The organism is Citrobacter sp. RHB25-C09 (assembly GCF_013836145.1).
In the GTDB taxonomy this organism is placed as follows: Bacteria; Pseudomonadota; Gammaproteobacteria; order Enterobacterales; family Enterobacteriaceae; genus Citrobacter_A.
The window spans coordinates 3,915,747-4,031,089 of record NZ_CP057483.1 but is presented as its reverse complement, the minus strand read 5'-3'; the positions used below and the strand labels follow the sequence as shown (position 1 = coordinate 4,031,089).

General features: G+C 54.2%; 102 protein-coding genes and 3 pseudogenes (2 of these 105 cut by a window edge). 52 read left to right on the top strand and 53 right to left on the bottom strand.

Translation table 11 applies throughout. From position 1 onward, the window contains the following. On the top strand, nucleotides 1-219 hold the 3' portion of the coding sequence (locus HVY19_RS19065) for an XRE family transcriptional regulator (protein ID WP_181682159.1). The gene continues 120 nt to the left of window position 1, outside the view; the window shows 219 of its 339 coding nt (coding positions 121-339); the start codon falls outside the window, past its left edge; the stop codon is at nucleotides 217-219. Nucleotides 220-320: 101 nt separating this feature from the next. Here the strand turns inward: HVY19_RS19065 and HVY19_RS19060 are convergent. Further along, nucleotides 321-1,314 (bottom strand): annotated as a pseudogene (locus HVY19_RS19060) (sigma 54-interacting transcriptional regulator); the annotation flags it as partial. Here HVY19_RS19060 and HVY19_RS19055 point away from each other — a divergent pair. Both HVY19_RS19055 and HVY19_RS19050 read left to right on the top strand, forming a co-directional pair. After that, nucleotides 1,201-1,740, top strand: a pseudogene (locus tag HVY19_RS19055) (RtcB family protein); the annotation flags it as partial. The pseudogenes HVY19_RS19060 and HVY19_RS19055 overlap by 114 nt on opposite strands. Nucleotides 1,741-1,787: 47 nt before the next feature. Next, nucleotides 1,788-2,165: a nucleotidyltransferase domain-containing protein gene (locus HVY19_RS19050; protein WP_181682158.1), complete on the top strand. Its 378-nt coding sequence runs from the start codon at nucleotides 1,788-1,790 to the stop codon at nucleotides 2,163-2,165. Nucleotides 2,166-2,204: 39 nt separating this feature from the next. Here the strand turns inward: HVY19_RS19050 and lysC are convergent, their stop codons facing one another. Further along, nucleotides 2,205-3,554, bottom strand: a complete 1,350-nt coding sequence (lysC, locus tag HVY19_RS19045) for a lysine-sensitive aspartokinase 3 (protein ID WP_181682157.1) — start codon at nucleotides 3,552-3,554, stop codon at nucleotides 2,205-2,207. Nucleotides 3,555-3,982: 428 nt separating this feature from the next. Here lysC and pgi point away from each other — a divergent pair, with 428 nt between their 5' ends. The 6 genes from pgi to psiE all read left to right on the top strand — a co-directional run bounded on the left by pgi (nucleotide 3,983) and on the right by psiE (nucleotide 10,492). Continuing rightward, nucleotides 3,983-5,629 carry a glucose-6-phosphate isomerase gene (gene pgi, locus HVY19_RS19040; protein ID WP_181682156.1) on the top strand — a complete coding sequence of 549 codons (1,647 nt, stop codon included), beginning with the start codon at nucleotides 3,983-3,985 and terminating at the stop codon, nucleotides 5,627-5,629. Between the two features lie 482 nt (nucleotides 5,630-6,111). After that, nucleotides 6,112-6,354: an exopolysaccharide production protein YjbE gene (gene yjbE / locus HVY19_RS19035; protein ID WP_012907718.1), complete on the top strand. Its 243-nt coding sequence runs from the start codon at nucleotides 6,112-6,114 to the stop codon at nucleotides 6,352-6,354. A 79-nt stretch (nucleotides 6,355-6,433) separates the two neighbouring features. Beyond that, nucleotides 6,434-7,072 carry a YjbF family lipoprotein gene (locus tag HVY19_RS19030; protein WP_220132933.1) on the top strand — a complete coding sequence of 213 codons (639 nt, stop codon included), beginning with the start codon at nucleotides 6,434-6,436 and terminating at the stop codon, nucleotides 7,070-7,072. Continuing rightward, complete coding sequence (locus HVY19_RS19025; protein ID WP_181682154.1) at nucleotides 7,069-7,806, top strand: capsule biosynthesis GfcC family protein; 738 nt, start codon at nucleotides 7,069-7,071, stop codon at nucleotides 7,804-7,806. The genes HVY19_RS19030 and HVY19_RS19025 overlap by 4 nt, the downstream gene beginning before the upstream one ends. After that, nucleotides 7,806-9,902: a YjbH domain-containing protein gene (locus tag HVY19_RS19020; RefSeq protein WP_181682153.1), complete on the top strand. Its 2,097-nt coding sequence runs from the start codon at nucleotides 7,806-7,808 to the stop codon at nucleotides 9,900-9,902. Before HVY19_RS19025 ends, HVY19_RS19020 begins: the two co-directional genes overlap by 1 nt. A 179-nt stretch (nucleotides 9,903-10,081) precedes the next feature. Continuing rightward, nucleotides 10,082-10,492, top strand: coding sequence for a phosphate-starvation-inducible protein PsiE (gene psiE, locus HVY19_RS19015; RefSeq protein ID WP_181682152.1), 411 nt, complete (start codon nucleotides 10,082-10,084; stop codon nucleotides 10,490-10,492). Between the two features lie 54 nt (nucleotides 10,493-10,546). On the opposite strand, the gene xylE is transcribed toward psiE, so the two are convergent. From xylE to malE, 4 genes are all read right to left on the bottom strand, one after another. Beyond that, entirely contained in the window at nucleotides 10,547-12,022 is a 1,476-nt protein-coding gene (gene xylE, locus HVY19_RS19010; RefSeq protein WP_181682151.1) for a D-xylose transporter XylE, read from the bottom strand. Nucleotides 12,023-12,351: 329 nt separating this feature from the next. Then, the gene (gene malG / locus HVY19_RS19005; RefSeq protein WP_181682150.1) at nucleotides 12,352-13,242 is read right to left on the bottom strand and encodes a maltose ABC transporter permease MalG; all 891 of its coding nucleotides are present in this window, start codon (nucleotides 13,240-13,242) and stop codon (nucleotides 12,352-12,354) included. A 14-nt stretch (nucleotides 13,243-13,256) separates the two neighbouring features. Next, nucleotides 13,257-14,801, bottom strand: a complete 1,545-nt coding sequence (malF, locus tag HVY19_RS19000) for a maltose ABC transporter permease MalF (protein WP_181682149.1) — start codon at nucleotides 14,799-14,801, stop codon at nucleotides 13,257-13,259. Nucleotides 14,802-14,930: 129 nt separating this feature from the next. Next, nucleotides 14,931-16,121, bottom strand: coding sequence for a maltose/maltodextrin ABC transporter substrate-binding protein MalE (malE, locus tag HVY19_RS18995; RefSeq protein WP_181682148.1), 1,191 nt, complete (start codon nucleotides 16,119-16,121; stop codon nucleotides 14,931-14,933). A gap of 369 nt (nucleotides 16,122-16,490) precedes the next feature. Between malE and malK the strand changes: the two genes are divergently transcribed. From malK to ubiA, 5 genes are all read left to right on the top strand, one after another. Further along, complete coding sequence (gene malK / locus HVY19_RS18990; RefSeq protein ID WP_181682147.1) at nucleotides 16,491-17,600, top strand: maltose/maltodextrin ABC transporter ATP-binding protein MalK; 1,110 nt, start codon at nucleotides 16,491-16,493, stop codon at nucleotides 17,598-17,600. Between the two features lie 103 nt (nucleotides 17,601-17,703). Next, nucleotides 17,704-19,029, top strand: a complete 1,326-nt coding sequence (locus tag HVY19_RS18985; protein ID WP_181682146.1) for a maltoporin — start codon at nucleotides 17,704-17,706, stop codon at nucleotides 19,027-19,029. 150 nt (nucleotides 19,030-19,179) lie between these two features. Continuing rightward, nucleotides 19,180-20,124, top strand: a complete 945-nt coding sequence (gene malM / locus HVY19_RS18980) for a maltose operon protein MalM (RefSeq protein ID WP_181682145.1) — start codon at nucleotides 19,180-19,182, stop codon at nucleotides 20,122-20,124. A 180-nt stretch (nucleotides 20,125-20,304) separates the two neighbouring features. Next, entirely contained in the window at nucleotides 20,305-20,802 is a 498-nt protein-coding gene (gene ubiC, locus HVY19_RS18975) for a chorismate lyase (RefSeq protein ID WP_181682144.1), read from the top strand. Nucleotides 20,803-20,814: 12 nt separating this feature from the next. Next, on the top strand, nucleotides 20,815-21,687 hold the full coding sequence (gene ubiA, locus HVY19_RS18970) for a 4-hydroxybenzoate octaprenyltransferase (protein WP_181682143.1): 873 nt from the start codon (nucleotides 20,815-20,817) through the stop codon (nucleotides 21,685-21,687). Between the two features lie 158 nt (nucleotides 21,688-21,845). On the opposite strand, the gene plsB is transcribed toward ubiA, so the two are convergent. Next, entirely contained in the window at nucleotides 21,846-24,266 is a 2,421-nt protein-coding gene (gene plsB, locus HVY19_RS18965; RefSeq protein ID WP_181682142.1) for a glycerol-3-phosphate 1-O-acyltransferase PlsB, read from the bottom strand. A 170-nt stretch (nucleotides 24,267-24,436) separates the two neighbouring features. Here plsB and HVY19_RS18960 point away from each other — a divergent pair, with 170 nt between their 5' ends. The 4 genes from HVY19_RS18960 to HVY19_RS18945 all read left to right on the top strand — a co-directional run bounded on the left by HVY19_RS18960 (nucleotide 24,437) and on the right by HVY19_RS18945 (nucleotide 27,324). Continuing rightward, the gene (locus tag HVY19_RS18960; protein ID WP_181682141.1) at nucleotides 24,437-24,805 is read left to right on the top strand and encodes a diacylglycerol kinase; all 369 of its coding nucleotides are present in this window, start codon (nucleotides 24,437-24,439) and stop codon (nucleotides 24,803-24,805) included. A gap of 124 nt (nucleotides 24,806-24,929) precedes the next feature. Continuing rightward, the gene (gene lexA, locus HVY19_RS18955; RefSeq protein WP_181682140.1) at nucleotides 24,930-25,538 is read left to right on the top strand and encodes a transcriptional repressor LexA; all 609 of its coding nucleotides are present in this window, start codon (nucleotides 24,930-24,932) and stop codon (nucleotides 25,536-25,538) included. A 119-nt stretch (nucleotides 25,539-25,657) separates the two neighbouring features. Next, complete coding sequence (dinF, locus tag HVY19_RS18950; protein WP_181682139.1) at nucleotides 25,658-26,983, top strand: MATE family efflux transporter DinF; 1,326 nt, start codon at nucleotides 25,658-25,660, stop codon at nucleotides 26,981-26,983. A gap of 131 nt (nucleotides 26,984-27,114) precedes the next feature. Continuing rightward, nucleotides 27,115-27,324 (top strand): CsbD family protein, encoded by a 210-nt coding sequence (locus HVY19_RS18945; RefSeq protein ID WP_042291340.1) that lies wholly within the window; start codon nucleotides 27,115-27,117, stop codon nucleotides 27,322-27,324. A gap of 78 nt (nucleotides 27,325-27,402) precedes the next feature. On the opposite strand, the gene zur is transcribed toward HVY19_RS18945, so the two are convergent. Next, nucleotides 27,403-27,918, bottom strand: a complete 516-nt coding sequence (gene zur / locus HVY19_RS18940; RefSeq protein WP_181682138.1) for a zinc uptake transcriptional repressor Zur — start codon at nucleotides 27,916-27,918, stop codon at nucleotides 27,403-27,405. A gap of 294 nt (nucleotides 27,919-28,212) precedes the next feature. On the opposite strand from zur, the gene HVY19_RS18935 reads away from it, so the two are divergent. From HVY19_RS18935 to pspG, 3 genes are all read left to right on the top strand, one after another. After that, nucleotides 28,213-29,523, top strand: a complete 1,311-nt coding sequence (locus HVY19_RS18935; RefSeq protein WP_181682137.1) for a conjugal transfer protein TraF — start codon at nucleotides 28,213-28,215, stop codon at nucleotides 29,521-29,523. Between the two features lie 84 nt (nucleotides 29,524-29,607). Continuing rightward, the gene (gene dusA, locus HVY19_RS18930) at nucleotides 29,608-30,603 is read left to right on the top strand and encodes a tRNA dihydrouridine(20/20a) synthase DusA (protein ID WP_181682136.1); all 996 of its coding nucleotides are present in this window, start codon (nucleotides 29,608-29,610) and stop codon (nucleotides 30,601-30,603) included. Between the two features lie 132 nt (nucleotides 30,604-30,735). Continuing rightward, nucleotides 30,736-30,978 (top strand): envelope stress response protein PspG, encoded by a 243-nt coding sequence (pspG, locus tag HVY19_RS18925; RefSeq protein WP_181682135.1) that lies wholly within the window; start codon nucleotides 30,736-30,738, stop codon nucleotides 30,976-30,978. Nucleotides 30,979-31,148: 170 nt separating this feature from the next. Here pspG and HVY19_RS18920 read toward each other — a convergent pair whose 3' ends face one another. Next, nucleotides 31,149-32,132, bottom strand: coding sequence for a quinone oxidoreductase (locus tag HVY19_RS18920; RefSeq protein WP_181682134.1), 984 nt, complete (start codon nucleotides 32,130-32,132; stop codon nucleotides 31,149-31,151). A 61-nt stretch (nucleotides 32,133-32,193) separates the two neighbouring features. Between HVY19_RS18920 and dnaB the strand changes: the two genes are divergently transcribed. From dnaB to HVY19_RS18895, 5 genes are all read left to right on the top strand, one after another. Further along, nucleotides 32,194-33,609, top strand: a complete 1,416-nt coding sequence (dnaB, locus tag HVY19_RS18915; protein WP_181682133.1) for a replicative DNA helicase — start codon at nucleotides 32,194-32,196, stop codon at nucleotides 33,607-33,609. A 146-nt stretch (nucleotides 33,610-33,755) separates the two neighbouring features. Next, entirely contained in the window at nucleotides 33,756-34,835 is a 1,080-nt protein-coding gene (gene alr, locus HVY19_RS18910; RefSeq protein ID WP_181682132.1) for an alanine racemase, read from the top strand. A 241-nt stretch (nucleotides 34,836-35,076) separates the two neighbouring features. Then, nucleotides 35,077-36,270, top strand: coding sequence for an aromatic amino acid transaminase (tyrB, locus tag HVY19_RS18905; RefSeq protein ID WP_181682131.1), 1,194 nt, complete (start codon nucleotides 35,077-35,079; stop codon nucleotides 36,268-36,270). Between the two features lie 146 nt (nucleotides 36,271-36,416). Beyond that, nucleotides 36,417-37,130, top strand: a complete 714-nt coding sequence (gene aphA, locus HVY19_RS18900; protein ID WP_181682130.1) for an acid phosphatase AphA — start codon at nucleotides 36,417-36,419, stop codon at nucleotides 37,128-37,130. 139 nt (nucleotides 37,131-37,269) lie between these two features. Continuing rightward, nucleotides 37,270-37,626, top strand: coding sequence for an MmcQ/YjbR family DNA-binding protein (locus tag HVY19_RS18895; protein WP_181682129.1), 357 nt, complete (start codon nucleotides 37,270-37,272; stop codon nucleotides 37,624-37,626). An 82-nt stretch (nucleotides 37,627-37,708) separates the two neighbouring features. On the opposite strand, the gene uvrA is transcribed toward HVY19_RS18895, so the two are convergent. Next, a complete protein-coding gene (gene uvrA, locus HVY19_RS18890; protein ID WP_181682128.1) occupies nucleotides 37,709-40,531 on the bottom strand; it encodes an excinuclease ABC subunit UvrA in 2,823 nt (940 codons plus the stop codon). Nucleotides 40,532-40,785: 254 nt separating this feature from the next. On the opposite strand from uvrA, the gene ssb1 reads away from it, so the two are divergent. Continuing rightward, nucleotides 40,786-41,313, top strand: a complete 528-nt coding sequence (ssb1, locus tag HVY19_RS18885) for a single-stranded DNA-binding protein SSB1 (protein ID WP_181682127.1) — start codon at nucleotides 40,786-40,788, stop codon at nucleotides 41,311-41,313. A gap of 56 nt (nucleotides 41,314-41,369) precedes the next feature. On the opposite strand, the gene HVY19_RS18880 is transcribed toward ssb1, so the two are convergent. Next, nucleotides 41,370-41,651, bottom strand: coding sequence for a YjcB family protein (locus HVY19_RS18880; protein WP_181682126.1), 282 nt, complete (start codon nucleotides 41,649-41,651; stop codon nucleotides 41,370-41,372). Between the two features lie 488 nt (nucleotides 41,652-42,139). Here HVY19_RS18880 and HVY19_RS18875 point away from each other — a divergent pair, with 488 nt between their 5' ends. Then, the gene (locus HVY19_RS18875) at nucleotides 42,140-43,726 is read left to right on the top strand and encodes an EAL domain-containing protein (protein WP_181682125.1); all 1,587 of its coding nucleotides are present in this window, start codon (nucleotides 42,140-42,142) and stop codon (nucleotides 43,724-43,726) included. Nucleotides 43,727-43,728: 2 nt separating this feature from the next. Here the strand turns inward: HVY19_RS18875 and soxS are convergent, their stop codons facing one another. Further along, the gene (gene soxS, locus HVY19_RS18870) at nucleotides 43,729-44,052 is read right to left on the bottom strand and encodes a superoxide response transcriptional regulator SoxS (protein WP_042321117.1); all 324 of its coding nucleotides are present in this window, start codon (nucleotides 44,050-44,052) and stop codon (nucleotides 43,729-43,731) included. Nucleotides 44,053-44,137: 85 nt separating this feature from the next. Between soxS and soxR the strand changes: the two genes are divergently transcribed. From soxR to HVY19_RS18850, 4 genes are all read left to right on the top strand, one after another. After that, the gene (gene soxR, locus HVY19_RS18865; RefSeq protein WP_181682124.1) at nucleotides 44,138-44,596 is read left to right on the top strand and encodes a redox-sensitive transcriptional activator SoxR; all 459 of its coding nucleotides are present in this window, start codon (nucleotides 44,138-44,140) and stop codon (nucleotides 44,594-44,596) included. 614 nt (nucleotides 44,597-45,210) lie between these two features. Beyond that, entirely contained in the window at nucleotides 45,211-46,560 is a 1,350-nt protein-coding gene (ghxP, locus tag HVY19_RS18860; RefSeq protein ID WP_181682123.1) for a guanine/hypoxanthine transporter GhxP, read from the top strand. 149 nt (nucleotides 46,561-46,709) lie between these two features. Beyond that, nucleotides 46,710-48,356, top strand: a complete 1,647-nt coding sequence (locus tag HVY19_RS18855; protein ID WP_181682122.1) for a Na+/H+ antiporter — start codon at nucleotides 46,710-46,712, stop codon at nucleotides 48,354-48,356. 126 nt (nucleotides 48,357-48,482) lie between these two features. Continuing rightward, nucleotides 48,483-48,974 carry a transposase gene (locus tag HVY19_RS18850; RefSeq protein ID WP_181682121.1) on the top strand — a complete coding sequence of 164 codons (492 nt, stop codon included), beginning with the start codon at nucleotides 48,483-48,485 and terminating at the stop codon, nucleotides 48,972-48,974. A gap of 129 nt (nucleotides 48,975-49,103) precedes the next feature. Here the strand turns inward: HVY19_RS18850 and HVY19_RS18845 are convergent, their stop codons facing one another. Further along, nucleotides 49,104-49,988: a LysR family transcriptional regulator gene (locus HVY19_RS18845; protein WP_181682120.1), complete on the bottom strand. Its 885-nt coding sequence runs from the start codon at nucleotides 49,986-49,988 to the stop codon at nucleotides 49,104-49,106. A 103-nt stretch (nucleotides 49,989-50,091) separates the two neighbouring features. Here HVY19_RS18845 and HVY19_RS18840 point away from each other — a divergent pair, with 103 nt between their 5' ends. From HVY19_RS18840 to HVY19_RS18825, 4 genes are all read left to right on the top strand, one after another. Then, a complete protein-coding gene (locus HVY19_RS18840; protein ID WP_181682119.1) occupies nucleotides 50,092-50,502 on the top strand; it encodes a CidA/LrgA family protein in 411 nt (136 codons plus the stop codon). Further along, nucleotides 50,495-51,184, top strand: a complete 690-nt coding sequence (locus HVY19_RS18835; protein WP_181682118.1) for an LrgB family protein — start codon at nucleotides 50,495-50,497, stop codon at nucleotides 51,182-51,184. The genes HVY19_RS18840 and HVY19_RS18835 overlap by 8 nt, the downstream gene beginning before the upstream one ends. Before the next feature lie 81 nt (nucleotides 51,185-51,265). Then, nucleotides 51,266-52,219, top strand: a complete 954-nt coding sequence (locus HVY19_RS18830) for a DUF4431 domain-containing protein (RefSeq protein WP_181682117.1) — start codon at nucleotides 51,266-51,268, stop codon at nucleotides 52,217-52,219. Nucleotides 52,220-52,265: 46 nt separating this feature from the next. Then, nucleotides 52,266-52,646: a hypothetical protein gene (locus HVY19_RS18825; RefSeq protein ID WP_181682116.1), complete on the top strand. Its 381-nt coding sequence runs from the start codon at nucleotides 52,266-52,268 to the stop codon at nucleotides 52,644-52,646. 47 nt (nucleotides 52,647-52,693) lie between these two features. Here the strand turns inward: HVY19_RS18825 and actP are convergent, their stop codons facing one another. The 3 genes from actP to acs all read right to left on the bottom strand — a co-directional run bounded on the left by actP (nucleotide 52,694) and on the right by acs (nucleotide 56,844). Continuing rightward, nucleotides 52,694-54,343 (bottom strand): cation/acetate symporter ActP, encoded by a 1,650-nt coding sequence (actP, locus tag HVY19_RS18820; protein ID WP_181682115.1) that lies wholly within the window; start codon nucleotides 54,341-54,343, stop codon nucleotides 52,694-52,696. Beyond that, the gene (locus HVY19_RS18815; RefSeq protein ID WP_181684333.1) at nucleotides 54,340-54,654 is read right to left on the bottom strand and encodes a DUF485 domain-containing protein; all 315 of its coding nucleotides are present in this window, start codon (nucleotides 54,652-54,654) and stop codon (nucleotides 54,340-54,342) included. The genes actP and HVY19_RS18815 overlap by 4 nt, the downstream gene beginning before the upstream one ends. Before the next feature lie 231 nt (nucleotides 54,655-54,885). Next, the gene (gene acs / locus HVY19_RS18810; protein ID WP_181682114.1) at nucleotides 54,886-56,844 is read right to left on the bottom strand and encodes an acetate--CoA ligase; all 1,959 of its coding nucleotides are present in this window, start codon (nucleotides 56,842-56,844) and stop codon (nucleotides 54,886-54,888) included. Between the two features lie 431 nt (nucleotides 56,845-57,275). On the opposite strand from acs, the gene nrfA reads away from it, so the two are divergent. The 7 genes and pseudogenes from nrfA (at nucleotide 57,276) to gltP (ending at nucleotide 65,464) form a co-directional block, all read left to right on the top strand. Beyond that, a complete protein-coding gene (gene nrfA / locus HVY19_RS18805; RefSeq protein ID WP_181682113.1) occupies nucleotides 57,276-58,712 on the top strand; it encodes an ammonia-forming nitrite reductase cytochrome c552 subunit in 1,437 nt (478 codons plus the stop codon). Nucleotides 58,713-58,823: 111 nt separating this feature from the next. Continuing rightward, entirely contained in the window at nucleotides 58,824-59,387 is a 564-nt protein-coding gene (gene nrfB, locus HVY19_RS18800; RefSeq protein WP_181682112.1) for a cytochrome c nitrite reductase pentaheme subunit, read from the top strand. Further along, nucleotides 59,384-60,055, top strand: a complete 672-nt coding sequence (gene nrfC, locus HVY19_RS18795; protein WP_181682111.1) for a cytochrome c nitrite reductase Fe-S protein — start codon at nucleotides 59,384-59,386, stop codon at nucleotides 60,053-60,055. Before nrfB ends, nrfC begins: the two co-directional genes overlap by 4 nt. Further along, nucleotides 60,052-61,008, top strand: coding sequence for a cytochrome c nitrite reductase subunit NrfD (gene nrfD, locus HVY19_RS18790; RefSeq protein ID WP_181682110.1), 957 nt, complete (start codon nucleotides 60,052-60,054; stop codon nucleotides 61,006-61,008). The genes nrfC and nrfD overlap by 4 nt, the downstream gene beginning before the upstream one ends. 8 nt (nucleotides 61,009-61,016) lie before the next feature. Further along, nucleotides 61,017-63,194: pseudogene (gene nrfF, locus HVY19_RS18785) on the top strand (heme lyase NrfEFG subunit NrfF); the annotation flags it as partial. Between the two features lie 66 nt (nucleotides 63,195-63,260). Continuing rightward, nucleotides 63,261-63,821 carry a heme lyase NrfEFG subunit NrfG gene (gene nrfG / locus HVY19_RS20845; RefSeq protein ID WP_249419124.1) on the top strand — a complete coding sequence of 187 codons (561 nt, stop codon included), beginning with the start codon at nucleotides 63,261-63,263 and terminating at the stop codon, nucleotides 63,819-63,821. A gap of 332 nt (nucleotides 63,822-64,153) precedes the next feature. Beyond that, on the top strand, nucleotides 64,154-65,464 hold the full coding sequence (gene gltP, locus HVY19_RS18780) for a glutamate/aspartate:proton symporter GltP (protein ID WP_181682109.1): 1,311 nt from the start codon (nucleotides 64,154-64,156) through the stop codon (nucleotides 65,462-65,464). An 83-nt stretch (nucleotides 65,465-65,547) separates the two neighbouring features. Here the strand turns inward: gltP and yjcO are convergent, their stop codons facing one another. After that, nucleotides 65,548-66,237: a Sel1 family TPR-like repeat protein YjcO gene (gene yjcO / locus HVY19_RS18775; RefSeq protein ID WP_181682108.1), complete on the bottom strand. Its 690-nt coding sequence runs from the start codon at nucleotides 66,235-66,237 to the stop codon at nucleotides 65,548-65,550. Nucleotides 66,238-66,420: 183 nt separating this feature from the next. Then, nucleotides 66,421-68,568 (bottom strand): formate dehydrogenase subunit alpha, encoded by a 2,148-nt coding sequence (gene fdhF / locus HVY19_RS18770; RefSeq protein WP_181682107.1) that lies wholly within the window; start codon nucleotides 68,566-68,568, stop codon nucleotides 66,421-66,423. Between the two features lie 284 nt (nucleotides 68,569-68,852). Here fdhF and HVY19_RS18765 point away from each other — a divergent pair, with 284 nt between their 5' ends. Then, the gene (locus HVY19_RS18765; RefSeq protein WP_181682106.1) at nucleotides 68,853-69,584 is read left to right on the top strand and encodes a response regulator transcription factor; all 732 of its coding nucleotides are present in this window, start codon (nucleotides 68,853-68,855) and stop codon (nucleotides 69,582-69,584) included. Nucleotides 69,585-69,669: 85 nt separating this feature from the next. Here HVY19_RS18765 and HVY19_RS18760 read toward each other — a convergent pair whose 3' ends face one another. From HVY19_RS18760 to HVY19_RS18735, 6 genes are all read right to left on the bottom strand, one after another. Further along, nucleotides 69,670-70,671: a carbohydrate kinase family protein gene (locus HVY19_RS18760; RefSeq protein ID WP_181684332.1), complete on the bottom strand. Its 1,002-nt coding sequence runs from the start codon at nucleotides 70,669-70,671 to the stop codon at nucleotides 69,670-69,672. After that, on the bottom strand, nucleotides 70,668-71,528 hold the full coding sequence (locus HVY19_RS18755; RefSeq protein WP_181682105.1) for a ketose 1,6-bisphosphate aldolase: 861 nt from the start codon (nucleotides 71,526-71,528) through the stop codon (nucleotides 70,668-70,670). The genes HVY19_RS18760 and HVY19_RS18755 overlap by 4 nt, the downstream gene beginning before the upstream one ends. Before the next feature lie 14 nt (nucleotides 71,529-71,542). Then, on the bottom strand, nucleotides 71,543-72,226 hold the full coding sequence (locus tag HVY19_RS18750; protein ID WP_181682104.1) for a D-lyxose/D-mannose family sugar isomerase: 684 nt from the start codon (nucleotides 72,224-72,226) through the stop codon (nucleotides 71,543-71,545). A gap of 134 nt (nucleotides 72,227-72,360) precedes the next feature. Continuing rightward, on the bottom strand, nucleotides 72,361-73,302 hold the full coding sequence (locus HVY19_RS18745) for an ABC transporter substrate-binding protein (protein WP_181682103.1): 942 nt from the start codon (nucleotides 73,300-73,302) through the stop codon (nucleotides 72,361-72,363). An 88-nt stretch (nucleotides 73,303-73,390) separates the two neighbouring features. Further along, nucleotides 73,391-74,386, bottom strand: coding sequence for a ribose ABC transporter permease (locus tag HVY19_RS18740; RefSeq protein WP_181682102.1), 996 nt, complete (start codon nucleotides 74,384-74,386; stop codon nucleotides 73,391-73,393). Beyond that, complete coding sequence (locus HVY19_RS18735) at nucleotides 74,383-75,903, bottom strand: sugar ABC transporter ATP-binding protein (RefSeq protein WP_181682101.1); 1,521 nt, start codon at nucleotides 75,901-75,903, stop codon at nucleotides 74,383-74,385. Before HVY19_RS18735 ends, HVY19_RS18740 begins: the two co-directional genes overlap by 4 nt. Before the next feature lie 114 nt (nucleotides 75,904-76,017). Between HVY19_RS18735 and HVY19_RS18730 the strand changes: the two genes are divergently transcribed. The 3 genes from HVY19_RS18730 (at nucleotide 76,018) to yjdP (ending at nucleotide 79,480) form a co-directional block, all read left to right on the top strand. Next, a complete protein-coding gene (locus HVY19_RS18730) occupies nucleotides 76,018-78,273 on the top strand; it encodes an ATP-binding protein (protein ID WP_181682100.1) in 2,256 nt (751 codons plus the stop codon). Nucleotides 78,274-78,448: 175 nt separating this feature from the next. Next, nucleotides 78,449-79,072, top strand: a complete 624-nt coding sequence (locus HVY19_RS18725) for a GNAT family N-acetyltransferase (protein WP_181684331.1) — start codon at nucleotides 78,449-78,451, stop codon at nucleotides 79,070-79,072. A gap of 78 nt (nucleotides 79,073-79,150) precedes the next feature. Next, nucleotides 79,151-79,480, top strand: a complete 330-nt coding sequence (gene yjdP / locus HVY19_RS18720; RefSeq protein ID WP_181682099.1) for a DDRRRQL repeat protein YjdP — start codon at nucleotides 79,151-79,153, stop codon at nucleotides 79,478-79,480. On the opposite strand, the gene HVY19_RS18715 is transcribed toward yjdP, so the two are convergent. The 17 genes from HVY19_RS18715 to HVY19_RS18635 all read right to left on the bottom strand — a co-directional run bounded on the left by HVY19_RS18715 (nucleotide 79,477) and on the right by HVY19_RS18635 (nucleotide 91,683). After that, complete coding sequence (locus tag HVY19_RS18715) at nucleotides 79,477-79,764, bottom strand: type II toxin-antitoxin system RelE/ParE family toxin (protein ID WP_181682098.1); 288 nt, start codon at nucleotides 79,762-79,764, stop codon at nucleotides 79,477-79,479. The two genes, yjdP and HVY19_RS18715, sit on opposite strands and share 4 nt — an antisense overlap. Next, nucleotides 79,761-80,012, bottom strand: a complete 252-nt coding sequence (locus HVY19_RS18710; RefSeq protein ID WP_181682097.1) for an antitoxin — start codon at nucleotides 80,010-80,012, stop codon at nucleotides 79,761-79,763. The genes HVY19_RS18715 and HVY19_RS18710 overlap by 4 nt, the downstream gene beginning before the upstream one ends. 106 nt (nucleotides 80,013-80,118) lie before the next feature. Then, nucleotides 80,119-80,877 carry a phosphonate metabolism protein PhnP gene (gene phnP, locus HVY19_RS18705; protein ID WP_181684330.1) on the bottom strand — a complete coding sequence of 253 codons (759 nt, stop codon included), beginning with the start codon at nucleotides 80,875-80,877 and terminating at the stop codon, nucleotides 80,119-80,121. A gap of 124 nt (nucleotides 80,878-81,001) precedes the next feature. Further along, nucleotides 81,002-81,547: a ribose 1,5-bisphosphokinase gene (gene phnN / locus HVY19_RS18700; RefSeq protein WP_181682096.1), complete on the bottom strand. Its 546-nt coding sequence runs from the start codon at nucleotides 81,545-81,547 to the stop codon at nucleotides 81,002-81,004. A gap of 2 nt (nucleotides 81,548-81,549) precedes the next feature. Then, a complete protein-coding gene (gene phnM / locus HVY19_RS18695; protein ID WP_181682095.1) occupies nucleotides 81,550-82,686 on the bottom strand; it encodes an alpha-D-ribose 1-methylphosphonate 5-triphosphate diphosphatase in 1,137 nt (378 codons plus the stop codon). Next, nucleotides 82,683-83,363: a phosphonate C-P lyase system protein PhnL gene (phnL, locus tag HVY19_RS18690; protein WP_181682094.1), complete on the bottom strand. Its 681-nt coding sequence runs from the start codon at nucleotides 83,361-83,363 to the stop codon at nucleotides 82,683-82,685. Before phnL ends, phnM begins: the two co-directional genes overlap by 4 nt. A 109-nt stretch (nucleotides 83,364-83,472) precedes the next feature. Then, nucleotides 83,473-84,231 carry a phosphonate C-P lyase system protein PhnK gene (phnK, locus tag HVY19_RS18685; RefSeq protein ID WP_181682093.1) on the bottom strand — a complete coding sequence of 253 codons (759 nt, stop codon included), beginning with the start codon at nucleotides 84,229-84,231 and terminating at the stop codon, nucleotides 83,473-83,475. Next, a complete protein-coding gene (locus HVY19_RS18680) occupies nucleotides 84,228-85,019 on the bottom strand; it encodes an alpha-D-ribose 1-methylphosphonate 5-phosphate C-P-lyase PhnJ (protein ID WP_249419123.1) in 792 nt (263 codons plus the stop codon). The genes phnK and HVY19_RS18680 overlap by 4 nt, the downstream gene beginning before the upstream one ends. A 46-nt stretch (nucleotides 85,020-85,065) precedes the next feature. After that, entirely contained in the window at nucleotides 85,066-86,133 is a 1,068-nt protein-coding gene (locus HVY19_RS18675) for a carbon-phosphorus lyase complex subunit PhnI (RefSeq protein ID WP_181682091.1), read from the bottom strand. Further along, nucleotides 86,133-86,717 carry a phosphonate C-P lyase system protein PhnH gene (gene phnH / locus HVY19_RS18670; RefSeq protein WP_181682090.1) on the bottom strand — a complete coding sequence of 195 codons (585 nt, stop codon included), beginning with the start codon at nucleotides 86,715-86,717 and terminating at the stop codon, nucleotides 86,133-86,135. Before phnH ends, HVY19_RS18675 begins: the two co-directional genes overlap by 1 nt. Beyond that, a complete protein-coding gene (gene phnG, locus HVY19_RS18665; protein WP_181682089.1) occupies nucleotides 86,714-87,166 on the bottom strand; it encodes a phosphonate C-P lyase system protein PhnG in 453 nt (150 codons plus the stop codon). The genes phnH and phnG overlap by 4 nt, the downstream gene beginning before the upstream one ends. Then, nucleotides 87,167-87,892, bottom strand: coding sequence for a phosphonate metabolism transcriptional regulator PhnF (gene phnF, locus HVY19_RS18660; protein WP_181684329.1), 726 nt, complete (start codon nucleotides 87,890-87,892; stop codon nucleotides 87,167-87,169). It lies immediately after the preceding gene. A gap of 20 nt (nucleotides 87,893-87,912) precedes the next feature. Beyond that, entirely contained in the window at nucleotides 87,913-88,692 is a 780-nt protein-coding gene (phnE, locus tag HVY19_RS18655) for a phosphonate ABC transporter, permease protein PhnE (RefSeq protein ID WP_181682088.1), read from the bottom strand. A gap of 128 nt (nucleotides 88,693-88,820) precedes the next feature. Further along, a complete protein-coding gene (gene phnD, locus HVY19_RS18650) occupies nucleotides 88,821-89,837 on the bottom strand; it encodes a phosphonate ABC transporter substrate-binding protein (protein WP_181682087.1) in 1,017 nt (338 codons plus the stop codon). A gap of 24 nt (nucleotides 89,838-89,861) precedes the next feature. After that, complete coding sequence (gene phnC / locus HVY19_RS18645) at nucleotides 89,862-90,650, bottom strand: phosphonate ABC transporter ATP-binding protein (protein WP_181682086.1); 789 nt, start codon at nucleotides 90,648-90,650, stop codon at nucleotides 89,862-89,864. Nucleotides 90,651-90,783: 133 nt separating this feature from the next. Beyond that, nucleotides 90,784-91,230, bottom strand: a complete 447-nt coding sequence (gene yjdN, locus HVY19_RS18640; protein WP_181682085.1) for a VOC family metalloprotein YjdN — start codon at nucleotides 91,228-91,230, stop codon at nucleotides 90,784-90,786. 117 nt (nucleotides 91,231-91,347) lie between these two features. Beyond that, nucleotides 91,348-91,683, bottom strand: a complete 336-nt coding sequence (locus HVY19_RS18635) for a zinc ribbon domain-containing protein YjdM (protein WP_181682084.1) — start codon at nucleotides 91,681-91,683, stop codon at nucleotides 91,348-91,350. Nucleotides 91,684-92,216: 533 nt separating this feature from the next. On the opposite strand from HVY19_RS18635, the gene crfC reads away from it, so the two are divergent. Together crfC and HVY19_RS18625 are read left to right on the top strand one after the other, a co-directional pair. After that, nucleotides 92,217-94,571 (top strand): clamp-binding protein CrfC, encoded by a 2,355-nt coding sequence (gene crfC / locus HVY19_RS18630; protein ID WP_181682083.1) that lies wholly within the window; start codon nucleotides 92,217-92,219, stop codon nucleotides 94,569-94,571. Further along, nucleotides 94,568-95,458 (top strand): diguanylate cyclase regulator RdcB family protein, encoded by an 891-nt coding sequence (locus tag HVY19_RS18625; protein ID WP_181682082.1) that lies wholly within the window; start codon nucleotides 94,568-94,570, stop codon nucleotides 95,456-95,458. The genes crfC and HVY19_RS18625 overlap by 4 nt, the downstream gene beginning before the upstream one ends. Nucleotides 95,459-95,482: 24 nt before the next feature. Here HVY19_RS18625 and kdgT read toward each other — a convergent pair whose 3' ends face one another. Next, nucleotides 95,483-96,481 (bottom strand): 2-keto-3-deoxygluconate transporter, encoded by a 999-nt coding sequence (gene kdgT, locus HVY19_RS18620; RefSeq protein WP_181682081.1) that lies wholly within the window; start codon nucleotides 96,479-96,481, stop codon nucleotides 95,483-95,485. A 700-nt stretch (nucleotides 96,482-97,181) separates the two neighbouring features. On the opposite strand from kdgT, the gene proP reads away from it, so the two are divergent. Both proP and pmrR read left to right on the top strand, forming a co-directional pair. Continuing rightward, nucleotides 97,182-98,684, top strand: coding sequence for a glycine betaine/L-proline transporter ProP (proP, locus tag HVY19_RS18615; RefSeq protein WP_181682080.1), 1,503 nt, complete (start codon nucleotides 97,182-97,184; stop codon nucleotides 98,682-98,684). Nucleotides 98,685-98,841: 157 nt separating this feature from the next. Next, a complete protein-coding gene (gene pmrR / locus HVY19_RS18610; protein ID WP_181682079.1) occupies nucleotides 98,842-98,931 on the top strand; it encodes an LpxT activity modulator PmrR in 90 nt (29 codons plus the stop codon). On the opposite strand, the gene pmrB is transcribed toward pmrR, so the two are convergent. From pmrB to HVY19_RS18555, 11 genes are all read right to left on the bottom strand, one after another. Next, on the bottom strand, nucleotides 98,925-100,007 hold the full coding sequence (gene pmrB, locus HVY19_RS18605) for a two-component system sensor histidine kinase PmrB (protein ID WP_181682078.1): 1,083 nt from the start codon (nucleotides 100,005-100,007) through the stop codon (nucleotides 98,925-98,927). The two genes, pmrR and pmrB, sit on opposite strands and share 7 nt — an antisense overlap. Further along, entirely contained in the window at nucleotides 100,008-100,682 is a 675-nt protein-coding gene (pmrA, locus tag HVY19_RS18600; RefSeq protein WP_181682077.1) for a two-component system response regulator PmrA, read from the bottom strand. It abuts the gene before it with no gap. Further along, a complete protein-coding gene (gene eptA, locus HVY19_RS18595) occupies nucleotides 100,679-102,322 on the bottom strand; it encodes a phosphoethanolamine transferase EptA (RefSeq protein ID WP_181682076.1) in 1,644 nt (547 codons plus the stop codon). The genes pmrA and eptA overlap by 4 nt, the downstream gene beginning before the upstream one ends. A 131-nt stretch (nucleotides 102,323-102,453) precedes the next feature. Next, nucleotides 102,454-103,791, bottom strand: coding sequence for an arginine/agmatine antiporter (adiC, locus tag HVY19_RS18590; protein ID WP_181682075.1), 1,338 nt, complete (start codon nucleotides 103,789-103,791; stop codon nucleotides 102,454-102,456). Between the two features lie 139 nt (nucleotides 103,792-103,930). Beyond that, nucleotides 103,931-104,692: an AraC family transcriptional regulator gene (locus tag HVY19_RS18585; RefSeq protein ID WP_181682074.1), complete on the bottom strand. Its 762-nt coding sequence runs from the start codon at nucleotides 104,690-104,692 to the stop codon at nucleotides 103,931-103,933. Nucleotides 104,693-104,968: 276 nt separating this feature from the next. After that, nucleotides 104,969-107,236: an arginine decarboxylase gene (adiA, locus tag HVY19_RS18580; protein ID WP_181684328.1), complete on the bottom strand. Its 2,268-nt coding sequence runs from the start codon at nucleotides 107,234-107,236 to the stop codon at nucleotides 104,969-104,971. A gap of 251 nt (nucleotides 107,237-107,487) precedes the next feature. Then, on the bottom strand, nucleotides 107,488-108,120 hold the full coding sequence (locus HVY19_RS18575) for a DUF2238 domain-containing protein (RefSeq protein WP_181682073.1): 633 nt from the start codon (nucleotides 108,118-108,120) through the stop codon (nucleotides 107,488-107,490). 110 nt (nucleotides 108,121-108,230) lie between these two features. Further along, entirely contained in the window at nucleotides 108,231-109,877 is a 1,647-nt protein-coding gene (gene fumA / locus HVY19_RS18570) for a class I fumarate hydratase FumA (RefSeq protein WP_181682072.1), read from the bottom strand. A 74-nt stretch (nucleotides 109,878-109,951) separates the two neighbouring features. Further along, the gene (gene dcuB / locus HVY19_RS18565; RefSeq protein ID WP_181682071.1) at nucleotides 109,952-111,292 is read right to left on the bottom strand and encodes an anaerobic C4-dicarboxylate transporter DcuB; all 1,341 of its coding nucleotides are present in this window, start codon (nucleotides 111,290-111,292) and stop codon (nucleotides 109,952-109,954) included. A gap of 636 nt (nucleotides 111,293-111,928) precedes the next feature. Beyond that, nucleotides 111,929-112,648 carry a two-component system response regulator DcuR gene (gene dcuR, locus HVY19_RS18560; protein ID WP_181682070.1) on the bottom strand — a complete coding sequence of 240 codons (720 nt, stop codon included), beginning with the start codon at nucleotides 112,646-112,648 and terminating at the stop codon, nucleotides 111,929-111,931. Next, complete coding sequence (locus HVY19_RS18555) at nucleotides 112,645-114,276, bottom strand: sensor histidine kinase (protein ID WP_181682069.1); 1,632 nt, start codon at nucleotides 114,274-114,276, stop codon at nucleotides 112,645-112,647. Before HVY19_RS18555 ends, dcuR begins: the two co-directional genes overlap by 4 nt. A gap of 249 nt (nucleotides 114,277-114,525) precedes the next feature. Here HVY19_RS18555 and HVY19_RS18550 point away from each other — a divergent pair, with 249 nt between their 5' ends. Beyond that, nucleotides 114,526-115,343, top strand: the 5' end (the start) of a protein-coding gene (locus HVY19_RS18550) for a DMSO/selenate family reductase complex A subunit (RefSeq protein ID WP_181682068.1). Its footprint extends 1,615 nt past the window's final position; the window shows 818 of its 2,433 coding nt (coding positions 1-818); its start codon is at nucleotides 114,526-114,528; its stop codon lies off the right edge, out of view.

Below are 115,343 nucleotides of genomic sequence, written 5' to 3'. Positions count from 1 at the left end.
GTTGAGCAACTCATCCTTTTGAAGCAACAACTCATGCAGGAAATTGCCGGTTGGATTGATGAAAATCGACTGAAACAGACGGAAGCCGCAAGAAAGTTAAATATCTCCCGACCACGAGTTTCTGATGTGGTTAATCAAAAAACCAACAAATTCACACTGGATTCATTGGTGATGATGTTGGTGAGGCTTGGGAAACCGGTCAGAGTTCAGGTTGGATAGCGTACCCGATGGTGCTTTGCTTATCGGGGCTACGGGTTCTGGCCTCGTAGGCCGGATAAGGCGCAGAGCGCCGTCATCCGGCAGAAAGACTGGCACTGGCATTACCCACCGCGAATCTCTTCCCAACTCAGCCCAAAGCGCGCCAGATACTTACGCAGGTGGTCTGCGTCGTTGGGGTTGGCTTTTTCTGCCGTGAGACGGCAAAAAGTTCGCGCCCGGCTTCGGATAATGACGCGCTACGATGGCAGACTTCAATCACCGTCTCTAACTGGTGGCGATCGAAAAGGTCGAGCTCCAGGTCCAGTTCAGGAGGCGATGACGACACCTGCCAGCTCCCCTGTAAAATCGCAATTTCCTCCTCGACAAAGGCTAATGTGATGCGCCCCTGTTCAGCCAGGGTCGCCATTCGCGCAACAGATGAGCTCAGTTCGCGAAAATTGCCGCGCCACTGCGCCTGAGGTGAACAGGCAAACGCCAGATAGCGTTCACGCGCTTCTTTATCAAAGCGGATCTGGTTTTGCTTGCTGGTGGAAAATCGCTGGAGTTCAAACTCGACGTTTGGCGCAATATCTTCCCGCCGCTGTGCGAGGCCGGGCGCAGGGCAAAGCTCCACATATTAATTCGCGCGTAAAGGTCTTCGCGGAAACGTCTCTCCGCCACCCATTGCGGCATATCCCGATGCGTTCCCGCAATCAACTGGAAATCGCTGCGCACCTCTTTGTCTGAGCCAAACGGGAAAAAGGTCTTTTCCTCAATGGCTTTTAACAGCATCGCCTGCTCGTCCAGCCCCAGTCCGGCGATCTCATCCAGAAACAGCACGCCGCCGTCGGCTTCCCGCAAAAGCCCGGTTCGCGGCGTCAGCGCATCTGTGAATGCCCCCTTCACATGACCAAACAGCGTCGACATGGCGTTATCGCCACGCAGAGTCGCGCAGTTCACCGCCACCCGCTTTCCGGCTACCAGATGTCGCGACTGGCGAAGCTGATAAATACGCTTAGCAAGGAAGGATTTCCCCGCCCCGGTGGGGCCGGTAAGCAGAATCGGGTCGCCAGAGCGCAGCGCAACACGCTCGATGCGGTCTATCAGCTTGTTAAAGGCTCCTGGGAAACGCCGCCGGAGGAAGTGAGTGCTCACTGGGGAGAACTGGCACCGCGCTTTAAGCGCCTGACTGATAAATACCCGCAGTTGCTGAAAACCAATAACCATCAGCATCTGGGAACGTTAGGAACCGGTAACCACTTTATTGAGATCTGTCTGGATGAACAGTAGCGCGTATGGGTGATGTTGCACAGCGGTTCGCGCGGTGTTGGAAACGCGATCGGTACTCTGTTTATCACGCTGGCACAGCAGGATATGAAGCAGCATATCGCGAATCTCCCGGACAGAAACCTGGCCTATTTCCAGGAAGGTCGTCGTCATTACAACGACTATATCGAAGCGGTGGAATGGGCTCAGGACTTTGCCCGGCAGAACCGGGAGGTAATGATGTCCCGGGTGCTGGCGGCGCAGTCTACGCTTGTGGAAATTGTGCATACGCTGCGTCAGGTGGTGTGTGAAAGGATAGAATAATGACAATGAATTCAGTGGGTAGCGCAATGCGAGAACGGTTATTGCGGCAGCTCAAAGAGGTTGAAACGCGTTACGGCATAAAGGTGCTTTACGCCTATGAAACCGGCAGTCGCGGCTGGGAGTGGCGAAAAGCCCTGGGACTGTTGAAAGGTGTAAACCCGACGCTGATCGAATGGCTGGATTCGCCGGTGGTTTATCAGCAGGATGAGGCAACGGTGGCGGCGCTAAAATCGCTGGTGCCGCAGTGGTTTTCCCCACTGCGTGCGTTTATCCTGGCAGAACTGGCGCGAGGGGAAATCCCGCCCACGTTACCGGACAGTCGGGAAGATGATGTTCGGGAACTCGACAGGCTGCTGTATGAGACGGTGGTGGGGTGAAACAGGCCCGTGTTGGGCCTGTCCAAACCTGGAGTTACATCATTCAAACAAATTATGGTGCAGTTTCTGCACGACCTGTTCTGCCTCGGTACCCGGGACCAGGAAGCACAGGTTGTGGCTGGAAGCTCCGTAGCAAATCATGCGGATGTTAAACGGTTCCAGTACGCCGAAAACTTCTTTGCCGACGCCGCAGGCTTTTGACAGGTCGTTGCCAATCAACGCGACCAGCGCCAGCCCCTCTTCAACTTCTACCCGGCACAGGGCCGACAGTTCCATCAGCAGCGACTGCGTCAACAGCGTGTCGCCGGTTGACGTGGAGCCGGTGGTATCCAGGGTTAATGCCACGCTCACTTCCGATGTCGTGATCAAATCAACGGAGATATTGTGTCGCGCCAGGATGCCGAACACTTCGGCCAGAAAGCCGCGGGAGTGCAGCATATTCAGGCTATGCAGGGTCAGCAGCGTCTGTTTGCGACGCAGCGCCAGCGCGCGGAATAGCGGCGGGTTTTCGGTTCTATTGCACACCAGCGTTCCGCCTGCTTTCGGCTCTTTACTGGAGCCAACAAACACCGGGATATCGCTGCGTACTGCGGGCAGTAAGGTTGCCGGGTGCAGAACTTTTGCGCCGAAGGTGGCCATTTCAGCCGCTTCTTCGAAGGCGATCTCGTCAATGCGCTGCGCCTCCGGTACTACGCGAGGATCGGTGGTGTAAATACCCGGTACGTCCGTCCAGATATCCACTCGCGCGGCATGCAGCGCTTCAGCTAACAGTGCCGCCGTGTAGTCGCTACCGCCGCGTCCCAGCGTCGTGGTACGGCCCTTGGGTTCGCTACCTATAAAGCCCTGGGTAATGACCAGACCTTCCTCTAAACGCGGGGTTAATTGCAGCATTGCCAGTTCGGCCAGCGCGGCAACGTCGGGTTCAGCACGCCCGAAGCGGTCGTTGGTGCGCATCACTTTACGCACATCGAACCACTGGGCCTGCACGTTACGCTCACGCAGGATCTCGACAAACAGCAGGGTGGACATCAGCTCACCGTGGCTGACCAGTTCATCCGTCAACGCCGGAGAGGTCGCGAGCGAGGCGGCTTCCGCCAGGGTGGTGATATTTTCCAGCAGACGTTCGATCTCCTCGCGGATCACGTTCGGATAGCGCAGACGCTCAAGGATATCGAACTGAATTTTACGAATGGCATCGAGTTTTTCGAAACGTGCGGACGGTTCCAGCCCTTCTGCAAGGGCGACCAGCAGATTGGTAATACCTGCGGAAGCGGAAAGCACCACTAAGCGAACGTTAGCGTCGGAAAGCACCACGTCAGCGCTGCGATTCATGGCATCAAAATCGGCAACGCTGGTTCCGCCAAATTTGGAGACAACTAGTTCTGTCATATCGACCTCGTGTCAGGGAGAGAGAAAGCGACCATGGCACAAAGGCAGAACAGAAACCGGTGCAGGCGCAACAACTGTCTTTATAAATAAAATGTGTAGCGAATGCTGTCAACGCTGGGATTATGCGGATTTTTCATGCTGACAAGTGGCTGAGTAATAGCGCTTATAACAACTATACCCGTCATACTTCAAGTTGCATGTGCGTTGGCTTTCCTCGCTCACTCCAGTCACGTACTTGTGTACGCTCCTGGGGATTCGCTGCGTCGCCGCCTTCCTGCAACTCGAATTATTTAGGGTATATACTTTTGGCTTTATTTCATCCGCTTTTGACCGGGGCCAGGGGAAGTGCACTAAAACAATCACATTTTTCTGTGTCTGGCGTTACAATCGATCCCAGTCACAATTCTCAAATCAGAAGAGTATTGCTAATGAAAAACATCAACCCAACGCAGACCACTGCCTGGCAGGCACTACAGAAACACTTTGAAGAAATGAAAGACGTCACCATCGCGGATCTGTTCGCGAAGGATAGCGATCGTTTCAACAAATTCTCCGCAACGTTCGACGATCTGATGCTGGTCGATTTCTCCAAAAACCGCATCACCGAAGAAACGCTGGCGAAACTGCAGGATCTGGCAAAAGAAACCGATCTGGCTGGTGCCATTAAGTCGATGTTCTCCGGTGAGAAAATCAACCGTACTGAAGACCGCGCTGTGCTGCACGTTGCGCTGCGTAACCGTAGCAATACTCCGATCCTCGTCGACGGCAAAGATGTGATGCCGGAAGTCAACGCGGTGCTGGAGAAGATGAAATCCTTCTCTGAAGCGATCATTTCAGGAAGCTGGAAAGGCTATACCGGTAAAGCGATTACTGACGTGGTGAACATTGGTATTGGTGGCTCCGACCTCGGTCCGTTCATGGTGACCGAAGCGCTGCGTCCGTACAAAAACCACCTGAATATGCACTTTGTTTCTAACGTCGACGGTACCCATATCGCCGAAGTGCTGAAGAAAGTGAACCCGGAAACCACTCTTTTCCTCGTCGCGTCCAAAACCTTTACCACCCAGGAAACCATGACTAACGCCCATAGCGCGCGCGACTGGTTCCTGAAAACCGCGGGTGATGAAAAACACGTTGCCAAACACTTTGCAGCTCTTTCCACTAACGCGAAAGCGGTCGGCGAGTTCGGCATTGATACCGCCAACATGTTCGAATTCTGGGACTGGGTGGGTGGCCGTTACTCCCTGTGGTCTGCGATTGGCCTGTCCATTATCCTCTCCGTAGGTTACGACAACTTTGTGGAACTGCTCTCCGGCGCGCATGCAATGGATAAGCACTTCTCCACCACCGCACCTGAGAAAAACCTGCCGATTCTGCTGGCGCTGATCGGTATCTGGTACAACAATTTCTTCGGCGCTGAAACCGAAGCGATCCTGCCGTATGACCAGTATATGCACCGCTTTGCGGCTTACTTCCAGCAGGGCAACATGGAATCCAACGGTAAATACGTTGATCGTAACGGCAACCCGGTGGACTACCAGACTGGCCCAATCATTTGGGGCGAGCCAGGCACTAACGGTCAGCACGCGTTTTACCAGCTGATTCACCAGGGCACCAAAATGGTTCCTTGTGACTTTATCGCCCCGGCGATCACCCATAACCCGCTGTCAGATCACCATCCGAAGCTGTTGTCTAACTTCTTCGCTCAGACCGAAGCGCTGGCGTTTGGTAAATCTCGCGAAGTGGTTGAGCAGGAATACCGTGACCAGGGTAAAGATCCGGCGACCCTGGAACACGTTGTGCCGTTCAAAGTGTTCGAAGGCAACCGCCCGACCAACTCCATCCTGCTGCGCGAAATCACGCCGTTTAGCCTGGGTGCGCTGATTGCCCTTTACGAGCACAAAATCTTCACTCAGGGCATCATTCTGAACATCTTCACCTTCGACCAGTGGGGCGTAGAGCTGGGCAAACAGCTGGCTAACCGCATTCTGCCTGAGCTGAATGATGATAAAGAAATCAATAGCCATGATGGTTCAACTAACGGTTTAATCAACCGTTATAAAGCCTGGCGTTAATCTGCTTCTTCCTTCGAACCGCAGCTGTGTTGGCTGCGTTCATTAACCCCGGTCACATAGTTATCTATGCTCCCGGGGATTAATGAACTTTGCCGCCTTGCTGCAATTCGAATGAATTTGCAGATTATGATATCTGAGCCGATATTATTATCGGCTTTTTTATAAGATAATTCCCCTTGTCCTCTTGCTTAACCGAAATTGGCTCTTGAGCTTTATCCTAAAATAAAGAATAACCGTAAAATAACCCTGTGTTATTTTAGGAATATACGGATGATATAACCCTTGGTTTTATATATTAAGCGAATGATTTTAAATCATAAAATTATTTACCAATAAAGAGCTTACTTACCAAAAGTCCAATTATCCTAAAACCGCCTCGCTATTTAGACCTGCCGTAATCCGCATGCTTTAGTTGTGTATACTCGATCCCGCCCGAAACTCTTTTGGGTAAATCTCCATTCATTCAATGAAGGGAAATTGTTATGAAAAAAGTTCTGTATGGCATTTTTGCCATATCTGCGCTTGCGGCGAGCTCTGTCTACGCGGCCCCCGTTCAGGTGGGTGAAGCGGCGGGTTCGGCTGCCACGTCGGTATCAGCGGGTAGTTCGTCCGCGACCAGCGTGAGCACCGTAAGTTCGGCGGTGGGGGTTGCGCTGGCCGCAACCGGTGGCGGTGACGGTTCCAATACCGGGACCACAACCACCACGACCACCAGTACCCAGTAATACCGGTACGTTTAAGCATAACCACACTTCGGTGTGGTTATTTTTGCAGCGCCACTCGGCAATCATGCGGAGAAGAGTCGTGAAGCGACCTGGAATCATCATTATTTGCCTGCTTTTACAGGCCTGCTCAGCCACCACCAAAGAGTTGGGCAATTCACTGTGGGACAGCATGTTTGGCACACCTGGCGTACAGCTGACCGATGACGACATCCAGAATATGCCCTACGCCAGCCAGTACATACAGCTTAACGGTGGACCGCAGCTATTTGTGGTACTTGCTTTCGCCGAGAACGGGCAGCAGAAATGGGTGACGCAGGATCAGGCCACCCTCGTGACTCAGCATGGTCGTCTGGTGAAAACGCTACTTAGCGGTGACAACCTGATCGATGTTAACAACCTTGCCGACGACCCACTGACGAAACCCAATCAGATTGTCGACGGCACCACCTGGACCCGCACGATGGGGTGGACGGAATTCCGGCAGGTGCGCTATGCCACCGCGCGTTCCGTCTTTACCTGGACCGGCACCGATACGGTCAATGTGGGCAGCGATGAAACCCCGGTGCGCGTGCTGGAAGAAGAGGTGACAACGGACCAGGTACGCTGGCGAAACCGCTACTGGATCGACAGCGAAGGACAAATTCGCCAGTCGGAGCAGTATCTGGGCGCGAACTACTTCCCGGTGAAAACCACGCTGATCAAGGCGGCAAAATCATGATTAAACAGACGCTAACCGCACTTCTCATTTGCCTGAGTGCGTCATCTGTTTTTGCTGCGGGTACCGTCAAGGTCCTCACCACTGGCAACGCAGAGCCAAAAACCCTTACCGGCGCTGAACACCTTATCGATCTGGTCGGGCAGCCCCGTCTGGCAAACAGCTGGTGGCCTGGCGCGGTCATTAGCGAAGAACTGGCGAGCACAGCGGCGCTTCGCCAACAGCAGGCGCTTTTAGGGCGTCTGGCGGCGTTGAGTGCGCAAGAGAGTGGGGATGCCGCCGCCGCCATTAACGCCCTGCGTCAGCAGATTCAGGCGCTGAAGATCACCGGCAGGCAACGCGTGAATCTCGATCCGGACGTCGTACGCGTCAGTGAGCGGGGCAACCCGCCGCTGCAGGGAAACTACACGCTCTGGGTGGGGGCGCAGCCAACGGAAGTCACGATCTTTGGCCTGATTAGCCGCCCCGGAAAGCAGCCGTTTATGCCTGGTCGGGATGTGGTTAGCTACCTTGACGGTCAGAACCTGCTCAGCGGCGCGGATCGTAGCTATGCCTGGGTTGTCTACCCTGATGGACGGACGCAGAAAGTCCCGGTGGCCTACTGGAATAAGCGTCACGTTGAGCCGATGCCGGGCAGCATCATTTTTGTCGGCTTTGATGACTCCCTCTGGAGCAGCGAACCGGACGCGCTGAACGCCGACATTCTTCATACCCTGACGCAGCGGATACCCGAATAATGAAAAAAACCTATCTGCTCAGCTTACTGGCGCTGGGCATCAGCGCAGCCTGCCACGCCGAAACGTATCCGGCACCGATTGGTCCATCGCAGTCTGACTTTGGCGGTGTGGGTTTGCTCCAGACCCCGACCGCACGCATGGCGCGAGAGGGGGAGCTTAGCCTTAACTATCGCGATAACGATCAGTACCGCTACTACTCCGCCTCCGTGCAGCTCTTTCCGTGGCTGGAAACGACCCTGCGCTATACCGATGTGCGAACGAAGAAATACAGCAGCGTTGAGTCCTTCTCCGGTGACCAGACCTACAAAGATAAAGCCTTCGATGTGAAGCTGCGCCTGTGGGAAGAGAGTTACTGGATGCCGCAGGTGGCGGTAGGGGCGCGGGATATCGGCGGGACCGGCCTGTTTGATGCCGAATATCTCGTCGCCAGCAAGGCCTGGGGACCGTTTGATTTCTCGCTCGGTCTTGGCTGGGGATATCTCGGCACCAGTGGCAACGTGAGCAATCCGTTCTGTTCATACAGCGACAAATATTGCTATCGCGATAATAGCTACAAACAGGCGGGTTCAGTTGACGGCAGCGAGATGTTCCACGGACCGGCATCGCTGTTTGGCGGCGTCGAGTACCAGACGCCCTGGCAGCCGCTGCGTCTGAAGCTGGAGTATGAAGGCAATAACTATCAGCAGGACTTTGCTGGCAAGCTGGAGCAGAAGAGCAAGTTTAACGTCGGCGCCATTTACCGCGTCACCGACTGGGCCGACGTTAACCTCAGCTATGAGCGCGGTAACACCTTCATGTTTGGCGTAACGCTGCGAACGAACTTCAACGATCTGCGGCCAACTTACAACGATAACGCCCGACCGAAATATCAGCCGCAGCCGCAGGACGCGATCCTCCAGCACTCGGTGGTGGCGAACCAGCTAACGCTGTTGAAATACAATGCCGGACTGGCGGATCCGCAGATCCAGGTAAAAGGCGACACGCTGTACGTGACCGGCGAGCAGGTGAAATACCGCGACTCGCGTGAGGGGATCGAACGAGCCAACCGGATCGTGATGAACGACCTGCCGGAAGGGATCCGCACGATCCGCATCACCGAAAATCGCCTGAACCTGCCGCAGGTGACGACCGAGACGGACGTTTCCAGCCTTAAGCGACACCTGGAAGGAGAGCCGTTAGGCCATGAAACGCCGCTGGCGCAAAAACGCGTCGAGCCGGTAGTGCCGCAAAGCACCGAGCAGGGCTGGTATATCGATAAATCGCGCTTTGCTTTCCATATCGATCCGGTGCTGAACCAGTCCGTGGGTGGGCCGGAAAACTTCTACATGTACCAGTTGGGCGTGATGGCGACCGCCGATCTGTGGGTTACCGACCATCTGCTGACCACCGGTAGCCTGTTTGGCAATCTCGCCAATAACTACGACAAGTTTAACTACACCAACCCGCCGAACGACTCGAAACTGCCACGTGTGCGTACTCACGTGCGCGAATATGTACAGAACGATGTCTACGTGAATAACCTGCAGGCCAACTACTTCCAGTACTTTGGCAACGGCTTCTACGGCCAGGTTTACGGCGGTTATCTGGAGACGATGTTCGGCGGCGCGGGGGCAGAAGTGTTGTATCGCCCTGTAGACAGCAACTGGGCGTTCGGCCTGGATGCCAACTACGTGAAGCAGCGTGACTGGCGAAGCGCGCAGGACATGATGAAATTCACCGACTACAGCGTGAAGACCGGGCATTTGACCGCCTACTGGACGCCGTCGTTTGCTCAGGATGTGCTGGTGAAAGCGAGCGTCGGTCAGTATCTGGCGGGCGATAAGGGCGGTACGCTGGATATTTCAAAACGCTTTGACAGCGGCGTGGTGGTGGGCGGTTACGCGACTCTGACGAATGTGTCGCCGGACGAATATGGCGAAGGGGATTTCACCAAGGGTGTTTATGTTTCTATTCCGCTGGATCTCTTCTCGTCAGGCCCGACCCGCAGCCGTGCCGCAGTGGGCTGGACGCCACTGACGCGTGACGGCGGTCAGCAACTGGGGCGTAAATTCCAGCTGTACGACATGACCAGCGATAAGAACATCAACTTCCGCTAAGGCCTGCTTGCCTGATGGCGCTTCGCTTATCAGGCCTACAAGCTGTATCGTAGGCCGGATAAGGCGTAGCCGCCATCCGGCAAGATTCGTCGTGTGAGCAAAATATAAATAAAAAATATAGATCTCCGTCACAATTTTGCGTTATACAGGAACCTCACCACTGAGAAAGAGGTGCTGTTATGACGTCACTATCTCGTCCCCGCGTGGAGTTTATCTCTACGATACTACAGACCGTGCTGAACCTTGGGCTGTTGAGTCTGGGCCTGATCCTGGTCGTATTCCTCGGTAAAGAGACGCTGCATCTGGCAGATGTACTCTTCGCGCCTGAGCAATCCAGCAAGTACGAGCTGGTGGAAGGGCTGGTTGTTTATTTCCTCTATTTCGAATTTATTGCACTGATTGTGAAGTACTTTCAGTCAGGCTTTCACTTCCCGCTTCGCTATTTTGTCTATATTGGGATCACGGCGATTGTGCGGCTGATCGTCGTCGATCATAAATCGCCAATGGATGTGCTGATCTACTCGGCGGCGATCCTGTTGCTGGTGATCGCACTCTGGATGTGTAACTCGAAGAGGTTGAAGCGTGAGTGAAGGACAATATGGAATGGCAACACGCCGCAGGGGGGCGGCGTGTTGTGGCATGATTTACTGTACAGCGGCTTCGCGAGATTTTTTCTCCGCAGGTACCCACAACTCTTCCAGTTCTTCCAGCGTTTTACCTTTGGTTTCAGGCACGAATTTCCACATAAACAGTGCCGCTAGCACGCCCATGCAGCCGTAAATCCAGTAGGAAAACCCGTTGTGGAAATGGGACACCAGCCACGAGTTTTTGTCCATCATCGGGAAGGTCCAGGAGACAAAGTAGTTCGCCAACCATTGGGCAGCCACGGCGATCGCCAGCGCTTTGCCGCGAATCGCGTTCGGGAAGATTTCTGCCAGAAGCACCCAGCAGACCGGTCCCCAGGACATGGCGAAGGCTGCGACGTAGAACAGCATCGACAACAGTGCGACGATACCCGGCGCCTGCGTATAAAATGCGGTACCGAGGCTGAACATACCAATCGCCATACCCAGCGCGCCGATGATTTGCAGCGGCTTGCGGCCAAATTTATCCACGGTCATGATCGCCAGCACGGTAAAGCTCAGGTTGATTACGCCAACAATAATGGTCTGTAACAGTGCCACGTCGGTGCTTGCCCCCAGCGTCTTAAAGACTTCCGGTGCGTAGTAGAGCACTACGTTGATACCGACGAACTGCTGGAATACCGACAGCATCACGCCGATAACAATCACGCCCACGCCAAACATCAGCAGGCGCCCGCCGGTTTTGCGACCATGCTCCAGGGAATGGTTGATCTCCTGCATCGCCTGGGTGGCAAGCGCAGAGCCCATAATTTTACGCAGAATACTTTCTGCCTGCTCTTGCTTACCACGTGCCATCAGCCAGCGCGGGCTTTCTGGTACGGTATACAGCAGCCCTAAGAAGAGCAGCGCGGGAATACACTCAGAGGCAAACATATAGCGCCAGCCGTCGGTATTCAGCCAGATGGCGTCGCCGGATTTGGCGATAAAATAGTTAACACAGTACACCAGCAACTGGCCGAAAATAATGGCAAACTGGTTGAACGAAACCAGTTTTCCGCGAATATGCGCCGGTGCCAGTTCGGCGATATACATGGGCGACAGCATTGAGGCTAATCCTACGCCTATGCCGCCGATAATACGGTAAATAACGAATTCAGGAACGTATCCGGCCAGATAAACCGGCACGGTATTATCTGGATTAATGTCGGTAAATCCTAATTCTGGCCATGCGGAGCCGACGCCGGAAATAAAGAACAGCAGGGCGGCAATTTTGAGCGAATCACGGCGACCAAAGCGGTTACTACAGTAACCGCCGAGCGCGCCGCCAATAATACAGCCAATCAGCGCACTGGCGACGCAAAAGCCGAGCAACGAGTTGGCAGCGGATTCACTGAGGTTTTGTGGGGCGACAAAGACGGTATTTAAGGACTCAACGGTACCGGAGATCACCGCGGTATCATAGCCAAATAATAACCCGCCTAATGTTGCGACTAATGTAATCGAAAAAATATATTGGGAATTATATTGGGTGTTCATTCAGACCTGCCTTGTAGGATACAGTTCTTTTATCAGTGTCGAAGATGTTGGGTTTAACCGGCAGGTAAGACAATTACCATTTTTTACATTGCTGTTACGTAATGTCTTTTCTGTGATCTTCACTCCGTTTAATTTATCGATGTGAGGACTGAAAAATGAAATGCAGTGATGAAGTGCACGAAAGGAAATAAACGTAACGGGATTATGAAATAACATAAAAAAAGGCGCTCCGGAGAGCGCCAAATAACAGTCACAAGTTGGATAAAACAAGTTGAGGGTGCAGTGGCATTGCCCATTGCCGGGCGGTAACACAGGTACTTCGATGAAATCTAGCCTTTCACCCCGCCCGCCGTCAGGCCGTTCACCAGCCAGCGCTGAGCCAGCAGGAACACGAGGGTGATTGGAATCGCGGAAAGCACAGCCGCCGCGGCAAAGTCGCCCCACAGGTAGTTTTGCGGGTTAAGGTACTGCTGCATGCCCACCGCCAGGGTGTAGCTGTTTACATCACGCAGTAACAGTGACGCGACCGGTACTTCGGTAATCGCGGCAATAAACGAGAGAATAAAGACCACCGCCAGAATCGGCACTGACAGCGGCAGCAGCACCAGGCGGAACGCCTGCCACGGCGTCGCGCCGTCCAGTGCGGCGGCTTCTTCCAGCGAACCGTCGATGGTTTCGAAATAGCCCTTAATCGTCCACACGTGCAGCGCGATACCGCCAAGATAGGCGAAGATCACCCCGCCGTGGGTGTTCAGGCCGATAAACGGAATGTACTGACCCAGACGGTCAAACAAGGCATACAGAGCGACCAGTGACAGCACAGCCGGGAACATCTGGAAAATCAACATCCCTTTCAGCAGCGTAGCTTTACCCGGGAAACGCATACGGGCAAAGGCGTAAGCGCAGGTGGTCGAGAGCGCCACGATGCCGATCGCGGTGATACCGGCGATTTTCACCGAGTTCCACAGCCATAACAGTACCGGGAAGGGGGGCGGCGTGACGCGGCCATCAGCATGTTCAACGCTGAAGCCCAACGCCAGCCGCCAGTGCTCCCAGGAGATACTTTCCGGGATCAGGCTCCCGGTCGCAAAGTTGCCTTCACGCAGTGAAATCGCGATAACCATCAGCAGCGGGAACATGATCGCCGCGATAAAAATCAGTAGCCCTAAGTGCGTCACGAGTAAACGCAGTTTTTGTGATTTGGGTTGGACCATAGCCATAATTGTTATCTCCCTTAATCAAACTTCATGCGTGTGGCTTTCAGGTTGACGATAGCCAGCGCGCCAACCAGCAGGAAGATCAGCGTGGCGATAGCCGCCGCCAGACCGAAGTCCTGACCACCGCCACCTTCGAAGGCAATGCGGTAGGTGTAGCTGACGAGCAGATCGGTATAACCCGCTGGCGTGGTCGTTCCGAGACGGTCCGGGCCACCGTTGGTCAACAGTTGAATCAGCACGAAGTTATTAAAGTTAAAGGCAAAGCTGGCAATCATTAGCGGCGTTAGCGGCTTAATCAGCAGCGGCAGCGTAATTTTAAAGAAGTTCTGGAACGGACCTGCACCGTCCATCGCCGAGGCTTCGTAAAGGTCTTCCGGAATAGCTTTCAGCAGCCCCATGCACAGGATCATCATGTACGGGTAACCCAGCCAGGTGTTGACGATGATAATCATCGAACGTGCGGTGGTCGGGTCGCTGAACCAGGCCGGTTTAATGCCGAACAGTGCGCCCAGCATCATGTTGATTTCACCAAAGCTCTGGTTGAACAGGCCTTTGAAAATCAAAATCGAGATAAATGAAGGTACGGCATACGGCAATATCAGCAGCACGCGGTAAATGGCTTTGCCTTTCAGCGACTCCCACTGCACCAGACACGCCAGCACCATCCCGACCGCAACGGTCAGCAGTACGGTGAGCACTGAGAAAACAACAGTCCACACGAAGATAGCGAAGAACGGCTTCTGAATCCCTTCGTCAGTAAAGACGCGGGTAAAGTTTTCCCAGCCGATGGTAACGGTATAGCCAGGACTCAGCTTTTCATCGCCCCAGTTACCGTCAGCCGTTATCGACTGATAAAAACCAATGTCGTTGTTGGGACGGTATTTCACGCCGCTCTGGTTGTTAGTGAGCGTACCGTCGTCCGCAAGGGTGTAAAGCGGCTGCGTACCGGAGAACTGGCGCAGCGAACTCATAATCACCTTGCTTTCATCCGGCAGAATGGCAGTGAGTTGGGTCAGTGCCTGACGGTTCTGCGTGATGATGCGTAAGTTTGCGCGTTCGCCGGAGGGCAGAGCATCCGCTTCTTTCATTTCCAGCTTCTGCTCGCCGCTAAATTTGAAGGCGCCAGAAACATAATTTTTTCCGCTTTCAGCGTCGGTCAGGGCCAGTTGCCACTCGTCGCCGGACGGATATAAACCAAAGCTATAGGCTTTTCCCGCCTGATAAGAACGGTCCAGCAACACCTGTTGCGCACGTTCCTGCGCCAGTTGGTTAGTGCTGCTGTAGTTGGTGAAGGCGATAGCAATCGTACAGATCAGCGGAAACAGAACGAACAGCCCCATCCCGGCCATGCCTGGGTAAACATAGCGCCAGGCGTAGGCTTTACGATTGGCGAAAATATACAGGCCAACTGAGCTTAAGATCAGCGTCATGATGGCGAACAGATACTCCCCTTGTGCGTACATTAAAACTACAAGGTAACCCACCAGTAGTCCAAGCAGACCAATCACTGACCATTTCAGCGCGTCGCTTTGCCACCAGTGTTTCTTTTTAATGACATCCATGGGGTTCTTCCTCAACAACTTTGAAAACGTGTTGATCAGCGTGCCTGATGGCGCTGCGCTTATCAGGCCTACATGTGCTGTAGGCCGGATAAGGCATTTATGCCGCCATCCGGCACGTTCACAACTGCATTACTTGGTGATACGACCCTGCGCGTCTTTCAGTGCAGCGTCCACGGTCTGGCGACCGCTTGCGGCGTTAATTACAGCAGTACGGGTGGCATACCAGAACGCCGCCATTTGCGGGATGTTCGGCATGATTTCACCCTTCTGGGCGTTATCCATGGTTGCGGCGATGCGCGGGTCTTTCGCCAGCGTGTCCTGGTAGGATTTCAGCGCTACAGCACCCAGCGGTTTGTCCTTGTTCACTTCTTCCAGACCCTGATCGGTCAGCAGGTAGTTTTCCAGGAACTCTTTCGCCAGTTCTTTGTTCGGGCTGGCTGCGTTAATACCGGCGCTCAGGACACCGACGAACGGTTTAGACGGCTTGCCTTTGAAGGTTGGCAGCAGGGTCACGCCGTAGTTCACTTTGCTCTTGTCGATATTCGTCCATGCCCACGGACCGTTGATGGTCATCGCGGTTTCGCCCTTATTAAAGGCCGCTTCAGCGATGGAATAATCGGTATCCGCATTCATGTGTTTGTTCTTGATGAGGTCAACCAGGAAGCCAAGGCCCGCTTTCGCCCCCGCGCTGTCGACACCCACATCTTTCACGTCATACTTGCCGTTTTCAAACTTGAACGCATAACCACCGTCGGCGGCAATCAGTGGCCAGGTGAAGTACGGTTCTTGCAGGTTGAACATCAGAGCGCTCTTACCTTTTGCCTTCAGCTGTTTATCCAGGGCAGGAATTTCTTCCCAGGTTTTTGGCGGGTTTGGCACCAGGTCTTTGTTGTAAATCAGTGACAGCGCTTCAACCGCGATCGGATAAGCAATCAGCTTGCCGTTGTAACGCACGGCATCCCAGGTGAAAGGATAAAGTTTGTCCTGGAACGCTTTTTCCGGGGTCACTTCAGCCAACAGACCAGACTGCGCGTAGCCGCCAAAACGGTCATGTGCCCAGAAGATGATGTCCGGACCGTCACCGGTTGCTGCAACCTGCGGGAATTTCTCTTCCAGCTTGTCCGGATGCTCAACCGTCACTTTGATGCCGGTATCTTTCTCGAATTTTTTACCCACTTCGGCCAGGCCGTTATAGCCTTTGTCGCCGTTAATCCAGATAACCAGCTTGCCTTCTTCAATTTTGGCCAGAGCCGGTGCGGAAATCATCATTGCTGCAAGGGCGGACAAGGCGAAAACGCGTGCGCCAGTCTTAATCTTCATATCTGCCATCCTTTTGGTGATGTGCTCGTGGTATGACTTAGTGGTTCAACGTGACTCAGTTTCCTTATATGACATCCTCTTTCCATCCTCCTGACCCCTACGCCCCACCCCCTCTTTGTGTGATCTCTGTTGCATAAATTGTAGTTATGGGTGCTGGCGCACATAAAAACAGACTGATTTTTGCAAGCGGCATCACGAATTTCCTCGACGCCGTCTGGGTTGGGGCCTGGTTATCGTTCTCTCATCCTCCCGACTCCTCCCCCATAAAAAAGCCCAGGGGTGGAGGATTTACCCCTTTTATGAATCGCGCATAGTCAGGCCATCAAGAATGTTGCTGTCGATGACAGGTTGTAACGAAGGGAGAAAGGCATGGCGAGCGTACAGCTACGAAACGTAACAAAAGCCTGGGGTGACGTGGTGGTATCGAAAGATATCAATCTCGACATTCAGGAAGGGGAATTCGTGGTGTTTGTAGGACCGTCAGGCTGCGGTAAATCGACTCTGCTGCGAATGATCGCCGGACTTGAAACCATCACCAGTGGCGATCTCTATATTGGAGACACCCGCATGAACGATATCCCGCCCGCCGAACGTGGCGTAGGGATGGTCTTTCAGTCTTATGCGCTCTATCCCCACCTGTCCGTGGCTGAAAATATGTCCTTTGGCCTGAAGCTTGCGGGCGCGAAGAAAGAAGTCATGACGCAGCGCGTTAATCAGGTTTCCGAAGTCCTCCAGTTGGCGCACCTGCTGGAACGTAAACCCAAGGCGCTCTCTGGCGGTCAGCGTCAGCGCGTCGCGATTGGCCGTACGCTGGTGGCGGAACCGCGCGTATTCCTGCTTGATGAACCACTTTCTAACCTGGATGCCGCTCTGCGCGTGCAGATGCGTATCGAAATCTCCCGCCTGCATAAGCGCCTGGGACGCACGATGATTTATGTCACCCACGATCAGGTCGAAGCGATGACCCTGGCGGACAAAATCGTGGTGCTGGATGCCGGACGCGTGGCCCAGGTCGGTAAACCGCTGGAGCTGTATCACTATCCGGCAGACCGCTTCGTCGCAGGCTTTATCGGGTCGCCGAAAATGAACTTCCTGCCGGTCAAGGTCACCGCCACCGCTATCGATCAGGTACAGGTTGAGCTGCCAAATCGCCAACAGGTCTGGCTGCCCGTCGAAAGCCGCGATGTGCAGGTCGGCGTCAATATGTCTTTAGGTATTCGTCCGGAACACCTGCTGCCCAGCGACATCGCCGATGTCACTCTGGAAGGCGAAGTTCAGGTCGTCGAACAACTTGGTCACGAAACGCAAATTCATATCCAGATCCCCGCCATTCGTCAAAACCTGGTTTACCGCCAGAACGACGTGGTGTTGGTAGAAGAGGGTGCCACATTCGCTATCGGCCTGCCGCCAGAGCGTTGCCATCTGTTCCGTGAAGATGGCACTGCATGTCGTCGGCTGCATCAAGAGCCGGGCGTTTAAGGTCCCCATAAAAAACGAAACGCAAAGCCTTCGAGGCTGCCAACAAAGAGGCAGTCCGAAGGGTGAAGCGTTTAAAAGAAAAGCAATGATCTCAGGAGATAGAATGATGATTACTCTGCGCAAACTCCCGCTGGCGGTTGCCGTAGCAGCAGGCATTATGTCTGTTCAGGCAATGGCTGTGGATTTCCATGGTTATGCTCGTTCCGGTATCGGCTGGACGGGTAGTGGCGGCGAACAACAGTGTTTCCAGGCAACGGGTGCTCAAAGTAAATACCGTCTTGGTAACGAATGTGAAACCTATGCGGAAATTAAGCTGGGCCAGGAAGTGTGGAAAGAGGGCGATAAGAGCTTCTACTTCGACACTAACGTCGCTTATTCCGTAGCACAGCAGAACGACTGGGAAGCGACGGACCCGGCATTCCGTGAAGCGAACGTGCAGGGTAAAAACCTGATCGACTGGCTGCCGGGCTCCACCATTTGGGCCGGTAAGCGTTTCTATCAGCGTCATGACGTTCACATGATCGACTTCTACTACTGGGATATCTCTGGCCCTGGTGCCGGTATCGAAAACATTGACCTCGGCTTCGGTAAACTGTCTCTGGCAGCCACCCGTTCTCAGGAAGCTGGCGGTTCTTACATCTTCACCAGCAATGATATCTACAGCCGATACAAAGACACCGCCAACGACGTGTTCGACGTGCGTTTAGCAGGTATGGAAATTAACCCAGGCGGTACTCTGGAACTGGGCGTTGACTACGGTCGTGCGAATAAGACCGACGGTTACAGCTTTGCTGATGAAGCGACCAAAGACGGCTGGATGTTCACCGCAGAACATACCCAGAGCATGCTGAAAGGCTACAACAAGTTTGTTGTTCAGTACGCGACTGACGCGATGACCACGCAGGGCAAAGGTATCCCGCAGGGTTCCTTCACCGGTAACAGCTATGACAACGATGCTGAAATCGGTCAGGTTAACAACAATATCAACAACAACGGCAGCCTGGTTCGTATTCTCGACCACGGTGCAATCTCCCTGGGCGATAGCTGGGATCTGATGTACGTCGGTATGTACCAGGACATCGATCGTGACGACAACAACGGTACCACCTGGTACACAGTGGGTGTCCGTCCGATGTACAAATGGACGCCGATCATGAGCACCCTGCTGGAAGTTGGCTACGACAACGTGAAGTCTCAGCGTACCGACGATACCAACAACCAGTACAAAATTACCCTGGCGCAACAATGGCAGGCTGGCGACAGCATCTGGTCCCGCCCGGCAATCCGTGTCTTCGCAACCTACGCGAAGTGGGATGAGAAATGGGGTTACGACAACGGTATCGCCTATCGCGACACCAGCACTACTACCTACAGCCGTGGCGACAACGATGAGTGGTCCTTCGGTGCCCAGATGGAAATCTGGTGGTAATACGTGAGGTAAAGGGGGACGAAAGTCCCCCGAAACACGGGAATGCCGGTTAAGGCGTCACCGCCATTCGGCATTCCCGACACAGTTTCTCGCGGTTTAGCGCGCTATTGCCTGGCCACCGCTGAACGCATGCTTCCTGAGGTGATAACAATGAAAATGAAGAAAAGTCTCGTTGCTCTCTGTTTATCTGCGGGGTTATTTGCCAGCGCACCGGGCATCAGCCTGGCAGAGGTAAACTATGTACCGCAAAACACCGCCGCCGCACCAGCCATTCCGACCGCTGCGCTGCAACAGCTAACCTGGACGCCGGTTGACCAAAGTAACGCCCAGTCCACCCAGCTTGCGACTGGCGGTCAGCGCCTTGATGTGGCAGGGATTACGGGTCCGGTTGCGGCGTACAGCGTTCCGGCAAATATTGGCGAGCTCACGCTGACGCTGACCAGCGAAGTGAACAAACAAACCAGCGTCTTTGCGCCTAACGTCCTGATTCTTGATCAGAACATGACGCCCTCTGCGTTCTTCCCCAGCAGCTATTTCACCTACCAGGAGCCAGGCGTAATGAGCGCGGATCGCCTGGAAGGGGTGATGCGCCTGACGCCTGCGCTGGGACAGCAGAAACTCTATGTTCTGGTCTTTACGACGGATAAAGATCTCCAGCAGACCACAACTCTGCTTGACCCGGCAAAAGCCTATGCCAAAGGCGTAGGTAATGCTATTCCCGATATTCCGGACCCGATCGCCCGTCATACCACCGACGGTCTGCTGAAGCTGAAAGTGAAAACGAGCAGCAGTTCCAGCGTGCTGGTTGGGCCGCTGTTTGGTTCTTCCGGTCCGGGGCCAGTAACCGTAGGGAATACCGCTGCGCCTGCGCCGACCTACGCTGCGCCAGCTGCCGCGCCGGTTGCCGCCCCTGCGCCTGCGAAGAAAAGCGAACCGATGTTGAACGACACCGAAAGCTACTTCAACAAAGCGATTAAAGACGCCGTCGCGAAAGGCGATGTAGATAAAGCGCTGAAACTGCTTGATGAAGCAGAGCGTCTGGGTTCGACATCGGCCCGTTCCACTTTTATCAGCAGTGTAAAAGGCAAGGGGTAACGTTTACCCCACAGTGCTGATTTGCAACAACTGGTGCGTCCCCGGGCGCACCTTTTTTTTAGCATTCCATGCGAATTGTTACGCTTCTGTTGCGCAACAGATCACTTAATTTTTATTCCGTCTCCCGTAATCTCTTTTCTGCGTTACAATGCCTTTCAGTTATGAAACGGAGAGTAAGGCATGTCACACCCCGCGTTAACGCAACTGCGTGCGCTGCGCTATTTTGACGAGATCCCCGCTCTGGATCCGGAACAGCTAGACTGGCTGCTGCTGGAAGATTCCATGACGAAACGTTTTGAGCAGCAGGGAAAACGGGTCACTGTGACGTTGATCAGGGAAGGATTTGTTGGTCAAAACGAGGTGGTGGAAGAGCTGGCGCTCCTGCCAAAAGAGTCCCGCTACTGGCTGCGTGAAATCCTGTTATGCGCGGATGGCGAGCCATGGCTTGCCGGACGTACCGTAGTGCCTGAGTCGACACTGTCCGGCCCTGAACTGGCTTTACAACATTTGGGCAAAACCCCCTTAGGGCGCTACCTTTTTACATCATCGACGTTGACCCGAGATTTTATTGAAATTGGTTGTGATGCAGCGCTGTGGGGACGCCGTTCCCGCCTGCGACTGAGCGGTAAGCCGCTGATGCTGACCGAGCTATTTTTGCCTGCATCACCGTTGTACTAAGAGGAAAATAAAATGGAGTGGAGTCTGACGCAGACTAAGCTGTTGGCGTTTCATCGCTTAATGCGTACGGATAAGCCCATCGGTGCCTTATTGCTACTCTGGCCGACGCTGTGGGCGCTGTGGGTGGCGACTCCGGGCGTACCGCAACTGTGGGTGCTGGCGGTGTTTGTCGCCGGAGTCTGGCTGATGCGCGCCGCCGGATGTGTCGTGAATGATTATGCTGACCGCAAATTTGACGGTCATGTTAAGCGCACCGCCAACCGTCCGCTACCGAGCGGCGCGGTGACTGAAAAAGAGGCCCGCACGCTGTTCGTGGTGTTGGTGCTGCTCGCTTTCCTGCTGGTGTTGACCCTCAACACAATGACCATCCTGCTATCGGTGGCCGCGCTGGCGCTTGCCTGGGTGTATCCGTTTATGAAGCGCTACACTCATCTGCCGCAGGTGGTGCTGGGCGCGGCGTTCGGCTGGTCGATACCGATGGCCTTCGCCGCGGTGAGTGAGTCCGTGCCGCTGAGTTGCTGGCTGATGTTCCTCGCTAACATTCTTTGGGCGGTAGCCTACGATACGCAGTATGCGATGGTCGATCGCGACGACGACCTGAAAATTGGTATTAAATCGACCGCCATTCTGTTTGGCCAACACGACAAGCTGATCATCGGCATCCTGCAGGTGCTTGTGCTGGTCCTAATGGCGGTTATTGGCTGGTTAAATGGACTGGGAATGAGCTATTACGGGTCAATTTTGGTCGCCGGCGCGCTGTTTGTCTGGCAGCAGAAGCTGATTGCCAACCGCGAGCGGGAAGCCTGCTTTAAGGCGTTCATGAACAACAACTACGTTGGCCTGGTGCTGTTTATCGGGCTGGCGATGAGTTACTGGCATCTATAAATCATTGCCCGGTGGCGCTGCGCTTACCGGGTCTACCAAACCGTAGGCCGGATAAGGCGGGAGCAGGCATCCGGCAATCCGCCATAAAAAACTGCACCTTAATCAGTTGGGTGTCCAACTTTTGGGGTGCAGTCCACATTGACCGGCTTTACTGTGCGTTACTCGCTTTGCGTCGCACTCTCGATGGTGAGGCGCACATCCGACGTAATTAACTCCGCCAGCATCTGGTACACCTTCATCGTTTCGCCCGGCTCGGCATCTCCGGTATCGCTGATGTATCCCTCATCACGCAGGGTCAGGACCAGTGAACTGAAGACCGCCTTATCGAAGAACTCCGGCGCGTTGATGCCGTGCAGCACGGACAGACGCTGCGCTACGGTGCGGCTTTCTTTCTCCAGCGTACCACGGTTGATTGACGGGTTCGCACTCAGCAGCCAGAAGGTAATGGCGTAACGCTGTAGCGTTTCGCGCGCCCCTGCCGCCAGCAGTTGCAGCGTGCGAGAATGCGCAGGGTTAATGTGCAGTTCGTCATTCTGAACGGAGATGAGTCCCTGGCGCTGCATCTCTTCGACCAGTGCATCAATAACGCCCGTCAACGCTTCGCGTTCCCAACGCAGGAACAGCTCCGCTTTCAGCATCGGATACAGTACTTCAACATGCTGCTGTAGCGCCGCGCGTGAAATATGGCGATGCTGGGTAATAATTGCCGCCATCAGCGAAGGCAGAACCAGCATGTGGGCAATGTTATTGCGATAGTAGGTCATGAGAACCGCCTGCTCGCGCGGCAGGATGATAATATCGCCAATGGTGTCTTTCTCGACTTCGAACTTGTTCATCTGCAACGCGTGATCGATGAGATCGCTGGCGCTGACGGATGGCACCGTCGAGTCAGGGGAGTACGGTACATTGCGCATCAAATCCAGATAACAGTTGAGTTGTTCTGTTAGCTGTTCACGGGTCAGCGAGCGCTGACGGGACGCCAGCAGTGCGGTACAGCACAGGTTCATGGCGTTAGCCGCACCAGCGTTGTTAATCCGCACCATGAGCTCTTCAGCGATGCCGTTCACCGTTGGCGTCAGCCAGGCAGGACGCACGGCTTCGATTGGATCGATCGACTCGCGCCATTCTGGAACGTGATGATTCAGGTATGTCATCAGCGGCATCGGTTCGCCGAAGTTAACATAGCCCTGACCCAGATTACGCAGCTTGCTCAGGCCGCGCAGCATCTGTGGCAGACTTTCTTTCTCTTTGGTCGCGCCACGCAGCTCTTTCGCATAGGTCCCCACTTCCATGACGTGCTCATAGCCGATGTAAATCGGCACAAGCGTGATCGGACGGGTGCCGCCGCGCAGCATGGCCTGGATGGTCATCGACAGGGTACCGGTTTTCGGATCCAGCAGACGGCCAGTACGTGAGCGTCCGCCCTCAACGAAGTATTCCACCGAATAACCACGGCTGAACAGTTCGCCCAGATACTCGCGGAAGACGGTGGAATAGAGCTTGTTGCCCTTAAAGGTACGGCGAATAAAGAACGCCCCCAGGCGGCGGAAGATCGGCCCGGCTGGCCAGAAGTTCAGGTTAATCCCGGCTGCAATGTGCGGGGGAACCAGACCCTGGTGATACAGGACGTAGGAGAGCAGCAGATAGTCCATATGGCTGCGGTGACACGGCACATAGACAATCTCGTGCCCGTCATGCGCCAGCTGGCGAACGCGCTCGGCGTTGTGGACGTTAATCCCCTGATACAGCCGGTTCCAGGTAAAGCCCAGAATACGGTCGGTCAGGCGAATCATCTCGTAAGAGAAGTTGGCGGCAATTTCTTCCATCAGCGCGATCGCGTTCTGCTGCGCTTTTTCGTGGGAGATTTTCTTACTGCGCGCTTCGTCTTCGACCGCGCGGGCAATCGCCTTCGAAGCTAGCAGTTTATTAAACAGATCCTGACGCGCAGGCAAACGCGGCCCCACGGCGGCCAGACGCTGACGGGCGAAGTGCATTCGCGCCACGCGAGCCAGTTTTTGAGCAATAATTTTATCGGTGCCGTGCTCGTCAGCCATACGGCGCAGCGAGACGGAAGGTGAGAAGCGCACAAAGCTGTCGCGACCCAGCCAGGAGACGGCAAAGAATTTTTGAATGCCGTTGAGCATGCGTAAAGGCGGGTTCACTTCCCCTTTTTCACGCCCGGGCGCGCGGCCAAACATCACCGATACTGGCACCATTTGCACATCCAGACTCGGATTGCTGCGGTGCAGGTCGAGATAGTTATGGAACAGCTTAATGGACTCTTCTTTCGGCGTGTAATAGGTAAAGACACGCGGTCCGCCGTGAATGAACACATAGCGCGGCAGCTGAGTGCCGTCGATCTCCAGCGGTTCTAATGGGTCGGGGAGGTCGTGCGCCAAACACTGAGCGCGCAGTGTCAACAAGTCCGCTTTGGAGTTGTACGGTAAAACGTACATAATGGGACGAGAGGTATCGAGCCCTAACTCCGGGGCAGGATCTGCCGGAATAGACTTGCTTTTTACCAGCACGCTTAATGGTAAATTCAGGATTTTATAGTAAATTCGTGGCCAGCCGGACATAAACGATGTAAAGCCTCTGGTTAATAGTGCAAATGCGCTGCAAGGATATCAGAAAGTCATGTGAATTTCTGTTGTATCCCGTCATACTTCGCGCCGCGTTGCATTAACTCAAAACATTTGAGTTAACAGGACAATGACATTGACGCCAATAATGCAAAAAGGTTCTTTTGATGGCCAATAATACCACTGGATTCACCCGAATTATCAAAGCTGCTGGCTATTCCTGGAAAGGTTTTCGCGCCGCATGGATTAACGAGGCCGCATTCCGTCAGGAAAGTCTCGCGGTCCTGGTTGCCGTGATCGTCGCCTGCTGGCTGGATGTGGATGCCATAACGCGCGTTCTGTTGATCGGCTCCGTCATGCTGGTGATGGTTGTTGAAATTCTTAACAGCGCCATTGAAGCGGTCGTTGACCGTATCGGCTCCGACTATCATGAACTCTCTGGTCGCGCGAAAGATATGGGGTCGGCAGCGGTGCTGCTCTCTATCATCATAGCGCTGATAACCTGGGGTATCCTGCTATGGTCGAATTTTCGTTAAGGATTTTTACGAGCGCGATTCCATAACGCTATAAATCTCCTGTTTAATGTGCAGTTTGTGGTTCCAAAATCGCCTTTAGCTGTATATACTCACAGCATAACTGTATATACACCCAGGGGGCGGAATGAAAGCGTTAACGGCCAGGCAACAAGAGGTGTTTGATCTCATTCGGGATCACATCAGCCAGACAGGCATGCCACCGACGCGTGCGGAAATCGCGCAGCGTTTGGGGTTCCGTTCCCCAAACGCGGCTGAAGAACATCTGAAGGCGCTGGCGCGTAAAGGTGTCATTGAGATTGTATCCGGCGCTTCTCGCGGCATTCGTTTGCTGCATGAAGAAGAGGAAGGGTTACCGCTTGTCGGTCGCGTTGCGGCGGGGGAACCCCTGCTGGCGCAGCAGCACATCGAAGGCCATTATCAGGTCGATCCTTCTCTGTTTAAACCCAATGCCGATTTTCTGCTGCGCGTTAGCGGCATGTCAATGAAAGACATTGGTATTATGGACGGCGATCTGCTGGCCGTGCATAAAACCCAGGATGTGCGTAATGGTCAGGTCGTTGTCGCCCGTATCGACGACGAAGTGACGGTAAAACGTCTGAAAAAACAGGGCAATAAAGTCGAACTGTTGCCAGAAAACAGCGAATTTAAGCCTATCGTCGTGGATCTTCGTGAGCAGAGCTTTACCATCGAAGGTTTAGCCGTTGGCGTGATCCGCAACGGTGAGTGGCTGTAATACCTCACACTCGGATAAGGCGTTTGTGCCAACATCCGACACCGAGCCCGGTGGCGCTGTGCTTACCGGGCTTACGAAATGCGTTCAAAACCTAAACACTCCTGCTCAGGCTTCTCCTCATGCCGTTCTTTGCTCCTGCTGATAAAGCCCTCTGGCGTCTCGCCTTACCCATGATCTTCTCCAATATCACGGTTCCTCTGCTGGGACTGGTGGATACTGCGGTGATTGGTCACCTGGATAGCCCGGTTTATCTGGGTGGTGTGGCTGTGGGTGCAACAGCCACTAGCTTTCTGTTTATGCTGTTGCTCTTTTTACGCATGAGCACAACTGGGCTAACGGCACAGGCGTTTGGTGCGAAGAACCCACAGGCACTGGCGCGTGCGCTGGTACAACCGCTCATCCTTGCGCTGGGGGTGGGGGCATTAATTGCGCTTTTACGCACCCCGATAATCGATCTGGCGCTGCATATTGTTGGCGGCAGCGAAGCGGTGCTGGAACAGGCAAGACGCTTCCTGGCGATTCGCTGGTTAAGTGCGCCGGCGTCGCTGGCGAATCTGGTTCTGCTCGGCTGGCTGCTGGGCGTTCAGTATGCTCGCGCGCCGGTTATCCTGTTGATTGTCGGCAATATCCTGAACATTGTTCTCGATTTATGGCTGGTGATGGGTCTGCACATGAACGTGCAGGGCGCTGCGCTGGCGACGGTCATTGCGGAATACTCCACGTTAGTGATTGGGCTGCTGATGGTGCGAAAGGTACTTCATTTGCGCGGCATAACCGCGGCTATGTTAAAGCAGGCCTGGCGCGGCCATTTTCGGCGTCTGTTAGCGCTCAATCGCGACATTATGTTGCGTTCGCTGCTGCTGCAACTCTGCTTTGGCGCGATCACCGTACTGGGTGCCAGACTGGGGAGCGATATTATCGCTGTCAACGCGGTGCTGATGACGCTGCTGACCTTCACCGCCTACGCGCTGGACGGCTTCGCCTACGCCGTAGAGGCGCATTCCGGGCAAGCCTATGGCGCACGGGACGGCAGCCAGTTGCTGGATGTCTGGCGCGCCGCCTGTCGCCAGGCAGGTGTCGTCGCACTGCTGTTTTCGCTGGTCTATCTGCTCGCAGGTGAACAGATTATTGCTCTTCTGACGTCGCTGACTGAGATTCAAATATTGGCCGATCGCTACCTGATCTGGCAGGTGATCCTGCCGTTAGTGGGCGTCTGGTGCTATCTGCTCGACGGCATGTTTATTGGTGCGACACGCGCAGCAGAAATGCGTAACAGCATGGCGGTCGCGGCCAGTGGTTTTGCGTTAACTTTACTGGCACTTCCTCTGCTCGGGAACCACGGTTTGTGGCTGGCGTTAGCCGTTTTTCTGGCGCTACGCGGGCTCTCTTTAGCCTATATCTGGCGTCGACACTGGCGTAACGGAACCTGGTTTTCGGCAACGTAACGGTTAAAAATTCCGAATAATGATTTTAAGCCGAGATTCCTGACTACACTTATCATTACGTTCAGCAGAAAAAATAGCGAAGCTGGGCGGTTTACTCTCGCTATTCACAGCCTAACGAAGAGGACTTTATGATGAATAAAGATGAAGCCGGTGGTAACTGGAAACAATTCAAAGGTAAAGTGAAAGAGCAATGGGGCAAACTGACCGATGATGATATGACGGTCATTGAAGGTAAACGTGACCAACTGGTAGGTAAAATCCAGGAACGCTACGGTTATCAGAAGGATCAGGCGGAAAAAGAGGTCGGTGACTGGGAAACCCGTAACGACTACCGCTGGTAACCACTACGTTTGCCTGCGGATCCAGAAATGAATTCGCAATTGTTTGCACAGGGCGGCGCAAGGGTGCCGCCCACTTATTTAACGAGATTTCTTTTTCACCAGAATGGAATGATCGTGCTGACACTCGCCAGGGTGACGGCAAGCTTCGACTTCAACACACGCAGAACAGAGGCCATGCGCTTCAATCACATTGTGACGAAGGGCGAACCCCATCTTCGCGGCCAGCGTATGCATGATATCTTCCACCCCTTCCGCACACTCTTCCTTTACCCCACCGCAACGGTCACAGATAAACATCGCAGAGGTATGGGTTGGCTGATCGAACAGATAGCACATGACATAGCTGTTGGTGGATTCCACCTTATGCACAAAACCTTGTTCAAGCAGAAAATCCAGTGCGCGATAGACCGTTGGCGGCTTAGCCTGGGGCTCTGATTCACGCAGAAGATCGAGCAGATCGTAAGCGCTAATCGCGCCTTCCTGCAGGCTCATCAGGCGTAAAACTTCAAGGCGCTGTGGAGTCAGTCGCACATTGCGTTGCGCGCACAATTTTTCAGCTTGCGCTAACAGTTCTTGCGTTGTGGGCTTTTCCATGGGGCACCTTGGTTTGCGTAGGGTGATAAACCCTCACTTTATCATGTTATGCAGGAAACGCCGAGATCCAGCCAGAGTCGCCATTTCAGACGATATATCGCCTGCTAATCTTTGCGGACCTTACAAAGTCTTCTATACATATTGAGGTACATCACAAAAAGAGAACGCTTCAGTTGTCTTCAGCATGGGGCGAATAGCGCGGTTTTTAGTGTTTTTTTCACAGCAAAAGTTCTTCTCTGCTGCGTTGATACTGGCAGAGGTGTTTCTTCACCTGCAAATAAAAACGGGTCTACTGTGAATAAAAATTTTAACTTTTCGGTGGTGGCAGTCGCGGTTTCGTTCTTAGTGTCGCAACAGGCGAACGCGGCGAATACCTGGGCGGAAGCGCGCAACGACGCGATGGGCGGAACGGGCGTAGCTTCAGCACATTATGGTAGTGGTGTCCTCATCAACCCGGCTTTGCTGGCAAAAGCGAAGCCCGAGGACAGCATTACCGTCATCCTTCCCGCGGTTGGTGCGCAAATTACCGACAAGGATAATCTCCAGGATGAAATTGACGATATCAGTGACAAAATCGATTACTACGATGATGTTGTTGATAATCTGACCCCTGGTGACATTCTGCTTAACCCCGGCGGTGTTTTGAACCAGTTCCAGGGGGCGGCGCGCGATCTGGCCGACGAACTGGAATACCTGAAGGGTAAAACGGCACATGCCAACGCGGGGGCCGGACTTGCGGTCAGCATTCCCAACGATGTGTTATCCGTGGCGTTTGTTGCGAAAGGCTATGCGCACGGTCGCGTAAGCTCGTCCATTGATCAAGGGGATATCGATTATCTGCGCAGAATTGAAGGAAGCGATGCCTATGCGCTGGTTGAAGCGGGCCGGGCGGCGTTGCAGGGGTCGGATGAAATCACTAAACACCTGAATTCTACGGCCTCCGGGCGCGCGGCGATCGTTTCGGACTATGGTGTTGCAGTGGCGCGGCAGTTTGAGGTTGGCGATGTGCCGCTGTCGATTGGCGTGACGCCGAAGCTGCAAAAAACCTGGCTCTATAATTACACGACTTCCATCTATAACTACGACAGCAGTGACTGGAACAGTAGCCGCTATCGTAACGATGACACCGGTTTTAACGTAGACGCCGGGATTGCGGCGGATTTTGGCGAAAACTGGACGGTGGGCGTGAGTGGGCAAAACCTTATCTCGCGTGATATCGATACCAAATCGATTTACATCACCCACGGTTTAACCGGTGAAACGCGCGATTATAAAGATACTTATCAGATCCGCCCGCTGGTCACCGCAGGCGTCGCCTGGCATAACGACCTGGTAACGCTCACGGCAGATGGCGATTTAACGGAAACCAAAGGCTTTAAGAGCGAAGATAACTCCCAGTACGTCGGTGTCGGTGCCGAAGTTCGCCCGCTGAACTGGCTGGCGGTCCGCGCAGGTTACCGTGCTGACGTCAAGGCGAACGACAGCAACGTCTTTACCGGTGGTGTTGGGTTTGCGCCCTTCAACCGCGTCCATGTGGACCTGATGGGTCTGTACGGCGAAGACGAAACGTGGGGCGCAGGTGCGCAGCTCAGTATGACCTTCTGATGAGGCACCGGAGACGGTTACGTCTCCGGTTTACCTTTATGCTATAGTAGCGCCCCCAATTCACCTGATGCTCAAAAAATCGCCATGTCACCTGAATTACAAACAGCCTTCCCTGCACACCGTTTCTCCATCGCGCCGATGCTCGACTGGACCGACAGGCACTGCCGCTACTTTTTGCGCCTGCTGTCTCGCCAGACGCTGCTCTACACCGAGATGGTGACAACAGGCGCAATCATTCATGGCAAAGGCGATTACCTGGCGTACAGCGATGAAGAACATCCGCTTGCCCTGCAATTAGGCGGGAGCGACCCCTCTGCATTGGCGCACTGTGCAAAACTGGCGGAAGAACGCGGTTATGACGAGATCAACCTCAACGTGGGATGCCCGTCCGATCGCGTGCAGAACGGTATGTTTGGCGCCTGTCTTATGGGGAATGCACAACTGGTCGCTGACTGCGTGAAGGCGATGCGTGATGTGGTGTCGATTCCCGTGACGGTGAAGACGCGCATTGGCATTGACGACCAGGACAGTTACGAATTTTTGTGTGATTTCATCAATACGGTTTCCGGTCACGGCGAATGCGAGATGTTTATCATTCATGCCCGTAAGGCATGGCTTTCTGGCTTAAGCCCGAAAGAAAACCGCGAGATCCCACCGCTTGACTATCCGCGTGTCTATCAGCTTAAGCGAGATTTCCCCCATTTAACTATGTCCATTAACGGCGGCATTAAGTCCCTGGAAGAGGCGAAAGCGCACCTTGAACATATGGATGGCGTGATGGTTGGACGCGAAGCCTATCAAAACCCAGGCATTCTGGCCTCAGTGGATCGTGAAATTTTTGGCGCAACCACTGCGGATGCCGATCCGGTTGCCGTCGTGCGGGCCATGTACCCGTACATTGAGCGCGAACTGAGCCAGGGGACCTACCTTGGTCATATTACCCGCCATATGCTGGGCCTGTTCCAGGGAATACCGGGGGCGCGCCAGTGGCGTCGTTATCTGAGCGAAAACGCCCATAAAGCCGGGGCAGATATCCACGTCCTGGAACATGCGCTGAAGCTGGTTGCCGACAAACGTTAAAATTTCACTAAAAGTTAGTCAATTTCACCACGCCCTGCGAGTAATCGCGGGGCGTTTTGTTGATAAATCAGCAGGTTAATTTTGGCATGTTTTTTGTAATGCTTTCAGGAAAATACGTTATGGGAGAGCATCATGCTGGAACTACTTTTTATCCTGGGATTCTTTTTTATGCTGATGGTGACCGGCGTGTCGCTGTTGGGCATTCTGGCTGCGCTGTTCGTGGCAACCGTGGTGATGTTCCTTGGCGGCATGTTGGCGCTGATGTTCAAGCTGTTGCCATGGCTGCTGTTGGTCGTTGCTGTGGTGTGGGTCATCAAGGCGATTAAAGCGCCAAAAATCCCGCAATATCAGCGCAGTAACCGCTGGCGTTACTAGGGGATTGTGGGGTTCATCACAACCTGTGATTTTGCCTTTAGAACCAAATAGGAATTGATAAGCAAATCTGTCACTATTGCGCGTCTCACAAATTCATCGCGCTGTACCCTACATTCAGCCGAACAAAAAAAGAAAGGGCTTCCCAGATGGAAGCCCAATTTCTTTCTGACTTAAGGAATCAATAAGCTCGATCCCTCCGTCGCCCGGCTCTCCAGGACCTCGTGTGCGCGCCGTGCATCTTTCAGCGCATATTTCTGGCTTTCCGCCACATCCACTTTAATCACGCCGCTGGCAATCAGTGAAAATAGTTCATTACTGGCTTCGGTCAACTCCTCGGCGTTGGTGATATAGCCCTGAAGAGAAGGGCGGGTCGCGTACAGTGAACCTTTCTGGTTCAGAATGCCCAGGTTGACACCGGTAACTGGGCCGGACGCGTTGCCGAAGCTGACCATCAGACCACGGCGTTGTAGACAGTCCAGAGAGGCTTCCCAGGTGTCTTTACCAACCGAGTCATACACCACCCGCACTTTTTTACCGCCGGTGATCTCTTTAACCCGTTCAACAATGTTCTCTTCACGATAGTTGATCACCTGCCAGGCGCCAGCATCCAGCGCCCGCTGCGCTTTTTGCGCGCTGCCGACGGTGCCAATCAGTTTAGCCCCCAGCGCTTTCGCCCACTGACAGGCGATAAGCCCCACGCCACCCGCCGCTGCGTGAAACAGAAACGGTTCGTCGGGTTTTATTTCATACGTTTTGCGCAGCAGATAAAAGACAGTAAGCCCCTTAAGAAAAGAGGCCGCAGCCTGCTCAAAGGAGATGGCATCGGGCAAAATAGCGACCTTATCGGCCGGCACGTTATGCACCGAGCTGTAGGCGCCGAGGGCTGATTGAGCATACACCACGCGATCCCCGGCTTTGATATGCCTGACGCCGCTGCCCACTTTACTAACGATGCCCGCTGCTTCGGTCCCTAAACCGCTCGGTAAGACCGGCGGTGGATAGAGCCCGCTGCGGATATAGGTATCGATAAAGTTAATGCCAATCGCCTTGTTTTCTACCTGGATTTCGTTCTCTGATGGGTCTCTCGGCGTAAAATCCGCGACCTGTAGCACATCAGGGCCACCATGCTTGTGAAATTCAATTCGTGTTGCCATGATTCCTCCAGAAATGTGGTAATCTTGCGAACCAATCATTGTCTCGGTAACTCCATTCACTATGGCAGGAAATAAACCCTTCAACAAACAACAGACTGATGTTCGGGACCGCGATCCGCAGGTCGCCGGGCTGAAAGTACCCCCGCACTCGATTGAAGCGGAACAGTCGGTGTTGGGTGGTTTAATGCTGGACAACGAGCGCTGGGACGACGTCGCCGAGCGCGTCGTAGCGGATGATTTTTACACCCGCCCGCATCGCCACATCTTCACCGAGATGGGGCGGTTGCAGGAAACCGGCAGTCCTATCGACCTGATTACGCTCGCGGAATCGCTGGAGCGACAGGGGCAACTGGACAGCGTCGGCGGTTTTGCCTATCTTGCCGAGCTTTCTAAAAACACGCCAAGTGCGGCGAACATCAGCGCTTATGCAGATATTGTGCGCGAACGCGCCGTTGTTCGTGACATGATTGCGGTCGCCCATGAAATTGCCGATGCGGGTTTTGATCCGCAGGGGCGTACCAGCGAAGATCTGCTCGATCTCGCCGAGTCTCGCGTCTTTAAAATTGCCGAAAGCCGTGCCAATAAAGATGAAGGCCCGAAGAACATTACCGAAGTGCTTGACGCTACCGTCGCACGTATCGAACAGCTCTTCCAGCAGCCGCACGATGGTGTTACGGGTGTAAACACCGGCTATGACGACCTCAACAAAAAGACCGCGGGTTTACAGCCGTCGGATCTGATCATTGTCGCGGCGCGTCCGTCGATGGGTAAAACCACGTTTGCGATGAACCTCGTCGAAAACGCGGCGATGTTGCAGGATAAGCCGGTGCTGATCTTCAGTCTCGAAATGCCCTCGGAACAGATTATGATGCGTTCTCTGGCATCGCTGTCCCGTGTGGATCAGACGCGTATTCGTACCGGTCAGCTCGACGATGAGGACTGGGCGCGCATTTCCGGCACGATGGGGATCCTGCTGGAAAAACGTAACATCTATATTGATGACTCTTCTGGCCTGACGCCGACGGAAGTGCGCTCCCGCGCGCGCCGTATCGCCCGTGAACACGGCGGCATCGGGCTTATCATGATCGACTACCTGCAGCTGATGCGCGTACCGTCGCTTTCCGACAACCGTACCCTGGAGATTGCGGAAATCTCCCGCTCGCTGAAGGCGCTGGCAAAAGAGCTCCAGGTGCCTGTAGTGGCGCTGTCGCAGCTTAACCGCTCGCTGGAACAACGTGCCGATAAGCGGCCGGTTAACTCCGACCTGCGTGAATCCGGCTCCATCGAACAGGACGCCGACCTGATCATGTTTATCTATCGTGACGAGGTTTATCACGAGAACAGCGACCTGAAAGGGATCGCGGAAATCATTATTGGTAAGCAGCGTAACGGCCCCATCGGTACGGTACGTCTGACCTTTAACGGACAGTGGTCGCGTTTCGACAACTATGCCGGTCCTCAATATGATGATGAATAACTCTCCGTCATCCTTCACGCCGCAGGGGTGTTGACTGCGCCCGCTCACCCCGGTCACTTAGTTTACTAAGCTCCCGGGGATTCACGGGCTTGTCGCCTTCCTGCAACGCGAATGATTTTGGAGAGTCTTTTTATTAAGGAATATAAATGCAAGCGGCAACAGTAGTTATCAACCGCCGCGCTCTGCGACACAACCTGCAACGCCTGCGTGAACTGGCACCTGCCAGTAAGCTGGTTGCGGTCGTGAAAGCGAACGCCTACGGACACGGTTTGTTAGAAACCGCGCGAACGCTCCCCGATGCTGACGCTTTTGGCGTTGCGCGTCTCGAAGAAGCCCTGCGCCTGCGCGCGGGCGGGATCACGCAGCCGATCTTGCTGCTGGAAGGTTTTTTTGAGGCCTCCGATCTGCCGCTTATTGCCGAGCAGCACCTGCAAACTGCAGTGCATAACGAGGAGCAGCTTGCCGCGCTTGAATCCGCCGAAATGGTAGAACCGGTCACGGTGTGGATGAAACTCGACACCGGCATGCACCGTCTGGGCGTGCTTCCTGAGGAAGCCGAGGCCTTTTATCAGCGACTCTCGCAGTGTAAAAACGTACGCCAGCCGGTCAATATCGTCAGCCATTTCGCGCGTGCGGATGAGCCGGAATGTGGCGCAACCGAAAGGCAGCTCGATATCTTCAACACCTTTTGCGAAGGCAAGCCGGGGCAACGCTCCATCGCCGCGTCCGGTGGGATTTTGCTATGGCCGCAGTCGCATTTTGACTGGGCGCGTCCGGGGATTATTCTCTACGGCGTATCGCCGCTGGAAAATCAGTCCACCGGGGCTGACTTTGGCTGCCAGCCGGTGATGTCATTGACCTCCAGCCTGATCGCCGTGCGTGAGCACAAAACGGGAGAGCCGGTCGGATACGGCGGAACGTGGATCAGCGAGCGTGACACGCGTCTCGGGGTGGTTGCCATGGGCTATGGCGACGGTTATCCTCGCGCCGCCCCTTCTGGTACGCCGGTGCTGGTGAACGGGCGCGAAGTCCCGATTGTCGGACGTGTTGCCATGGATATGATCTGCGTGGATTTAGGCCCGCAGGCCACGGATAAAGCGGGCGACCCGGTCATTTTATGGGGTGAAGGTCTACCGGTTGAGCGCATTGCGGAAATCACCAAAGTTAGCGCTTACGAACTCATTACTCGCCTGACGTCGCGAGTAGCGATGCAATACATCGATTAATCGCACGGCTTTCCGGCGTGAGTTAACGTCACTGTAGGCCGGATAAGGCGCAGCCGCCATCCGGCAATTTGCCCGGTGGCGCTGGCGCTTACCGGGCCTACGGGGCTCTGTTTTCCTTGCCGGATAACACGCCGCTCCATCAGGTAAAAAGCAACAGTTTCCCGTCAACATCCTCTCGATCTTCTCTCACATCCGGTTTATTGTGTTTTAACCCCTGCCTGTAAACCTGGAGAACCATCGCGTGTTTCAAAAAGTTGACGCCTACGCTGGCGACCCGATTCTGTCGCTCATGGAGCGGTTCAAAGAAGATCCGCGCAGTGACAAAGTCAATCTCAGTATTGGTCTGTATTACAACGAAGACGGCATCATCCCGCAGCTCAAGGCTGTGGCCGAAGCCGAAGCCCGCCTTAACGCTGAGTCGCACGGTGCCTCGCTGTATCTGCCGATGGAAGGGTTAAACAGCTATCGGCACACCATCGCGCCGCTGTTGTTTGGTGCTGACCATCCTGTACTCCAGCAGCAGCGCGTGGCGACGATCCAGACGCTGGGCGGTTCTGGCGCACTGAAAGTGGGCGCGGATTTCCTGAAGCGTTATTTTCCTGACGCCGGTGTCTGGGTGAGCGATCCAACGTGGGAAAACCATATCGCGATTTTCGAAGGAGCCGGGTTCAGCGTCGGCACTTATCCGTGGTATGACGAAGCGACAAACGGCGTACGATTCAACGATCTGCTGGCGTTTCTGAAAACGCTCCCGACGCGCAGCATCGTGCTGCTGCATCCCTGCTGCCATAACCCCACCGGTGCGGATTTAACGCCCGACCAGTGGGATGCAGTGATCGAAATCCTGAAAGCGCGCGACCTGATCCCGTTCCTTGATATCGCCTATCAGGGCTTTGGTGCTGGAATGGAAGACGACGCCTACGCGATCCGCGCCATTGCCAGTGCCGGACTGCCTGCGCTGGTCAGCAATTCGTTCTCGAAGATCTTCTCTCTGTATGGTGAGCGCGTTGGCGGACTTTCCGTGGTCTGTGAAGACAGCGAAACGGCGAGTCGTGTACTTGGTCAACTGAAAGCCACGGTACGCCGGAACTACTCCAGCCCGCCAAACTTTGGCGCGCAGGTGGTGGCGACGGTGCTTGGCGATGACGCACTGAAAGCAGACTGGCTGGCAGAAGTGGAAAGTATGCGCAAGCGCATTCTGGCGATGCGTCATGAGCTGGTGGCAGTGCTCACGACAGCTATTCCGGGCCGCAATTTTGACTACCTGCTGAAGCAACGCGGCATGTTCAGCTATACCGGACTGACCTCAGCGCAGGTCGACCGTCTGCGCGATGAGTTCGGCGTTTACCTGATCGCCAGTGGACGTATGTGCGTGGCGGGACTGAATTCCGCTAACGTCCAGCGTGTCGCAAAGGCTTTCGCCGCCGTGATGTAATGTTGTGCCGGATGGCATTAATGCTTATCCGGCCGACAAATTTCGCAGAAAAATCTTCCCTTCACCTGCTGCCGGGGTTATGGTCACAACGTTACAGAGCAGTCGTACTATTAAAATTATAACTAAATGACTTTACAGGGAAAAACATGCGTAAGACCACACTGGCCCTGAGTGCCCTTTGCTTCTTTGCCACGCTAAGCCATTCTCCTGGCACGCTGGCCTCTTCACCCTCTCCGCTTAATCCTGGCGTTAACGTCGCAAAACTCGCTGAACAAGCGCCTGTCCACTGGGTTTCTGTTGCTCAGATTGAAAACAGCCTGACGGGACGTCCGCCGATGGCAGTCGGGTTTGATATTGATGATACCGTTCTTTTTTCCAGTCCCGGATTCTGGCGCGGTAAAAAGATGTACTCACCGGACAGCGAAGATTATCTGAAGAATCCGACGTTCTGGGAGAAGATGAATAACGGTTGGGACGAGTTCAGCATTCCTAAAGAAGTGGCGCGTCAGCTTATCGACATGCACATCCGCCGTGGCGACAGCATCTTCTTTGTGACCGGACGTAGCCCGACGAAAACGGAAACTGTCTCGAAAACGCTGGCGGACAACTTCCACATCCCGGCCGCCAACATGAACCCTGTTATTTTTGCAGGCGATAAGCCAGGGCAGAATACCAAGACTCAGTGGTTGCAGGATAAAAGCATTCGCATGTTTTATGGCGATTCGGACAACGACATTGCCGCTGCTCGTGAGGTAAGTGTTCGTGGGATCCGCATTCTGCGCGCCTCTAACTCCACCTACCGACCATTACCGCAGGCGGGACAATTTGGCGAAGAGGTAATTGTGAATTCGGAATACTAACACCGACATTCACCACGCATACTCATTTTGGCTCTTTTTTAAACAAAATGGTGCTGTTGGCTTTTACCTTTCCTTGTCTTACTGCAAACTGAAGAGAAGAGATTTTCAGTGAAGTAACAGACTTGAAAGGGGAACCACAATGACCAATTCGGAGTTACTGCAGTACTGTATGGCGAAATCCGGCGCAGAGCAGAGCGTTCACAGTGACTGGAAAGCGACACAAATTAAAGTCGAAGATGTCCTGTTTGCCATGGTGAAAGAGGTGGAAGAACGCCCGGCGGTGTCTCTGAAAACCAGCCCTGAACTGGCGGAACTGCTTCGCCAACAGCATAGCGATGTGCGTCCAAGTCGCCATCTTAACAAGGCGCACTGGAGCACTGTCTATCTCGACGGATCGTTACCCGATTCGCAAATCTATTATCTGGTGGATGCGTCGTATCAACAGGCGGTGAATACCTTGCCGGAAGAGAAACGCAAACTGCTGGCGTTGCCCTGAGTCGTTGTACCGGATGCGTCTTATCGAGCCTACAGGGTATTGCGATTTGTAGGCCCGATAAGCGCAGCGCCATCGGGCATTATTACAGCATCGGTTTCAGGAAGCGGGCGGTGTGTGACTCTTTACACTCCGCAACGGTTTCTGGCGTGCCGGAAACCAGGATTTCCCCGCCGCCGCTACCGCCTTCAGGCCCGAGGTCGACAATCCAGTCCGCTGTCTTAATGACGTCCAGGTTGTGCTCGATCACCACGATAGTGTTGCCCTGATCGCGCAGCTGATGCAGTACGTCCAGCAGTTGCTGGATATCAGCAAAATGCAGGCCGGTGGTCGGTTCATCCAGGATATAGAGCGTCTGCCCGGTGCCGCGCTTCGACAGCTCGCGCGCCAGCTTCACGCGCTGGGCTTCCCCACCGGAAAGGGTTGTCGCGGACTGGCCGAGGCGGATGTAGGTCAGGCCAACGTCCATCAGCGTTTGCAGCTTACGCGCCAGCGCCGGTACGGCATCGAAGAACTCACGGGCTTCTTCAATAGTCATATCCAGCACTTCATGGATGGTTTTGCCTTTGTACTTAATTTCCAGCGTTTCGCGGTTATAGCGTTTGCCTTTGCACTGATCGCACGGCACGTAAATATCCGGCAGGAAGTGCATCTCGACTTTAATGACGCCGTCGCCCTGACACGCTTCGCAGCGCCCGCCGCGCACGTTAAAGCTGAAGCGCCCCGGCGTATAGCCGCGTGAACGAGATTCCGGAACGCCCGCAAACAGTTCACGCACGGGCGTGAATACGCCGGTATAGGTCGCCGGGTTAGAACGCGGCGTTCGACCGATTGGGCTCTGGTCTATATCAATAACTTTGTCGAAATGCTCCAGTCCCTGCACGTCGCGGTACGGGGCAGGTTCAGCGATAGTCGCCCCGTTCAGCTGGCGCTGGGCAATCGGGAACAGCGTATCGTTGATAAGCGTTGATTTACCGGAACCGGAAACACCCGTAATACAGGTGAACAGGCCGACGGGCAGCGTCAGCGTCACGTCTTTCAGGTTGTTACCGCGCGCGCCGGTCAGTTTAAGCACCTTCTCCGGATTGGCAGGAACGCGCTGTTTTGGCACCTCAATTTTGCGCTTACCGCTCATGTACTGGCCGGTCAGCGATTCCGGTACCGCCATAATGGCATCAAGGGGGCCTTCGGCAACGACTTCACCGCCGTGTACGCCTGCACCCGGGCCGATGTCAATCACGTGGTCAGCGGCGCGAATGGCGTCTTCATCGTGCTCCACCACAATCACTGTATTTCCGAGATTACGCAGGTGGATCAGCGTTCCCAGCAGGCGCTCGTTATCACGCTGATGAAGGCCGATGGACGGCTCATCCAGTACGTACATCACGCCAACCAGACCGGCGCCAATCTGGCTTGCCAGACGGATACGCTGGGCTTCCCCACCGGAAAGCGTTTCTGCTGAACGCGACAGTGTCAGGTAATTCAGCCCGACGTTCACCAGGAACTTGAGACGGTCGCCAATCTCTTTGAGGATTTTTTCCGCAATCTTTGCGCGCTGGCCTGCAAGCTTGAGATTGGTAAAGAAGTCCATCGCATGTCCGATGCTCATATCGGAAATGGTCGGCAGCGGCGTGTTCTCAACGAAGACATGGCGCGCTTCACGACGCAGACGCGTGCCTTCACAACTGGCGCAGGGACGGTTGCTGATGAACTTGGCTAACTCTTCGCGTACCGCGCTGGACTCCGTCTCTTTATAACGGCGCTCCATGTTATGCAGCACGCCCTCGAACGGATGACGCCGCACGGAGGTATCGCCGCGATCGTTCATGTATTTGAATTCAATGCTCTCTTTGCCGGAACCGTACAGCACCACTTTATGTACGTTCGCGCTCAGGCTTCCCCACGGCGCGTCAACGTCGAACTTGTAGTGTTCGGCCAGGGATTTCAGCATCTGGAAATAGTAGAAGTTGCGGCGATCCCAACCGCGAATCGCGCCGCCTGCCAGCGACAGCTCAGGGTTCTGAATCACGCGGTCCGGGTCAAAATACTGCTGTACGCCGAGGCCATCGCAGGTCGGACAGGCGCCCGCCGGGTTGTTGAACGAGAACAAGCGAGGTTCCAGTTCACGCATGCTGTAGCCGCAAATCGGACAAGCAAAATTGGCGGAGAACAGCAGTTCTTCGGCTTTGGGATCGTCCATATCAGCCACGACAGCGGTACCGCCGGAAAGCTCCAGTGCGGTTTCAAAGGACTCCGCCAGACGGGTGCTGAGATCGTCACGGACTTTGAAACGATCGATCACCACTTCAATGGTGTGTTTCTTTTGCAGTTCCAGGCTCGGCGGATCGGAGAGATCGCAGACTTCGCCGTCGATACGGGCGCGGATATACCCCTGGCTTGCCAGGTTCTCCAGCGTTTTAGTGTGCTCGCCTTTACGTTCTTTAATCACGGGAGCTAACAGCATTAGCCGTTTGCCTTCGGGCTGTGACAGGACGTTATCGACCATCTGGCTCACCGTCTGCGCCGCCAGCGGGACATCGTGATCCGGGCAGCGCGGTTCGCCAACGCGGGCAAACAACAGACGCAGGTAGTCGTGAATCTCGGTAATGGTACCGACCGTCGAACGTGGGTTATGGGACGTCGATTTTTGCTCAATAGAGATGGCCGGTGACAGCCCCTCAATATGGTCGACATCCGGCTTTTCCATCAGCGACAGAAACTGGCGCGCGTAGGCGGAAAGGGATTCAACGTAACGACGCTGGCCTTCGGCATACAGCGTGTCGAAAGCGAGTGAGGATTTGCCTGAACCCGAAAGCCCGGTCACGACAATCAGCTTGTCGCGGGGGATAACGAGGTTGATGTTTTTGAGATTATGGGTGCGGGCGCCCCGAACTTCGATCTTATCCATTCACCTTTCCCGGATTAAACGCTACTTGCCCGGCTGCATGCATAGTGCGACCGGCGATCACAAACGGTTAATTATGACACAATATAACCTGAATGGATATACAGTATTGGAATGCAAAACGCAGTGTCTTGTGTAACAATGTCCGGCTGAGGTTGTTTCGCGGAATCCGCGTCACAACGTAGTAAAACCGCTATTGGTAATGCTACAATCGCGCGTTTACACTTATAAGAAATGTTTTTTCAGGAGACTCGATCATGGCCAGCAGAGGCGTAAATAAGGTTATTCTCGTGGGTAATCTGGGCCAGGACCCGGAAGTACGCTACATGCCGAATGGTGGCGCAGTTGCCAACATTACGCTGGCTACTTCCGAATCCTGGCGTGATAAGCAGACCGGCGAGATGAAAGAGCAGACTGAATGGCACCGCGTTGTGCTGTTTGGCAAACTGGCGGAAGTTGCCAGCGAATATCTGCGTAAAGGTTCTCAGGTCTACATTGAAGGTCAGCTGCGTACGCGCAAATGGACCGATCAGTCCGGCGTTGAGAAATACACCACCGAAGTCGTGGTAAACGTTGGCGGCACCATGCAGATGCTGGGTGGCCGTCAGGGTGGCGGCGCGCCGGCAGCGGGTGGTCAACAGCAGCAGGGTGGCTGGGGTCAGCCGCAGCAGCCGCAGGGCGGTAACCAGTTCAGCGGCGGCGCTCAGTCTCGTCCGCAGCAGTCTGCTCCGGCAGCACCGTCCAACGAACCGCCAATGGACTTTGATGACGATATTCCGTTCTGATGCTATGCATGTGAACTAACGCATTATAAAAAAGGCCTCCATTATGGAGGCCTTTTTTACGTCAATACCATCGGCCATTCCGGCGGGGTTTGACTCATCACTTCTACCATCACAGATTCGATGTTTTTCCAGATGGCGGAAACGTCCATCATCGTGATCCCCAGTAAACCCGTTGCAAACCAGCAGGCGGCAACCAGGCCCAGAGCGCTGCTGATTACGGCCAGACCAATATAGTCAGATTTGCGAAAGCGAATATTGAGCGTGCTGGCTAAAAACATGAGCACAGCGCTCAGCAGGGGCCAGCGGAGAAGAACCACACTAGTGGTGATGGTTGCCATGCAAGATTTCCTCTGAGAATAGCAGGTGCCCTGGACAGCGCGGCATTTCACGGTATGCGTGGTTCACTCTGGCTATCGGCAGGCATTCAGTTCGACGTTCAATGAAACACTGTTTCTCTTTCATTGATTTTTGTGAACTTTATCACATTTGTATGCTTATTCGCCAGTGGATTTACTGACTGAAAATGTATTTTTCTTCTACCAGTATGGGAAAGGCAAAAAGAGTAAACGTAATTTTGATTTGAGAAAGAGGCAACGAATTTTCAAAAATATCTACCCCTTTCGGATAGAGTCATATCCGAAATATAAAATTATCACCACTTCAGGTTTTCATTACGGTCGAATATTATCACCATCCTGCAATATCGGACTAACGCATACAAAAGTCTGTTGCTAATATTGATAGATTAATGCAACGTAATCGCCAGTGTGATTGAGTACCGGCCTTGATGATAACGGGCACATTATATGCAGGGATATTAGCTGAGATGAATCATCGGGCACGACGCAAGTTGCTGAGGTTCCTTGGGGTCATCATGGTGGTTTTGTTCTCCGTGATGCTGGCGCTATGGTTTGCCCACCTGCGGGCCGTCTCGGAAACCAGTAACCAATTGCGTACCTTTGCGCAGTTAGCGTTAGATAAAACAGAACTGGTCATTCTTCAGGCGGATTTAGCCCTCGATGCGGCTGAGCAGTATCAGGGACAAACGTGTACCCCGGCACATCAACAAAGAATGTTAAATATTATTCGCGGGCGTCTGTATATCAGTGAGCTAATTTATGCTCAGGGCGATCGTTTTTTATGCTCCACGGTAATGCTGCCAGCCACGCCTTATATAATGCCAACGGCAGACTATAAGCGAAAACCAAACCTCTCCCTTTATTACTATCGCGATACGCCTTTTTTTACCGGCTATAAAATGACGTATATGCAGCGCGGGAACTATGTCGCGGTGATTAACCCATTATCTTATAGCGAGGTTATGTCGGATGACGCGACGCTTGCCTGGGGCGTTTACGATACGGTGACGGACACGTTTTTCTCGGTCAGTGAACAGGCCTGGGTCAATGAGTTATTACCGCTGGTGCGAGAAGATCTCCCCATCTTTCAGCAGAATGGCCGATTTTACGCGATAGTCCATTCCACGAAACGTCCCATTGCCGTGATTGTGTTTACCGCCATGGCCCGGTTTTATCAGAATCGTTATCAGCAAATTGTCGTGATGCTCCCGTTCGCCCTCGTCAGCAGTATTTTGCTACTACTGCTATGGTCGCGTGCACGGCAACGGTATTATTCGCCGCATCGAATGTTGCAACGGGCACTCAGACAGCGCCAGCTTCGCCTCTATTATCAACCGATCATGGATATCAAAAATGAAAATTGCGTAGGGGCTGAAGCGCTCTTACGCTGGCCGGGAGATAATGGTCAGGTGATGAGCCCGACCGAGTTCATTCCGCTGGCGGAAAAAGAGGGGATGATTGCGCAAATCACAGACTACGTGGTTGAAGAGGTATTCCGCGAGATGGGCGCGTTTCTGGCCTTACATCGGCAATTGTATATCTCCATCAACCTGTCGGCTTCTGACTTTCACTGCTCACGTCTCATTGCCATGATCACGGAAAAAGCGCGTGAACACGGTGTGCTTGCGCAACAAATTAAAGTGGAAGTCACGGAAAGGGACTTTATTGATGTATCGAAAATGACGCCAGTGATTCAGGCGTTTCGTCTGGCGGGCTATGAAGTGGCGATCGATGATTTCGGTACCGGGTATTCAAACTTGTATAACCTTTACTCACTGAACGTCGACATTCTCAAGATCGACAAATCCTTTATCGATACCCTGACGACGAACAGTACCAGCCATTTAATTGCGGAACATATTATCGAGATGGCGCAAAGTCTGCGTCTGAAAACCATTGCCGAAGGCGTCGAAACGGTTGAACAGGTGAACTGGCTGCTGAAACGCGGTGTTCAGTATTGCCAGGGCTGGTATTTTGCGAAAGCGTTACCGCCGCAGGAGCTCATCCAGTGGCTGCAACAGCCGCCCTCACGCTTGCATCAGGGCGGCCAGTAAGATCACAGGCGGTGGCGATAATCGCTCGGTGTGCGATCAAACTCCCGGCGAAAGACGCGGGAGAAGGTCTGTTGTGAAACATACCCCAGGTCCATCGCAATATCGAAAATAGGGCGTTCGGTATTGCGTAGTTCCACTGCCGCCAGCAAAAGCCGACGCTGTCGGATATAGTCGCCCAGCGTCTGGCGCATCACCGTCCGGAACATCCTCTGTAAATACCACTTTGAATAGCCTGATTTTTTCGCGACCACATCAATGTTAAGCGGTTGGTCGATATGTTCATCAATCCATTCAATAAGGGTCTGAATAATTTGCTGATGGGACATATGGCTGCCTCTTTTTCAGTGTTCGATTCATCTTTAGTCTGCGGGCGAGTATAATTCCTCAAGTTAACTTGAGGTAAAGCGATTTATGGAAAAGAAATTACCCCGTATAAAAGCAATGTTGACGCCAGGCGAAGTCGCAAAGCGCAGCGGCGTCGCGGTTTCGGCGCTGCATTTCTATGAAAGCAAAGGGTTAATTAGCAGCACGCGTAACAGCGGCAACCAGCGGCGATATAAGCGTGATGTGCTGCGATATGTCGCTATTATCAAAATTGCGCAACGGATCGGTATCCCGCTGGCCACCATCAGTGAAGCGCTAGGTGTCCTGCCGGAAGGGCACACGCTCAGTGCCAAAGAGTGGAAGCAACTTTCCTCGCAGTGGCGGGAAGAGTTGGATCGACGCATCCATACGCTGGTGGCACTGCGGGATGAACTGGACGGCTGCATTGGCTGCGGGTGTCTGTCGCGCAGCGATTGCCCACTGCGAAATCCGGGCGATCAGCTTGGCGAGCAGGGGACGGGCGCGCGTTTGCTGGAAGATGATTAGGCATCGTACTCCCGCTAAAAGCGTTCATCCGGCCGTAAAATCCGCATAAAACTAAAGCGCCGCAAGGGCGCTTTAGTTTGTTTTCCGGTCTTTGTCTTTCTCTCTATCCCGCTGGTGACGGGAGGGTTTCCCCCGACGTCAACACCCCTCATTCGAGCACATGGTGGAGGTTCCGGTTTGTGTTGATACTTTAATTGTATGCCGCGCTATTCCTTTTACCAGTCCGGGTGGCGTTTTTTTAGGCAAAATATTTTTGTCATCTCCCTCAATTTTCTCGTGTGAATAATGACAGTCACGCATATTTGGCTCACTAATCGAAAATATGTTATCAGATTGCGCAGTAACGATAACGTTTGCGCATCAGTTGGCGAATTCTTCAGCGTAATCGTAAGAAATGCGTAAAAAGCGACAAAGTTCAGTTGAAAACCGGCATATGATCGCTAGATAATCGTTTGCTTTTTTTTACTACCCGTTTTTCATGCGCGGAGCTAAACGTTTGCTTTTTGCGACACCCCGAATTGTTGCAATCAGAGCACATGGAGTTGACGTTAGGCTGGCAGTGGAATGTCCACCACGCATGAGGACGCAAAATAAACTCTCAGGGGATGTTTTCTATGTCTACGCCTTCAGCGCGTACCGGCGGTTCGCTTGACGCCTGGTTTAAAATTTCACAACGTGGAAGCACTGTTCGTCAGGAAGTGGTCGCGGGCTTAACCACGTTTCTGGCGATGGTCTACTCCGTCATCGTAGTGCCGGGTATGTTGGGCAAGGCCGGATTCCCGCCTGCAGCGGTATTCGTTGCGACCTGTCTGGTCGCGGGTCTGGGCTCAATACTGATGGGGCTGTGGGCGAATCTGCCATTGGCGATTGGTTGCGCAATCTCATTAACCGCCTTTACGGCATTCAGCCTGGTGTTGGGACAGCAGATCAGCGTTCCAGTAGCGCTGGGGGCAGTGTTCCTGATGGGCGTGCTATTCACCATTATCTCTGCCACCGGGATCCGTAGTTGGATCTTGCGCAATCTGCCGCAAGGCGTGGCGCACGGTACCGGCATTGGTATCGGGCTGTTTTTATTGCTGATTGCGGCAAACGGCGTGGGTCTGGTTATTAAAAATCCGCTGGACGGTTTACCCGTTGCGCTGGGTGACTTTGCCACCTTCCCGGTGATCATGTCGCTCGTGGGGCTGGCAGTCATTATCGGCCTGGAAAAACTGAAGGTGCCTGGCGGTATTTTGCTGACCATCATCGGTATATCGCTGGTGGGTCTGGCGTTTGATCCGGCAGTGAAATTCTCCGGCTTTTTCGCGATGCCGTCGCTGAGCGATGAGAATGGCAACTCACTGATTGGCAGCCTGGATATCATGGGCGCACTCAACCCGATTGTCCTGCCTAGCGTTCTGGCGCTGGTGATGACGGCGGTGTTTGACGCCACCGGCACTATCCGTGCGGTAGCGGGGCAGGCGAACCTGCTCGACAAAGACGGGCAGATTATCGACGGTGGTAAAGCGCTGACCACAGACTCCTTAAGCAGTGTCTTCTCTGGCCTGGTGGGTGCGGCTCCGGCTGCGGTCTACATCGAATCCGCTGCGGGCACGGCGGCAGGCGGTAAAACCGGCCTGACGGCGATCACCGTCGGCGTACTGTTCCTGTTGATCCTGTTCCTCTCTCCGCTCTCTTATCTGGTTCCGGGCTACGCGACGGCACCTGCGCTGATGTATGTGGGTCTGCTGATGCTGAGCAACGTGGCAAAAATCGACTTTGCTGATTTTGTCGATGCCATGGCCGGGTTGGTCACCGCGGTATTTATCGTGCTGACCTGTAACATCGTGACCGGCATCATGATCGGTTTCGCCACTCTGGTGATCGGCCGTCTGGTTTCCGGTGAATGGCGTAAGCTGAATATCGGCACGGTGGTGATCGCCGTGGCGCTGGTTGCCTTCTATGCGGGCGGTTGGGCCATCTGATTTTACATTTGGTTCTGAAAACGGGTGGCATTTGCCGCCCGTTTTTATTTTCAGAACACATTTCGTTGTCTTTTGCGATACTCTGGGAAAGGTAAAATTGAGGCACGACGCTTCATACACACATAAGAAACATCGCAAACAGGGAACGCATGGAAATATTCTTCACAATACTCATTATGACCCTTGTGGTTTCGCTGTCCGGGGTATTTACGCGTGTATTACCCTTCCAGCTTCCATTACCCCTCATGCAGATCGCCATCGGCGCGTTACTGGCGTGGCCGACGTTTGGTTTGCATGTGGAGTTCGACCCGGAACTGTTCCTGGTTCTGTTCATCCCCCCGTTGCTGTTCGCCGATGGCTGGAAGACGCCAACACGCGAATTCCTCGAGCATGGGCGAGAGATTTTTGGCCTGGCGCTGGCGCTCGTGGTCGTTACCGTGGTCGGGATTGGCTTCCTCATCTACTGGATGGTGCCGGGCATTCCGTTAATACCTGCCTTTGCGCTGGCTGCCGTGCTGTCGCCAACGGATGCCGTGGCGCTTTCCGGCATTGTCGGTGAAGGCCGTATTCCGAAGAAAATCATGGGGATTTTGCAAGGTGAGGCGCTAATGAACGACGCCTCCGGCCTGGTAGCCCTGAAGTTTGCCGTGGCGGTTGCCATGGGCACAATGGTCTTTACCGTCGGCGGCGCGACCCTGGAATTCTTCAAAGTGGCGATTGGCGGTATCCTGGCAGGCTTCGTGGTCAGTTGGCTGTATGGCCGTTCGCTGCGTTTCCTCAGCCGTTGGGGCGGCGATGAGCCCGCGACGCAAATCGTCCTGCTGTTCCTGTTGCCGTTCGCTTCATACCTGATCGCGGAACATATCGGTGTGTCCGGTATCCTTGCCGCTGTGGCGGCCGGGATGACCATCACCCGTTCCGGCGTTATGCGTCGCGCGCCGCTGGCGATGCGTTTACGTGCGAACAGTACCTGGGCGATGCTGGAGTTTGTCTTTAACGGCATGGTCTTTTTGCTGTTGGGGCTGCAATTTCCTGGGATTCTGGAGTCGTCGCTGGTGGCGGCGGAGGCCGATCCAAACGTCGAAATCTGGATGCTGTTTACCGATATCGTGCTGATTTATGTGGCGCTGATGCTGGTGCGCTTCGGCTGGCTGTGGACCATGAAAAACTTCAGCATGAAGTTCCTGAAGAAGAAGCCGATGGAGTTTGGTTCCTGGACCACGCGTGAAATCCTCATCGCCTCCTTTGCAGGCGTACGTGGGGCGATAACGCTGGCCGGTGTGCTGTCTATTCCACTATTGTTGCCGGACGGGAATGTCTTCCCGGCGCGCTATGAGCTGGTGTTTCTGGCGGCGGGTGTGATTCTGTTCTCGCTGTTTGTCGGCGTGGTGATGCTGCCAATTCTGCTGCAACATCTGGAGGTAGCGGACCACTCGCAGCAGTTGAAAGAGGAGCGGATTGCGCGTGCGGCAACGGCAGAAGTGGCGATTGTCGCGATTCAGAAAATGGAAGAGCGTCTGGCGGCGGATACGGAAGAGAACATCGATAACCAGTTGCTGACCGAGGTGAGCTCGCGGGTCATTGGTAACCTGCGACGTCGTGCTGACGGCCGAAACGATGTCGAAAGTTCATTGCAGGAAGAGAACCTCGAACGGCGCTTCCGCCTTGCGGCGCTGCGCTCTGAACGTGCGGAGTTGTACCATCTGCGTGCGACCCGTGAAATCAGCAATGAAACCTTGCAGAAATTGCTGCATGACCTGGATTTGCTGGAAGCGCTGTTGATAGAGAATCAGTAGAGCAATTGCCCGGTGGCGCTGCTCTTACCGGGCCTACTGAATCTTTGCGAGCCGCGTTCCTGAATTAAACCCTCATTATTGTGAATCTCCCCTTTTTCGCTTACGTTCGCGAGAAAAGGGAGAGATATGTCCGACTATCGACGAAATTATTGTAAAGGTGGAACGTGGTTTTTTACCGTTAACCTGCACAATCGCAAAAGCCATCTTTTGACTATCCATATTGCAGCGCTTCGTTCTGCAATTGTGGTGGTGAGACGAGAGAAACCTTTTGATATCAATGCATGGGTCGTTCTGCCTGAACATATGCATAGCGTCTGGACTTTACCTGCTGACGAATATGATTTTTCTTCTCGTTGGCGAGAAATCAAAAAGCATTTTTCAAAGTCGCTGGGATTGCAGAAGATATGGCAACCCCGTTTTTGGGAGCATACGATTCGCGACCACAATGATTACCCGCGGCATGTTGAATATATTTACATCAATCCCGTAAAGCACGGTTGGGTTAAACAAGTGAAAGACTGGCCATTTTCAACTTTTCATCGTGACGTGAAGAATGGGATGTATCCGCAAGACTGGGCAGGAGAAATCAGCGAACTAAATACAGGTGAGCGCCTGTAGGCCTGATAAGCGTAGCGCCATCAGGCATAGGTGAATTGCCGGATGGTGGCAGTCGCCTTATCCGGCCTACAAATTGCACTGTGCCCGTAGGCCTGATAAGCGTAGCGCCATCAGGCATAGATATAACGGCTACAGGTCTGTGCTAAACCCCTCACAACAGGCGAGCCAGGCTTTGGCGCTTTGTGAAAGGTAAGCCCCTTCGCGCCAGATCATACCTAACTGCCAGCGTAGCTCACTCTCCAGCGGTATCCAGCGCAGCGTATTTTTATCCAGCCGTTCGCAAACCGGTTCCGGCAATATGGCGATCCCCACTCCCGCCTGTACCATGGCGGCGAGAAAGTCCCATTGTCCGCTACGCACCGCAATGCGGGGTTTTACGCCATGCTCGCTGAATAACTGCATTAACTGACGACTAAGGGCGAAATCCTCGTTGTAAATCAGCAATGGGTGCTCGGCCAACTCTGCGGGTGAAATGGACTGACAGGTCATCCACTGACCGGAACGCGGTACCAACACACAAAGCGGATGATTAAACAACGGCATGGTGACCAGGCTGCTCTCTTCCTCCACCGGCAGGGCGGTCATCGCCACGTCCAGTTCGCCGTTCATCACCGCCTGTTGCACCGTCAGGCCGCCAAACTCGGACACTTTCAGCTCCACGCCGGGATAGCGCTGGCGGAACAGACTGATTGGGCCTGCCATCATCATGCCCACCATCGGGGGAATACCGAGGCGCAACAATCCCTTATTAAGATGGTTAATATCGCCCAGTTCAGCTTCCAGCTGGCGAAACTCAGCCAGAATAGCCAGCCCGCGCTCAAACACCACGCGTCCGGTATCGGTCAGCATTAGCTTACGGCCGTCGCGGATTAGCAGCGTGCAGGCCAGTTCGTCTTCAAGGTTCTTCAACATCTTGCTGATGGTCGGTTGGGTGACAAATAACTTCTCCGCTGCGCGGGTGAAGCTTTGTTGACGCACCACTTCGACAAAATAACGCAGCGTTCTGATATCCATAACTATTCCTTCCGACTATGCCTGCAATGATTTTAATTCATTTTTGTCATCGGCGAGGGCTCTCTATACTGGCGCTCCGTACTATTTTTCAGGATCTTCTCTCATGGCTGTGGCGATAAGCCGCGTTAGGCCTGCCGTTTTGCAACGACTCCAGGTTCCCGTTCAGGTGCTGCTGTATGCAGGTCTGTTTATCGTTGCGCAATATCTCGTCTCCTGGTTGCATCTTCCGCTTCCCGCCAATCTGGTGGGTATGGTACTGATGCTGGCGCTGATCGTTTGCCGGGTGCTTCCGTTGAGCTGGGTGCGGGCAGGCGCACGCTGGTTATTGGCCGAGATGCTGCTGTTCTTTGTTCCGGCGGTGGTGGCAGTGGTGAACTACGCCCACCTGCTACTGGTGGACGGTTGGCGTATATTTTCCGTCATTGCAATCAGCACGCTGATGGTGCTCGGTGCGACCGCCTGGGTGGTGGATAAAGTCTATCGCTATGAAATCAGCAGGTTAAACCGTGAGTAATATCCAGCTCAGCGTTCTGTGCCTTGCGATCACCCTGGTCGTCTATTTTGCTAACAAGCGCCTGTATCGTCGCTTTCGCAAACTCCCGCTGATGCCGCTGGTACTCACGCCTGCGCTGTTGGTGCTGATGCTGGTGTTTGGTCATATCTCCTGGCAGAGCTACATTGGCGAATCCCACTGGCTACTGTGGCTGTTAGGCCCGGCGACCATCGCCTTTGCAGTGCCGGTCTATGACAATTTCGCCATTATTAAACGTCACTGGATGTCGCTTACCGCCGGGGTCATTACCGCAACGGTGGTGGCGGTGACCAGCTCTGTCTGGCTGGCGCGGTTGTTTACCTTATCCGATGAAATCCAGCGCAGCCTGGCGGTACGTTCGGTCACCACGCCTTTTGCGCTGGCGGCGGCAGAACCGTTGGGCGGTCAACCGGATCTGGTGGCGCTGTTCGTGGTTGTGACTGGGGTATTCGGCATGGCGGTCGGCGATGCGCTGTTTTTGCGATTGTCGATACGCGAAGGAATGGCGAAAGGCGCGGGATTTGGCGCAGCGTCGCACGGTGCGGGTACGGCGCGCTCTTATGAACTTGGTCAGCAGGAAGGGGTAGTGGCCAGTCTGGTGATGATGCTTTCCGGCGTGGTGATGGTACTAGTGGCACCGCTGGTGGCCTGGGCGATGTTCTGATTTTTCCGCGGCTGATATTTTTTCTTTCCGGCACGCCTTACACTGACGATAAACATTATCCGCCGTGTAAGGATACTCAGCGTGAAATATTTGTGGATCTCAGCCTTCCTGTTCAGTCATGCCGTGCTGGCCAATTGTCCCGACGAAAACCAGCAGATGGCCCTGCAAGGGACATTGATACAACAGACGTTTCCCGGCCCGCCAAACTACGAAAGCGTCAAGGATGGCGATGAGGCGTTAACATACGATTATTTGAAGCTGGATCAACCGTTTGAATGCGATCTTGCTTCTGAAAATGACGCTGTACCGGAAGTGCAGATTATTTTGCAGAGTAAAAGCCAGATCGATTATCCCGATCTGGCGCCGCTTTTAGGAAAAGAGGTCGTACTGACCGGGGAAACGATGTATGCCCAGACGGGCCGTCACTTTACTCCTGTTCTTCTCATCCTTGAAAAGGCGCAAGTGGTTAACCCCCTGACTTCGTCCGAACAAAAGAAAAGCGCACTACTTCAGTTTCAACAGTTCCAGCAGGCGCTACGAGAGAAAAACGTTGCTGCGCTAAAAACGTATTTTGTCTTTCCTGTCGATGGCATTCTTTGGGATTTTATTGCCTACGATGAATCGCAATCAATCAAAATGGAAACGCTCACCGAAACAGAATTCGATAAAAATGCGTCGCAGATTATTGATGGTTTGCAGATGCTCAGTGAGCTCAAGGTCAACACGGAAACCCTGACAATAAATGAATACCGAATCAACGCCCTGACAGAGCAGGAACAGAAACGTCACTACGTGGAGAGTGAAGAAGACGGCACTTTCTACTATGAGGAAAACGGGCAGCGTCATACGGTAGATGGCGTTTGCGATACGGTTGCAGACGGAAAATTTGAAGACAATATTCTGCAAGTGTCTAAGGGAACCATCGGTAACGAGCAACTTCCTGGCGTCTCAGAATATTGTGACGGTGCGTCGGTATACACATTTAAATTACTGGATGGAAAACTCAGGCTGGTTTCCAGTTTTACGGCAGGGTAATTTCAAAATTAACGACAAAATGGAATAAACAACTGAAAAGGATGTTATGAAAATACTTAATGATTTATTTATCGGGTGGAAGAGTGGCGTTCTGGGGCGATTAAAGTTTTTTCTTTATTTTCTTTTGATTACGGCAGTTTCATTGTTTACCACATGGTTTGCCACTGTGAATCCCTTAAGTCTGTTCGCGTTTTTTATTTTTTGGTTAGGGACAGTCTTAAGCTACTACTGCGGCATTCTCGTTGTCGTTAAGCGGTATCGGGAACTGGTACCTTTTCCCGTCATCATGGCAGTCATTCACCTGGCGGCGGGTATCCTAGCGCTCGTGAAAGAATGGGAATGGCTTAGCATCGTGTGCTCGATAGTTTTTCTGCTACTTATCGCTGCACCGGGTCGTCGCGTCTTTACGGTTGAAGCCATTGAATAATCGCTAACGCTTTATCCCCGGCCAGCATGACCGGGGATAAAGAACAATTAGTGAGCGCGGCCTTGTTCTACGCCGTAACCGGTCTGAGAACGGATGAACTGAGCACGGAACTGCTCGCGTTCGCGGTTACCTTCTTCGGAGTTATCGGTTGCTGAGAAGAACCAGATCCCAAGGAATGCCACGGAGATGGAGAACAGCGCCGGGTATTCATACGGGAAGATGGCTTTTTCATGACCCAGAATCTGGACCCAAATCGTTGGGCCAAGCACCATCAGCACCACCGCCGTCAGCAGGCCTAACCAGCCGCCCATCATCGCGCCACGCGTGGTCAGCTTCGACCAGTACATGGATAGCAGGATAATCGGGAAGTTACAGCTTGCTGCGATAGCGAATGCCAGACCCACCATGAAGGCGATATTCTGGTTTTCAAACAGCACGCCGAGGATGATAGCAATCACGCCCAGCACCAGTACGGTGATTTTCGATACCCGAAGTTCTTCACGTTCGGTCGCGCCTTTACGGAATACGTTGGCGTAGAGATCGTGAGAAACCGCAGATGCACCGGCCAGCGTCAGACCCGCAACCACCGCCAGAATCGTGGCGAACGCGACCGCTGAAATGAAGCCGAGGAACAGGTTACCACCCACCGCGTTAGCCAGATGCACCGCCGCCATGTTGTTACCACCAATCAGCGCGCCAGCCGCGTCTTTATACGCCGGGTTCGCGCCAACCAGCATGATCGCGCCAAAGCCGATAATAAAGGTCAGGATGTAGAAATAACCCATAAAGCCAGTGGCGTAGAACACGCTCTTACGCGCTTCGCGGGCATCGCTCACCGTAAAGAAACGCATCAGAATGTGTGGCAGGCCAGCCGTACCAAACATCAGGCCGAGGCCGAGCGAGAGCGCGGAAATCGGGTCTTTCACCAGACCACCTGGGCTCATAATAGCGGAGCCTTTCGGGTGAACCGCCATCGCTTCGGTGAACAGGTTATTAAAGCTGAAACCGACGTGCTTCATCACCATGAAAGCCATAAAGCTGGCGCCGAACAGCAGCAGAACGGCTTTGATGATTTGCACCCACGTCGTCGCCAGCATGCCGCCAAACAGGACGTACATCATCATCAGCACGCCGACCAGCACCACCGCAATGTGGTAATTCAGACCGAACAGCAGTTCGATTAGCTTACCTGCGCCAACCATCTGAGCGATCAGATATAGCGCCACAACCACCAGCGAACCACAGGCTGCAAGAATACGAATTGGGCCTTGTTTCAGTCGATAGGAGGCGACATCAGCAAAGGTGTAACGACCGAGGTTACGCAGACGTTCGGCGATCAGGAACAGGATGATCGGCCAGCCCACCAGAAAGCCCAGTGAGTAGATCAGCCCGTCATAACCGGAAGTAAACACCAGTGCGGAAATCCCCAGGAAAGATGCGGCAGACATATAGTCACCCGCAATCGCCAGCCCATTCTGGAAGCCAGTGATATTACCGCCCGCCGTGTAGTAGTCGCTGCGTGAACGCACGCGTTTAGACGCCCAGTAAGTGATACCAAGCGTAAACACGACGAAAATCAGGAACATAACAATCGCCTGCCAGTTGGTTGGCTGGCGTTGGACCGCACCGCTAATGGCATCCGCCGCGTTGGCCGCGAAGGGTAGTGTGGCGGCAAGCGCCGTCAGGACTCTCTTCATGATGCTTTAACCTCGTGCAGTACCGCATTATTAAGACGGTCGAATTCGCCGTTCGCCCGCCAGATATAAATACCGGTCAAAATGAAGGAAATTAAAATAACCCCCACGCCAATCGGGATCCCCCGGGTGACGCTGGTTCCCGCATGGAGCGGAGTGCCCAGCCAGCCAGGCGCAAAGGCAATCAGAAGAATAAAGCTGATATAAACCACCAGCATGATAATCGACAGAATTGTGGCAAACCGTTGCCGTTTTTCGACTAATTCCCTGAAACGCGCACTGTCTTCTATCCGCTGATAAATTTGGTCATTCATCACAGAGCTCTCCAGAGGTCCCCCTGCGTCTTTCGCGCTACAGATTCGTTGGCCGCACTCGCCCACCCCAGTCACATAGTGAACTATGTGACTGGGGATGTGCTCGCTTGCCGCCTTCCTGTAACACGAAATCCTTTGGGGGAGGGTTTTTATATTTCCCTCCCGCTCAGGGGAGGGATAGGATTTGTAGGCCCGATAAGCAGCGCGCCATCGGGCATTTCACGGTTATCGTTATGAAGGCATCGCGATGGCCTGCTTCTCTTCGAGCAGTTTCTCTACTACGCCAGGATCGGCGAGGGTCGAGGTATCGCCCAGATTGCTGGTATCGCCCGCCGCGATCTTGCGCAAAATACGGCGCATGATTTTGCCGGAACGGGTTTTCGGCAGTGAGTCGGTCCAGTGCAGCACGTCTGGGGTCGCCAGCGGGCCAATCTCTTTACGCACCCAGTTACGCACTTCCGCGTAGAGTTCAGGTGACGGCTCTTCGCCGTGGTTCAGCGTGACGTAAGCGTAAATCGCCTGGCCTTTAATACTATGCGGAATACCCACCACGGCGGCTTCGGCAATCTTCGGATGCGCGACCAGCGCCGATTCAATCTCCGCCGTACCCAGACGGTGGCCGGAGACGTTCAGCACGTCATCCACACGCCCGGTGATCCAGTAGTAACCGTCTTCATCACGACGCGCACCGTCACCGCTGAAGTACATATTTTTGAAGGTAGAGAAGTAGGTCTGCTCAAAGCGTTCGTGATCGCCGAACAGCGTGCGCGCCTGACCCGGCCACGAGTCGGTAATCACCAGGTTGCCGTCGGTTGCTCCTTCCAGCGGATTGCCTTCGTTATCCACCAGCGCAGGTTGCACGCCGAAGAATGGACGCGTGGCGGAACCCGCCTTCAGTTCCGTCGCCCCCGGCAGCGGGGTGATCATGAATCCACCGGTTTCGGTTTGCCACCAGGTATCGACCACTGGACATTTCTCGTTGCCGATCTTCTTCCAGTACCACTCCCACGCTTCCGGGTTAATCGGCTCGCCCACGGAGCCCAGGATACGCAATGAGGAACGGTCGGTCCCTTCGATGGCTTTGTCGCCTTCTGCCATCAGCGCACGGATCGCCGTCGGCGCGGTATACAGAATATTGACCTGGTGTTTATCTACCACTTGCGCCATGCGCGCTGGCGTCGGCCAGTTTGGCACGCCTTCAAACATCAGGGTGGTTGCGCCGCAGGCCAGCGGGCCGTACAGCAGGTAGCTGTGCCCGGTCACCCAGCCCACGTCGGCAGTGCACCAGTAAATATCGCCTTCATGGTAGTCGAACACGTACTTAAAGGTCGTCGCGGCATAGACCAGATACCCGCCGGTGGTATGCAAAACGCCTTTCGGTTTGCCGGTAGAGCCGGAGGTATAAAGAATGAACAGCGGGTCTTCCGCATTCACCTCGACAGGTTGGTGTTGATCGCTTGCTTTCTCAATCAGATCGCCCCACCACAGGTCGCGTCCTTCCGTCCAGTCGATATTGCTGCCGGTACGCTTCAGCACGATCACATGTTCAATGGTCTTCACGTTCGGGTTTTTCAGCGCGTCGTCGACGTTTTTCTTCAATGGGATATTGCGTCCGGCGCGCACGCCTTCATCGGCAGTAATCACCAGTTTAGAACTGGAGTCGATAATGCGTCCGGCAACCGCTTCTGGCGAAAATCCGCCGAAGATCACCGAGTGCACCGCGCCGATACGCGCGCAGGCCAGCATAGCGACGGCGGCTTCCGGCACCATCGGCATATAAATGGCGACTACATCGCCTTTTTTAATGCCCAGATCCTGAAGCGTATTGGCGAAACGGCAAACGTCGCGATGCAGCTCGCGATAGCTAATGTTTTTGCTCTGAGAAGCGTCGTCACCTTCCCAGATGATGGCGGTACGGTCGCCGTTTTTTGCCAGGTGCCGGTCGAGACAGTTTGCTGCCAGATTCAGCGTGCCGTCCTCGTACCATTTAATGGAGACATTGCCTGGCGCGAAAGATGTGTTCTTCACTTTCTGGTACGGCTTAATCCAGTCGAGAATCTTTCCCTGTTCGCCCCAAAAGGTATCTGGCTCGTTAATTGATTGTTGGTACTTCGCCTCATACTGCTCCGGGTTTATCAGGCAACGATCCGCAATATTTGCGGGAATAGCGTGTTTATGGATTTGGCTCATGGCTTTTGTTCTCCTTGTAGGATGTTAATAATATGTCTCATAAAAGTTAAATGTAGGGCTTTTATCAGTTTTGTTTAGGATTTGCGCGATAGATCACGCAATGTACGGATTGTGCAAATATTCAGCAGTGTGTTTTTTTGAAGAAGACCAACAAAATTTAGTTAAATCTTTCCAGAACAGTAATTTATGAAAATTTTGGGACAGGAAGGCAGGAGGAAAACAACGCCACAGGGGTAGCACAATAAACCACCACTAACTCTAAAGTGGTATTTTACATACACTTACAATTGATTAAAGACAACATTTTGAGTGTGGTTTTTTGTTACATCTAGATTAGAGCAATGTCATGACGGTTATGTGCGGTTATCGTCATGGAAAAAATAAAAAAGAACCGTCATTGAACGCAATGGCGCAATCTGGATGACACCTCTATGACAAGGATTACTTTAAGCGCACGCCGTTTAATCAGCCTGATAGTACCGCTTTTTTTCATTTCGTCGGTCTACGCTGAACAAACGCTCGAGCCAGCAAAACCGGTCACCGTTGAGGCAAAAAATGAAGTTTTCGCGCCTCAGCATCCCGATCAATACCTCTCCTGGAAATCAACGTCTGAACAATCCGACCGCGTAGATGCGCTGGCGGAAGATCCGCGCCTGGTCATTCTTTGGGCGGGTTATCCTTTCTCCCGCGATTACAACAAGCCGCGCGGCCATGCCTATGCGGTGACTGACGTGCGTGAAACCTTGCGTACCGGTGCGCCGAAAAACGCCGAAGATGGCCCGCTGCCGATGGCCTGCTGGAGCTGTAAAAGCCCGGACGTCGCGCGCCTGATTCAAAAAGATGGCGAAGCGGGTTACTTCCACGGCAAATGGGCGCGTGGGGGACCGGAAATCGTCAATAACTTAGGCTGTGGCGACTGCCATAACACCGCGTCGCCAGACTTTGCCAAAGGCAAACCTGAGCTGACGCTGTCGCGTCCTTATGCCGCGCGGGCGATGGAAACCATCGGTAAGCCGTTCGATAAAGCCAGCCGTTTCGACCAGCAGTCAATGGTATGCGGTCAGTGCCACGTGGAGTACTACTTTGACGGCAAAGATAAAGCCGTTAAGTTCCCGTGGGATGACGGCATGAAAGCCGAGAATATGGAGGAGTATTACGACAACATCGCCTTCTCTGACTGGACAAACTCTCTGTCGAAAGCGCCGATGCTGAAAGCACAGCACCCGGAATATGAAACCTGGAGCGCGGGCATTCACGGTAAAAACAACGTGACCTGTATCGACTGCCATATGCCGAAAGTGCAGAACGCCGAAGGCAAACTCTACACCGACCATAAAATTGGTAATCCATTCGACAGCTTCTCTCAGACCTGCGCGAACTGCCATACCCAGGACAAAGCGACTCTGCAAAAAGTGGTTGCCGAGCGTAAACAGTCGATCCAGGACCTGAAGGTCAAAGTTGAAGATCAACTGGTGCGTGCCCACTTCGAAGCGAAAGCCGCCTGGGATGCCGGTGCGACGGAAGCGGAAATGAAGCCGATTCTGCAGGATATCCGCCACGCACAATGGCGCTGGGATCTGTCGATTGCTTCCCACGGCATTCAGATGCACGCACCGGAAGAAGGTCTGCGCATGTTGGGTATTGCCATGGATAAAGCCGCCGATGCCCGTACCAAACTGGCGCGTCTGCTGGCAACCAAAGGTATTACCCATGAAATAGCGATTCCGGATATTTCCACTAAAGAGAAAGCTCAGGCGGCGATTGGTTTGAATATGCAGCAAATCAAAGCTGAGAAGCAGGACTTCATCAAAACGGTGATTCCGCAGTGGGAAGATCAGGCGCGTAAAAACGGTCTGTTAAGCCAATAACCTCACATGTGACAAATTTGCCGGATGACAGCGCAAGCGCTTTATCCGGCCTACGGAAGTCTTGTAGGCCTTAAAGCTGCGTGCCATCAGGCATTATGCAACGGAGTGAATATGAGCGTATTACGTTCGTTATTAACTGCTGGGGTGCTGGCGACGGGTCTGTTATGGAGCCTGAGCGGAATGTCCGCCACGCCAACGCCGCAGGAAACTGAACGCTGGGAAGTGACTCCGCAGCGTAGCGCGGATGCCGCGTGTCTGGACTGTCACAAGCCAGATACCCAGGGGATGCACGGAAAACACGCGTCCGCGATCAATCCGAACAATAAACAGCCGGTCACCTGCACCAACTGTCACGGCCAGCCATCACCTCAGCACCGCGAAGGGGTGAAGGATGTGATGCGCTTTAACGAGCCGGTGTATAACGTGGAACAGCAGAACAGCGTCTGCATGTCCTGCCACCTGCCTGAGCAGTTGCAAAAAGCGTTCTGGCCGCATGACGTCCACGTAACCAAAGTGACCTGCGCCAGTTGTCACTCGCTGCATCCGAAGCAAGACACGATGCAGACGCTGAACGATAAAGGACGGATTAAGATCTGCGTCGATTGCCACAGCGATCAGCGTAACAATCCGAACTTTAACCCGGCGTCGATTCCGTTGCTTAAGGAGCATCCATGAGTTGCTCTCGTCGCCAGTTTATCACCGGCGTCGGCGCGCTGGTGGCCGTCAGCGGAACCGCAGGACGCGTGGTGGCGAAAACGTTGAATATCAACGGCGTGCGTTATGGCATGGTCCATGACGAGTCGTTGTGCATCGGCTGTACCGCCTGCATGGATGCCTGTCGGGAAGTCAACAACGTACCGGAAGGCGTCTCGCGTCTGACGATTATTCGCAGTGAGCCACAGGGCACGTTTCCTGATGTGAAGTACCGCTTCTTCCGCCATTCGTGCCAGCACTGCGATCATGCGCCGTGCGTGGACGTTTGTCCGACCGGCGCGTCATATCGCGATGCCGCCAACGGCATTGTTGATGTGAATCCGGATCTCTGCGTCGGCTGCCAGTACTGCATCGCCGCCTGTCCGTATCGTGTGCGCTTTATCCACCCGGTCACGAAGACGGCGGATAAGTGCGATTTCTGTCGGAAAACGAATCTGAAGGCGGGCAAACTCCCGGCTTGCGTCGAATCCTGTCCAACGAAAGCGCTGACGTTTGGCAATCTGGACGATCCCAACAGCGATATTTCCCGTCTGCTGCGCCAGAAAACGACGTATCGCTACAAGCTGGCGCTGGGGACCAAACCGAAGGTCTACCGCGTTCCCTTTAAATTTGGGGAGGTGAGCCAATGACGAACGCATCCGCTTTCCATTTTGAATCGCTGGTGTGGGACTGGCCCATCGCTATCTATCTGTTTCTGATCGGCATCTCCGCCGGGCTGGTCACGCTGGCGATTCTGCTGCGTCGTTTCCACCCGGAATCGGGCGGTTCAGATAGCACCCTGCTGCGCACCACGCTGGTTCTGGGACCGGCGACCATTATCCTCGGTCTGCTGATTCTGGTTTTCCACCTGACGCGTCCGTGGACCTTCTGGAAGCTGATGTTTCACTACAGCTTCACCTCGGTGATGTCGATGGGGGTCATGCTGTTCCAGCTGTATATGGTGGTGATGATTCTGTGGCTGGCAAAAATCTTTGAAAAAGAGGTGATTGCTCTGCAACAGCGCTGGCTGCCGCGTCTGGGGCTGGTCCAGAAGGTGCTGACGTTGATTACGCCGTTCCACCGTGGGCTGGAAACGCTGATGCTGGTGCTGGCAGTCCTGCTCGGCGCTTACACCGGGTTTCTGCTCTCGGCGCTGAAGTCCTACCCGTTCCTGAATAATCCGATCCTGCCGGTGCTGTTCCTGTTCTCCGGGATCTCCTCCGGCGCAGCGGTGGCGCTGATCGCGATGGCCCTGCGCCAGCGCGGTAACCCGCACAGCACCGAGGCGCACTTCGTCCACCGTATGGAAACGCCGGTGGTATGGCTGGAGATCTTCCTGCTGGCGGCGTTCTTTGTCGGCCTGGCGCTGGGCGATGACGGTAAAATGCGTGCGCTGACGGCGGCGTTGGGCGGAGGCTTCTGGACGTGGTGGTTCTGGCTCGGCGTGGCGGGACTGGGGTTAGTGGTTCCGATGCTGCTAAAACCCTGGGCTAATCGCAGTTCGACGTTTCACGGCGTGCTGGCGCTCTGCGGGGCCAGTCTGACCGGCGTTCTGCTGCTGCGCTTTTTCATTCTCTATGCAGGACAACTGACCGTAGCGTAAGGTGATATCTGGGCGTACTCCTTCCTGAAGCCGGTTTTCTGGCGCTGTTGTTAAGTCTCGGGGTCAACGTGTTGACCCCGCTTGCCGTGCTGACGGGAAAACGCCTGCGCTGGCAGGGGCTTATGCCACTGGCGAGCGTGGGGGCCTGGTCTCAGTTCGCTTTCCTGCTGTTCGCGTTTTCCCTGCTGGTGTATTGCTTTCTGACCAGCGATTTTTCTGTCATCTATGTGGCGCAGCACAGCCATAGCCTGTTGTCATGGGGACTGAAACTGGCGGCAGTATGGGGCGGGCATGAAGGCTCGTTGCTGCTGTGGTTGCTGTTTCTTTCCGGCTGGAGCGCGCTGTTTGCCTGGCGCTATCGCCGTGAGTCAGATGCGCTGTTCCCGCTAACGCTTAGCGTGCTCTCCATCATTACCGCCTTACTGCTGCTGTTTGTGGTGGTGTGGTCCGATCCCTTCGCCCGCATCTTTCCGCCCGCCATCGAAGGGCGCGATCTCAACCCGATGTTGCAGCATCTGGGACTCATTCTTCATCCTCCGCTGCTGTATCTCGGCTACGGTGGCTTGATGGTGGCGGCGGGCGTCGCGCTGGCGTCGCTGCTACGCGGTGATTTTGACAAAGCTTCCGCCTGGGTGTGTTGGCGCTGGGCGCTGCCTGGCTGGTGCGCCCTGACGTTGGGTATTATTCTCGGCTCCTGGTGGGCTTATTGCGAGCTCGGCTGGGGCGGGTGGTGGTTCTGGGACCCAGTGGAAAACGCCTCTCTGTTGCCGTGGCTTTCCGCTACTGGTCTGCTACACAGTCTGTATACGTCGCGTGAACGGGGGATTTTCCGCCACTGGTCGCTGCTGCTGGCGATAGCCACGCTGATTCTGACTTTACTGGGTACGCTGATTGTTCGTTCCGGCATCCTTGTTTCCGTTCACGCTTTTGCGCTGGATAACGTGCGCGCGGTTCCGCTGTTTGCACTGTTTTCCGTGCTGAGTCTGGCCTCGCTTGGTCTGTACGCCTGGCGGGCGCAGGGGAATCGACAGCGCGTTCATTTTGGCTGGTGGTCGCGTGAAATGCTGATCCTGGCGGCGCTGTTGCTGTTCTGCGCGGTGCTGCTGATCGTGCTGATTGGGACGCTTTATCCCATGATTTACGGGCTGTTTGGCTGGGGGCGAATCTCTGTCGGCGCGCCGTATTTTAACCGCGCCACGCTGCCTTTTGGTCTGCTGATGATTCTGGTCATCGTTGTTGCATTGGGCAAAAAACGCCGACTTCCGGCGCTGGTCGCGCATCTTGGCGTACTGGTTTTCGCGGCGGGAATTCTCTTTTCCAGCGTCAGTCGTCAGGAAATTAGCCTTAACCTGAGCCCCGGGCAGCAGGTTGAACTGGCGGGATATACCTTCCGTTTTGAACGTCTGGATCTGCAAGCGAAGGGTAACTACACCACCGAACAAGCATTGATTTCCCTGTGGAAAGGGGACAAACGGATCGGCAATCTGTTGCCCGAACTGCGCTTTTACTCAGCCCGCCGCCAACAGATGATGGAGCCCTCCATCCACTGGGATTGGCTGCATGACTGGTACGCGGTCATAGGCGAAAAAACCGGGCAGGACCGCTATGCCATGCGCCTGTACGTGCAGAGCGGCGTGCGCTGGATTTGGGGCGGGGGGCTGCTGATGATCATCGGTGCGCTGCTCAGCGGCTGGCGGGGAAGGAGACGTCGTTCAGACGAAGTGCCGGATGGCGCTACACGCAGCTTACCCTGTAGGCCGGATAAGGCGTTTACGCCGCCATCCGGCAACACCAAAGCAATGTGGCTCCTGGCGCTGCTGCTCTGCTTGCCGTTCACCACCCGTGCCCAGGTCGTCGATACCTGGACCTTTGATACCCCGCAGCAGCAGGAAAAAGCGCTGTCGATTGCCCGCCAGTTACGCTGCCCGCAGTGTCAAAACCAAAACTTACTGGAATCTAACGCGCCAGTGGCCGTAAGCATGCGCCATCAGGTTTTTACGATGGTGACGGAAGGGAAAGGTGAAGCGGAAATTACCGCCTGGATGACCGACCGCTATGGCGACTTTGTCCGCTATAACCCGCCGTTGACCGGCCAAACGCTGTTGTTATGGGCGCTGCCATGCCTGCTCTTATTGCTGGTAGGTGGGGGGCTTTGGCGCGTACGAACACGTCAACAGACAGGGGAAGCTGCGTGCGTCGTCACCTCGCCGTCAGCGGTTGGGGAGCGTCCGCTGCCAATAAAAACGCTCAGCGTGATATCTGCGGTCTTACTGATGATTTGTATCGGCGGCTATTTCTTAAGTCCGAAATGGCAGGCGGTACGCAGTGAACAGCGACGTTTAGCCGATCCGCTGCGTGACTTTACCGAAGGGCAAGCGGAGGAGGCGCAATTGTTGACGTTACAATCCGAGATTCGCGCCAACCCGCAGGACAGTGAAAAGTGGGCGCTGCTCGGCGAATACTATCTCTGGCGCAACGATTACCCTTATGCGCTGCTGGCTTATCGTCAGGCGCTACGCACCCGTGGGAAAAATGCCGAACTGTACTCGGCGTTGGCGACGGTTTTGTATTACCAGGCGGGACAGCATATGACGCCTCCGGCCCGCGAGATGATTGATAAAGCGCTGGCGCTGGACGCCGCCGAGATCACCGCGCTCATGCTGCTGGCATCCGATGCGTTTATGCAGGCGAATTATGCGCAGGCGATAACCTACTGGCAAAAAGTACTCGATACAAACTCGCCAAGGGTAAACCGTACGCAGCTGATCGAGTCAATTAACATGGCCAAACTGTTACATAACCGACAGGAGTGATTTGGCTTTCAGTGGATTTTTCTGATTAAAAATAAAGCAAATAAACGCGCGAGCTAAAATAATTGCCTGGCGGCATTATTCAAAAAGAGGTTTTTATAATTATTTATATAACAAATAGTTATCGATGATAATCATTATAAACTCGCGTTATTATGCATATTATCAGCAAAAAGCCTCGTTCTTTAAGGGTTGCGCAACATGCCTGTCAGGTGGTACTGATTATAGGCGTTAAAAAACTCTACAAACCAACGCAACACAATTCATACCCTTTCAGTATGTAACCGTTTCTCTTTTTCAAGGGGAATGGCGCTCCATTGAGGAAGTCAGTTGTTATGAAGAATTTCAAATTCAGCCTGGCCTGGCAGATCTTGCTGGCTATGGTGCTGGGCATTCTGCTGGGAAGCTATCTGCACTACCACAGCGACAGCCGTGAGTGGCTGATTGCCAACCTGCTCTCACCGGCAGGGGATATCTTTATCCACCTGATCAAAATGATCGTCGTCCCGATCGTCATCTCGACGCTCATCGTTGGTATCGCTGGGGTTGGCGATGCTAAACAGTTGGGCCGCCTTGGCGCAAAAACCATTATCTATTTTGAAGTGATCACCACCGTAGCCATCATTCTCGGCATAACGTTGGCGAATGTATTTCAGCCTGGCGCCGGGATCGATATGTCCCAACTGGCGACAGTGGATATTTCGAAATATCAGAATACAACAGCAGAAGTGCAGAGCCACGCGCACGGCCTGATGGGAACCATTTTGTCGCTGGTGCCGACTAACGTGGTGGCCTCGATGGCGAAAGGCGAAATGCTGCCGATTATCTTCTTTTCGGTCTTGTTCGGTCTGGGGCTTTCTTCACTGCCCGCCGCGCATCGTGAGCCGCTGGTGACAGTGTTCCGTTCCATTTCCGAAACCATGTTCAAAGTGACGCACATGGTGATGCGCTATGCGCCGGTCGGTGTATTCGCGCTGATTGCTGTCACCGTAGCGAACTTTGGCTTTTCCTCGCTGTGGCCGCTGGCGAAGCTGGTGCTGCTGGTTCACTTTGCGATTCTGTTCTTCGCGCTGGTGGTGCTGGGTATCGTCGCGCGTATTTGCGGTCTGAGCGTATGGATCCTGATCCGTATCCTGAAAGATGAGCTGATTCTGGCGTACTCAACCGCCAGTTCCGAGAGCGTGCTGCCGCGTATTATCGAAAAGATGGAAGCCTATGGCGCACCGGCCTCCATCACCAGTTTCGTGGTGCCGACCGGTTACTCGTTTAACCTTGACGGTTCTACGCTGTATCAGAGTATTGCGGCAATTTTCATTGCCCAGCTTTATGGCATCGACCTTTCACTGTGGCAGGAAATCGTGCTGGTACTGACGCTGATGGTGACGTCCAAAGGGATTGCCGGCGTGCCGGGTGTTTCCTTTGTGGTCCTGCTGGCAACGCTGGGCAGCGTGGGGATCCCGCTGGAGGGACTGGCCTTTATCGCAGGGGTTGACCGTATTCTCGACATGGCGCGTACTGCGCTGAATGTGGTGGGTAATGCGCTGGCGGTGCTGGTTGTCGCCAAGTGGGAACACAAATTTGACCGTAAGAAAGCGCTGGCGTATGAGCGCGAAGTGCTGGGCAAATTCGACAAGACCGCCCAATAATGGTTGATGCGTGAGTGCCTGATGGCGCTTCGCTTATCAGGCCTACGAGAACGAGAATGTAGGCCTGATAAGACGCGTGAGCATCACCCGTTCGTTAACTTTTCAAACTCTTCACAGCCGGTATCAAACCCTTCGCTACAGCTCAGATTTAACCAGTGCAGCGCCTTCTGTTTGTTCTTTTCAATAAAGCCCTGTTCACCGTTCAGGAACATCATTCCCGCCCAGTATTCGGAGTATCCGGTTCGGGAAATGGCCGAGCTGCGTTTGAAATACCAGGTCGCCTTTGCATCGTCAGCCGGAATACCGACGCCGTTAGCGTAAATTAAGCCAAGCAGCATTTGGGCATCCACCGCCACGTCGCTTTCCAGATTGTCGGAGGCGTTTTGCAGCAATAAAATTGCTTTTGGATAATCAGGCTTACCCGCTTGCGTGTTCACCAGAATTCGCGCCAGCGTTATTTCGCCCGCCTTACTGCCCGCCTGAGCGGCTTTTTCCGCCAGTGTTTTCGCTTCAGGGTAATCCAGGCTCACCGGATTCGTGATTTTGATTTGCGCCAACAGTGCGCAGGCATCGGCATCACCATTGTTTGCGGCCTTTTGTGCCCAATATTCAGCTTTGTTTAAATCGCCATAGCTCAGCCAACTGTCGGCCAGAAAATATTGTGCGCGTCTGTCACCTGCCTCTGCTGCCTGCAAATACTGGCTTCCTGGCTCAGGATCGGCGGCATTGGCAAAGAATGTCATAAATAACATCAATGCAAGAAGTGGTTTCATTTTGAGTTTTATTTAGGGTATGGAGAAGACAGTATAAAGAGATTGAATGGATAAAAAAACAGCCTCCGGACGGAGGCTGCTGCAAGGAAAATGCCTGATGGCGATGCTAACGCATCTTATCCGGCCTACAGTGAGGTGTTCGCTCGTAGGCCTGATAAGCGTAGCGCCATCAGGCAATTTGCATTACCCCATTGCGCTTTCGCGCAGGCGGGTTTTCAGCTTGTTGTACTCGTCAATCACATATTGCTCGGCGGCACGCTGATCGGCGATCGGCTCGACGTTAACGGCGCAATATTTATACTCCGGCGTTTTGGTAATCGGGCTTAAGTTCTCTGTCACCAGTTCGTTACAGGCCCCAATCCACCACTGGTAGGTCATATAAATCGCCCCTTTATTCGGACGTTCACTGACCTGCGCACGAGTGATAATTTTGCCTTTACGCGAGTTAACCCACACCAGCGCTTCATCTTCAATGCCCAGACGCGCGGCGTCGGCAGCGTTGATTTGCGCATAGCCCGGTTCGTCCGCCAGCGCAGCCAGCGCCGCGCAGTTGCCGGTCATTGAGCGACAGGAGTAGTGGCCGACTTCACGTACCGTAGACAGCACCATTGGGTACTCCTCGGTCAGCTTGTCGATAGGCGCTACCCAGTCACAGGTGAAGAACTGCGCCAGACCGTTCGGGGTATCAAACTTCTCTTTAAAGAGATATGAGGTACCCTGATCGGCGTCCGAAGTGTCGCGACACGGCCACTGTATGTAACCCAGTTCGCCCATCTTCTCGTAGGTGGCACCATAGAAATCCGGGCACAGATGACGCAACTCATCCCAGATCTCCTGGGTGTTGTTGTAGTGCATCGGGTAGCCCATTCGGGTGGCGATCTCACTGATGATTTGCCAGTCCGTTTTCAGATCCCACTTCGGTTCAACGGCTTTAAAGAAGCGCTGGAACCCACGGTCAGCCGCGGTAAATACGCCTTCATGTTCGCCCCACGACGTTGACGGTAAAATCACATCCGCCGCCGACGCGGTTTTGGTCATAAAGATGTCCTGCACGATGACCAGTTCCAGATCCTCAAAGCCTTTGCGCACCGCAGAGAGTTCTGCATCGGTTTGTAGCGGATCTTCACCCATAATGTACGCCGCGCGCACTTCACCATGCGCCGCACGGTGCGGCAGTTCGCTTATGCGATAACCGGTATGTGCAGGCAGGCTTTCGACGCCCCAGGCTTTGGCGAATTTCTCACGGTTAGCCGGATCTTTCACGTACTGATAGCCCGGATAGGTATCCGGCAGTGCGCCCATATCGCAGGCACCCTGGACGTTGTTCTGACCACGCACCGGGTTCACACCCACGCTTGGCTTCCCAAGGTTACCGGTCAGCATTGCGAGGCTGGTTAATGAGCGTACGGTTTCCACACCCTGATAGAACTGGGTCACGCCCATGCCCCACAGAATCGCCGCGCTTTTCGCCCCGGCATACATCCGCGCCGCCTGACGGATGTCGTTCGCGCTCACGCCCGTAATCTCTTCAACGGACTCTGGCGTATAGCCTTCGACAATCTTGCGATACTCGTCAAAGCCTTCAGTACGGGAGGCAACAAACGCCTTATCGTACAGATTTTCTTCAATAATGACGTGCCCCATGGCATTTAACAGCGCGATATTCGAGCCGTTTTTCAATGCGATGTGCATGTCAGCAATGCGCGCGGTTTCAATTTTGCGTGGATCGCAGACGATTATTTTCGCCCCGTTACGCTTAGCGTTAATCACGTGATTCGCCACAATTGGGTGGGAATCGGCCGGGTTGTACCCGAAGATAAACACTAAATCGGTATTATCAATTTCGTTAATCGCATTACTCATTGCGCCGTTACCGACCGACTGGTGCAGACCTGCAACCGATGGGCCGTGTCAGACGCGAGCGCAGCAGTCAACGTTATTGGTACCAATAACGGCGCGCGCAAATTTTTGCATTACATAGTTGGTTTCATTCCCGGTACCGCGAGAAGAGCCGGTGGTCTGGATGGCGTCAGGACCGTACTTCTCTTTGATGGCGCTCAGACGTTCAGCGACGTAATTCAGCGCTTCATCCCAGGAAACGGATTCCAGTTTGCCGCCACGCTGGCGACGAATCATTGGGGTCTTCAGGCGCGGGGTCAGGATCTGGGTATCGTTAATAAAATCCCAGCCGTAATAGCCTTTCAGACACAGGGTACCCTGGTTGGTTTTCCCCTGCGCCGCCTCAGCCCGGACGATTTTACCGCTATCGACCACCAGGTTAATTTTGCAACCTGATGCGCAATACGGACAAACCGTGACGACTTTTTTCATCGGTTTCGCTCCAGTTATTCAAATCGCGCATACGCGCTTCTCGCCCTGAGTATGCATCTTTTATGCCATATTTAAATTGGGGACTTTCCCTGATGTTACGGCTATTTTTTGGACAAAACCCTGACGAAAAACAGGCTGTCGTCATATTTGACGTGACGAATTTCCGCTAATGACAACGGCAATGTGACCCGCGTTATGTTTCCCGCATGCCGTTCTGCGCAATACCTGTCACTCCGGGCAGAATCAATCACACTCATCAAAGGGGAGTGAAACGGGGAAAGGTGATGAAGCCTGCCATACTGGTTGTCGATGATGACGCGGCGATATGCGCACTGCTCCAGGAGGTGCTGAGTGAGCATGTCTTTGCGGTGACGGTCTGCCATACCGGGCAGGAGGCGCTGGCGTGCGTGGAGTCCGTCCCGGATATCGCGCTGGTGCTGCTGGATATGATGCTCCCCGATACCAATGGCCTGTGGGTTTTACAGCAGGTTCAGAAAATCCGCCCTGCGCTGCCGGTAGTGATGCTGACCGGGTTGGGAAGCGAGTCGGACGTGGTGGTGGGGCTGGAAATGGGGGCTGATGACTACATCGGTAAACCGTTCAACCCCCGCGTGGTGGTGGCGCGAATGAAAGCCGTTCTGCGACGCGTGGGTGTCTTTGGTGTGGAAACAGAAACGACGCACACCAGCGGGCTCTCATTTGCCGGCTGGCATCTCGATACCACTCGCTGCCAGTTGCGTGACCCCCAGCGGCAGACGGTCGATCTCACCCAGGGCGAATATGGTCTGCTGGTGGCGCTGGCACAAAACGCACGGCGGGTACTGAGTCGCGAACAACTTCTGGAGTTGACCCACAGCGATAGCGTGGAGGTGTTTGACCGCACTATTGATGTATTAATCATGCGCTTACGCCGCAAGATCGAGGTCAATCCACATCAGCCCGTCTTCATTAAAACGCTGCGTGGTCTGGGCTACGTGTTTGCCGCCGACGTACAGCATCACGATAAAGCGGCGTGATTGTCGGATGGCGGTGTAAACACCTTATCCGGTCTACAAACGCGACAAATCCTGTAGGCCTGATAAGCGCAGCGCCATCAGGCACCTAACTCAACATTTCGCGCTGTAATTCCTCCAGCGTCTTTGCGCCATCAATCGCATTTGCGCACAACAAGCTCGCGCGTGCGCAGGCATGGGCCAGCGCGATGCTCTTCGCCAACGACCAGCACTCATGGCAACCGTAAAGAAATCCGGCACAAAAGGCATCTCCGGCACCGACGCTGCCGACGATCTCCTGCTGGGACAACCGCCGCGACGCGATCCAACTGCCGGGCCGATCCGGAGCTTCCCCCCATGCCCCTTCCGGACAGTGAATCACCACCCGCTGCTTCACGCCCGCCGCCAGTAACTCGCGGGCGGCTTTGGCAATGTGGGCGATGTGCGGCTCTCCGTCGGGCTGGCGCGTTTCCAGACCGCTAAACTCTCCGGCCTCCAGCTCGTTAATCACCAGATAGTCGAGATGCCGCAGGGCGGGGAGTACCAGCGGCTGATAGCGCGGATCGCCCTTGCGCGACACCAGATCCAGCGAGGTTTCAAAGCCGTTTTCCCGCATCTGCGCCAGCAGGCGGGCGCTGCGGGTGCCATATTCCTCATCCGGTCGATCGAGGCTATCAAGCAGTAGAAGATAGCCGAGGTGGAAGATCTTCATGGAATAGTCGAGCCGCTCAAAGGCGGGAAGGTCCAGCAGCCGGTTGGCGCCAGGGGAGTGGAAAAACGTGCGTTGCCCGCTGGGATCGGTCATGACCTGCGACATCGACGTAGGCGCATCGCTTGTGCGCTGCACGTGCTGACGATTAACGTGGTACTGCTCCAGCATCGCCATAATATAGTCCCCATCGGCGTCCTGACCCACCAGCCCCACCGCCTGTAGCGGCAGGCCAGTGCGCATTTTGGCGAGCGTCAACAGGACGTTAAGCGGCGCGCCGCCGGTTGAGCGTTCGCTCTGAGTGATCTCTGCCAGCCACCCGCGTTCTGGCCACTGCACAATTTGATGCACATGATCGACCAGCATATTGCCTGCGGCGATAATACCTTTACGTGCCATCAGGCCTGCCCCGCGCTGCCAAATATGCGCATCTGTTCGGCAACGGTGTCGGTAATGGCCTCTTCAATGCCTAACAGCAGTTCGGCGAATTCATCGTACAACGGCTGGCGGTTAGCCATCCGCGATTCCAACGCGGCCAGCGCCGCCTGCGACATGCCGGTATAAAAGTTGATTTTGTGAATGCCAAGGCCGATGGCACGACGAAAATCGGCATCGCTAATGCCGGAGCCGCCGTGCAGCACCAGCGGAATCGCGGCCTGCTGACGAATCTCGTCAAGGCGCGGGAAGTCGAGTTTAGGGTCGCCTTTGTATTTACCGTGGGCGTTACCAATGGCGACGGCCAGCGCGTCGATGCCGGTTCTGTCGACGAAATCCCGCGCCAGCAGCGGGTCGGTGAACAGCGATTCGTCGGCATGACCATACAACGCGCCGCCTTCGTCACCGCCAACTGCGCCCAGTTCTGCCTCCACAGATACCCCAACGGCATGGCACATCTTCACGACTTCGCGGGTCTGGCGAATGTTCTCTTCGTACTCCAGCGTGGAGCCGTCAAACATCACCGAGCTGAACCCAAGCCGCAGCGCGCGCACCACGGACTCAAAGTGCAGGCCGTGGTCCAGATTCAGCACCACCGGGATATCGTGACAGGCGGCCTCAAACTTCACCGCCTCAACCAGAGAATCCAGCGAAATGTACTTAAAATGCACTTCGGCAATATTGATGATAAACGGCGAGCGCTCCTGCTTTGCCGCGGCAAACAGCGCGCGCAGAAAGTGGGAATCGAGCACGTTAAACGCGCCCAGCGCATAGCGATGCTCGCGGGCGTGAGCGAGGCCATCAGCAAGAGAAATTAGCGGCATAATGCACTCCTTGTTCAGCGGAACAGGCGATATTCGTTACACAACACCAGATGTGCAGGTTCGTCTTCTTCGATGTCGTTATAACGGGCGATAGGCTGCAAAAAGCGGTTGTCGTGGTCATCATCGTTGACGGAAGATACTTCGCCAACCAGCACATCGCCGAAGCCTTTTTCCGCCCAGAAGCTGTGATAAAGACCGGGCGTCAGGCAGATGCTTTCGCCCGGCATCAGTCGCAGCTGGCTGCCAGCAGCATGGGTTTGCCGACATCCGTCGATGACCACGTTAACGTCAGTCTCGGCGGTCTGTTCGTGGGCACCAGCATTCCACAATTCGACAATCAGATTGCCGCCGCCACGGTTAATAATGTCCTCCTGCTTACGCCAGTGAAAATGCATCGGTGTGACCTGGCCGTCGCGGACATGCATGATTTTCTCTGCATAGCATTTGGCGTAAGGCATTCCTTTTGGCGAGCCGTTCCGCAGGGCGAAGAGGGTGAGGCCCTGAGCGGCGAAATCGTTACCGCCAAAGCCAGTAACGTCCCAGCCGAGCTTTAAATCGAAGACTTCGCGCCAGGTTTCTACATCTAACTGTTGCCATTGCGCGGGTGTAAAGCTGGCAAACGCCGGCAGATGCACGTTGTGCATGGAAAAGAACTGCCGGGTATGCCCGAGGATCTCGTTTATTGCGGAGCGTTTCATCGAAAGAATTCTCCTTAATATCATGCGGATGGCGCTGCGCCCGTAGGCCTGATAAGCGAAGCGCCATCAGGCGCAGGATTGCCGGATGGCGGCGTAACCGCCTTATCCGGCCTACAAGATCGGGTTGTGGCGGGTTATTTCACCGTCCAGCCCTTGTAGCTGCCGACGTTGTTTTTATCGATCATCGTCACCGGGATTAACACCGGCTCTTTTGGCGCGGGCTTGCCTTGCAGGATGTCATAGCCGATCTCTACCGCTTTAGCCGCCATCACCTGCGGATCCTGCGCGGGGGTGGCGACAAACAGCGAGTTTCCACGCTTCAATGCCTCTTCACCGTCTGGCGAGCCGTCCACGCCAACGATAAAGAATTCGTTACGCTGCGCCTGTTTTGCTGCGAGATCGGCGCCGATCGCCGTCGGATCGTTAATCGCGAAGACGCCGTCGATTTTCGGATTTGCCGCCAGCAGCGCGGTCATCACCTCCAGCCCGCCTTCACGACTGCCTTTGGCGTTCTGGTTATGTGAGAGGACGTTGATTTCCGGATGACGCTTGAACTCGGTCTGGCAGCCTTCCACACGGTTCTGCACCGCAGACACCGGCGGCCCGTTGATGATCACCACGTTGCCTTTCCCTTTCAGGCGGTCGGTGATGTATTTACAGGCCATCTCGCCTGCCTGGGTGTTATCGGAGGTGATGGTCGCATCCGCCCCTTCAGCGGCTACGTCAACGGCAACTACCACGATCCCGGCGTCTTGCGCGCGTTTCACCGCCGGGCCGATCCCTTTCGAGTCCGCCGCGTTAAGGATGATCATGTCGACTTTGGCGGCGATAAAGTTGTCGATCTGCGACACCTGCTGGCCGAGATCGTAACCGCTGGAGACCAGCGTCACCTTAACGCCATCGCCTGCCAGCTTACGCGCTTCCAGCTCCGCACCTTTGGTGATTTGCACGAAGAACGGGTTGGCCAGGTCGCCCACCGTCACGCCGATGGACTTCAGATCTTTTGCCTGCACGAACGGCGTTGCGGCAAGCAGTGCGCCAGCACAGAGCGCGGTCACGAGTGGTTTCAAACGCATCTTCTCTTCCTCATGTAGGATATTGTTGTTCTACGCCTGATGGCGCTGTGCTTATCAGGCCTAGGGACATCAGGCCGGATAAAGCACGTTATGCACTTTGATGATGCCGGGTACGGTATTTGTCGATCAGCACCGCTATGATGATCACCGCCCCTTTGATCACCAATTGCCAGAAGTAAGAGACGCCCATCAGCGTCATGCCGTTGTTTAGGGTGGCGATGATTAGCGCACCAACCAGCGTGCCGGTAATGGTGCCGATCCCGCCGACAAAGCTGGTGCCGCCGAGGATCACCGCCGCAATCGCATCCAGCTCGTAACCCATGCCTAAGTTGCCGTTGGCGCTGTACAGTCGCGAGGCGCTCATCACCCCGCCAAGCCCGGAGAGCAGGCCGCTCATGCCGTAAACAAACAGCAGCACCAGCCATACCTTGATGCCGGTTAAGCGCGCCGCCTGCATGTTGCCGCCGACCGCGTAGATATGTACGCCGAGGGTGGTACGGCGCAGGATGAACCAGCAGACCACCACTACTGCCAGGGCGATCACCACCAGCCACGGAACTGGCCCGAGATAGTTATTGCCTATCCACTCAAAGCTGATACTGGAGTTGATCACGGTCGTGCCATCGGCCAGCAGATAGGCTGCGCCGCGCAGCGCCGTATAGGTGCCGAGGGTGACGATAAACGGCGGCAATCCGGCAAACGCCACCAGCGCGCCGTTAAACAGCCCCAGCACCATGCCGAGCATCAGCGCGGCGGGGACGGAGAGCATGGCGAATTCCGGGATCAGCGATACCACCATCGCCGCCACCGCCGTGGTGCCGAGAATTGAACCGACGGAAAGGTCGATCCCACCGGTCAGAATGATGAAGGTCATTCCTGCCGCCAGCACGATATTGATCGACGCCTGACGGGTAATATTGAGCAGGTTGCTCTCGGTGAAGAAATTGGGTGCGATAAAGCCAAATACCGCCACGATCAGGATCAGAATTGGCAAAATGCCGACCGTTTGCATCAGATCGCTCATTAGCATTTTTTTCGCGGAGGCAGATTTTGCCATCTGCTGAGGAGTCGTTGAGTTATTCATGATTTCACCGCCTGGTGGAGAGAGTCGTGCACGCCCGTTGCCAGCGTCATGATATTTTCCTGAGTAATGTCTTTGCCGGTGAGTTCCCCGACAATATCGCCTTCACGCATCACATAGACCCGGTCGCTCATGCCGACGATCTCCGGCAGTTCGCTGGAGATCATCAGGATCGCCACGCCCTTGCGTGCCATCTCATTCATGATGCGGTAGATCTCGCTTTTCGCACCGACATCGACCCCGCGCGTGGGCTCATCGAGGATCAGAATACGTGGCCCGATCGCCACCCAGCGCGAGATCAGCAGCTTTTGCTGATTCCCACCGGAAAGCCCACCCGCCCGCACCTGGGCATGCGGTACGCGAATGTTGAGCAGCTTTATGGCGTCATCGGAAATGGTCTGCGCCTTTTTTCGATCGAGCATGCCCCAGTTGGCGTCACGCTCCAGGGTGGCCATGGTGATGTTTTCCGCTGCGGCCAGTTCTAAAAACAGCCCCTGTTCTTTGCGGTTCTCGGTCAGAAAACCGATTCCGTGGGCAATGGCTTCGCGAGGGGAGTGAATCACCACCGGTTCACCGTCGACTTCGATCATCCCGCCAGTCGCTTTGCGCACGCCGAAAATCAGCTGTGCGAGTTCAGAACGTCCTGCGCCAACCAGCCCGGCGAGGCCGACAATCTCCCCGGAGCGCACCAGCAGGCTGCAGGGTTGAACTTTGCTACCGTCCGTCAGGTGATGCACGTTAAGACGCGGGTTGCCCAGCGGGATATCACGCTCTTTATTGAACAGATCGCTTAACGGGCGGCCCACCATCATGCGAACCAGTTCAGCAGCGTTGAGGTTATCGCGGGTCAGGCTGCCGACGTATTGACCGTCGCGCAGCACGCTGACGCGATCGGAAAGCTCATACACTTCAGCCATGCGGTGACTGATATAGATAATCGCCATGCCTTCATCGCGCAGACGCATGATCAGTTCAAACAGGCGGTGGGTTTCGCGCGAGGAGAGGGCGGCGGTGGGTTCGTCCATCACCAGAATGCGACTGTTACGGTGTAGGGCGCGGGCAATTTCAACCTGCTGCTGCTCGGCGATGGTCAGCGTCATCACCCTGTCGCTGGCCTTAAACTGCGCGCCCAGCCGGTCGATGACCTTTTGCGATTGCAGCACCATCTCTTTGCGCTGCACCAGACCGCCGCGCGACAGCTCGCTACCGAGAAAGATGTTTTCCGCAACGGTCAAATTGGGGGCAAGCTGCATCTCCTGATAAATCAGGGTAATACCGGCGCTCAGGGCGTCTTTTGGCCCGCGAATGTGGAACGGCTGCCCGTCGATCAGAATGTCGCCGCTGGTGGCGGGATACGCCCCCGCCAGTACCTTCATCAGGGTGCTTTTCCCGGCGCCATTTTCGCCCATCAGCGCGTGGATTTCGCCGGGGAACACCGTTAAATCGACCCCTTTCAGCGCATAGAATTTGCCAAAGGCTTTGGCAATATTGCGCATCTCCAGAACCGGTGTCCTGCTCATGGCGGATCTCCTGCGAGGTTGTCGATATCAGCAGTCCATCACAGGAAAGTAAATGCAAAATGTCAGAAGCCGTTCATATTTGTCATATTGTGATTTTTATTCATGGAGCGTGATATGGCGCAGCCCGGTCGTCACTTTTTCGCCAGTGCGCGCGGGCGATTGCTGTTCTTTAATCTGCTGGTGGTGGCGGTCACGCTGATGGTCAGCGGCGTGGCGGTGCTGGGCTTTCGGCATGCGAGCCAGAGCCAGGAACTGGTGCAACGCCAGACCGTAGACGATATGACCGGAAGCATGAATCTGGCCCGCGATACCGCAAACGTGGCGACGGCAGCGGTGCGGTTATCGCAGGTTGTTGGCGCGCTGGAATATCAGAGCGAAGCCCAGCGGTTACAGGAAACGCAGCGTGCGCTGAAGCATTCGCTGGATCAACTGGCCGCTGCACCGCTGGCACAGCGGGAACCTGAACTGGTCACGCGCATAATTCAGCGCAGCAATGAATTGCAGCAGAGCGTGGCGGGGATGCTCCAGCGCGGACAGCAGCGTCACCTTGAGCGCAACGCGCTACTCAGTTCGCTGTACCAGAACCTGAGCTACCTGCGTCATCTGCAAAAGCTGATGAACCCGCCGGATATTTCATTGCTCGCCGAGATGGATCGGCTGCTGGTGGCAGCAATAGAAACGCCTACCCCGCGTTCAGTCGTCAAACAACTGGATGACATAATGCCAGCGCTGCCCCTGAGCCATGCCGTACCGCTGATCGCCCGGATTCTCGCTGATTTTAGCCAGGAGCTCGGCAAGCTTGAGCCGCTGTCGGCGTCGCTGGAGCAAAGCGATCTGGCGATAAGCTGGTATATGTTTCATATCAAGGCGCTGGTGGCGATCCTCAATCACGACATCATCCGCTACGCCGCACAGGTGGCGATTATTTCCGAGCAGCGGGTGGCGCAAAGCCATCAGGAATTGCGTTCTGGTGCGCTGTTTATTCTGGTTTTTGCCCTACTGGCGGTCGTTATTACCGCCTTTGCCGGCTGGTACATTTACCGCAATCTGGGTTCCAATCTGACGGCGATCTCCCGTGCAATGACCCGGCTTGCGCACGGCGAATCCGACGTCAGCGTTCCGGCTTTACAGCGGCGCGATGAACTGGGGGAACTGGCGCGTGCCTTCAGCGTGTTTGCCCGTAACACGGCGTCGCTTGAACGCACATCGCGGCTGCTGAAAGAAAAAACCAGTCAAATGGAGATCGACCGCACTGAACGGCAGGGGCTGGAAGAGGCGCTGCTGCACAGCCAGAAGCTGAAAGCGGTGGGGCAGCTCACGGGCGGCCTGGCGCACGACTTCAATAACCTGCTGGCGGTGATTATCGGCAGCCTCGAGCTGGCGGATCCCGACTCGCCGGATGCACCGCGTATCTCCCGTGCGCTGAAGGCTGCCGAACGCGGCGCGCTTCTGACCCAGCGCCTGCTGGCATTTTCGCGTAAACAGTCACTACATCCGCATGCTGTGGAAATGAAAGCACTGCTGGAGAATCTCAGCGAACTGATGCGACATTCATTGCCCGCGACCCTCACGCTGGAACTGGAGGCGCAGTCTCCCGCCTGGCCCGCGTGGATCGACGTCAGCCAACTGGAAAACGCGATTATCAATCTGGTGATGAACGCCCGTGATGCCATGGACGGGCAGACGGGAACGATCAAAATCCGCACCTGGAACCAGCGTGTCACGCGCAGCGATGGCCGCAAACAGGATATGGTGGCGCTGGAGGTGATCGACCACGGCAGCGGCATGTCCGAGCAGGTCAAAGCGCAGGTGTTTGAACCTTTCTTCACCACCAAACAGACCGGCAGCGGCAGTGGTCTGGGGCTATCGATGGTGTATGGATTCGTCCGGCAGTCCGGCGGACGCGTCGAAATCGAAAGTGCGCCGGGGCAGGGCACGACGGTCAGGTTGCAGCTACCGCGCGCCATTGTGCCAGCCTCAGCGCAGCCGGAGCCGACGGCCGTGCAAACCAATACCAGCGACGAAAAGCTGGTTCTGGTACTGGAAGATGAAGCTGACGTGCGTCAAACGCTGTGCGAGCAGCTCCATCTGCTGGGGTATCTAACGCTGGAAGCCGCGAATGGCGAACAGGCGCTACACATGCTGGCAGCCTCTTCAGAGATCGACATACTGATCAGCGACTTAATGCTGCCCGGCGCGTTAAGTGGAGCAGATGTTGTGAATCACGCGATCGCGCGATATCCCCATCTGACAATATTACTCATCAGCGGGCAGGATTTACGCCCGGTGAACAACCCCGCACTGCCTGACGTGGCGCTACTGCGCAAGCCGTTCACCCGGCAGGAACTGGCGGAGGCGTTGAAAAAATGAAAATATTCAATGAATTGCTAATTAAATGCGAGAGCGATTCAGATTATTAAATTTCACGCGCTGAACCGACACTCACTCAGCGCGTTCACGGATCCGGTGATGCTAATCTGCGCAAACGTCGACTGATTAGGATATAAAGGGAATTATGCAGGTACTCACTAAAGGGGACTCACAGATGATTGTGATGCCAACAACCTATAGCCCAATGACCGTCTCGCGTGCGTTCCGCGTGGTGGAGGAATTTGAACTTTCAGGGCGCGTATTGAATGTCATTTACGACAGTCAGACACCCAGAGCGGCGATTATAGAAGCCGACGTAGAATTATTTGACGGTATACCTCGACATAGGGTGATCGCAGCGCTGGATTTGCAGCATAAAGTCGCGTTAGGCAAAGATATCGTTGCCGTTGAACGATGCTGGGAAGACGCAACGGTGGTTCAGGTAGACGGTGTCTGTGTAGAGCGTGCAGAGCGAGAAAAAGGGTTGGCGACACGGCTTTACGAGGCCCTGGTATTGCGATGTGGCGTTACGCTCGTCAGTGATTTCGAGCAATATGATGGCGGGAAAATGCTTTGGCAAAAAATAGCTCGTGAATCCGACCAGATCGCTGCGTTCGTACTGGATATCGAGCAAGGCGCATTTTGGCCGTATGACGGGACCAGGGTTATTTATGACGGAGGCTGCATTCCCGAAGAGCGTATCTGGAGCCAGTCTCCGGACCAGACATGCCGTAGCGTTATTCTGGTTGCTGAAAACAAAAAGCGGGTAAGCCAACTGATTGAAGAGCCTCCACGATAACGAATTTGAGATTCCTCTACTACTCGCACAATTCACCGTTCACTAACGTAGAGCCAGTCCCCTTTTGAGGCTGGTTCTATGAAACGCTACTCCACGCTCTTTTTATTCAGCCTGCTGTCGCTGACCACCCTTCCGGCGCAGGCCGATATTATTGATGATGCTATTGGCAATATTCAGCAGGCGATCAACGACGCCTACAAACCTGAGAGCGATCGGGGTTATGACAATGAGCGTGACGAGGGTTGGCAAAACGAAATGAGTGACGACCGTCGCAGACAGTACGATGACCGCCGCCGCCACTTTGAAGACCGGCGTCGGCAACTGGATGAACGCCAGCGTCAGCTTGATCAAGAACGCCGACAGCTTGACGACGAAGAGCGCCGAATGGAAGAGGATTACGAGCGCTAACGCAGGCGTTCGCTGGCGAGGTGATAAACTTCGCTGCGTTCGCGTTTCCCGACGGCCACGACAGCGATCACCAGCATGCCATCAATAACCTGGTAAACAAGACGAAAGCCAGACGTTTTCAGTTTGATTTTGTAGCAATCTTTCATACCCCGCAGCCTGGCTGAAGAGATATGTGGGTTGTCACAGCACTTCTTTAATTTTTTGGCAAACTGCTGTTGAATGGGGGTATCTAACTTTCGCCATTCTTTCAGCGCATCCTCCCTGAACTTTACCGTATAGCTCATAAGTAGCTGTCCAAATCTACGTCAACCAGCGGCTGTTGACTGCGCTCCTGAACCAATTTAACTAATTGCTGATCGTCGAGCGCATCAAGCATTTTTTCGTAAAGCTCTGCGGGGACACAATAAAATGCAGGTTGGTTACGGTTCAGAATCGCAACAGGGTAGCCATCACCTGCGTTAACGGTCGCCATGGGATTTTTTTTCAGCTCGCTTACGCTGGCGGTGGTATCGCTCAAAATAATGTGCGGCATTGTCGTTCCTTAAGACTGGTTAACTGGTCTTAATATAGTTTGCATAAGACTAGTTAACAAGTCTCGAAAAGTGAACGCCTTTCATCACAGGTCAGGGTGGTGCAGGTTAATCCATCACAATTCTCATCCCGTCATATCCCGCTTCAAACCCTTCCGGCAGGGGGTTCTCCATCAGCCAGTCGTCGAACTGATGGCTGATATGGGTGAGGATCACCTGCGGGCAGCGGATCACTTCGTTGAGCGCAATAACCGTGTTCAAATCGCAATGGTTACGCGGCGCTTCCGGACGCGGTTCATGGCTACAGTCGATAACCATTACCTGTGGCCGGTTGTTTTGCAGAAACGTCAGCGTCTTGTTGGGCAGACCGGCGGTGTCAGTCAGCCATGCCACACGGCTGTGGGCGGTTTCCAGGAAATAACCGAACGTTAGCTTTGAGTGAATCAGTGGCAGCGGCGTGACCTGCAATCCCTGCAAATTGACAGCAACGAAAGGTTCCAGCTTGCGACTGAAATCCAGAATGCCAGGATGCTTAAACAGATCGTCACAGCCCTGTTCGTCGGGTGGACCGTAAACCGGGATAGTCGCGCCCACGCCCCAACGCAGCGGGAACAGCCCCTGGACGTGATCCATATGGTAATGGGTGAGCAAAAACTGCCGGAAACTCCCCACTGGCCAGTCATCCATCAGATGCGGAATGCCCGCGTCCAGTAGGGTAACGGTATCGTTGAATTTGATCACCCCGCTACAGGGGCGACGGCGATACTGTTCCTGCAAGCGTGCACGACGGCAGGCTGCGCAGTCGCAGCCAAACACCGGCACCAGTTGTGCGCCGCCGGTTCCGCTTAATGTGATGCTCAGGCTCATCATTTATCCCCAAATTCTGTCATGTCGGACGGTACCTGGTAGGCCTGATAAGCGCAGCGCCATCAGGCAAAAGCTGCCGGATGGCGGCGCAGGCGCCTTATCCGGTCTACGGTCCGGTGCGCTATCAGGCAAAAGAATGTTTGCGCCCCATGAGCGCTAACAAATTATCCACTGACTGTAGCAAACACCCGTCGTTATTAAGCACATGGCAGTCAAATGACGCGTAACGAGATGCCCGTTCAAGACGGGCGGCGATCTCCGTTTCAGTTTCCCGCCCGCGCGCCTGCAGGCGCTGGCGCAACACCTCTGGCGATACCTGTAAACACACGGGCAGTAGCGCCGTGCCATAGCGGTCCTGTGCCTGCGGCAGGTGCGCGCGCGAGCCGTTAACCACCACGTCAAAACCGCCGTTGAGCCACAGGTCGATCTCCACGCCAACGCCGTAGTACAAGCCGTTGGCATGCCAGCTTAGTGCCAGCAGATTATGCCCGGCACGAGTAAAAAACTCCTGTTCGCTCAGGGCGATATGGTTCTCGTTTCCGGCGTTGGCCGCGCGGGTAATGTAGCGATGCGCTACCAGAAGCTGTGCATGTTCCTGCTGACGTAATTTCGCCAACAAACTGTCTTTACCGGAGCCGGACGGCCCCATCAGCCAGATCAGTTTTCCCATACTCAAAATACCCTTTTACCCTGACGCCAGACATGATCGATATGAATGTGATCGCCCTTGCGGTGCGCCAGTACCAGATCGGCGCGTTTCCCTTCGGCAATAACGCCGCGATCGTTAAGGTTCAGCGACCGCGCCGGGTTGCGGGTCACCAGGCTAATTGCCTGCGGGAGGGTAAAGCGGTTGGTTTCGTCTGCCGCTACGCGAAACGCGGCATCCAGCAGGCTGGCGGGGTAGTAATCCGAAGAAAGAATATCCAGCAGCCCCAACTCCGCCAGCTTATGCGCCGCGACGTTACCGGAGTGCGAACCGCCGCGCACGATGTTCGGCGCGCCCATCAGCACGTTCATGCCATGCTTACGCGAGGCTTCTGCTGCTTCAAACGTGGTGGGAAATTCGGCGATCACACTGCCAAGCTGGTGGGATTCAAGGACATGATCGTGGGTGGCGTCATCATGGCTCGCCAGCGCGATATTGCGGTCACGGCACAGTTGGGCGATGGCGCTACGGTTGGGTTGCGACCAGCGGGCGGCAAGCGCGAGCTGTTCTTCTTCGTAGCGCGCCATCTCTTCGTCAGTGAGGGAATATTTACCCTGATAGTACTCGCGATACTTCTCGCGATTGGCGAACTGACGCTGGCCGGGAGAATGATCCATCAGCGAAACCAGCGTAACCGGCTCGCGACTGACCAGCTTTTCAAACAGCGGCAGGGTGGTGTGGTGCGGCAGTTCGCAGCGCAGGTGCAGACGGTGCTCGGCGCGGTTGACGCCGCGCTTCTGTGTCTCTTCCACGGCGTTGATCATCTTCTCCAGATTCTCGAGACGATCGCCGCCGTCGCGCACGTCGCCAATCGCCACCGCGTCCAGCACGGTGGTAATGCCGCTGGCGACCATCATGCCATCGTGGCTGCTCATCGCTGAATGGGCGGGCCAGTCCACCTTCGGGCGCGGCGTAAAGAATTTGTCGAGATTATCGGTATGCAGTTCGACAAGCCCCGGCAGCAGCCAGCCGCCTTCGCCGTCCAGCGCCTCGGGCAATTGGCTTTGGGTTTCGGCAAAAGCGCGAATCACACCGTCCTGCATTTCCAGCGATCCCTGCACCACTTCGTCTTCCAGCACCAGCTTTACGTTGTTGATGATCATGGTGTTGTTCCCATCAGATGCAAACGATCCGCGACGCGCTCGCGTACGGATTCATCGTGAAAAATGCCGACGATTGCCGCGCCGCGCGCTTTGGCTTCTTCAATCAGCGCCACCACCGCTGCGCTGTTTTTGGCATCCAGCGAGGCGGTCGGCTCGTCGAGTAGCAGAATTGGGTAATCGACGATAAAGCCGCGGGCAATGTTGACGCGTTGCTGTTCGCCGCCGGAAAAGGTGGAAGGGGCAAGGTGCCACAGGCGTTCCGGCACATTCAGACGGGTCAGCAGGCTGGCCGCTTTCGCCGCGCATGCTTCGCGCGAAACGCCAAGATCCAGCAGCGGCTGCATCACCACGTCCAGCGCGGATACGCGCGGGATCACCCGCAAGAACTGGCTCACCCAGCCGATGGTCGCGCGGCGCACTTCCAGCACTTTGCGCGCCGGGGCCTGCACCAGATCCACCCATTCATCACCGTGGCGGATACGGATCTGCCCTTCATCAGGGAGATAGTTGGCGTACAGCGAGCGCAGCAGCGTCGATTTTCCGCTGCCGGAGTGACCGTGGAGCACCACGCATTCGCCGCGTTTCACCGCCAGTGAGGCGTTTTTCAGCACCGGCAGGCGCACGCCGTTTTGCTGGTGGAGCACAAAAGTTTTACTGACGTTTTCGACGTGAATCATGTTTGCCTCGTGGTTTTTATTGCCGGATGGCGCTGCGCTTATCCGGCCTACAAACAGTACCGATCCGTAGGCCGGATAAGGCGAAGCCGCCATCCGGCACAACAAAAAATCAGTTCTGCAACACAGACGACACCAGCAGTTGCGTGTACGGATGGTGCGGATCGTCGAGTACGCGGTCGGTTAACCCACTTTCCACCACCTGACCCTGCTTCATCACCAGCAAACGGTTGGCCAGCAGACGCGCGACGCCCAAATCATGGGTGACAATCACCACCGCCAGATCCAGTTCCACCACCAGTCCGCGCAGCAGGTCCAGCAGTTTGGCCTGCACGGAAACGTCCAGACCGCCGGTGGGCTCATCCATAAACACCAGCTTCGGGTGAGTGACCAGGTTGCGGGCAATTTGCAAGCGCTGCTGCATCCCGCCGGAGAAGGTGGTCGGCAGGTCGTCGATGCGTGAGGCCGGGATTTCCACCTCTTCGAGCCAACGCTGGGCAGTGGCGCGGATCTCGCCGTAGTGACGCGCCCCGGTCGCCATCAGCCGTTCGCCGATGTTTCCTCCGGCAGACACCTGACGACGCAGGCCGTCCAGCGGATGTTGATGCACCACGCCCCATTCGGTACGCAGCAGACGGCGGCGATCGGCCTCGCTCATCGCATACAGCGAGCAGTTCTGATACTGGATCACGCCGGACTGCGGGGTCAGGCGCGAGGAGATCGACTTCAGCAGGGTGGTTTTACCGGAACCGGACTCGCCGACAATGCCCAGCACTTCACCCGGCCAGAGGTCAAACGAGACGTCGCTAAAGCCCTTGCCCGGTGCGTAAAGGTGAGTCAGGTTATTTACGGAAAGCAGCGGTTGCGTCATTGGCTGAGGGCCTCGCTCTGTTGGCGGCAGTAGTCGGTGTCGGAGCAGACAAACATGCGTTTGCCGCTATCGTCGAGCACCACTTCATCGAGATAGCTGTGGGTGGAGCCGCAGATGGCGCATGGCTCATCCCAGGTCTGTACGCTGAACGGATGGTCATCGAAATCGAGACTCTCCACGCGGGTATACGGCGGCACGGCGTAAATGCGCTTTTCTCGCCCGGCGCCGAACAGTTGCAGCGCGGGCATCATGTCCATCTTCGGGTTATCGAATTTCGGGATGGGCGATGGGTCCATCACGTAGCGTCCGTTCACCTTCACTGGGTAGGCGTAAGTGGTGGCGATGTGGCCGAAGCGAGCGATGTCTTCATACAATTTCACCTGCATGATCCCGTACTCCTCCAGCGCATGCATCGTGCGGGTTTCCGTTTCACGCGGTTCGATAAAGCGCAGCGGTTCAGGGATCGGCACCTGATAGATCAGGATCTGATCTTCCACCAGCGGCGTTTCCGGGATCCGGTGACGGGTCTGGATCAGCGTGGCGTCTTCGGTGCGTTCCGTTGTAGCCACGCCCGTCACGCGCTTAAAGAAATTGCGGATCGACACCGCGTTGGTGGTGTCGTCAGCGCCCTGGTCGATCACCTTCAGCACGTCCGGTTCACCAATAACGCTGGCGGTGATCTGAATACCGCCCGTACCCCAGCCGTAGGGCATCGGCATTTCGCGGCCGCCGAACGGTACCTGATAACCGGGAATCGACACCGCTTTCAGAATGGCGCGGCGGATCATGCGCTTGGTCTGTTCATCAAGATAAGCAAAGTTGTAGCCGGAGAGATTAGACGTCACGGGCGGCCTCCTGTTGCAGGCGTTTGAGCAGTTCCAGTTCGGCCTGGAAATCGACGTAATGGGGAAGCTTGAGGTGCGAAACAAAACCCGCCGCCTCGACGTTATCCGCATGCGCCAGCACGAACTCTTCGTCCTGTGCCGGTCCCGTGACCGTTTCATCGTAGTCGGGTGCCTGTAGGGCGCGATCGACCAGCGCCATCGCCATTGCTTTACGTTCGCTCAGACCGAAAACCAGTCCGTAGCCACGGGTAAAATGCGGCGCGTCGTTGTCGGGCGCGACAAAACCGTTGACCATTTCGCATTCGGTCATCAGCAGTTCGCCGACGTTGACCGCAAATCCCAACTCTTCCGGCACCGTTTCCAGCGCAACGTAGCCGCTGCGGATCTCCGCGGCAAAAGGGTGATTGCGGCCGTAGCCGCGCTGGGTCGAGTAGGCCAGCGCCAGCAGGTAGCCTTCGTCACCGCGCATGAGCTGTTGTAAGCGCGAGGCGCGGGAGCAGGGATAAACCGGCGGCGTGCGGGTAATATCGTCTGGCGTGGCCCCATTATCTTCTTCGCGCTTTGCCAGTCCCTGGCTCGCCAGCAGCGAAAAAACGTGTGGGGCGGCGTCTTGATCGCTTTCTGTGGTCCGCAGCGGTGGCGTTTCGCCATTCGCCAGCAGGGTGAAATCTAACAGGCGATGGGTGTAATCGTAGGTAGGACCGAGTAACTGTCCGCCGGGAATGTCTTTGTAAACGGCGGAGATCCGACGTTCCAGACGCATCTCAGCGCTGTTCAGCGGTTCACTTACTGCCAGCTTTGCCAGCGTGGTGCGGTAGGCGCGCAGCAGGAATATCGCCTCGACGTTATCACCGCTGGCTTGTTTGAGCGCCAGTGCTGCCAGCTCGCGGTCGGCAATGCCCCCTTCGGTCATCACGCGATCCACCGCCAGGTTCATCTGTTGCTCAATCTGCGCCACGCTCAGTTCGGCAATGGCGGCATCGCCACGGCGACGGTTCTCCTGAAGCGCATGGGCGGTGGCAATCGCCTTTTCGCCCCCTTTCACGGCGACATACATCAGCACACCTCCACATGGGTAGTGCGCGGGATCGCCAGCAGGCGTTCGCCGCAGGTCAGGATCAGATCGACACCCAGCGGGAACGGGTGCGGACGCTCAGTGAGTTCGTGAATCAGGCAGTCCGGCAACTGTGGGGCGATCATGCGCTCTTCGGCGATGCCTGCGCCGGTCAAACGCAGCATGCGTCCGCCGCTCAGGCTGGCAACCTGCACAATCAGCGTGGCACTGGTTTCCGGCGCGACGGCGGAGCCAGCGGAAAGCGCATTAAGCTGCTCGCTGCTGATGTGCTCGTCGGCAACGGCAAAGGCGGCCTGCTGCGGCTGTTCGACCAGCGGCGCGTTGGTATGAAAGCGCAGGTTCTGGCGGGCGATGTCGTTATTCACCGCAGGCGACAGCCACACCGGGGTGTCACCGTCGACCAGCGTCAGCAGAACGCTGGTGGTGGCGAGATTCAGCGGCTGCCAGCCGTGTTTCAGTTGATGCAGGGCGACAATCACGCCCGGTTCGCTCATTGCTTTCAGCAGGCGGCGAAAGCTTTGTTGCGCGTCCTGGACGGGCAGGGTAAAGGCGGTCTGTAGGGTCATTCATTATCTCCGCGTACCAGCGTAAAGAAGTCGACCCGGCTGGCGTTGACTTCGGCGCGGCGGGCGGCGACCTGCGCCTCACGTTCGGCCTCCAGCGGGGTAATTAAGGTTTCCATCAGGGTCTGAAAGTGAGCCTGTTCCTGGAGCAGCGCGTCGATGACGGCGCATTGTTCGGCATGCGGTTTATTGCGCCCGAGCAGATAGCTGTAGCCGAGCGTGCCGCTACTCAGGCGCACTACCGCACGGGTCAGGGTGGTGTCTCCGGCAAAGAAACGGTTGCCGGTGCCGCCCATGCGTGCCTGAATCTGCATCAGTCCGGTTTCCGGCGCGCGGATCAGCGTATATTCCGGCGCGAGTTTCAGCGCCTGCATGCGGCTACTCAGGGCATTGGCGTTGCTGTATGCCAGCGCGCGCATCCAGCGCTGGCGGGTGGCGATATCGAAATGCATTCAGTGCTCCATAGTGAATTCGATCATGTCGGCGCGGGTCAGGCTGACGGAATATTCCGCCGCGCGCGCCTCGCCTTCACGGTGGTTCAGGGTGCGCACGCAGAGCAGCGGCGCCATGTTCGGGATTTCGAGAACGTTGCTCTCTTTCGCCTGAGCGCGGCGGGCGCTGATCCGCGTCTGGGTGCGTCTGAGCGTCAGGCTACAATGTTCGAGCAGGTAATCGTGGAGCGAGCCGTGGTCAAAACCCTGCAATTGCGGCCAGAGGGTGAGGTCGGAAAAATAATGGTCTATCTGGCACAGGGCGATACCATTGGCCCGTCGCAGGGTGCGCAGGTGAATCACGTTATCGCCTTCCATAACGCTGAGCGCATCGGCCACGTGACGGGATGCCGGACGCAGTACCGCCAGCAGTTTTTCGCTGGTGGGGTGGCTGCCCTGATCCAGCAGGTTCTGGCTGAAACGCGCCTGGGCATTCAGCGGGTAGTCGAACGGGCGCATCAGTACCAGCACGCCGACGCCTTGACGACGCTGAACCCAACCGCGTTCAACCAACTGGTCGATGGCGCGGCGCAGGGTGTGGCGGTTGACCTCATAGCGTGCGGCAAGCTGATGCTCCGCCGGAAGGTAGTCGCCGCAGCGATAATGTTGACGTAGCTCCTGCTCAAGCCTCGCGGCAATCTCCTGATAACGTGTCGGATAACTGGTCGGATGTGTAGACAAGTGCATAGCCATCAATGCCTCGCTAATCAGATAAAGTGCTTACGTAAACGCTGGGAGAGAAAATCCAGCAGGCTGACGGTGACGATAATCAGCACCATCAGGGCGCAGGTTTGCTGGAACTGGAAACCGCGTATTGCCTCCCATAGCGTGACGCCGATGCCGCCTGCGCCCACCATCCCAACCACCGTGGCGGAGCGGACGTTGGACTCAAAGCGGTACAGCGAGTAGGAGATAAGCAGTGGCATGACCTGCGGCAGTACGCCGTAAATAATTTCTTCAATCTTGTTAGCGCCGGTGGCGCGGATCCCTTCCACCGGGCCGGGTTCAATGGCTTCAACCGCTTCAGAGAGCAGTTTAGAAAGTACGCCGGTGGTGTGGATAAAAAGCGCCATGACGCCTGCAAATGGGCCAAGGCCAACGGCGACCACAAACAGCATGGCGAAGACCATTTCATTGATGGCACGGCAGGCGTCCATCGCTCTGCGCATCGGCTGGTAAATCCACCACGGCACGAGGTTATCGGCGCACATCAGGCCAAAGGGGATGGACAAAATGACCGCCAGCGCGGTACCCCAGGCGGCGATTTGCAGGGTGATAGCCATTTCGCCCAGGTAGTCCTGCCACTGGCTGAAATCCGGCGGGAAGAAGTCGGCGGCGAAGGTCGCCATATTGCCGGAGTCCTGAATCAGCGTGAGCGGAGCCATTTCGGCACCTTTCCACGACACGACCAGTACGGCGAGCAAAATGGCCCAGCTGAGCAGTGAGAACCAGCTTCGCTTCGGCGGGGCGACGGTGATGGTTTGCATGTTTAGCTCCGTATAAACGTGTGTTTGCGTTGTAGGCCGGATAAGCGAAGCGCCATCCGGCATTTGCAGAGAGTGAATGCCGGATGGCGGTGCAAGCACCTTATCCGGCCTACCCTCCGGCCTACGCGTTACTGCACCGCTTTATTGACGCTGGACATGACGCTGAGCGCGGCGGTCAGACGGTCAAGGTCGTCAAGCTGCGCTTTAATCGCCGCCGACTTGCTGGTTTTCTCGTCAGCATTCAGCCCTTTGTTGTCCTTCACGCCCTGCATCTCCTTAAACAGCGCAAGCTGGCGAATCGGTACCAGTTGCAGGTCGCTGGAGGCGCGGAACGGCGCCCAGCCCAGACGTTCCAGCACGGTTTTTTCTTCCGGCGTTTTGCCATAGCTCATAAAGAAGTCGTACACCTTGTCCTTGGTGGCTTCGGAAAGGTTTTTACGCCAGACGATCGGGTCGCCCGGGATGAGCGGTGATTTCCAGATCACCTTCAGCTCTTTCAGCTTGTCCGGCGCGGAGGTCTTCAGCTTGTCGAGGTTTTCGGTGTTGTTAGTAGCGACATCCACCTGCTTGTTAGCGACGGCGAGGGCGTTGGTTTCATGACCGGCGTTGACGGTGCGCTTGAAGTCGCTGGCGGAAATATTGTTTTTGGCGAACACGTAATAGCCGGGGACGAGGTAGCCAGAGGTGGAGTTCGGATCGCCGTTGCCGAAGGTCAGATCCTTACGTTTAGCGATCAGATCGTCGAGGTTGTTGATCGGACTGTCTTTGTTGACGATCAATACGCTCCAGTAGCCCGGCGATCCGTCGGCGGCAACGGTCTGGGCGAAGACCTGGCCGTTGGCGCGATCTACCGCTTCCATTGCCGAAAGGTTGCCGTACCAGGCAATATCGACTTTGTTAAAGCGCATCCCCTGGATGATCCCGGCGTAGTCAGGTGCGAAGAAGGCGTTCACCTTCACACCCAGTTTCTTTTCCATATCCTTCAGAAACGGGTCCCACTGCGGCTTCAGGTTTTGCTGTGATTCGGTCGAAATAATGCCAAAGTTCAGCGCTTTTTCCTGTTCTTCGGCGAATGCTGGACTGAGCAGAGTACTGACGCTGAACATGCTGATAAACGCCAGCGCGGCAACGGCCTTGTAATTCATGTTTATTCCTCAGTTCGGACAACGTTATGCAGCCTGCGCGTTCGGTTCGACGCGGTTCATGCTGCGGTAAAGGTGGTCAAATCGATCGCTATCAAAGTGCTGGCTGCTGCCGTCAAAGAAGACGTTCCCCTGGCGCAGCGCGACAATGCGTTCGCAGTAGCGCAGGGCGTAGTCCACCTGATGCAGTGTGACGACGACGGTGATGCCGTCGGTCTGGTTGATATCGCGCAGGGTATCCATCACGATGCGCGCCGATTCCGGATCCAGCGAGGCAATCGGCTCGTCGGCAAGGATCACTTTCGCCTGTTGCATCAGGGCGCGGGCAATGGCCACGCGCTGCTGCTGACCACCGGACAGGGTTGAAACGCGCTGATGGGCAAAGTGCGCCATGCCGACGCGGGTGAGGGCCCGGAGTGCGCGCTGTTTTTGTTCTGCGGTGAACCAGTTAAAGCAGGTGCGCCAGAACGGCGTACTGCCAAGTGCGCCAATAAGGACGTTCTCGAGTACCGTCAGACGGTTCACCAGGTTGAACTGTTGGAAGATGTAGCCGGTATGGGCGCGGCTTTTGCGGATATCGCGCGCCAGACGGCCTTCCTGCTGAACAGTGCGACCCAGCAATTCGACGCGGCTGCCTGGCGATTTATCGCCGGTAATCAGGCCGCTTAAATGACGTAACAGGGTAGATTTTCCGGAGCCAGACGGCCCCAACAGCGCCACCATTTCACCGGAATGAATGGAGAGATCAACCGCATGCAGCGCCTGATGTTGATGGAACGTTTTGGAGAGTTTCTCAACGCGGATAATCGTTTGCATGATGCGGCCTCTCTAAAAAAAGTGGCCCCATCGTGGCGGATTAATGTGACGTTTGGGTTAAGACTGTGTTACCTGGTGATGAAGAGTTAAGTGAAATCTGATGACAACACGGGAGGGCGCGCCTCCCGCCGGTTCAGGTGTTCGGCTGCTGTTGTTTAACGACGTTGATCATCCACGGGATGCCATAGCGGTCGCTGACCTTGCCAAAGCCATGCGCCCAGAAGGTTTCCTGCCAGTCCATTTCAATTTGCCCGTCTGCGGCAAGGTTATCAAACCAGCGCTTTCCTTCGTCGACGTTTTGCGTGTCGAGAACCAATGTGAAACCCGAGTAGTGGGCTTTATCTCCTGCAACGGCATCACTCATCATAATGTCGCTGTTGGCGATACGAACGTTGGCGTGGGCGATGGCGGAATCGGGAAATTTCATTCCGGACGGGCAACCGTCTTCGCTGTCCTGTGCGGACCTGGGCATTTCACCGAAACTGATTTTATAGAGGAGTTCTGCACCCAGCGTTTTTTGATAATACGCGATGGCCTCGGCACAGTTACCGGCAAATGAGATGTAGGGACTTAACGGCATAATATTTACCTCAGGTAAAAGAAGCCCGTTAAGTGTAGTTATCGCAGGCCCGGTAAGCGAAGCGCCACCGGGCAATAAAAGCCGGATGGCGGCTAACGCGTTATCCGGTCTGGAAAATTAGTTCTTTTTCACAAACTCGGATTTCAGTTTCATCGGGCCGAAGCCATCAATTTTGCAATCGATGTTATGGTCGCCTTCAACCAGACGAATATTCTTCACTTTCGTGCCGATCTTCAGCATGGACGAGCTACCTTTCACCTTCAGGTCCTTAATGACCGTTACGCTGTCGCCGTCGGCCAGCAGGTTTCCGTTCGCATCTTTAACGATCAGTTCATCGCTGTCATGCGCAGGTTCAGCATCGTTCCATTCATGCGCGCATTCCGGACAAATGTACATGCCGTTATCTTCGTAGGTGTATTCGGAATTGCATTGTGGGCAGTGTGGTAATGACATGTGGATTTCCTCAAAAGTCAGTACAGGCAAAAGCGCCTGAAAAAGGCAGGTAGCCGAAAATGGCTGCAATTATACACAAAATCCATAATGTTGTCGGGACTACTCGGTAATTTAGGATTAGGCGACGTTGTTGGTTGTCTGGTTTGGACTGGCGCAAAATAATACACAATATTTTTTAAGGGAAATTGCCACCGTCTGTTATTTAAGATAAGGTGAGCTCGCATTTCTGATATAAACAAAAAAAGGTCTCTTTTCTTTGTTTATGCCTTACGGAAACCCCTCATTTTTAGTAGGTGGAAATAATCGAAAATATTCCGGTTATTTTGTTAAATCTGAACTACGATCAATTTAGCTGGTTAACTTTTCATCGCAAAATGAAAATGGAACGATCGTCAGAAAAATAATAATTCTAATATTATCAATAAATTAATTTATTGAATCTTTCTATACGTAATTATTAATGCCGAAAATTCACAAATAAAAACCAAGGCTAAATAAAAGCAATAAAATTTGCGTTAAGGAAATATTTTTTCATGTACACACAGACAATATATGAATTGAGCCAGGAAGCTGAACGCTTGTTGTTGCTTTCTCTGGAAAATCTCAAGACCGTTAAAAATATGCCATCGGCGGTTCTGAACGACGCTGCATCTATAAATGGTGAGGAGCGCATCAATGTTCAGCCGCTGCATTTTAGCACCCGTGGCGTGGATGCTCAGCAGGCGACGTTGCACAATGAGCTGCGTAAAATTTCGCGTCTGGAAATGGTGCTGGCGATTGTGGGTACCGTGAAGGCAGGGAAATCGACGACCATCAATGCCATTGTCGGCACTGAAGTGTTGCCAAACCGCAATCGACCGATGACCGCATTACCCACGCTGATCCGCCATACGCCCGGGCAAAAAGAGCCGGTGCTGCACTTTTCCCACGTGGCGCCTATTGAAGCCTTAATGCAGATGCTGCAGGAAGGCATGCGCGATTGCGATCGTCAGCACCTGACGCAGGTGCTGGAAATCGATAAAGACATGAATGCCCTGCTACAGCGCATTGAAAAAGGCGTGGCGTTCGAGCGTCACTATCTCGGCGCGCAACCTATTTTCCAGTGTCTGAAAAGCCTTAACGATCTGGTGCGTTTGTCGAAAGCGCTGGACGTCGATTTTCCCTTTTCGGCCTATGCCGCGATTGAGCATATTCCGGTGATTGAGGTCGAATTTGTCCATCTTGCAGGGCTGGAAAAGTATCCGGGGCAGTTCACCTTACTGGATACCCCAGGGCCAAACGAAGCCGGGCAGCCACACTTACAAAAAATGCTGAATGAGCAACTGGCGCGCGCCTCTGCGGTACTTGCGGTGATGGATTATACGCAACTGAAATCCGTTTCTGATGAAGAGGTGCGGCAGGCCATTGCGGCGGTAGGCAAATCCGTGCCGCTCTACGCGCTGGTGAATAAGTTTGATCAGAAAGACCGCAACAGCGATGACGAAGAGCAGGTCAAAGCGCTGATCTCCGGCACGCTGATGAAAGGGTCTATCCACCCGACGCATATTTACCCGGTTTCTTCGATGTGGGGCTATCTGGCGAACCGGGCGCGGCATGAATTGACGAAACATGGCCGTTTACCGGATCACGAGGAGCAGCGTTGGGTTCAGGATTTTGCCGAAGCGGCCCTGGGACGCCGCTGGAGAAATACCGACCTTGATGATATCGAACATCTCCGCCACGCCGCAGATTTGCTGTGGGAGGACTCATTGTTTGAACAACCGATCCAGACCCTGATCCATGCGGCGTATGCCAATGCGTCCCTGTACGCCTTGCGCTCTGCCTCGCATAAACTGCTCAATTACGCGCAAAGCGCCCGTGAATATCTGGATTTTCGCTATCACGGACTGACGGTGGCGTTTGAGAAGTTACAGCAAAATATCTCCCGCCTCGAAGAGGATATGCGGCAGTTGAAGGTGAGTCAGGAGGGGGTGAGCGATGAGGTGCGCCATGAAGTTGAGCTGGCGCTGGAGTCTGCGAACAGCTTTTTGAGCGCGCAGGAGACGGCGATTCTCGACAATATTTCTACCCTGTTTAACCAGGATCAGGTGCTGGCGTTGACGCAGCGCGATGTTAATTCGCTGCCGACACAGGTTGAAATTGACGGCGATAAGTTGGTGCTGAACGACGAAGCGCAGGCACAAATCGTACTCAGTAAATTACGTTCATCCTGTGAAGGCATTCTGTTGGTTGCGCAGGACAATATCAGTCGTAACCTCGCCTTGCGCTTTGAAGAACTGGAGATCACCCTGGGACGGGCGCTGAATGACGCGATGCGGCCTATTGAGATGCGTGTGAAAGATGAACTGCATCAGGCGGGGTTTCGCCCTCGGATTAGCTTTCCGGCATTTCATGCTTCCCTGTTTAACTTCTCGACGCGTCAGCTTTTTAGCGAGGCCATTGCCCAGCAGGAGCCGGGGGAAAACGGCAAGCAGAAAGGGTCGGGAATACGCGAAACCTTCTCGCGCTGGTTGAACCAGCCGGGCTGGAGCTGGAATGACTATGTTGAAGAAAAAACAAGCTATTTTATTGATATAAAAGCCCTTCATCAGAACCTGGTGGCCTACGTCCGGAACTTCTGCCAACAAATTCGTAAAGCTTTAGCCGCACAGGTCGATGTTTCTGTTACGGCAGGTATGGCAACGTTTTTTGCCGATTTCTCCTTGTGCCTGGCCGGGTTGCAGGAGAGTCTGCGTGAATGTTTAACGGTGCGTCAGCAAAATGAGTCGGCCGTACATCGCCTGAGTCAGCAGTTGCAACACAGTATTGCCGCCACCGCATGGATTTATGAAGATTCGCACCTGCTCCGTGATGATATTCAAACGCTTTTTGTGGCCGATTACCCATGACAAATACCTTGCTGGAAGGCCCCGGACGGACGCTGGAATCCATCCATCCGAAGTTTATGGTCGATCTTATTTATGGAGATGAGCCGAAACGGGCAAGCGTTACGCTGCAACAACAGCAGTTTCGTGACCGACTGACGCAGGAAATTCTCTCCCAGACTCAGCTTCGCGCGTGGGCGATAGCTGGCGTGTATAGCGAACATTTGATGATGCGCCTGAAGCTGGTCGAAAGGCTGGCGGCGATGTTCGATCCGGGTCATTTAGCGCTGACGCGCATTTCTCAACGTCTGACGTTCCTGCAACAATCCGATATTACGCGTGGGCAATCCGCACCTGGCCTCGTGCAACAGGTAGCATCACTCAGCGAGTGGTTCAATCAGCGCTGCGCGTATAAAGAGAAAGCACTGAGCCAGCGCGGACTGACCGTGCAGGCGGGTGAGCACAGTGAGCAGGTATTTACCCGGTGGCTGGCAGGCGCCTACGATGGCTGGTCGCTGCCGGGACGCTGCTTTGTCGCACTGGAAGAGCTGCGCTGGGGGCCGTTTGGTGATGCCTGTCGTCTGGCGAATCCGGAGGTGGTGCAGATGTTGAAAGACAACCTGCGTGCGATGGCATCGAACTACCTTGCTCACAGTATTCATGCTGCGCCCACCACCCGTCACTATTATCACCACTGGCTTAATGCCTCCGCTGCGGCGGGGGCTGGTGAGTATAATGATATGCTGAGCTGGTTGGGGGACTGGTGTGAAGCGGATAAACATCCAGTTTGTTGGTCGGTGACGCAGCGCTGGCAGACGGTGGCGCTCGGAATGCCGCGACTCTGTTCAGCAAAACGGCTGGTTGATGCGATGGTTGAAGAGATTTTCCCGCCGTCCCCCCTCACGTTGTGAAGGGGGACGGAGAAAGGTTGCGTATTAATGGCTTGCGGATTCCGCCGCGTTTTCTTCTGCATCGGCTCGCGCTGCAACGTGACCGAAACGTTTGGCGTAGAGCGCAGTAATAATCGGCACCAGAATCGCCGTGACGACCACGCTGGCCGCGACCAATGCCGTCGCGGAAGCGGCAACCGGTTCAAACGCAGGGTTAATTTGCGCGATAATCACCGGGTTGGCCACCGCCGCGCCTGCCGCTGATGAGGCCGCGACACCTGCAGTACCGTTACCACCACCGATGACACGGTCAGCGATAATCAGCGGAATACCGGTAATGATAATCACCGCCACACCCAGCAGGATCCCCAACAGCCCGGTATCGACAATCACCGCCAGGTTAATGGTATTACCCAGTGCAAAGCCGAAGAACGGAATCAGAACCGGCGTGGCTTTACTGAAGAATGCGCGCAGATCGTGGTCCAGGTTACCCAGCGTAAAGCCAATCAGGAACGGTAATACCGCGCCGATAAAGTGATGCGGTTCGAAAGAGCCGAGGCCGGCGGCACCGAGAATGACCATCGTCATCAGCGGACCGGACTCCAGCGACATCAGAACAAATGCCCCGGACTCTTCTTTGGTACCGTACTGGTTCATCAGGCTGGCGTACAGGCCGCCGTTGGTCATATCCATAGCGGAAACAATGGCCAGAACTGAAAGTCCGGCAAAGAAGCCCGTTTGAATACCGGTATCTGGAATAAACGAGGCGGCGATCATGGCCACTGCCCAGGCCACGGCAATTTTAGTAATGACCAGCGTGCCGGATTTACGCAACACTGTACCGGTAGCGCGTAAGTCAATTGATGCACCGATGCAAAAGAACCACACCGCTAAAATAGGTACCGTGCCGCTAATCATTCCTTTAGTAAAGGAACCAAAATAAGCGCCAGTATTGGGTGCCAGAGTATTTACAATTGCGCCAAGCAGTAAAGGTATCAACATCATCCCGCCAGGGATGCGTTCAATCGTGGCTTTAATTTTCATACATGTCCTCACTTCTTGCCCGCGAAACACGCGGTCATGGGGGCAGAAATTATTAAAATTCAGTTTGTTATAGCTGAGCACTTTGTAAGTGAGTTTGCTTTCGCGCTCTCTGATACCCAGCGAATACGCCGATTTCGGCTGCTCTCACATCCCGGTGATGTTGCAGTGGGTGTTATCTTGTATTCATTGGAATATTGATTCAATCAAAATGAAATGCTGTTTTAGTTATCTTTGTCACATAATCAAAGTAAACATTCTTAATGGTTATCTTTATTTATAAGAGGCGTGAATGACTTGTAAAAAATGGCGAGGTTAATGCCTGGCAGAATAATAATAACGGCAGTGATTTTCTAAGACGGGATAAAAATAAATGCCATCATGAAATAGAAAAATTGAGCAACATTACGGTGTGAAAAAAGTGATTAAGAAACAACTTATTTACTTCTGCTGACGAAACGCGAATTTATATGTGAAGTTGATCACAATTTTAAACACTGGTAGGGTAAAGAGGTCATTAACCGCCCAAATCAGGCGTCAACAGGTTCGGTTGTACAGTCCTTAACCGGTCAGTGTAAGTAAACCTGCTACGCTTGTATCAGCGATTGCACGTGCGCAATCCCGACGCTTGCTGATCCTGACGCACAGGTTGCGCCAGGCGTCAGACATGCGGCGAGACAGGGCTTAGTCTATGAGGACAGCTATGCTGAAAAGGAAAAAAGTAAAACCCATTACGCTCCGTGACGTCACCATTATTGATGACGGTAAGCTGAGAAAAGCCATTACTGCAGCCTCGCTGGGTAATGCCATGGAATGGTTCGATTTTGGTGTTTATGGTTTTGTTGCTTACGCATTAGGTAAAGTTTTCTTTCCGGGGGCTGACCCCAGCGTGCAGATGATTGCCGCCCTTGCTACCTTCTCCGTTCCCTTTTTAATTCGTCCGCTCGGTGGTTTGTTCTTCGGTATGCTTGGCGATAAATACGGTCGCCAGAAAATACTCGCCATTACCATCGTCATTATGTCGATCAGTACTTTCTGTATTGGCTTGATCCCGTCTTATGCCTCGATTGGCATCTGGGCGCCGATCCTGCTGCTGCTGTGTAAGATGGCACAGGGATTCTCGGTCGGCGGTGAGTACACCGGGGCGTCGATTTTTGTGGCTGAGTATTCTCCCGACCGCAAACGCGGCTTTATGGGAAGCTGGCTGGACTTCGGTTCTATTGCCGGGTTTGTACTCGGCGCGGGCGTGGTGGTACTGATCTCCACCGTTGTCGGTGAAGAGAATTTCCTCGAATGGGGCTGGCGTATTCCGTTCTTTATCGCTCTGCCGTTAGGGATTATCGGGCTTTACCTGCGCCACGCGCTGGAAGAAACCCCGGCGTTCCAGCAGCATGTCGATAAACTGGAGCAGGGCGACCGTGAAGGTTTGCAGGACGGGCCGAAAGTCTCCTTTAAGGAGATTGCCACCAAACACTGGCGCAGCCTGCTGGCATGTATCGGTCTGGTGATTGCCACCAACGTGACTTATTACATGTTGCTCACCTACATGCCGAGCTATTTGTCGCATAACCTGCACTACTCTGAAGATCATGGGGTGCTGATTATTATCGCAATCATGATCGGGATGCTGTTTGTCCAGCCGGTGATGGGGCTGCTGAGCGACCGTTTTGGCCGCCGACCGTTCGTGATTATGGGCAGCATCGCGCTGTTTGCGCTGGCGATCCCGGCCTTTATTCTGATCAACAGTAATATCATCGGTCTGATTTTTGCCGGTTTGCTGATGCTGGCGGTGATCCTCAACTGCTTTACGGGGGTCATGGCCTCAACGCTGCCGGCGATGTTCCCAACGCATATTCGCTATAGCGCGCTGGCGGCGGCGTTTAATATCTCAGTGCTGATTGCTGGTCTGACGCCGACGTTGGCTGCCTGGCTGGTGGAAAGCTCGCAAAACCTGATGATGCCTGCCTATTATCTGATGGTCATTGCGGTGATTGGTTTTATTACCGGTATCACCATGAAAGAGACGGCGAACCAACCGCTGAAAGGGGCGACGCCTGCGGCTTCGGATATTCAGGAAGCGAAAGAAATTCTCGGTGAGCATTACGATAATATCGAGCAAAAAATCGAGGATATCGATCAGGAGATTGCCGAACTGCAGGTGAAACGTACAAGGTTGGTACAGCAGCATCCGCGTATTGACGAGTAATACGGAAATGTTGCCTGGTGGCGCAGACGCTTACCGGGCCTACGCTTTTGGTTGGCCGGATAAGGCGCTTGCGCCGCCATTCGGCAATCGTTCATCACTTAAGGTTGGCTTAATCTCTGGCTGGCACACTCTCTTCCATAGCCTGGAGGAGAGTGTGATGAAACAACGTGTTTATGAAAGTTTAACGACGGTATTTAGCGTACTGATTGTCAGCAGCTTTTTGTATGTCTGGCTGACCACTTACTGAGTCTTCTTTAGCTTCACCCATGCACGGGTTCCTGTCGTTCCTTCGCGGTTCTGCAATATGAACTGCCCGTGATGCAGTTGGGTGATGCGAGTGACGATACTCAGTCCCAGCCCAATTCCACCGTAGCGACTGTCCATGCGAACAAAGGCTTCGCTTAACTTGCCACATTTACTCTCGTCTATTCCCGGCCCTTCGTCCTCAACCGCCATAATCGCGTCATCATCTGCCTTCAGAGAGAGAGTGATGGTCGTCCCTTTCGGGCTGTAGCGATGGGCGTTCTCCACCAGATTTCGCAATAGCATCCGCAGGAGGGTGGCATCGCCGTCGACGGTAACGTCGTCATGGCTCTCAGGGAGCAGCAAAGTTTGCTCTCGCTGGTCCAGCATGGTGCTCAGCTCATCGTAGGAGGGCAAGATCACATCATCCAACAGCTTAACGTGTTGGTAAGTGCCGGAGGAAAAGGATTGCCCAACGCGGGCGAGCTGTAAGAGTTGCGACACGCTGTCCATCATTTGGTCCAGACGCGCGACCAGGGGCGCGACGTCGACATTGTGCGCCTTCGACAATAACTCCAGATGCAGGCGCACTCCCGATAGCGGTGTGCGCAGTTCATGGGCAACGTCAGCAGTGAACAGGCGTTCATTTTCGATGGTGGTGGTCAGTCTGTTCACCAGCTCATTTAGCGCCGTAACAACCGCTTGAATTTCCACGGTCGAGCTATGAATATCAATCGGCTTCAGGTTATCCGCCGTGCGGGTTTCTAACTCTTTTTGCAGATCGGCGAGCGGGCGGGTGATGCGGCGCACCGCCTGGTAACAGATGACGAGGGTCAATCCCACCATAAACACGCTGGGGACGATCAGACTGGCGACCGCCTCGCGGATCTCATGCATGATGTGGCGGTCGTTATTTCTATGGTCCCGCAACGCCTGCTCAAAAAGCTGGATTTGCTCGGTGCTTTCGTGCCACAGCCAGAAGGTACTGATGAGCTGAAAGACCAGTAGAATCAGGCCAATCGTGATCATCAGCCGCTGCCGCAGGGTCATCGGCCTGTGCAGAAAACGCGTCAGCTTCAATTAGTTTTCCTCGCTCCCGTTCGCTACCAGCATGTAGCCAAACCCCCGCACGGTACGAATTCGCGACTTGCCGACTTTGTCGCGCAGGTTATGAATATGCACTTCCAGGGTATTGGTGGAGGGTTCGTTGTCCCAGTTATAAATGTCGTTGTAGAGAATTTCGCGGTGTACCGGGCTTCCGGCCTTCAGCATGAGGCGGGAGAGTAGCGCGTACTCTTTCGGAGTGAGGACCAGTTCTTCCCCCTCTTTCCACACCTGACGACGCCCCATATTAAGCGTCAGACAGCCGACCACCAGTTCACTCTCACCCTGATTATTATGCCGGCGCAGCAGCGCGCGGATGCGGGCATGAAGTTCCTCAAGGGCGAAAGGCTTCACCAGATAATCATCGGCACCCACGTCCAGCCCGGATATTTTATCGGCAAGGGTGTCTCGCGCGGTGAGGATCAACACCGGCAGGGTGTATTTTTTCTGGCGGATTCGCGCCAGGAAATGCAAACCATCTTCGTCCGGCAGGCCGAGATCAAGCACCACCAGGCTGTAGTGTGCGTTTTCCAGACATTGCTCCGCTGCACGGGCAGTGGCGACACCGTCGCAGGCGTACCCTTCGGTTTGTGCCGCCAGAATCAACCCCTGCAGTAACAACGTATCGTCTTCAACAATTAATATTTTCATTCGGTGACTCTCCTGCAAGGTTGCAGAATATCATCTGCGGGCTGGTATTGCGTTGTCTCAACGCCAGTCAGTCCCAGCATGGTTGAGAAAAGATTATCCTGCGAATACTCCTGAGATTGCGCTCTCGTTTGCAGGCAGGTAGCGTCAATCTTGTAGCGCTGCTGGTAGTCTTCCGACAGCCACAGCAGCATCGGCACGTGTTTCTGCGCGTCTGGCGCAATGCTGTAAGGCAAACCGTGCAGGTAGACGCCGTTATCCCCCAGTGATTCGCCGTGATCGGAAAGATAGACCAGGCTGGTGGTAAAGGTGTCCTGATGCGCTTTCAATATATTAATCGTTTTATCAACAATATAGTCGACATACAGCACGGTGTTGTCATAGGTATTCACCAGTTGCTGCTGTGAACAGGTCTGAATTTCATTGGTGTCGCAGGTCGGGGTAAATTTCCGGAACTGCGGCGGATAGCGATTATAGTAAGTCGGGCCGTGGCTGCCGATGGTATGCAGCACAATAACGCCGTCGCCTTTCAGGTTGTTGATGTACTCCTCCAGGCCGTGGAACAGCACTTCGTCATAGCATTCGCCTTTAATGCATTCACCCGGCAGGTTTAAGGTGGTCATATTCTGATGCGGCACACGGTCGCAAGCGCCCTTACACCCGCCGTCGTTGTCGTTCCACAGCACATTAATGCCCGCACGCTGAATAATATCCAGCATCCCTTCCTGGTGATGCGCCAGCTGTTCGTCGTAATGCTTACGCGGCATGTTGGAGAACATACAGGGTACCGAAACGGCGGTGGCGGTGCCGCAGGACGTGGTGTGCGGGAAGTAGACCACGTTATCTTTTGCCAGCAGCGGGTTAGTTTCGCGGGCATAACCGCCGAGCGAGAAGTTTTCAGCACGTGAGGTTTCGCCCACGATCAGAACGGTCAGGGTTTTACGCTTCGCTTGCTGCATCAGCGGGTTGCGATGGGCATCTTCGCCAATACGCACCAGGGGCAGGTTCGCCAGACGCTGATGGGAATACCATGACCAACTGGCGACCAGGCTGTTCGACGGGCTGAGCGATTTGACCAGCTCTTTATTGTTGCGAAACAGCGAGGCGTAATCTTTATAGAAAAGGGCGGCGACCAGCAGGATCACTGCGACGGACGCCAGAACGCTCGCTATGCGATAAAGGCCGCTACGTAAGGGCCGAGCGGCCGGTTTTATTTTGATCCAGCAGAAAACGATGGCGGCCACAATACCGCTTAATCCAAGCGTGAGTACCATCTTCGGCGTCATCAGGGCGAAGGTTTCGGCAGGCGTCGTGTCTACCATGTTCGCAATCATCGTGCGGTCGATGACGATGCCGTACGTCATAATGAAGTACTGCGCCGCCGCGCTCACAATGACAAAAAGACAGGCCAGAGGCCGGTTCAGCCACAGGAATGAGGATAAAGTCAGCACAATATTGATAACGCTGAACGCCACCAGCGGCATCGATATAAAAACCAGCACATTGCGCAGCGAATCCATCGGCAGCGCCTGGATAACCTGCCTGTAGAACGCAATGTTCAGAAAAACAGAGAGATAAAATGAAACCAGAAGTAGCCAGGTGAGCAGGCTGAGAGTCGGTCTTTTTACAATGCGCTTTAACATGGTGGGGGTTCCATCAATTTAGTGCGCAAATACTCTCAGACTAAAATTAAGCCAACCTTAAGAACTTAAGGTTGGCTGGGGGAGCACACGTCCGACAGGCTGGCGCCATCGGGCAACATCAATAATCTGTATTAATTTTTGCTTACCGGCGCATCCAGAGGATACGGGTTTTTATGGATCCGGTTGTAATTGAGTGCATAGAGCGCGGTGATGATCATCAGGGTGACAAATGACCACATGACCTCTTTCGCTCCAGAACCGACCACTGCCCAGATGCAGTAAATAAACGCCACAAAAGTGACCAGCAGATACACCGGACGCGCTTTGCCAAAGTGCCCATGACCGAGCAACAGGAGTGCGGCACAGGTGTAGAGATATGGCACTAGCGTGAAGATGACCGAGACGGAAGAGACAAGACCAAATTCTTTCGTCGCGTTCGGCGAAATACTGCTGAACTGGAAGATGGTCATGAGGATACCGACGATAATCAGCCCGGCCACCGGGATGCCATCTTTGTTCACGCGAGCAAAAATTGGCGGGAAAAGACCGTCATCGGCGGCGGCTTTTGCCGTCTGCCCGGCCAGTAACGTCCAGCCGCCCAGCGAACCTAAGCAGCCCGCCGCCGCGCAGAAGGAGACAATTGCGCCTGCGGTTTCACCCAACGCCATACGTGCCGCATCACCGAACGGAGAAGAGGAGACACGCAGCGCCGCGTTAGGGATCATCCCCATAATTGCCGTTGTCGAAAGCACATAGCAGACGGCCGCAATCAGCACCCCACCAATGGTGGCAATCGGCACGTTGCGTTTTGGGTTTTTAACCACCCCTGCCGCTACTGAGGCGCTTTCCACCCCAATAAACGACCACAGCGTGACGTTAAGGGTGCTTTGAATCGCTCCAAAGGTGTTCATGCCGCTGACGTTCCAGGCAGCCATGTAGGTAGCGCTGTGGAACCAGAACCAGCCAAACACCGCGATACCCACAATAGGGATCAACGCCAGCACCGTGGCGACCGCCTGAACGCGGGTGATCATTTTAGGGCCGACAATATTGAGCAGGACAAAGATCCACAGCACCGCGACACAGGTTAGCGTCAGCACTAACGGATCTTTTAGGATCGGGAAGAAGTAGCTGAGATAACCGACGCCAATCACGACCATCGCAATGTTACCAATCCAGCAGGCTAACCAGTACAGCACGTTAGTTTGATAGCCGAGGAACGGACCAAAGCAGCGCCGCGCATAAGCGTAAGAACCGCCGGGACTGGGATCTAAGGACGACATTTTGGCGTAAACCATCGACAGCGCCAGCGCGCCGAGGATCGTGACAAACCATCCGTAGATTGCAATCCCACCGGTGGAGGCAAGGTTTGCGGGCAGGAGGAAAACCCCTGAACCCATGATATTCCCCGACACCATTAAGGTGACGGGGATTAAACCCACTTTGTGGGCATCAGCATCCGAGGACATAATATTACTCCTGTTAGGAACAAGAAATTGCTCTTAATAATACGCCCTTGGCGTGCGGATGAATGTTGTCTGATAAGGCTTATCGCCAATGACGATATTATTGTAGCTCATAATTAATTAAGCCGACGTTAAATGCTTATTACGCTGCAGCCTGATCTTTAAAATGGCTAACATAGTGTAAAGGAGTCATGCCATAGAACTCTTTAAATACTGAAATAAAATAAGATGTGCTGTTGTAACCACAAAGTTCAGAAATTTGAGAAATATTTTTCCCGGTTGTTAATAGTTGATTAACAGCGTAACGCATACGACAGGTAGTGATGATTTCACTGTAAGTGGTATTTTCACTTTTCAATTTTTTCTTAAGCAGGCTGGGGCTCAGGCATAAGCAACTGGCGACCTGATTAAGATTCCACGACTTATGGATATCGCTTTCGATAATATGGTAAACACTGTCACTAATCCGGGTACGCAGCATAAACATCAGCAACGGCAGGAACTTTTTGCTTTCGAGAAAGCGGGAAAGTACGGTGAACAGCAGAGAACGTGCGCGCTCTTCCTCACCTGGGCTGTCATTGTGCTGAATACTGTATTGCGCGGCAACGCAAAAGACATCGGGCGTCATGCAATCGACGGCGATGGCTGGAGTCGCGCTTCGCGGCCATACAGGAATAGTGGACAGGTCTTTATTTAAAAAACGCAGATATTCTTTAATTATATCGCGGCTAATATGTGCGACCAGTGCGTTATTAAATGAAGAGATATCAATGATGTTATTTTCACAAGCAATAAGAGCCATGTTATTGGCTTTTAAGGAAATTGCCTCCTTACCATTTATTCTTAGCCAAACGTCTTTTTCGGTTAACACAACGATGCACGGTTCATTACTGTATATTCTCATACCCTAACTCCTGCAATAGGACATAAATATCCGTTCTCGCCAAAGGAGCGAGATAAGACGGTTATTTTGTTTTGTATGACGAATGAGGTCGATAATAAGATAATCGATATGGAAATAATTGCAAGTGTAACTGAGTTTTTCTTAAGTAAAGTCAATTTTACAGAGTGGAAACTCTGTTTATTCGTGAAAAAAAAAGCGCGGGGGAGGCCCGCGCAAAAGGTATGACAAAGCAGAATGTGAACGTGATTACTCAGGAAATCAGTGGTATTTCCATTATTACGCTTTTACACACATGACGTGATAGACGCCATTGATAATCTCTGTCCCTTCGGTTTCGTGCTCGAAGCCGGGGAAATGATGATCCCATGACTGTAGCGCCCGGAGATAACCCACCTGCGGGCTGTTCTCGTCGCCAAAGTTTTCCCCGGACAGCAGCATCGGGATCCCCGGCGGATAAGGAATTACCGAGTTCGCCGCGATACGCCCTGGCAGGTTCTCAATGGCCACCATTTCAACGTTGTCATTGACGATAGCGTTATATGCTTCGCGCGGCGTGATTTCGGCAACGGGCAGGCTGGAATAGGCCGCATTCAGGCTTGCGCCAGGGTTGTTTTCGCGCAGCCAGGCAAACATTTTGTCGCCGAGGTCATGGAGCCCCAGGTTGGCGTAGATTTCAGGATGATCCTCAACCAGCTCGGGCATTACCTGCGTCAGCGGGGTATTTGCATCATAGTGGTGTTTAAACGAGCACAGGGTGTTGATCAGGGTGCCCCATTTACCGCGCGTAATCCCCATTGAGAACAGGAACATAATCTGGAAGTCAGTGGTGCGGGTTGGCACGATGCCGTGACGCCCAAGCCAGGCAGTAACCAGTGCGGCAGGGACCCCCGTCTCTTCCAGTTCACCATCGTCACCCATCCCCGGCGCAAGGATACTGACTTTAATCGGGTCGAGCATGCTCCAGTTATCCGGTAAATCCTTAAAGCCATGCCAGGTTTCGCCAGGACGCATGACCCAGCAGTTCTGGTCGGTGGCCAGTAAAGTTGCCGGTGCGTCGGCAAAATCCCAGGTTTTGCCAGTTTCCGGGTCGGTAATAACCTCTTTATTCCACGGTTTGAAGAACCAGTCGCCTTCGGCACTGAACTCTTTATATAAACGTGCCATCGCCTGACGGAAATCAATCGCTTCGTCGATCACTTCACGGGTCAGTGACTGGCCACTGTTACCGTCCATCATTGACACGGCAACGTCGTTAGATGCGCAAATGGCATACAGCGGTGAGGTGGTGGCATGCATCATGTACGCCTGATTGAAGCGGGAGAAGTTAACCGCGCCGCGACCTTCGCGCACATGGATGTAAGACGCCTGAGACAGCGCGTTCAGCAGTTTGTGTGTGGAGTGAGTGGCAAAAACGGTCGGGCCGTTATGGTCGCCTGGCTCACCGCGCATTGCGTAGTGGTCGGCATAAATCGGGTTAAAACGAGCGTAGCCGTACCAGGCTTCGTCGAAGTGGATACGATCGGTGGTCTGCGCCAGCAGATCCTGCGCCTCTTTGGCGTTATAGCACACGCCATCGTAGGTGCAGTTGGTGACCACGCTGTAGGATGGTTTCTGCCCCAGCTTCGCTTTAGTCAGCGGGCTGTCGCTGATTTTTTTCTGAATGGTTTCCGGCTGCATTTCCTGCGGATAGATAGGGCCGATGATGCCGTAGCGGTTACGGCTGGGCACCATATATACCGGTTTCGCGCCGGTTAGGATCAACCCCTGCTCAATAGATTTATGGCAGTTACGGTCCAGGACGACCACGTCATTATCGGTCATGCAGGCCTGCATAATGGTGCGGTTAGAACCGGATGTGCCTACAACGACTGACCAGGAGCGATCGGCACCGAACACTTTAGCGGCATATTTTTCGCTTTCACCAAATGCGCCAGTGTGGTCGAGCAACGAGCCCAGCGACTCGCGTTCAATCCCCATGTCGGTGCGGAACAGATTTTCGCCATAGAAATCATGATACAGGCGACCGGCCGGGGTTTTGGTAAAGCCGACCCCGCCCTGGTGTCCCGGTGCGGCCCAGGAATATTCATGGATATCGCTGTATTTCATCAGCGCGCTGAACAGCGGCGGTAACAGTTGTTGGCGATAGCGCGTCATGGCCGCAACGGCGCGTCCGGCGATAAAATCTGCGCTATCTTCGAGGATCCAGGCGAACTCATCGACAAGTTCCAGCAGGTCGCGGTCCAGCGAGGCAATGGCTTTCTCTCGGTCACCCAGCAGAAAAACCGGCACGTTTTGCTGGCGCTCATGAAGCTTTCCGATCAGTTGTCTGACGTTGTGATGTTCATCGGGGTGTTCCATTTGATAGCTGAACATCAGGCAATCAATGGCTTCGTTTGCGGAAAGGATGGCGTAGCCGTCGTCGAATGACGTGGACTTAATGACGGTCACATTTTGCCGACTTAAAGCATCTGCCAGACGCTCGACAGCACTGCCAACCCAGGTGTCCTGATGGAGGAATTCACTTTCTACGATTAGTACTTTCATCATCTTTTACCCGGTTATGGAGGAATGAGTGATGCGCGCAAGTATTAACCTCGAAAAATCAGGTGTAAAGAGGGGGGGAAATGCTGAGTTTTAAAATATACTCTTGAAATTCAGCTTGTTATATCAATATAAGCGTTGGATTATGATGCGTTTTATCGACAGCAGGAATATTTTTGAAGCTGATAGTGATATTGCCGATGGCGCTGCGCTTATCCGGCCTACAGGCGCCACCGGGCAATTGCGGTAATAAATCAGAAAGCCGAAGCTAAATGATGCCTCCTGATCTGACGGCAATGGACGCGCGCCAGCAGGATCACCGTGGTCAATGCACCAAGCAGAGCGCAAAACATATCTGACTGCGTATCCCACTGATCGCCCTGGGTGCCGAGAAAATCATCAGCCCCTTGCCCCATTGCTAAAGCCGCCCACCATTCAATCAGCTCATAAACCGCGCTGATCGCCAGCGCCACGCAGCAGACCAGGAACGCCAGCATCTTTTTGCCGCGAACAATCTTCCCGCGCACGAGGATCTCGCGAGCCACCAACGCAGGAACCAGCCCCTGGAAGAAGTGCCCCAGCTTGTCGTAGGGGTTGCGGCTTAACCCCAGCCACTCCTGGACTTCAAAGCCTACGGGAACTTTAGCGTAGGTGTACATTCCACCCACCATCAGAATGATGGCGTGGAAGAAAATGAGCGTATACAGCAGTGGGGTCAGCGGGTAGCGCCTGGCAGTGGCCAGCAGGAGCGGCACCACAATAATTACCGGAGTAACCTCCATCAGCCAGGTCAGCTTATCGCCCGCAAAGAGGCCGGTATAGACGAGGAGAAGGATCAGAAACAGGGCGCCTGCGTTCAGCAACAGCGGGTTCAGTGTGCGTACCATGTGATTTCACAAGTCATTGGAAAAGACCAATATTCACCGGAATCGAAAAAAATTCAACGATGGACTTTTGCAGACAAGGAAAAGGCCCGGAGGATACCGGGCCGGAAAGGTTATTTCGCGCAGTTTGCGCACTGCTTGCTAAGGATCTGCTGGAAGAAGTCGTTGCCTTTGTCATCCACGAGGATAAACGCCGGGAAGTCTTCCACTTCGATTTTCCAGATCGCTTCCATACCCAGCTCAGGGTACTCAACGCACTCCAGATGCTTAATGCTCTGCTGCGCCAGCACCGCAGCCGGGCCGCCAATGCTCCCCAGATAGAAGCCGCCATGTTTGTGGCAGGCATCGGTCACCTGCTGGCTGCGGTTGCCTTTTGCCAGCATGATCATACTGCCGCCGTGAGATTGCAGCAGATCCACGTAGGAGTCCATGCGGCCCGCGGTAGTCGGCCCCAATGAACCCGACGGATAACCTGCCGGCGTTTTTGCCGGACCCGCGTAATAGATCGGGTGATCTTTAATGTACTGCGGCAGCCCTTCGCCTGAATCGATGCGCTCTTTCAGCTTCGCGTGGGCGATATCGCGGCCCACAATAATGGTCCCGGTCAGCGACAGGCGCGTAGAGACAGGATATTGCGAAAGCTGAGCGAGGATCTCTTTCATCGGACGGTTGAGGTCAACTTTAACCGCTTCACCTTCACCCGCCTGGCGCAGTGACTCAGGAATGTACTGCCCTGGGTTACGTTCCAGTTTTTCGATCCAAATCCCTTTGCGGTTAATTTTCGCTTTGATATTACGGTCGGCAGAACAGGAGACGCCCATGCCTACCGGGCAGGAGGCACCGTGGCGCGGCAGACGAATAACGCGGATGTCATGTGCGAAATATTTCCCGCCGAACTGTGCGCCGAGGCCGAGGTTCTGCGCCTCTTTCAGCAGTTCCTGCTCCAGTTGTACGTCGCGGAACGCCTGTCCGTGCTCGTTCCCTTCCGTTGGCAGGCCATCATAGTAATGGGTGCTGGCGAGCTTCACGGTTTTCAGGGTGCTTTCTGCGGAGGTGCCGCCAATAACAAACGCGATATGGTACGGCGGGCAGGCTGCGGTGCCCAAAGTACGCATCTTATCAACAAGGAAGTTCTTCAGCTTGCCAGGGGTGAGCAGCGCTTTCGTTTCCTGATAAAGATAGGTTTTATTCGCGGAACCGCCGCCTTTGGTCACACAGAGGAATTTGTACTCATCGCCGTCAACGCTATAGAGGTCGATCTGCGCCGGGAGATTGGTGCCGGTGTTGACTTCTTTGTACATATCCAGCGCTGCGTTTTGCGAATAGCGCAGGTTATCTTCGATATATGTGTTGTAAACCCCTTTCGACAGCGCCGCTTCGTCACCGCCGCCGGTCCAGACGCGCTGGCCTTTTTTCCCTACGATGATCGCGGTGCCGGTATCCTGACAGGTCGGCAGAATGCCTTTGGCGGCGATTTCGGAGTTTCTTAAGAATTGCAGCGCGACGTATTTATCGTTTTCGCTGGCTTCGGGGTCATGGAGAATGGAGGCGACTTGCTGTTGGTGTTCAGTGCGGAGCAGGAAAGAGGCGTCGTGGAAGGCTTGCTGTGCCAGCAGCGTCAGGGCTTGCGGCTCAACCTTCAGTATGGACTCTCCTTCAAACTCGCTAACGCTGACGTGGTCGGAAGTGAGTAGGTAATACTCTGTTTTGTCTTCCCCCATCGGGAAAGGCGCCTGGTAAAAGAATTCTTTATTAGACATGTGCTTCCAGCCTGTTGATTATAAATTTTTCGAAGTGACGTGCCGCCCGAAAGCGAGCGGCACGTAAGATACCTTTACAGGAATCCGTACATGGCGGCGAAGATCCAGCCAAATACGCAGGATACGCTCACGCCAATCAAACCTGGCAGGATAAAGCTGTGGTTGATGACGAAGCGACCAATGCGGGTGGTACCGGAACGGTCGAACTGGATTGCAGCCAGATCGCTCGGGTAGGTCGGCAGAATGTAGTAACCGTAGCATGCCGGAGCGGATGCCACGATATAAGCCGGGTCAACGCCGATAGCGAGTGCGACTGGCACGATAGCCGCCAGCGCCGCTGCCTGGGAGTTAACAAATTTAGACACCAGCAGCAGGACAATCGCATACGCCCACGGATACTCTTTCACCATCTCGCCCAGTACGCCCTGGATTTCATCCATATGCGCGCCGAACATGGTTTCTGCCATCCAGGCGATACCATACACCGCCACAATCGCGATCATACCTGAACGGAAAACTTCGTTTTTAGAGATAGATGCGGGGTTGGTTTTGGTAAGGATGATGATTAGCGCACCGGTCAGCAGCATGAACATCTGGATGACCAGCACCATTGACAGCGCTTTGCCGCCAAAGCTCGGGCGCAGCTCGGAGAACGCACCCAGCAGAGCAACGATAGCGATTGAACCCAGGAAGATCCACATTGCCAGCCAGTTGCTTTTCGGCAGTTTTTTATCCAGCAGCGTTGCGGTGTCGCCATACACGTATTCACGGTTTTCCGGAACGGAGATGAATTTCTGGAAGTCTTCGTCTTTATCCAGATCTTTACCACGGAACCAGCTGAAAATACCGATCGCCAGGATACCCAGCAGGGTAGACGGGATGGTAATGGCCAGCAGGTCGAGGAATTCCAGATGTTTGCCTTCAAAGGTAACGTTGCCCAGCATGGCGACCAGTGAAACAACCGCGACTGATACCGGACTGGCGATAATCCCCATTTGCGCGCCGATGGAGCTGGCGGCCATTGGACGTTCCGGACGAATGTTATTTTTAATCGCCACGTCGTAAATGATCGGCAGAATGGTATATACCACGTGACCGGTACCGCAGAGGATGGTCAGGGTACAGGTGACGAACGGCGCAACGATGGAGACGTATTTCGGGTTGCGACGCAGCAGTTTCTCTGCGATTTGCAACATAACGTCCAGACCACCGGAGGCCTGAAGCGTTGCCGAGGCGGCGACCACGGCGATAATGACCAGCATGACGTCTACGGGTGGTTTACCCGGCTGGAGATGGAAAACAAAGACCAGAATAACCAGGCCGATACCGCCTAACAGACCCAGTGCGATACCGCCTTTTCTGGCACCATAAAACAAACAAATTAATATTATGAGAAGTTGTATACTAAATAGCATTTATTTACCCTCGCGATAAACCAGTCAATTTTGATAATTCGATCACAGCCATGGTCTGTTTTTTGTGGTTGATGCAGATCCTGGCGAATAGGCGTTGCGTCAGAAAACGAGAAGCGTCTCCTGACAATAAATAAGAATTTTTCACTGACCTCATGTAAATTCTTAGTTTCTTTTTATCGTGTGTTTCAGAGAGTTAATGTCTCTGGCGATGGGCAGTTTAAAAAAGGAAAGCAGAATCAGGTTCCGTGCTTCTTGTAGTATGTTTATGAAAAATGTGAACATATCATCTGCTCGCAGAAGGTGCTCTTCCTTGAGACGTAGCATCGTTTCCATTGCCACTGTTTCTCTTTTTCTTCTCACTGTCCCTATATTTTTAGACTACTCCTTTGTGATTAAAAATACACAGTCTATAGCGCATAAAATACTTTATTAACTTTTGTTACTGTTTTTGAAATTAAAAACAACGGGTGGTGAGATTAATAATAATTGATTGATATTACAGGTATATTGCAGGAATTGTTGATCCATCGCAATTTATAAAAGTTTTAAAGGAAAATCTTAGTGCTGGTGTTTTTTCATTATTGTTATATTTGTTATCAATATATAACGAAATAACCCCAGACTAAGATTTATCTTCTACTGGCAATATTGCTTAAGTAAAGAATAATGCTCTGCCTGAATACGGTAGCGATAAACGGGACGGCCAGTAACGCCATAATGAATGCTGGTAAACAAAATATGACAATTGACTAACCAGATAAGATATTTCCGGCAGGAGACGCGAGAGATATTTACGGCATTCGCCAGTTCATCGGTTGAAAACTCATAATCCTGATGCGCGTCGATCCACTGACATAATGTACGCAGCGTTTGCGGCGTTAAGCCCTTCGGCAAGCGGCGGGTATCTTGCTCCTGAGAGGCGTTGCCGTGAATAAGCTGATCCAACTCGGACTGCTCAAAATACTGACGCTTGTCCATGTCTCTTTTCTTTTGCAGCCAGCCGGTAAGGGCTTCTTCAAACCGCGAGGCCTGAAACGGTTTGATCAAATAATCAACAACGCCGTAGTGCAGCGAATCCTTAATCGTGACGGCATCGGCGGCCGAAGAGATAACGATGACATCACTTTTGCAGCCAGCGGCATGCAACAGCGGAAGCAGGTCCAGTCCATTCTCTTTCTGAAGGTAGATGTCCAGCAAAATGAGGTCAATATGCGTGTCGCTATTGAAGATCACCTCCTTGGCTTTCTCTAATGTTGAGGCAGTTCCACAGCATTGAAAACCCGGGATCTGTGCGACGTAGCGGCGATTTAATTCCGCAACCATCGCATCGTCATCGATAATAAAGACATTGATCATGTACTGGTCCTCTCCCCATCCCAGGGGATTTGTACAAAAAATTGGGTGAAAACGCCAGGTTCGGATTCCACGTAAATATTGCCACCAAGACTTTCAACTTGTTGTTTGACAAGTGTTAAACCAACGCCACGTTCAGTTCCTTTTGACGAGACGCCTTTATCGAAAATATGGTCAATGTGTTCCGGTGCTATTCCCGGACCGTCGTCGCTGACTTCACAATGTAGCCAGCCATGGCGATAGTATAAGGCGACGCTAATTTCGCCTCCTGGCTGATCGCTTAACGCTTCAATCGCGTTTTCAATCAAATTCCCGAGTACGGTAATCAATACCGTTATCTGATCTTCATTACTGCTTTCCGGTAATTGACTCTCGTTATCAATCACCAACTTGTGACCGGCATCGGATGTGCGATTAATCTTACTGAGTAAAAAGCCCGCGATAATGGGGGATTTTATTTTGCCCAGCAGAGAGCCGATCTCTTCCTGATAGTTGTTAGCTGTCTTAATAATATAGTCTTCGAGTTGCTTATAACTCTTCAAATGCAACAATCCCAGAATCACATGCAATTTATTCATGAATTCGTGGGATCGTTCACGGAGTGCATCGGCGTAGTTCACAATGCCATCCAGGCGCTGTAACAACTGGCGGACTTCGGTCTTATCCCTGAAGGTCGAGATTGCGCCGATAATTTTACCGTTGCTGCGTATCGGAACGGTGTTAATCAGCAACAGCCGCTCTTTGATATTGATCTCTTCGTCGCGAAGGACTGTACCGTCTCGCAGGACTTCCGTCAGATCCACTACCTGCGACCACGCGTGGCTAAGCGACGAAAGCTGTGCGTCATCGCGCGATTTTCGGTAGTTCAGTAACTCCTGGGCGGCTTCATTAATGAGCGTAATTTCGCCGCTGTCATCAACGGCAATGACCCCTTCTTTGATCGATTGCAGCATCGCCTGACGCTGTTCAAAGAGGGTGGAAATCTCATACGGCTCCAGCCCGAACAAGATACGCTTGAGCACTTTCACCAGTACAGCTGTGCCAATCAGTCCCACCAGCACGCCAAAAATAACCGACCAGATGATACTGCCACGGCTGTCGTTGATCTGTTGGGTCACCCGGCTCAGTTCAAGGCCAATCGACACCACCCCTATCTGGCGGTGATTTTCATCATACACAGGAGTAAAGACGCGCAGGGCTTGGGCGAGAAAGCCCCGGTTGATGGCGACGTTCTCTTTCCCATCCAGTGCCAGAAGAATGTCGTCACCTTTAAAGGGTTGCCCAATGCGCTGGGCTTCCGGATGCGAATAGCGGAGGCTTTTCATGTCGGTAACGACGATAAACAGCATGTCGTTTCGTTTGCGCACCGCTTCGGCAATCGCCTGAATACCACTCTCTTGAGGTTTTTTCAGCAATCCCTGACGGATTTCTGGTGAATCCGCCAGCGTACGGGCAACCGCCAGCGCTTTATCCGCCAGCGCGTTGCGCGTCATGTCACTGATCTGGGAAAAGTAGATGAGGTGTACCACCAGCAACACGGAAAACAGCACGGCGCTGACCATCAAAATCACCGTGGTGCCGAGTTTCATCGGCTGTTTTCGTAGCTTGCGGCAGGGCAGGGAGTATCTCATTGTGGTCCTGGTTTCACTGTTCGTGTGGGTATTATCCCCTTTGAAGCGCGTAATTCAAAGGTGGCAGAGAAAATCATTCATTCACCAGATCAATAATCAGAAAATTTTTGCGCTGCCCCTCCGTATCTGAATATTTAATTATGAGATTTTTCGCTTGATCATAGTCAATCGTCTTACATATCTACTCCTTTATGATAGGGACGATTTAAATATTAATAATAACTATGGATGCAATGTGAGAAATAAATAATGGAAATGAAAAAGTGGCTTAATGCGAAATTTTCACGACGAGAGGCGGTGACAAACACCGCGAAATTAGGCGCTGCCGTGGCGCTGAGTAATGCGATTACCTTACCCTTTTCTACCACCGCGCGAGCAGAAAAAGCCGCAGAACTTCCCCCCGCAAACAATGACGAAATCGTCAGGCACAGCGCCTGTCTGGTGAACTGCGGCAGCCGCTGTCCGCTAAAAGTGATTGTGAAAGACGATCGTATCGTCCGTATTGAGCCGGAAGATGCGAAAGACGATGCGGTATTTGGCGAGCACCAGATTCGTCCATGCTTGCGCGGGCGCTCCAGCCGTTGGCGTGTCTACAGTCCGGATCGCATCAAGTATCCGCTGAAGCGGGTAGGCAAACGCGGAGAAGGTAAATTTAAGCGCATTAGCTGGGATGAAGCGACAGCATTTATTGCTGCAGAACTTAAGCGCGTCACCGAAAAATATGGCCGTGAAGCAATTTATTATAATTATCAATCGGGCGCTTATTATCATACTCAGGGAACACCAGCCTGGAAACGGCTGCTCAATCTCACCGGCGGTTATTTAAACTACCATAACACCTATTCCACCGCGCAAATTGCGACGGCAACGCCCTACACCCACGGCGTATATGTCGGCAGCCACTTTACGCAAATTGCCCATTCCGATCTTGTCGTCCTGTTTGGTCTGAATCTTTCAGAAACGCGCATGTCAGGCGGCGGTCAGGTGGAGGAGCTTCGCCGGGCGCTTGAGCAATCAAAAGCCAGGGTGATCATTATCGACCCGCGCTATACCGACTCGGTGATTAC

What these genes read in the sequence shown, in the direction of transcription:
- HVY19_RS19050 (WP_181682158.1), top strand. Translation starts at nt 1,788, where the DNA reads ATGACAATGAATTCAGTGGGTAGCGCAATGCGAGAACGGTTATTGCGG.
- lysC (WP_181682157.1), bottom strand. Translation starts at nt 3,554, where the DNA reads ATGACAGAACTAGTTGTCTCCAAATTTGGCGGAACCAGCGTTGCCGAT.
- pgi (WP_181682156.1), top strand. Translation starts at nt 3,983, where the DNA reads ATGAAAAACATCAACCCAACGCAGACCACTGCCTGGCAGGCACTACAG.
- yjbE (WP_012907718.1), top strand. Translation starts at nt 6,112, where the DNA reads ATGAAAAAAGTTCTGTATGGCATTTTTGCCATATCTGCGCTTGCGGCG.
- HVY19_RS19025 (WP_181682154.1), top strand. Translation starts at nt 7,069, where the DNA reads ATGATTAAACAGACGCTAACCGCACTTCTCATTTGCCTGAGTGCGTCA.
- HVY19_RS19020 (WP_181682153.1), top strand. Translation starts at nt 7,806, where the DNA reads ATGAAAAAAACCTATCTGCTCAGCTTACTGGCGCTGGGCATCAGCGCA.
- psiE (WP_181682152.1), top strand. Translation starts at nt 10,082, where the DNA reads ATGACGTCACTATCTCGTCCCCGCGTGGAGTTTATCTCTACGATACTA.
- xylE (WP_181682151.1), bottom strand. Translation starts at nt 12,022, where the DNA reads ATGAACACCCAATATAATTCCCAATATATTTTTTCGATTACATTAGTC.
- malG (WP_181682150.1), bottom strand. Translation starts at nt 13,242, where the DNA reads ATGGCTATGGTCCAACCCAAATCACAAAAACTGCGTTTACTCGTGACG.
- malF (WP_181682149.1), bottom strand. Translation starts at nt 14,801, where the DNA reads ATGGATGTCATTAAAAAGAAACACTGGTGGCAAAGCGACGCGCTGAAA.
- malE (WP_181682148.1), bottom strand. Translation starts at nt 16,121, where the DNA reads ATGAAGATTAAGACTGGCGCACGCGTTTTCGCCTTGTCCGCCCTTGCA.
- malK (WP_181682147.1), top strand. Translation starts at nt 16,491, where the DNA reads ATGGCGAGCGTACAGCTACGAAACGTAACAAAAGCCTGGGGTGACGTG.
- HVY19_RS18985 (WP_181682146.1), top strand. Translation starts at nt 17,704, where the DNA reads ATGATGATTACTCTGCGCAAACTCCCGCTGGCGGTTGCCGTAGCAGCA.
- malM (WP_181682145.1), top strand. Translation starts at nt 19,180, where the DNA reads ATGAAAATGAAGAAAAGTCTCGTTGCTCTCTGTTTATCTGCGGGGTTA.
- ubiC (WP_181682144.1), top strand. Translation starts at nt 20,305, where the DNA reads ATGTCACACCCCGCGTTAACGCAACTGCGTGCGCTGCGCTATTTTGAC.
- ubiA (WP_181682143.1), top strand. Translation starts at nt 20,815, where the DNA reads ATGGAGTGGAGTCTGACGCAGACTAAGCTGTTGGCGTTTCATCGCTTA.
- plsB (WP_181682142.1), bottom strand. Translation starts at nt 24,266, where the DNA reads ATGTCCGGCTGGCCACGAATTTACTATAAAATCCTGAATTTACCATTA.
- HVY19_RS18960 (WP_181682141.1), top strand. Translation starts at nt 24,437, where the DNA reads ATGGCCAATAATACCACTGGATTCACCCGAATTATCAAAGCTGCTGGC.
- lexA (WP_181682140.1), top strand. Translation starts at nt 24,930, where the DNA reads ATGAAAGCGTTAACGGCCAGGCAACAAGAGGTGTTTGATCTCATTCGG.
- dinF (WP_181682139.1), top strand. Translation starts at nt 25,658, where the DNA reads ATGCCGTTCTTTGCTCCTGCTGATAAAGCCCTCTGGCGTCTCGCCTTA.
- HVY19_RS18945 (WP_042291340.1), top strand. Translation starts at nt 27,115, where the DNA reads ATGAATAAAGATGAAGCCGGTGGTAACTGGAAACAATTCAAAGGTAAA.
- zur (WP_181682138.1), bottom strand. Translation starts at nt 27,918, where the DNA reads ATGGAAAAGCCCACAACGCAAGAACTGTTAGCGCAAGCTGAAAAATTG.
- dusA (WP_181682136.1), top strand. Translation starts at nt 29,608, where the DNA reads ATGTCACCTGAATTACAAACAGCCTTCCCTGCACACCGTTTCTCCATC.
- pspG (WP_181682135.1), top strand. Translation starts at nt 30,736, where the DNA reads ATGCTGGAACTACTTTTTATCCTGGGATTCTTTTTTATGCTGATGGTG.
- HVY19_RS18920 (WP_181682134.1), bottom strand. Translation starts at nt 32,132, where the DNA reads ATGGCAACACGAATTGAATTTCACAAGCATGGTGGCCCTGATGTGCTA.
- dnaB (WP_181682133.1), top strand. Translation starts at nt 32,194, where the DNA reads ATGGCAGGAAATAAACCCTTCAACAAACAACAGACTGATGTTCGGGAC.
- alr (WP_181682132.1), top strand. Translation starts at nt 33,756, where the DNA reads ATGCAAGCGGCAACAGTAGTTATCAACCGCCGCGCTCTGCGACACAAC.
- aphA (WP_181682130.1), top strand. Translation starts at nt 36,417, where the DNA reads ATGCGTAAGACCACACTGGCCCTGAGTGCCCTTTGCTTCTTTGCCACG.
- HVY19_RS18895 (WP_181682129.1), top strand. Translation starts at nt 37,270, where the DNA reads ATGACCAATTCGGAGTTACTGCAGTACTGTATGGCGAAATCCGGCGCA.
- uvrA (WP_181682128.1), bottom strand. Translation starts at nt 40,531, where the DNA reads ATGGATAAGATCGAAGTTCGGGGCGCCCGCACCCATAATCTCAAAAAC.
- ssb1 (WP_181682127.1), top strand. Translation starts at nt 40,786, where the DNA reads ATGGCCAGCAGAGGCGTAAATAAGGTTATTCTCGTGGGTAATCTGGGC.
- HVY19_RS18880 (WP_181682126.1), bottom strand. Translation starts at nt 41,651, where the DNA reads ATGGCAACCATCACCACTAGTGTGGTTCTTCTCCGCTGGCCCCTGCTG.
- HVY19_RS18875 (WP_181682125.1), top strand. Translation starts at nt 42,140, where the DNA reads ATGAATCATCGGGCACGACGCAAGTTGCTGAGGTTCCTTGGGGTCATC.
- soxS (WP_042321117.1), bottom strand. Translation starts at nt 44,052, where the DNA reads ATGTCCCATCAGCAAATTATTCAGACCCTTATTGAATGGATTGATGAA.
- soxR (WP_181682124.1), top strand. Translation starts at nt 44,138, where the DNA reads ATGGAAAAGAAATTACCCCGTATAAAAGCAATGTTGACGCCAGGCGAA.
- ghxP (WP_181682123.1), top strand. Translation starts at nt 45,211, where the DNA reads ATGTCTACGCCTTCAGCGCGTACCGGCGGTTCGCTTGACGCCTGGTTT.
- HVY19_RS18855 (WP_181682122.1), top strand. Translation starts at nt 46,710, where the DNA reads ATGGAAATATTCTTCACAATACTCATTATGACCCTTGTGGTTTCGCTG.
- HVY19_RS18850 (WP_181682121.1), top strand. Translation starts at nt 48,483, where the DNA reads ATGTCCGACTATCGACGAAATTATTGTAAAGGTGGAACGTGGTTTTTT.
- HVY19_RS18845 (WP_181682120.1), bottom strand. Translation starts at nt 49,988, where the DNA reads ATGGATATCAGAACGCTGCGTTATTTTGTCGAAGTGGTGCGTCAACAA.
- HVY19_RS18840 (WP_181682119.1), top strand. Translation starts at nt 50,092, where the DNA reads ATGGCTGTGGCGATAAGCCGCGTTAGGCCTGCCGTTTTGCAACGACTC.
- HVY19_RS18825 (WP_181682116.1), top strand. Translation starts at nt 52,266, where the DNA reads ATGAAAATACTTAATGATTTATTTATCGGGTGGAAGAGTGGCGTTCTG.
- actP (WP_181682115.1), bottom strand. Translation starts at nt 54,343, where the DNA reads ATGAAGAGAGTCCTGACGGCGCTTGCCGCCACACTACCCTTCGCGGCC.
- HVY19_RS18815 (WP_181684333.1), bottom strand. Translation starts at nt 54,654, where the DNA reads ATGAATGACCAAATTTATCAGCGGATAGAAGACAGTGCGCGTTTCAGG.
- acs (WP_181682114.1), bottom strand. Translation starts at nt 56,844, where the DNA reads ATGAGCCAAATCCATAAACACGCTATTCCCGCAAATATTGCGGATCGT.
- nrfA (WP_181682113.1), top strand. Translation starts at nt 57,276, where the DNA reads ATGACAAGGATTACTTTAAGCGCACGCCGTTTAATCAGCCTGATAGTA.
- nrfB (WP_181682112.1), top strand. Translation starts at nt 58,824, where the DNA reads ATGAGCGTATTACGTTCGTTATTAACTGCTGGGGTGCTGGCGACGGGT.
- nrfC (WP_181682111.1), top strand. Translation starts at nt 59,384, where the DNA reads ATGAGTTGCTCTCGTCGCCAGTTTATCACCGGCGTCGGCGCGCTGGTG.
- nrfD (WP_181682110.1), top strand. Translation starts at nt 60,052, where the DNA reads ATGACGAACGCATCCGCTTTCCATTTTGAATCGCTGGTGTGGGACTGG.
- gltP (WP_181682109.1), top strand. Translation starts at nt 64,154, where the DNA reads ATGAAGAATTTCAAATTCAGCCTGGCCTGGCAGATCTTGCTGGCTATG.
- yjcO (WP_181682108.1), bottom strand. Translation starts at nt 66,237, where the DNA reads ATGAAACCACTTCTTGCATTGATGTTATTTATGACATTCTTTGCCAAT.
- HVY19_RS18765 (WP_181682106.1), top strand. Translation starts at nt 68,853, where the DNA reads ATGAAGCCTGCCATACTGGTTGTCGATGATGACGCGGCGATATGCGCA.
- HVY19_RS18755 (WP_181682105.1), bottom strand. Translation starts at nt 71,528, where the DNA reads ATGCCGCTAATTTCTCTTGCTGATGGCCTCGCTCACGCCCGCGAGCAT.
- HVY19_RS18750 (WP_181682104.1), bottom strand. Translation starts at nt 72,226, where the DNA reads ATGAAACGCTCCGCAATAAACGAGATCCTCGGGCATACCCGGCAGTTC.
- HVY19_RS18745 (WP_181682103.1), bottom strand. Translation starts at nt 73,302, where the DNA reads ATGCGTTTGAAACCACTCGTGACCGCGCTCTGTGCTGGCGCACTGCTT.
- HVY19_RS18740 (WP_181682102.1), bottom strand. Translation starts at nt 74,386, where the DNA reads ATGAATAACTCAACGACTCCTCAGCAGATGGCAAAATCTGCCTCCGCG.
- HVY19_RS18735 (WP_181682101.1), bottom strand. Translation starts at nt 75,903, where the DNA reads ATGAGCAGGACACCGGTTCTGGAGATGCGCAATATTGCCAAAGCCTTT.
- HVY19_RS18730 (WP_181682100.1), top strand. Translation starts at nt 76,018, where the DNA reads ATGGCGCAGCCCGGTCGTCACTTTTTCGCCAGTGCGCGCGGGCGATTG.
- HVY19_RS18725 (WP_181684331.1), top strand. Translation starts at nt 78,449, where the DNA reads ATGATTGTGATGCCAACAACCTATAGCCCAATGACCGTCTCGCGTGCG.
- yjdP (WP_181682099.1), top strand. Translation starts at nt 79,151, where the DNA reads ATGAAACGCTACTCCACGCTCTTTTTATTCAGCCTGCTGTCGCTGACC.
- HVY19_RS18715 (WP_181682098.1), bottom strand. Translation starts at nt 79,764, where the DNA reads ATGAGCTATACGGTAAAGTTCAGGGAGGATGCGCTGAAAGAATGGCGA.
- HVY19_RS18710 (WP_181682097.1), bottom strand. Translation starts at nt 80,012, where the DNA reads ATGCCGCACATTATTTTGAGCGATACCACCGCCAGCGTAAGCGAGCTG.
- phnP (WP_181684330.1), bottom strand. Translation starts at nt 80,877, where the DNA reads ATGAGCCTGAGCATCACATTAAGCGGAACCGGCGGCGCACAACTGGTG.
- phnN (WP_181682096.1), bottom strand. Translation starts at nt 81,547, where the DNA reads ATGGGAAAACTGATCTGGCTGATGGGGCCGTCCGGCTCCGGTAAAGAC.
- phnM (WP_181682095.1), bottom strand. Translation starts at nt 82,686, where the DNA reads ATGATCATCAACAACGTAAAGCTGGTGCTGGAAGACGAAGTGGTGCAG.
- phnL (WP_181682094.1), bottom strand. Translation starts at nt 83,363, where the DNA reads ATGATTCACGTCGAAAACGTCAGTAAAACTTTTGTGCTCCACCAGCAA.
- phnK (WP_181682093.1), bottom strand. Translation starts at nt 84,231, where the DNA reads ATGACGCAACCGCTGCTTTCCGTAAATAACCTGACTCACCTTTACGCA.
- HVY19_RS18680 (WP_249419123.1), bottom strand. Translation starts at nt 85,019, where the DNA reads ATGATCCGCCGCGCCATTCTGAAAGCGGTGTCGATTCCCGGTTATCAG.
- HVY19_RS18675 (WP_181682091.1), bottom strand. Translation starts at nt 86,133, where the DNA reads ATGTATGTCGCCGTGAAAGGGGGCGAAAAGGCGATTGCCACCGCCCAT.
- phnH (WP_181682090.1), bottom strand. Translation starts at nt 86,717, where the DNA reads ATGACCCTACAGACCGCCTTTACCCTGCCCGTCCAGGACGCGCAACAA.
- phnG (WP_181682089.1), bottom strand. Translation starts at nt 87,166, where the DNA reads ATGCATTTCGATATCGCCACCCGCCAGCGCTGGATGCGCGCGCTGGCA.
- phnF (WP_181684329.1), bottom strand. Translation starts at nt 87,892, where the DNA reads ATGCACTTGTCTACACATCCGACCAGTTATCCGACACGTTATCAGGAG.
- phnE (WP_181682088.1), bottom strand. Translation starts at nt 88,692, where the DNA reads ATGCAAACCATCACCGTCGCCCCGCCGAAGCGAAGCTGGTTCTCACTG.
- phnD (WP_181682087.1), bottom strand. Translation starts at nt 89,837, where the DNA reads ATGAATTACAAGGCCGTTGCCGCGCTGGCGTTTATCAGCATGTTCAGC.
- phnC (WP_181682086.1), bottom strand. Translation starts at nt 90,650, where the DNA reads ATGCAAACGATTATCCGCGTTGAGAAACTCTCCAAAACGTTCCATCAA.
- yjdN (WP_181682085.1), bottom strand. Translation starts at nt 91,230, where the DNA reads ATGCCGTTAAGTCCCTACATCTCATTTGCCGGTAACTGTGCCGAGGCC.
- HVY19_RS18635 (WP_181682084.1), bottom strand. Translation starts at nt 91,683, where the DNA reads ATGTCATTACCACACTGCCCACAATGCAATTCCGAATACACCTACGAA.
- crfC (WP_181682083.1), top strand. Translation starts at nt 92,217, where the DNA reads ATGTACACACAGACAATATATGAATTGAGCCAGGAAGCTGAACGCTTG.
- HVY19_RS18625 (WP_181682082.1), top strand. Translation starts at nt 94,568, where the DNA reads ATGACAAATACCTTGCTGGAAGGCCCCGGACGGACGCTGGAATCCATC.
- kdgT (WP_181682081.1), bottom strand. Translation starts at nt 96,481, where the DNA reads ATGAAAATTAAAGCCACGATTGAACGCATCCCTGGCGGGATGATGTTG.
- proP (WP_181682080.1), top strand. Translation starts at nt 97,182, where the DNA reads ATGCTGAAAAGGAAAAAAGTAAAACCCATTACGCTCCGTGACGTCACC.
- pmrR (WP_181682079.1), top strand. Translation starts at nt 98,842, where the DNA reads ATGAAACAACGTGTTTATGAAAGTTTAACGACGGTATTTAGCGTACTG.
- pmrA (WP_181682077.1), bottom strand. Translation starts at nt 100,682, where the DNA reads ATGAAAATATTAATTGTTGAAGACGATACGTTGTTACTGCAGGGGTTG.
- eptA (WP_181682076.1), bottom strand. Translation starts at nt 102,322, where the DNA reads ATGTTAAAGCGCATTGTAAAAAGACCGACTCTCAGCCTGCTCACCTGG.
- adiC (WP_181682075.1), bottom strand. Translation starts at nt 103,791, where the DNA reads ATGTCCTCGGATGCTGATGCCCACAAAGTGGGTTTAATCCCCGTCACC.
- HVY19_RS18585 (WP_181682074.1), bottom strand. Translation starts at nt 104,692, where the DNA reads ATGAGAATATACAGTAATGAACCGTGCATCGTTGTGTTAACCGAAAAA.
- adiA (WP_181684328.1), bottom strand. Translation starts at nt 107,236, where the DNA reads ATGAAAGTACTAATCGTAGAAAGTGAATTCCTCCATCAGGACACCTGG.
- HVY19_RS18575 (WP_181682073.1), bottom strand. Translation starts at nt 108,120, where the DNA reads ATGGTACGCACACTGAACCCGCTGTTGCTGAACGCAGGCGCCCTGTTT.
- fumA (WP_181682072.1), bottom strand. Translation starts at nt 109,877, where the DNA reads ATGTCTAATAAAGAATTCTTTTACCAGGCGCCTTTCCCGATGGGGGAA.
- dcuB (WP_181682071.1), bottom strand. Translation starts at nt 111,292, where the DNA reads ATGCTATTTAGTATACAACTTCTCATAATATTAATTTGTTTGTTTTAT.
- dcuR (WP_181682070.1), bottom strand. Translation starts at nt 112,648, where the DNA reads ATGATCAATGTCTTTATTATCGATGACGATGCGATGGTTGCGGAATTA.
- HVY19_RS18555 (WP_181682069.1), bottom strand. Translation starts at nt 114,276, where the DNA reads ATGAGATACTCCCTGCCCTGCCGCAAGCTACGAAAACAGCCGATGAAA.